Source organism: Pseudomonas sp. PGPPP4 (assembly GCF_002256045.1).
Lineage (GTDB): Bacteria > Pseudomonadota > Gammaproteobacteria > Pseudomonadales > Pseudomonadaceae > Chryseomonas > Chryseomonas oryzihabitans.
Genome location: NZ_NKID01000004.1, coordinates 282255 through 396249, shown reverse-complemented (window position 1 = coordinate 396249; position 113995 = coordinate 282255). Strand labels below are relative to the sequence as shown.

At 68.0% G+C, this 113995-nt stretch carries 92 protein-coding genes and 3 pseudogenes (2 of these 95 only partly in view); 43 read left to right on the top strand and 52 right to left on the bottom strand.

Annotated elements, in window-relative coordinates; all coding sequences use genetic code 11:
• The 4 genes from CFE50_RS09990 to CFE50_RS09975 form a co-directional block, all read right to left on the bottom strand.
• Positions 1-658, bottom strand: the 5' end (the start) of a protein-coding gene (locus CFE50_RS09990; protein ID WP_286733147.1) for an MATE family efflux transporter. The gene continues 695 nt to the left of window position 1, outside the view; the window shows 658 of its 1353 coding nt (coding positions 1-658); it begins with the start codon at positions 656-658; its stop codon lies off the left edge, out of view.
• Positions 659-736: 78 nt separating this feature from the next.
• Positions 737-1375, bottom strand: a complete 639-nt coding sequence (gene pcp / locus CFE50_RS09985; RefSeq protein ID WP_286733144.1) for a pyroglutamyl-peptidase I — start codon at positions 1373-1375, stop codon at positions 737-739.
• Positions 1376-1383: 8 nt separating this feature from the next.
• Positions 1384-2334, bottom strand: coding sequence for a DUF979 domain-containing protein (locus tag CFE50_RS09980; RefSeq protein WP_027597219.1), 951 nt, complete (start codon positions 2332-2334; stop codon positions 1384-1386).
• Positions 2331-3038 (bottom strand): DUF969 domain-containing protein, encoded by a 708-nt coding sequence (locus CFE50_RS09975; protein WP_241809975.1) that lies wholly within the window; start codon positions 3036-3038, stop codon positions 2331-2333. Before CFE50_RS09975 ends, CFE50_RS09980 begins: the two co-directional genes overlap by 4 nt.
• Positions 3039-3311: 273 nt before the next feature.
• On the opposite strand from CFE50_RS09975, the gene CFE50_RS09970 reads away from it, so the two are divergent.
• The 6 genes from CFE50_RS09970 to bfr all read left to right on the top strand — a co-directional run bounded on the left by CFE50_RS09970 (position 3312) and on the right by bfr (position 8346).
• Complete coding sequence (locus CFE50_RS09970; RefSeq protein ID WP_027597217.1) at positions 3312-4232, top strand: LysR family transcriptional regulator; 921 nt, start codon at positions 3312-3314, stop codon at positions 4230-4232.
• Positions 4233-4337: 105 nt separating this feature from the next.
• A complete protein-coding gene (locus tag CFE50_RS09965; protein ID WP_286733141.1) occupies positions 4338-5084 on the top strand; it encodes a 5-oxoprolinase subunit PxpA in 747 nt (248 codons plus the stop codon).
• The gene (gene pxpB, locus CFE50_RS09960; protein WP_286733139.1) at positions 5081-5758 is read left to right on the top strand and encodes a 5-oxoprolinase subunit PxpB; all 678 of its coding nucleotides are present in this window, start codon (positions 5081-5083) and stop codon (positions 5756-5758) included. The genes CFE50_RS09965 and pxpB overlap by 4 nt, the downstream gene beginning before the upstream one ends.
• The gene (locus CFE50_RS09955) at positions 5755-6687 is read left to right on the top strand and encodes a 5-oxoprolinase subunit C family protein (protein WP_286733137.1); all 933 of its coding nucleotides are present in this window, start codon (positions 5755-5757) and stop codon (positions 6685-6687) included. Before pxpB ends, CFE50_RS09955 begins: the two co-directional genes overlap by 4 nt.
• A gap of 150 nt (positions 6688-6837) precedes the next feature.
• Positions 6838-7728 carry a PA4780 family RIO1-like protein kinase gene (locus CFE50_RS09950; RefSeq protein WP_027597213.1) on the top strand — a complete coding sequence of 297 codons (891 nt, stop codon included), beginning with the start codon at positions 6838-6840 and terminating at the stop codon, positions 7726-7728.
• 120 nt (positions 7729-7848) lie between these two features.
• The gene (gene bfr / locus CFE50_RS09945) at positions 7849-8346 is read left to right on the top strand and encodes a bacterioferritin (protein WP_007159675.1); all 498 of its coding nucleotides are present in this window, start codon (positions 7849-7851) and stop codon (positions 8344-8346) included.
• A 30-nt stretch (positions 8347-8376) separates the two neighbouring features.
• Here the strand turns inward: bfr and CFE50_RS09940 are convergent, their stop codons facing one another.
• The 11 genes from CFE50_RS09940 to CFE50_RS09890 all read right to left on the bottom strand — a co-directional run bounded on the left by CFE50_RS09940 (position 8377) and on the right by CFE50_RS09890 (position 28992).
• Complete coding sequence (locus tag CFE50_RS09940) at positions 8377-10944, bottom strand: ATP-binding protein (protein ID WP_286733133.1); 2568 nt, start codon at positions 10942-10944, stop codon at positions 8377-8379.
• Positions 10945-11041: 97 nt separating this feature from the next.
• Complete coding sequence (locus CFE50_RS09935; protein ID WP_286733131.1) at positions 11042-12370, bottom strand: bifunctional DedA family/phosphatase PAP2 family protein; 1329 nt, start codon at positions 12368-12370, stop codon at positions 11042-11044.
• Positions 12371-12432: 62 nt separating this feature from the next.
• Positions 12433-13578 (bottom strand): alginate O-acetyltransferase AlgX-related protein, encoded by a 1146-nt coding sequence (locus CFE50_RS09930; RefSeq protein WP_286733128.1) that lies wholly within the window; start codon positions 13576-13578, stop codon positions 12433-12435.
• Between the two features lie 10 nt (positions 13579-13588).
• Positions 13589-15004 carry an MBOAT family O-acyltransferase gene (locus CFE50_RS09925; protein ID WP_286733126.1) on the bottom strand — a complete coding sequence of 472 codons (1416 nt, stop codon included), beginning with the start codon at positions 15002-15004 and terminating at the stop codon, positions 13589-13591.
• A 13-nt stretch (positions 15005-15017) separates the two neighbouring features.
• Positions 15018-15668, bottom strand: a complete 651-nt coding sequence (locus CFE50_RS09920) for an alginate O-acetyltransferase AlgF (protein ID WP_241809960.1) — start codon at positions 15666-15668, stop codon at positions 15018-15020.
• The gene (locus tag CFE50_RS09915; protein WP_027597207.1) at positions 15665-16330 is read right to left on the bottom strand and encodes an SGNH/GDSL hydrolase family protein; all 666 of its coding nucleotides are present in this window, start codon (positions 16328-16330) and stop codon (positions 15665-15667) included. The genes CFE50_RS09920 and CFE50_RS09915 overlap by 4 nt, the downstream gene beginning before the upstream one ends.
• Before the next feature lie 14 nt (positions 16331-16344).
• On the bottom strand, positions 16345-20127 hold the full coding sequence (locus CFE50_RS09910; RefSeq protein WP_286733123.1) for a cellulose biosynthesis protein BcsC: 3783 nt from the start codon (positions 20125-20127) through the stop codon (positions 16345-16347).
• Positions 20128-20130: 3 nt separating this feature from the next.
• Positions 20131-22359, bottom strand: coding sequence for a cellulose biosynthesis cyclic di-GMP-binding regulatory protein BcsB (gene bcsB, locus CFE50_RS09905; RefSeq protein ID WP_241807733.1), 2229 nt, complete (start codon positions 22357-22359; stop codon positions 20131-20133).
• Entirely contained in the window at positions 22356-24554 is a 2199-nt protein-coding gene (gene bcsA / locus CFE50_RS09900; RefSeq protein ID WP_286733121.1) for a UDP-forming cellulose synthase catalytic subunit, read from the bottom strand. The genes bcsB and bcsA overlap by 4 nt, the downstream gene beginning before the upstream one ends.
• Positions 24555-24556: 2 nt before the next feature.
• Complete coding sequence (locus CFE50_RS09895; protein WP_286733117.1) at positions 24557-25612, bottom strand: cellulose synthase operon protein YhjQ/BcsQ; 1056 nt, start codon at positions 25610-25612, stop codon at positions 24557-24559.
• A 362-nt stretch (positions 25613-25974) separates the two neighbouring features.
• Entirely contained in the window at positions 25975-28992 is a 3018-nt protein-coding gene (locus CFE50_RS09890; RefSeq protein ID WP_286733115.1) for a cellulose biosynthesis protein BcsC, read from the bottom strand.
• A 252-nt stretch (positions 28993-29244) separates the two neighbouring features.
• Here CFE50_RS09890 and CFE50_RS09885 point away from each other — a divergent pair, with 252 nt between their 5' ends.
• From CFE50_RS09885 to lipA, 12 genes are all read left to right on the top strand, one after another.
• On the top strand, positions 29245-30504 hold the full coding sequence (locus CFE50_RS09885) for a glutamate-5-semialdehyde dehydrogenase (protein WP_241807729.1): 1260 nt from the start codon (positions 29245-29247) through the stop codon (positions 30502-30504).
• Positions 30504-31166 carry a nicotinate-nucleotide adenylyltransferase gene (gene nadD / locus CFE50_RS09880; protein ID WP_027597202.1) on the top strand — a complete coding sequence of 221 codons (663 nt, stop codon included), beginning with the start codon at positions 30504-30506 and terminating at the stop codon, positions 31164-31166. Before CFE50_RS09885 ends, nadD begins: the two co-directional genes overlap by 1 nt.
• Positions 31167-31176: 10 nt before the next feature.
• The gene (rsfS, locus tag CFE50_RS09875; protein WP_007159669.1) at positions 31177-31527 is read left to right on the top strand and encodes a ribosome silencing factor; all 351 of its coding nucleotides are present in this window, start codon (positions 31177-31179) and stop codon (positions 31525-31527) included.
• A 5-nt stretch (positions 31528-31532) separates the two neighbouring features.
• Complete coding sequence (gene rlmH, locus CFE50_RS09870) at positions 31533-32000, top strand: 23S rRNA (pseudouridine(1915)-N(3))-methyltransferase RlmH (protein WP_007159668.1); 468 nt, start codon at positions 31533-31535, stop codon at positions 31998-32000.
• A 12-nt stretch (positions 32001-32012) separates the two neighbouring features.
• Positions 32013-33923, top strand: coding sequence for a penicillin-binding protein 2 (gene mrdA, locus CFE50_RS09865; protein WP_241807728.1), 1911 nt, complete (start codon positions 32013-32015; stop codon positions 33921-33923).
• 44 nt (positions 33924-33967) lie between these two features.
• Positions 33968-35071 carry a rod shape-determining protein RodA gene (rodA, locus tag CFE50_RS09860; protein ID WP_085982634.1) on the top strand — a complete coding sequence of 368 codons (1104 nt, stop codon included), beginning with the start codon at positions 33968-33970 and terminating at the stop codon, positions 35069-35071.
• Between the two features lie 21 nt (positions 35072-35092).
• Positions 35093-36115, top strand: coding sequence for a lytic murein transglycosylase B (gene mltB, locus CFE50_RS09855; RefSeq protein ID WP_286733104.1), 1023 nt, complete (start codon positions 35093-35095; stop codon positions 36113-36115).
• A complete protein-coding gene (locus CFE50_RS09850) occupies positions 36115-37104 on the top strand; it encodes a septal ring lytic transglycosylase RlpA family protein (protein WP_286733360.1) in 990 nt (329 codons plus the stop codon). Before mltB ends, CFE50_RS09850 begins: the two co-directional genes overlap by 1 nt.
• Before the next feature lie 126 nt (positions 37105-37230).
• A complete protein-coding gene (locus tag CFE50_RS09845) occupies positions 37231-38391 on the top strand; it encodes a D-alanyl-D-alanine carboxypeptidase family protein (protein ID WP_007159663.1) in 1161 nt (386 codons plus the stop codon).
• 73 nt (positions 38392-38464) lie between these two features.
• Positions 38465-38740, top strand: a complete 276-nt coding sequence (locus CFE50_RS09840; RefSeq protein WP_007159662.1) for a DUF493 domain-containing protein — start codon at positions 38465-38467, stop codon at positions 38738-38740.
• On the top strand, positions 38740-39396 hold the full coding sequence (gene lipB, locus CFE50_RS09835; protein ID WP_007159661.1) for a lipoyl(octanoyl) transferase LipB: 657 nt from the start codon (positions 38740-38742) through the stop codon (positions 39394-39396). Before CFE50_RS09840 ends, lipB begins: the two co-directional genes overlap by 1 nt.
• 1 nt (position 39397) lies before the next feature.
• Positions 39398-40396 carry a lipoyl synthase gene (gene lipA / locus CFE50_RS09830; protein ID WP_241807727.1) on the top strand — a complete coding sequence of 333 codons (999 nt, stop codon included), beginning with the start codon at positions 39398-39400 and terminating at the stop codon, positions 40394-40396.
• Positions 40397-40519: 123 nt separating this feature from the next.
• Here lipA and pgm read toward each other — a convergent pair whose 3' ends face one another.
• Together pgm and CFE50_RS09820 are read right to left on the bottom strand one after the other, a co-directional pair.
• A complete protein-coding gene (gene pgm, locus CFE50_RS09825; protein WP_241807726.1) occupies positions 40520-42184 on the bottom strand; it encodes a phosphoglucomutase (alpha-D-glucose-1,6-bisphosphate-dependent) in 1665 nt (554 codons plus the stop codon).
• Positions 42185-42343: 159 nt separating this feature from the next.
• Entirely contained in the window at positions 42344-43093 is a 750-nt protein-coding gene (locus CFE50_RS09820) for a sulfite exporter TauE/SafE family protein (protein ID WP_286733097.1), read from the bottom strand.
• Between the two features lie 103 nt (positions 43094-43196).
• Here CFE50_RS09820 and CFE50_RS09815 point away from each other — a divergent pair, with 103 nt between their 5' ends.
• On the top strand, positions 43197-44099 hold the full coding sequence (locus CFE50_RS09815; protein WP_286733095.1) for a LysR family transcriptional regulator: 903 nt from the start codon (positions 43197-43199) through the stop codon (positions 44097-44099).
• Between the two features lie 46 nt (positions 44100-44145).
• On the opposite strand, the gene CFE50_RS09810 is transcribed toward CFE50_RS09815, so the two are convergent.
• The 5 genes from CFE50_RS09810 to leuS all read right to left on the bottom strand — a co-directional run bounded on the left by CFE50_RS09810 (position 44146) and on the right by leuS (position 50181).
• Entirely contained in the window at positions 44146-45468 is a 1323-nt protein-coding gene (locus CFE50_RS09810; RefSeq protein ID WP_286733094.1) for a lytic murein transglycosylase, read from the bottom strand.
• Between the two features lie 73 nt (positions 45469-45541).
• A complete protein-coding gene (gene arfA, locus CFE50_RS09805) occupies positions 45542-45703 on the bottom strand; it encodes an alternative ribosome rescue factor ArfA (protein ID WP_286733092.1) in 162 nt (53 codons plus the stop codon).
• Positions 45704-45791: 88 nt separating this feature from the next.
• Positions 45792-46829 carry a DNA polymerase III subunit delta gene (gene holA / locus CFE50_RS09800; protein ID WP_115945853.1) on the bottom strand — a complete coding sequence of 346 codons (1038 nt, stop codon included), beginning with the start codon at positions 46827-46829 and terminating at the stop codon, positions 45792-45794.
• Positions 46830-46877: 48 nt separating this feature from the next.
• Positions 46878-47492, bottom strand: coding sequence for an LPS-assembly lipoprotein LptE (locus CFE50_RS09795; protein ID WP_007159655.1), 615 nt, complete (start codon positions 47490-47492; stop codon positions 46878-46880).
• Between the two features lie 25 nt (positions 47493-47517).
• Entirely contained in the window at positions 47518-50181 is a 2664-nt protein-coding gene (leuS, locus tag CFE50_RS09790) for a leucine--tRNA ligase (RefSeq protein ID WP_286733088.1), read from the bottom strand.
• A 177-nt stretch (positions 50182-50358) separates the two neighbouring features.
• Here leuS and CFE50_RS09785 point away from each other — a divergent pair, with 177 nt between their 5' ends.
• Both CFE50_RS09785 and CFE50_RS09780 read left to right on the top strand, forming a co-directional pair.
• Positions 50359-50682, top strand: coding sequence for a hypothetical protein (locus tag CFE50_RS09785; RefSeq protein ID WP_237709531.1), 324 nt, complete (start codon positions 50359-50361; stop codon positions 50680-50682).
• 41 nt (positions 50683-50723) lie between these two features.
• Positions 50724-51485, top strand: coding sequence for a YdcF family protein (locus tag CFE50_RS09780; protein WP_007159652.1), 762 nt, complete (start codon positions 50724-50726; stop codon positions 51483-51485).
• A gap of 131 nt (positions 51486-51616) precedes the next feature.
• Here the strand turns inward: CFE50_RS09780 and lnt are convergent, their stop codons facing one another.
• The 6 genes from lnt to CFE50_RS09750 all read right to left on the bottom strand — a co-directional run bounded on the left by lnt (position 51617) and on the right by CFE50_RS09750 (position 57684).
• The gene (gene lnt, locus CFE50_RS09775; RefSeq protein WP_286733081.1) at positions 51617-53164 is read right to left on the bottom strand and encodes an apolipoprotein N-acyltransferase; all 1548 of its coding nucleotides are present in this window, start codon (positions 53162-53164) and stop codon (positions 51617-51619) included.
• Between the two features lie 248 nt (positions 53165-53412).
• Positions 53413-54249 (bottom strand): CorC family transporter, encoded by an 837-nt coding sequence (locus CFE50_RS09770; RefSeq protein ID WP_286733079.1) that lies wholly within the window; start codon positions 54247-54249, stop codon positions 53413-53415.
• 7 nt (positions 54250-54256) lie between these two features.
• A complete protein-coding gene (gene ybeY, locus CFE50_RS09765) occupies positions 54257-54712 on the bottom strand; it encodes an rRNA maturation RNase YbeY (RefSeq protein WP_286733077.1) in 456 nt (151 codons plus the stop codon).
• A complete protein-coding gene (locus CFE50_RS09760) occupies positions 54702-55715 on the bottom strand; it encodes a PhoH family protein (RefSeq protein WP_286733074.1) in 1014 nt (337 codons plus the stop codon). The genes ybeY and CFE50_RS09760 overlap by 11 nt, the downstream gene beginning before the upstream one ends.
• Before the next feature lie 104 nt (positions 55716-55819).
• Entirely contained in the window at positions 55820-57193 is a 1374-nt protein-coding gene (miaB, locus tag CFE50_RS09755; protein WP_286733358.1) for a tRNA (N6-isopentenyl adenosine(37)-C2)-methylthiotransferase MiaB, read from the bottom strand.
• Positions 57194-57279: 86 nt separating this feature from the next.
• Positions 57280-57684: a RidA family protein gene (locus CFE50_RS09750; RefSeq protein WP_077171804.1), complete on the bottom strand. Its 405-nt coding sequence runs from the start codon at positions 57682-57684 to the stop codon at positions 57280-57282.
• A 119-nt stretch (positions 57685-57803) separates the two neighbouring features.
• Between CFE50_RS09750 and CFE50_RS09745 the strand changes: the two genes are divergently transcribed.
• Entirely contained in the window at positions 57804-58727 is a 924-nt protein-coding gene (locus tag CFE50_RS09745; RefSeq protein WP_286733070.1) for a LysR family transcriptional regulator, read from the top strand.
• 65 nt (positions 58728-58792) lie between these two features.
• Complete coding sequence (locus tag CFE50_RS09740) at positions 58793-59128, top strand: DUF1820 family protein (RefSeq protein WP_007159644.1); 336 nt, start codon at positions 58793-58795, stop codon at positions 59126-59128.
• A 12-nt stretch (positions 59129-59140) separates the two neighbouring features.
• On the opposite strand, the gene CFE50_RS09735 is transcribed toward CFE50_RS09740, so the two are convergent.
• From CFE50_RS09735 to CFE50_RS09720, 4 genes are all read right to left on the bottom strand, one after another.
• Positions 59141-59686, bottom strand: coding sequence for a tetratricopeptide repeat protein (locus tag CFE50_RS09735; RefSeq protein WP_027597185.1), 546 nt, complete (start codon positions 59684-59686; stop codon positions 59141-59143).
• Between the two features lie 197 nt (positions 59687-59883).
• Positions 59884-61170 carry a glutamate-1-semialdehyde 2,1-aminomutase gene (hemL, locus tag CFE50_RS09730; RefSeq protein WP_007159642.1) on the bottom strand — a complete coding sequence of 429 codons (1287 nt, stop codon included), beginning with the start codon at positions 61168-61170 and terminating at the stop codon, positions 59884-59886.
• Positions 61171-61190: 20 nt separating this feature from the next.
• Positions 61191-61820 carry a thiamine phosphate synthase gene (gene thiE, locus CFE50_RS09725; RefSeq protein WP_286733064.1) on the bottom strand — a complete coding sequence of 210 codons (630 nt, stop codon included), beginning with the start codon at positions 61818-61820 and terminating at the stop codon, positions 61191-61193.
• On the bottom strand, positions 61817-62614 hold the full coding sequence (locus tag CFE50_RS09720) for a hydroxymethylpyrimidine/phosphomethylpyrimidine kinase (protein ID WP_007159640.1): 798 nt from the start codon (positions 62612-62614) through the stop codon (positions 61817-61819). The genes thiE and CFE50_RS09720 overlap by 4 nt, the downstream gene beginning before the upstream one ends.
• 179 nt (positions 62615-62793) lie before the next feature.
• Here CFE50_RS09720 and CFE50_RS09715 point away from each other — a divergent pair, with 179 nt between their 5' ends.
• The 7 genes from CFE50_RS09715 (at position 62794) to CFE50_RS09685 (ending at position 75457) form a co-directional block, all read left to right on the top strand.
• Entirely contained in the window at positions 62794-64527 is a 1734-nt protein-coding gene (locus CFE50_RS09715; protein WP_286733060.1) for an ABC transporter ATP-binding protein, read from the top strand.
• The gene (locus CFE50_RS09710; RefSeq protein WP_286733058.1) at positions 64524-66269 is read left to right on the top strand and encodes an ABC transporter ATP-binding protein; all 1746 of its coding nucleotides are present in this window, start codon (positions 64524-64526) and stop codon (positions 66267-66269) included. The genes CFE50_RS09715 and CFE50_RS09710 overlap by 4 nt, the downstream gene beginning before the upstream one ends.
• 72 nt (positions 66270-66341) lie before the next feature.
• Entirely contained in the window at positions 66342-67814 is a 1473-nt protein-coding gene (gene amn / locus CFE50_RS09705; RefSeq protein ID WP_286733055.1) for an AMP nucleosidase, read from the top strand.
• An 845-nt stretch (positions 67815-68659) separates the two neighbouring features.
• Positions 68660-69823, top strand: coding sequence for a type III PLP-dependent enzyme (locus CFE50_RS09700; RefSeq protein WP_286733052.1), 1164 nt, complete (start codon positions 68660-68662; stop codon positions 69821-69823).
• Between the two features lie 182 nt (positions 69824-70005).
• Positions 70006-72222 (top strand): TonB-dependent receptor, encoded by a 2217-nt coding sequence (locus CFE50_RS09695; protein WP_286733049.1) that lies wholly within the window; start codon positions 70006-70008, stop codon positions 72220-72222.
• Between the two features lie 62 nt (positions 72223-72284).
• Positions 72285-72968, top strand: coding sequence for a Fe2+-dependent dioxygenase (locus CFE50_RS09690; RefSeq protein ID WP_044343107.1), 684 nt, complete (start codon positions 72285-72287; stop codon positions 72966-72968).
• A complete protein-coding gene (locus CFE50_RS09685) occupies positions 72953-75457 on the top strand; it encodes a PepSY domain-containing protein (protein WP_502694691.1) in 2505 nt (834 codons plus the stop codon). The genes CFE50_RS09690 and CFE50_RS09685 overlap by 16 nt, the downstream gene beginning before the upstream one ends.
• Positions 75458-75459: 2 nt before the next feature.
• Here the strand turns inward: CFE50_RS09685 and CFE50_RS09680 are convergent, their stop codons facing one another.
• The gene (locus CFE50_RS09680) at positions 75460-75909 is read right to left on the bottom strand and encodes a DMT family transporter (protein WP_286733354.1); all 450 of its coding nucleotides are present in this window, start codon (positions 75907-75909) and stop codon (positions 75460-75462) included.
• Between the two features lie 109 nt (positions 75910-76018).
• Between CFE50_RS09680 and CFE50_RS09675 the strand changes: the two genes are divergently transcribed.
• Together CFE50_RS09675 and CFE50_RS09670 are read left to right on the top strand one after the other, a co-directional pair.
• On the top strand, positions 76019-76510 hold the full coding sequence (locus CFE50_RS09675; protein WP_286733043.1) for a hypothetical protein: 492 nt from the start codon (positions 76019-76021) through the stop codon (positions 76508-76510).
• A gap of 9 nt (positions 76511-76519) precedes the next feature.
• The gene (locus CFE50_RS09670) at positions 76520-76972 is read left to right on the top strand and encodes a DUF421 domain-containing protein (protein WP_286733040.1); all 453 of its coding nucleotides are present in this window, start codon (positions 76520-76522) and stop codon (positions 76970-76972) included.
• A gap of 66 nt (positions 76973-77038) precedes the next feature.
• Here the strand turns inward: CFE50_RS09670 and CFE50_RS09665 are convergent, their stop codons facing one another.
• The 4 genes and pseudogenes from CFE50_RS09665 to zapE form a co-directional block, all read right to left on the bottom strand.
• Positions 77039-77344: a con-10 family general stress protein gene (locus tag CFE50_RS09665; protein WP_007159629.1), complete on the bottom strand. Its 306-nt coding sequence runs from the start codon at positions 77342-77344 to the stop codon at positions 77039-77041.
• Positions 77345-77419: 75 nt separating this feature from the next.
• Positions 77420-77551 (bottom strand): annotated as a pseudogene (locus tag CFE50_RS09660) (con-10 family general stress protein); the annotation flags it as partial.
• A 302-nt stretch (positions 77552-77853) separates the two neighbouring features.
• Positions 77854-78717, bottom strand: coding sequence for an MBL fold metallo-hydrolase (locus CFE50_RS09655; protein ID WP_286733034.1), 864 nt, complete (start codon positions 78715-78717; stop codon positions 77854-77856).
• A gap of 91 nt (positions 78718-78808) precedes the next feature.
• On the bottom strand, positions 78809-79909 hold the full coding sequence (gene zapE / locus CFE50_RS09650) for a cell division protein ZapE (protein ID WP_286733032.1): 1101 nt from the start codon (positions 79907-79909) through the stop codon (positions 78809-78811).
• A gap of 159 nt (positions 79910-80068) precedes the next feature.
• Here zapE and CFE50_RS09645 point away from each other — a divergent pair, with 159 nt between their 5' ends.
• Positions 80069-81289: a pyridoxal phosphate-dependent aminotransferase gene (locus CFE50_RS09645; RefSeq protein WP_286733030.1), complete on the top strand. Its 1221-nt coding sequence runs from the start codon at positions 80069-80071 to the stop codon at positions 81287-81289.
• On the opposite strand, the gene CFE50_RS09640 is transcribed toward CFE50_RS09645, so the two are convergent.
• The 3 genes from CFE50_RS09640 to CFE50_RS09630 form a co-directional block, all read right to left on the bottom strand.
• A complete protein-coding gene (locus CFE50_RS09640; RefSeq protein ID WP_286733028.1) occupies positions 81290-82072 on the bottom strand; it encodes a hypothetical protein in 783 nt (260 codons plus the stop codon).
• A 310-nt stretch (positions 82073-82382) separates the two neighbouring features.
• Positions 82383-83720 carry a sigma-54-dependent transcriptional regulator gene (locus CFE50_RS09635; protein ID WP_286733025.1) on the bottom strand — a complete coding sequence of 446 codons (1338 nt, stop codon included), beginning with the start codon at positions 83718-83720 and terminating at the stop codon, positions 82383-82385.
• The gene (locus CFE50_RS09630) at positions 83705-85150 is read right to left on the bottom strand and encodes a sensor histidine kinase (RefSeq protein WP_286733022.1); all 1446 of its coding nucleotides are present in this window, start codon (positions 85148-85150) and stop codon (positions 83705-83707) included. The genes CFE50_RS09635 and CFE50_RS09630 overlap by 16 nt, the downstream gene beginning before the upstream one ends.
• A gap of 157 nt (positions 85151-85307) precedes the next feature.
• Here CFE50_RS09630 and CFE50_RS09625 point away from each other — a divergent pair, with 157 nt between their 5' ends.
• The 3 genes from CFE50_RS09625 to CFE50_RS09615 all read left to right on the top strand — a co-directional run bounded on the left by CFE50_RS09625 (position 85308) and on the right by CFE50_RS09615 (position 88876).
• Positions 85308-85907: a LysE family translocator gene (locus CFE50_RS09625; RefSeq protein ID WP_286733020.1), complete on the top strand. Its 600-nt coding sequence runs from the start codon at positions 85308-85310 to the stop codon at positions 85905-85907.
• A 17-nt stretch (positions 85908-85924) separates the two neighbouring features.
• Positions 85925-86782: an AraC family transcriptional regulator gene (locus CFE50_RS09620; protein ID WP_286733017.1), complete on the top strand. Its 858-nt coding sequence runs from the start codon at positions 85925-85927 to the stop codon at positions 86780-86782.
• Positions 86783-86902: 120 nt separating this feature from the next.
• Positions 86903-88876: a BCCT family transporter gene (locus tag CFE50_RS09615; RefSeq protein ID WP_286733014.1), complete on the top strand. Its 1974-nt coding sequence runs from the start codon at positions 86903-86905 to the stop codon at positions 88874-88876.
• A gap of 49 nt (positions 88877-88925) precedes the next feature.
• Here the strand turns inward: CFE50_RS09615 and CFE50_RS22800 are convergent.
• The 3 genes and pseudogenes from CFE50_RS22800 to CFE50_RS09605 form a co-directional block, all read right to left on the bottom strand.
• Positions 88926-89483, bottom strand: a pseudogene (locus CFE50_RS22800) (methyl-accepting chemotaxis protein); the annotation flags it as partial.
• 303 nt (positions 89484-89786) lie between these two features.
• Positions 89787-90926: pseudogene (locus CFE50_RS22795) on the bottom strand (cache domain-containing protein); the annotation flags it as partial.
• A 197-nt stretch (positions 90927-91123) separates the two neighbouring features.
• Positions 91124-91873 (bottom strand): carbon-nitrogen hydrolase family protein, encoded by a 750-nt coding sequence (locus CFE50_RS09605; protein WP_286733009.1) that lies wholly within the window; start codon positions 91871-91873, stop codon positions 91124-91126.
• A gap of 215 nt (positions 91874-92088) precedes the next feature.
• On the opposite strand from CFE50_RS09605, the gene gbd reads away from it, so the two are divergent.
• The 3 genes from gbd to dld all read left to right on the top strand — a co-directional run bounded on the left by gbd (position 92089) and on the right by dld (position 96578).
• Positions 92089-93225 carry a 4-hydroxybutyrate dehydrogenase gene (gbd, locus tag CFE50_RS09600; protein ID WP_286733006.1) on the top strand — a complete coding sequence of 379 codons (1137 nt, stop codon included), beginning with the start codon at positions 92089-92091 and terminating at the stop codon, positions 93223-93225.
• Between the two features lie 160 nt (positions 93226-93385).
• Positions 93386-94729, top strand: a complete 1344-nt coding sequence (locus tag CFE50_RS09595; protein WP_286733004.1) for an MFS transporter — start codon at positions 93386-93388, stop codon at positions 94727-94729.
• Between the two features lie 79 nt (positions 94730-94808).
• A complete protein-coding gene (gene dld, locus CFE50_RS09590; RefSeq protein WP_286733002.1) occupies positions 94809-96578 on the top strand; it encodes a D-lactate dehydrogenase in 1770 nt (589 codons plus the stop codon).
• A gap of 18 nt (positions 96579-96596) precedes the next feature.
• Here the strand turns inward: dld and CFE50_RS09585 are convergent, their stop codons facing one another.
• The gene (locus CFE50_RS09585; protein ID WP_286733000.1) at positions 96597-97535 is read right to left on the bottom strand and encodes a LysR family transcriptional regulator; all 939 of its coding nucleotides are present in this window, start codon (positions 97533-97535) and stop codon (positions 96597-96599) included.
• 254 nt (positions 97536-97789) lie between these two features.
• Here CFE50_RS09585 and CFE50_RS09580 point away from each other — a divergent pair, with 254 nt between their 5' ends.
• The gene (locus CFE50_RS09580; protein WP_286732998.1) at positions 97790-99127 is read left to right on the top strand and encodes an MFS transporter; all 1338 of its coding nucleotides are present in this window, start codon (positions 97790-97792) and stop codon (positions 99125-99127) included.
• A 205-nt stretch (positions 99128-99332) separates the two neighbouring features.
• Here the strand turns inward: CFE50_RS09580 and bglX are convergent, their stop codons facing one another.
• Both bglX and CFE50_RS09570 read right to left on the bottom strand, forming a co-directional pair.
• Positions 99333-101618: a beta-glucosidase BglX gene (gene bglX, locus CFE50_RS09575; RefSeq protein ID WP_286732995.1), complete on the bottom strand. Its 2286-nt coding sequence runs from the start codon at positions 101616-101618 to the stop codon at positions 99333-99335.
• 147 nt (positions 101619-101765) lie between these two features.
• Positions 101766-103043, bottom strand: a complete 1278-nt coding sequence (locus CFE50_RS09570) for a glucarate dehydratase family protein (protein ID WP_286733352.1) — start codon at positions 103041-103043, stop codon at positions 101766-101768.
• A 182-nt stretch (positions 103044-103225) separates the two neighbouring features.
• Between CFE50_RS09570 and CFE50_RS09565 the strand changes: the two genes are divergently transcribed.
• Both CFE50_RS09565 and CFE50_RS09560 read left to right on the top strand, forming a co-directional pair.
• Entirely contained in the window at positions 103226-104887 is a 1662-nt protein-coding gene (locus CFE50_RS09565) for a VRR-NUC domain-containing protein (RefSeq protein ID WP_286732992.1), read from the top strand.
• On the top strand, positions 104884-107157 hold the full coding sequence (locus CFE50_RS09560) for an ATP-dependent DNA helicase (RefSeq protein WP_286732991.1): 2274 nt from the start codon (positions 104884-104886) through the stop codon (positions 107155-107157). Before CFE50_RS09565 ends, CFE50_RS09560 begins: the two co-directional genes overlap by 4 nt.
• A gap of 302 nt (positions 107158-107459) precedes the next feature.
• On the opposite strand, the gene CFE50_RS09555 is transcribed toward CFE50_RS09560, so the two are convergent.
• Positions 107460-107843 (bottom strand): glyoxalase superfamily protein, encoded by a 384-nt coding sequence (locus tag CFE50_RS09555; RefSeq protein ID WP_286732989.1) that lies wholly within the window; start codon positions 107841-107843, stop codon positions 107460-107462.
• 231 nt (positions 107844-108074) lie between these two features.
• On the opposite strand from CFE50_RS09555, the gene CFE50_RS09550 reads away from it, so the two are divergent.
• Entirely contained in the window at positions 108075-109709 is a 1635-nt protein-coding gene (locus CFE50_RS09550) for a glucan biosynthesis protein D (protein ID WP_286732987.1), read from the top strand.
• Positions 109710-109800: 91 nt separating this feature from the next.
• On the opposite strand, the gene CFE50_RS09545 is transcribed toward CFE50_RS09550, so the two are convergent.
• From CFE50_RS09545 to CFE50_RS09525, 5 genes are all read right to left on the bottom strand, one after another.
• Entirely contained in the window at positions 109801-110535 is a 735-nt protein-coding gene (locus CFE50_RS09545) for a GGDEF domain-containing protein (RefSeq protein WP_241807692.1), read from the bottom strand.
• Entirely contained in the window at positions 110532-110921 is a 390-nt protein-coding gene (locus tag CFE50_RS09540) for a DUF1987 domain-containing protein (protein ID WP_241807691.1), read from the bottom strand. The genes CFE50_RS09545 and CFE50_RS09540 overlap by 4 nt, the downstream gene beginning before the upstream one ends.
• Before the next feature lie 17 nt (positions 110922-110938).
• Positions 110939-111502 carry a SiaB family protein kinase gene (locus CFE50_RS09535; protein ID WP_286732980.1) on the bottom strand — a complete coding sequence of 188 codons (564 nt, stop codon included), beginning with the start codon at positions 111500-111502 and terminating at the stop codon, positions 110939-110941.
• 5 nt (positions 111503-111507) lie between these two features.
• Entirely contained in the window at positions 111508-112734 is a 1227-nt protein-coding gene (locus CFE50_RS09530; protein ID WP_286732979.1) for a SpoIIE family protein phosphatase, read from the bottom strand.
• Positions 112735-112846: 112 nt separating this feature from the next.
• Positions 112847-113995 carry the 3' portion of a polysaccharide biosynthesis tyrosine autokinase gene (locus CFE50_RS09525; protein WP_286732978.1) on the bottom strand. 996 nt of this gene lie beyond the right edge of the window, so 1149 of the gene's 2145 nt are visible here — the last part of the coding sequence; the start codon falls outside the window, past its right edge; the stop codon is at positions 112847-112849.

Sequence of the window (113995 nt, the reverse complement as noted above, 5' to 3'; positions counted from 1 at the left end):
GCAGGCGGTGCAGCACCAGCCAGAGGCCGAGCAGCATGCCGCTCCATTCCGCCAGCACCGAGGCCAGGGCGATGCCCTGTACCCCGGCGCCGAGGCCGAGCACGAAGCCGGTCACCAGCAGCAGGTTCAGGGCATTGGTGGTGAGCAGCAGCACCAGCGGCGTGCGCGCATCCTGGGTGCCGAGCAGCCAGCCGATCACCGCGTAGCTGAGCAGCGCCGCGGGCAGGCCGAGCAGGCGAAGGTGCAGAAAGCGCGCGGCCAGGTCGGCGAAGGCGGGCTCCAGGCCGAGCCAGGCGAGCAGCGGCTCCAGCGCCAGGCTGGCGGCCAGCAGCAGGAGCAGCGACAGACCCAGCCCGAGCAGGCCGGCCTGCAGGAGGATCTGACGCAGGGCGGCGCCGTCGCCGCGGCCGCTGGCCTGGGCGGCGAAGCCGGTGGTGCCCATGCGCAGGAAGCCGAGGATGCCCAGCAGGGCGGTGTAGAAGGCGCCGCCCATGGCCACCGCGGCGAGTTGGCGGGCTTCGGGCAGATGGCCGGCGATGGCGCTGTCGACCAGGGTCACCAGCGGCACGCTGAGATTGGACAGGATCATCGGCGCGGCCAGGGCCCAGACGCGGCGGTGCAGCAGGGGGTGACGCCAGTCGGCAGGCAGGGTGGACATGAGCTAATCGCAGCGGCGGCGGAGGGGCATTGTAGGCCAGCCGGCCCGACTGGTCCTCCGCCGCAGCGCCTGCGAGGGTCAGTCCAGTTGGCCGCCGCCTTCGCGCAGGTCCGCCCGGGTGGTCGCCGCGCAGGTGAGCGCCAGGCGCAGGCCGGCGATCAGGGTCTCCAGGGCCATGGACGGCGCGCCGGGCTGGTGTGCGGCCTGGGCCGGCAGATAGGGGATATGGATGAAGCCGCTGCGTACCCCGCTGCCCTGCAGGCGATGCTGCAGGCCGTAGAAGACGTGGTTGCAGACGAAGGTGCCGGCGGTCTGGGACACCGCCGCGGGAATGCCGGCGTCGCGCAGGACCCGGGTCATGGCCTTGATCGGCAGGGTGCTGAAATAGGCCGCCGGGCCGCCGGCCACCACCGGCTCGTCGATGGGCTGGCGTCCGGCATTGTCGGGGATGCGGGCATCGTCGACGTTGATGGCGACGCGCTCCAGCGACAGCTCGGCCCGCCCGCCGGCCTGGCCGACCGCCACCACCAGGGTCGGGCGATGGCGTTCGAGCAGCTCATCCAGCACCCTGAGCGCGGCACCGAATTCGGTCGGCAGCTGCGCCGCGACCATGGTTAGGTCGCCGAGGCGCTCGCCATCCAGCCGGCGCACGGCTTCCCAGGAGGGGTTGAGGGTCTCGCCGCCAAAGGGCGCGAAACCGGTAAGCAGCAGGGTCATGGGATACCTCACATCAGCAGATAGAGCAGCACCACGTTGCAGGCCAGCACCGCCAGGGCGGTGGGGACCTGGGCCTTGATCACGGCATTCTTGTCGTCCAGTTCCAGCAGGGCCGCCGGGACGATGTTGAAGTTGGCTGCCATGGGCGTCATCAGGGTGCCGCAGTAGCCGGAGAACATGCCGATGGCGGCCATCACCGCCGGATCGGCGTGGTAGACGCCCACCAGCACCGGCACGCCGATGCCGCCGGTCATCACCGGGAAGGCGGCGAAGCCGTTGCCCATGATGACGGTGAAGGCGGCCATGCCCACCACATAGACCACCACCGCCACCAGGCGCAGGTCGAGGGCCACGTAGGCGGTGGCCAGGTGCGCCACTGCCTTGCCGACGCCGGCGTCGGTAAAGACCAGGCCGAGCATGGCCAGGGCCTGGGGCAGCACTAGCGACCAGCCCAGGGCATCGGTCAGGCGGCGCGATTCGCGCATCGCCTGGATCGGGGTGTCGCGGGTCAGCCAGCAGGCCAGCGCCAGGGCCACCAGGGCGCCCAGGCCGAGGGAGACGAAGGTGACGTTCTTTGGGTCGAGCAGTGGCAGACCGGCGATCTGCACGTCCTTGAGGAGCACGCTGCCGATCACCGTCACCACCGGAATGGCCAATGCCGGAATGAACAGGCGATTGCCCAGGCGGCCGGCGCTGGCGCGGGTCTCGCGCTCGGGGCGACTGGCGTGATGCCCGCTGCCCACCGCACCGCAGCCGGCCAGCACCGCCATCAGCAGCACCCCGGCGCCCACCCAGGCGGGTGGCAGGCGATCGCCGATCAGGAACACCAGGCTGAACAGGCCCCAGAACAGGCCGCTGGTCCAGCGCTTGGGGTGCTGACGATCGGCCAGGGTCATGACCGCGGTCAGCGCCAGGATGGCGCCGGCCAGCCAGAACAGGTACTGGATCGACAGGATCATGGCCGCACCTCCCGGTTCGCGGTCAGCTCGCGATAGAGCTGGCGATCGAAGCGGTGCAGGCGCAGGGCGTGGATGAAGAAGGCGCAGAGCGCCGTGGGAATGCCCCAGAGGGCGATGTGCAGGGGTTCGACATCGAGTCCGGCGCCGAGCAGGAAGGTGTGCATCAGGGCGATGGCGCCAAAGGCGACGAAGATGTCCTCGCCAAAGAACAGGCCGACATTGTCGGTGGCGGCGCAAAAGGCCAGCAGCCGCTGGCGCAGGGCCTCGGGCAGGCGGCCATGGACTTTTTCGGCGGTGCCTTCGGCCATCGGCGCCAGTAGCGGGCGGACCATCTGCGGATGGCCGCCGAGGCTGGTCAGCCCCAGGGCGGCGGTGGTCTCGCGGACGAAGAGGTAGAAGATCAGCAGGCGGCCGACGGTGGCGTTGCGAAAGCGCGCGATCCAGTTTTGCGCATGCAGGCGCAGGCCGTGGCGTTCGAGCAGGCCGATCACCGCCAGCGGCAGCAGGATGATCAGCGGCAGGGCGCGCGCCTTGATGAAGCCGGTACCGATGGCGGCGAGCAGCGCCTCGGGGCTGAACTGGGCGGCGATCCCGGTGGCCACGGCGGCCAGGGCGACGACCAGTAGCGGATTGAACCTCAGCACGAAGCCGACCACGATGACCAGCACGCCCAGCAGCGGCCAGAGGTTGACGGTGGTTTGCATAGGTGGATGTCTCCAGCGGGTCCACCGCGCTCCGGGCAGACGGTGCGGCGGACGGTAGGAAGCCGCGGGCGGCTTCGGCTGATCCAGGCAGTGCCTCGCGGCACGGCTCGTTATTGTTGTCGGACGTCACTTGGCGTGGCGCCGGCTGGCATCTTTCGCCGCCGGTGGAGCTGACGTCCAGCAAATAAAACTGTTCGCCGCCGATAGGGAAAAGCGGGGCAGACAAGGCCGCCGGTGGGGGTAAAGTGGCGGGGTAGCCTTGTCGAGGTCCCCATGAATCTGCGCTTTCTCGATACCTTCGTCTGGGTCGCCCGCCTGGGCAGTTTCCGACTGACGGCGGAAAAGCTGTCCACTACCCAGGCGGCCATTTCCAGTCGCATCGCCGTGCTGGAGAGCGAACTGGGCGTGCAACTGTTCCTGCGCGATTCCCGCGGCGTGAGCCTGACCGCCGAGGGCCATCGGGTACTGGGCTACGCCGAGCGGATGCTGGCCACCCAGCGCGAGCTGCATGAGGCCCTGGGCCATGGCCAGACCCTGGAGGGCCGCCTGCGCATCGGGGTGATGGATACGGTGATCCACAGCTGGCTGGATCAGCTGATCGCCGCGGTCACCCAGACCTACCCGGCCATCGAGCTGGAATTGACCGCGGACACGGCGCTGAATCTGGCCGAGCAACTGGCGCGGGGGCAACTCGACCTGATCTTCCAGACCGATCTGCTACGCGCCGAGGGCATCCGCAATCTGCACCTGGCCAGCTATCCGGTGCGCTGGCTGGTGGCCAGCGACAGCCACCTGGCGCGACCCTACGCCAATCTCGCCGAACTGGCGGGCGAGCGCCTGATCACCTTTTCCCGCCATTCGCGCCCGCACCAGGACATCCTCGGCCTCTTGCAGCGCGAGGGCATCGCTGAGCCACGGGTCTGCTGCATCAATTCGGTGGCGGCCATCATCAAGCTGATGGGCGAGGGCTTCGGCATCGGCGCCCTGCCGCCGGCCCTGGTGATCGAGGAATTGGCCCGTGGCAGTCTCATGCCCTTGCCGCTGGCCGGCCCGCCGCCCTTCGATGTCCAGGCCAGCTGGCATGGCGGCGCCGGTCTGGCGCTGAGCGAGGCGGTGGTGGCCCTGAGCCAGACGGTGGTGGCCGACTGGTGCACGCGGCTGGGCCCGGAGCGCGCCTTGCCGGTGCTGGTCTAGCCCCAATGTTGCAACAGCTTCTTATCGCCAGCGCCCGGAATCTTTTGTTGGACAGCGGCGCTCCGGCTTTCCGACACTCGAGCTACCTTCTCAGAGGATCCTGTCATGTCCGCTCGCCTGCTGCTCAATTGCGATTCCGGTGAAAGCTACGGTGCCTGGTCCATGGGCGACGACGCCCATGCCATTCCCCTGGTCGACCAGGCCAACCTGGCCTGCGGCTTCCACGCCGCCGATCCCCTGACCATGCAGCGCGCCGTGACCCTGGCGGTGGCCAATGGCGTGCAGATCGGCGCCCATCCGGCCTATCCCGATCTGGTGGGCTTCGGTCGGCGGCCCATGGCCTGCACCCCGGCCGAGGTGGAAGCCATGGTCCTCTACCAGATCGGCGCCCTGGACGCCTTCTGCCGCGCCGCGGGCGTGCGCGTCGCGTACGTGAAGCCCCATGGCGCCCTCTACAACGCCCTGGTCAAGGACGACGCCCTGTTGAGCGCCGCGCTCTCCGCCTGCGCCCGCTATCGCCAGGGACTGCCGCTGATGGTGCTGGCCAAGGCCGACAACGATCGCGAGCGCCGGCTGGCCGAAACCGCCGGGGTGCCGCTGCTGCTGGAAGCCTTTGCCGATCGCGCCTATCTGGCCGACGGCTCCCTGGCTCCGCGTGGCCAGGTCGGCGCCGTCCATGACGACCCCGAGCGCATCCTCGCCCAGGCCGTCGCCATCGCCCGCGGCGAAGACTTTCCCGGTTTCGATGGCCAGCCCATGCGGCTGCAGGCCGACAGCCTCTGCGTGCATGGCGACAATGCCGAATCCCTGGCGGTGCTGCGGCGGCTGCGCGCCGCGCTGGATGCCCTATGATCGTCTGCAAGCCCTTCGGTGTCGCGGCGCTGCTGCTCGAACTGGCCGAGCATCCCGATGCCGAGCTGCCGCCGCGCATCGCCCGCCTGGGCGAGCGGATTCGCCAGCGTTTCGGCCCGGCGGTGACCGACCTGGTGGCGGGCTGGACCAGCCTGCTGGTGCACTACGATCCCCTGCAACTGACCCTGGCCGAGCTGCAGGCCGGACTCGAGCCCCTGCTGGCCGACTGGCCGGGCGCCGCGCCAGCGGGCGAGGGCGGACGCCTGCACCAGGTGCCGACGCTCTATGCCGGCCCCGATCTGGCCGAGGTGGCCGCGCGCTGCGGTCTGAGCGAGGGCGAGGTCATCACTCTGCACAGCGGTCGCGACTATCAGGTGGGCGCCATCGGCTTCATGCCGGGCTTCGCCTTTCTCGGCGAACTGGACGAGCGCCTGGCGCTGCCCCGGCGCAGCACGCCGCGCACCCACGTACCCGCCGGCAGCCTGGCCATCGCCGAACGCCAGACCGCCGTCTATCCCCAGGCGTCGCCGGGCGGCTGGAATCTCATCGGTCGCTGCCTGTGGACGGTCTTCGATGCCCGCGCCGAGCCGCCGTGCCTGCTGGCGCCCGGTGATCGGGTGCGCTTCGTACCCGTCGACGAAGCGGCCTTTCGCGCCCAGGGAGGTCAGCCATGAGCGGACTGCAGGTCATCAAACCCGGTCCCCTGACCCTGCTGCAGGATCTGGGGCGCCAGGGCTGGCAACACCTGGGGGTGGCGCCCTCGGGGCCCATGGACGGCCATGCCGCGCGCTGGGCCAATCGCCTGGTGGGCAATCCGGTCGCGGCGCCGCTGCTGGAGATCACCCTGGGCGGCGCCGAATTCGAGATCGAGACCAACACCTGGCTGGCGCTGACCGGTGCGCCGCTGGACGCCCGCCTGGATGGCGAGCCCCTGCCGGCCTGGTCGTGCTTTCCGGTAAGGGCTGGCGCGCGCTTGCGCCTGGGCTTCGCCCAGTCCGGGCAGCGCGCCTACCTGGCCGCCGCCGGTGGCGGCTTCCAGGCGCCGGCGACTCTGGGGAGCGTGGCCAGCAACCGACGCGAAGGCCTGGGCGGACTGGAAGGCCAGGGCGCGCCGCTCACCGCCGGGCAGCGACTGGGCTGCGCGGCGGTGAGTGCGCTGCATGCCCACGGCTGCGGCCCGGCCGCGCGCTTCGTGCCGGACTATCGCGAGGTGCCGACCCTGCGGGTGATCCTCGGTGGCGACGCCGAGGCCTTCGGCCCGGCGCAGCAGCAGGCGCTCTGCACCCAGTCCTGGCGCATCAGTCCGCAGTCCGATCGCATGGGCATCCGCCTGGCCGGCGCGGTGCCCCTGGCGCCCCCGCGTCGCCAGTGGTCGCTGGGCGTGGTGACCGGAGCCATCCAGGTGCCGCCGGATGGCCAGCCCATCGTGCTCATGGCCGATCGCCAGACCATGGGCGGCTATCCACTGCTGGGCTTCATCCATCCGCTGGACCTGGCGCGCCTGGCCCAGTGCCCGGCCCATCACCAGGTGCGCTTCGCCCCGGTGGAGCTGGCCGAGGCCCAGGCCGAGTGGCGGCGGTTCCTGGCCTTCTTCGGCGGCTGAGGGTGCAATCGGTTACGGCTGAGGAATCTTGTCCGCTTCGATGAGTCGCACGCTCAGGGGCGACGCCGACTTCCCTTTCTCGGCGTCTGGCTTGAAACTTGCCTCACACGTCCCCCTGAGACGACCGACAAGAAGGAGCTGGAACCGGCGATGAAAACTCCCAAACGCATCGAGCCGCTGATCGAGGACGGCTTGGTCGATGAGGTGATACGGCCCCTGATGAGTGGCAAGGAGGCGGCGGTCTACGTGGTGCGCTGCGGCAGCCAGGTACGTTGCGCCAAGGTCTACAAGGAGGCCGACAAGCGCAGCTTCCGCCAGGCCGCCGAGTATCAGGAGGGGCGCAAGGTGCGTGGCAGTCGGGAAAACCGCGCCATGGCCAAGGGCTCCAAGTTCGGTCGCCGCGAGCGCGAGGACAACTGGCAGAACGCCGAGGTGACGGCGCTCTATCGCCTGGCCGATGCCGGGGTGCGGGTGCCCAAGCCCCACGACTTCCTCGACGGCGTGCTGCTGATGGACCTGGTCACCGACGGCAATGGCGAGGCCGCGCCGCGGCTCAACGACGTGACCCTCACCGCCGAGGAAGCGCTGCGCTACCACGAGCTGATGATCGGCCAGATCGTGCGCATGCTCTGCGCCGGTCTGGTCCACGGCGACCTTTCCGAATTCAACGTGCTGCTGGCCGAGGATGGCCCGGTGATCATCGACCTGCCCCAGGCGGTGGACGCCGCCGGTAACAACCACGCCTTCCGCCTGCTGGCGCGGGACGTGGAGAACATGGCGCTGTATTTCGGTCGCTTCGCCCCGGAATTGCGCAAGACCCGCTATGCACCGGAGATGTGGGCGCTGTTCGAGAAGGGCGAGTTGTTCGCCAATACCCGCCTGACCGGCGAATTCGTCGAGCGGGAAGGCCAGGCCGACGTCCATGCGGTGATGCGCGAGATCGAAGCCGCCCGGCGCGACGAGGAGCGCCGCCAGGCCGCGCGGCGCGAGCAGGACGAGCCCAGCGTGCGCGAGGAACCGCCGCCTCCCTGGCTAAGCTGATCGTGAAGCAGAACGATTAGCGCTGCGATGAGACGAACGGCCCCAGTGGTCGGGCGATGAACGGCGTCCTCTGGGCGCCGGCACGCTAAACTGGGCACTGAACAGCACAGGACTCTTTTCATGCAAGGCCATCCGGACGTCATCAACTACCTCAACCAGCTGCTACGTGGCGAGCTGGCGGCGCGCGACCAGTACTTCATCCACTCGCGGATGTACGAGGACTGGGGCCTGATGCGCCTGTACGAGCGGATCGGCCACGAGATGGAAGAGGAAACCCAGCACGCCGATGCCCTGCTGCGCCGCATCCTCTTTCTCGAGGGCACGCCGGACATGCGTCCCAACGCCATCACCGTCGGCCAGACCGTACCGGAGATGCTGCGCGCGGACCTGGCGCTGGAGTACGAGGTACGCGAAGCCCTGGCCCAGGGCGTGGCCCTGTGCAACCAGCACAAGGATTTCGTGACCCGCGAGATCCTGGTGGTGCAGCTGGAAGACACCGAGGAAGACCACGCCTACTGGCTGGAGCAGCAGCTGGGCCTGATCGACAAGATCGGCCTGCAGAACTACCTGCAATCGCAGATGAAGGGCGGCACCACGCCCCATGGCGCCGGCCTTTGAGATCGACTGAGCGGCGCCGCCAGGCGTCGCTCAGGACATGCGGGCGTCGCCCTCCGGCGCCCGTGGCAGATAGAGCGAGATGCAGGTGCCTACGCCTGGCGTGGTGTCGACCTGGATCTGGCCACCCGACTGGTGCACGAAACCATGCACCATCGACAGGCCCAGCCCGGTGCCCTGACCCGGCGGCTTGGTGGTGAAGAAGGGATCGAAGATCCGCTCCAGGATCTCCGGCGCGATGCCGGTCCCGGTGTCGCTTACCTTGACCCTCACGTAATCGCCTGCGGGCAGGTCCTCCGGTCGTTCCGGCGCATCCTCCGGCAGATTGGCCGTGGACAGGCGCAGCTGGCCGCCCTGGGGCATGGCGTCCCGGGCGTTGATCGCCAGGTTGAGCAGGGCGCTTTCCAGTTGCACGGCATCGATCACCGTTGGCCACAGCGGCTCCGCCGGCTCGGCCTGCACCTCGATCGCCGGGCCGACGCTGCGGCGGATCAGCTCTTCCATGGCCAGCATCAGCTCGTTCACATCAGTGGGTTTGGGTTCCAGGGTCTGCCGCCGGGAAAAGGCCAGCAGCCGCTGGGTCAGGGAGGCCGCGCGGGCGGCGTAGGCCTGGGCGCCACCGAGCAGCCGGTCGAGTTGGTCGGTCCGGTGCTGCTGCAGGCGGCGCTCGATCAGCTCCAGGCTGCCGATGATGCCGGCCAGCAGGTTGTTGAAGTCATGGGCGATGCCGCCGGTCAACTGGCCGATGGCTTCCATCTTCTGCGCCTGGTGCAGGGCCTGCTGCGCCTGGGTCAGCTCGGCGGTGCGTTCGATCACCCGCTGTTCGAGGGTCTCGTTGGCGGTCCGCACCGCCTGGAACAGCTGGGCCTGTTCGATGGCGATGGCTGCGCGGGCGGCCAGGGCCGCCATCAGGCGTTCGTGACGGACGTTGAAGCGCCCTGGTTCGGGATGGCCGAAGAAGAGGCCACCCAGCACTCGCCCGTCGCGAGCCACCACGGAGACGGCCAGATAGCTGCGCACCGGTAGGTGCCCGGGTGGCAGGCCTTGATGCGGTGCGGACTGGCCATAGCGCGGATCGGTAGCCACGTCGTCGGCACGCACCACGCCCACGTTTTGCAGGGTCGGGGCGAACATGGCCGTGGCGCCGGGCTCACCGAGGTGCTCGAAATCGGCGCGCTCGGCGCCGGAGAGGGTGAAGAGCCGCAGACAGCCGCCCCCGTCGTCGACCTGGTGATTGAAATAGGCGCCGAAGCGGGCGCCGGTCAGCTCCACCCCGGCATCCGTCACGGTTTGCACCAGATGCGCCAGATCCAGCTGGCTGGCCAGCTCCGTGTCGATGCGCTTGAGGGCTTCGAGGGTGCGGGTTTCCTCGCGCAACTCGGCCTCGGCCTGCTTGCGGTCGCTGATGTCGACCAGGAATTCGAAGGCGCTGCCATCGGGCAGGCGCTTGGCGGCCACCAGGGCCCAGCCGGTTGAGCCGTCGCGGCGCCGATAGCCGCGCTCCTCGGGCGGCACTTGAGCGTCGGCTTGGGGCAGCAGCGGGGCGGGCCAGGCGATGCGCCCGGCGACCAGGTCCTCGCGGTCATGGCCGCTCATGCGCAGGAAGGCGTCATTGGCATCGATCAGTCGTCCCTCGGCGTCGAAACAGAGGGCGCCCACCGTCTCGATTTCCAGGGCGGTGCGAAAGCGTCGTTCGCTGGCCTCCAGCGCGGCGCGCGCCAGATGGGCTTCGGTGACGTCCTGCCCCTGGCAGAAGATGCCGATCACCTGGCCGCTTTCGTCGGTCAGGGGTTCGTAGATGAAATCCAGGTACAGGGTGCGGACTGGTTCGCCCGCGGTTTCCAGGCGCAGGGGCTGGTGCTCGGCGACGAAGCGGCGACCGCTGCGATAGACCTGTTCGAGCCACTCGAAATAGCCCTGACTCTGCAACTCGGGAAAGACCTCGCGCACCGTGAGGCCTTCGCGGGGTCGGCCATCGAACAGGCGGCTGTAGGCGACGTTGACGAAGTCGAAGACGTGGTCCGGGCCGCGCACGATGGCGACGAAGCCGGGCGCCTGCTCGAACATCCGCCGCTGGCGCGCGGCCTCGGCGGCGCGCCGGCGTTCGTCGAGGATGCGCTGGGTGGTCTCGTGGCCCTGGTTGAACACCCCGGCGATCTCGCCGCCTTCGCCGCGGATCGGGGTGAAGCTGTAGTTCCAGTAGGTCTCGCTGACCACGCCCTGGCGCACCATCGGCAGCAACTGGTCGAACACCGAGAAGCCCTGGCCCGTGGTCAGGACCTGGGTGAACTGCGGCCCCACCACCGGCCAGATGTCCTGCCAGACCTCCTGCGCCGGGCGACCCAGGGCCCAGGGGTGCCGCTCGGCGGGGATCGGCGCCCAGGCATCGTTGTAGAGCAGCAGCAGGTCGGGGCCCCAGTAGATGGCGGTGGGAAAGCTGGAATTCAGGCAGATGCTCAGTGCGGACCTGAGAGATTGCGGCCACTGAGAGGGCGGGCCCAGCGGGGATTCCGACCAGTCGTGACTGCGCAACCGGGCGCCCATCTCGCCGCCGCCGGCGAGAAAGTCCAGTTCGTTCCAGTCGGCAAGCTGCGCTGCCATCTATCGTGTCTCCCCACCCATCGCCGCAGTTCCAGCCGTTCAGACCACAATCGAACCGGAACTGCAGAACCAGGCGCGGATTTTTTCGGCCGCGACCTCACAGCCGGGGCGCATAGCGCTCGATGGCTTCGGGCAGGGCCCAGCCGGCGGCGAAGGCCAGCACCAGTACGACCAGGGGCAGCAGTACCCACCAGGTCCGCGTCGGAATCGGCTCCAGGCGATTGCCGCCGGTCTTCTGCAACAGCGCCAGGCTCAGGCCGCAGAAACCGCCGGCGAGCAGGGCGCCGGCGAGGATGTCGGTGGGCCAGTGCACGCCCAGGTAGACGCGGCTGAGGGCGATGAGCACCGCCGGCAGGGCGGCGATCACCAGCCAGGCGAGGCGCCCGCGCGGACCGTAGCGGCGGCCGACGAGGATGCCCAGGGTCAGGAAGAAGGCGAAGGAGGCCGAACTGTGGCCGCTGGGCAGGCTGTAGGTGGTCAGCGGCTCGGCGAGCACGTCCGGGCGCGCGCGGGCCAGCAGATTCTTCAACTGGCCGTTGGCCAGGGCGGTCCCCAGGGTGGTGCCCAGGGCGAACAGCAGCGGGCGCCACTGGCGGAAGGCGGCCAGCACCAGGATCAGCACGGCGGCCAGGATCAGCTGGGTACGGAAATCGCCCATGCGGGTGATGACCACGGCGACCAGGTTGAGCCAGCCCTCGCGATGCTCCTGGACCAGCGCCATCAGGCCTTCGTCGAAGGCGCGCAGGTGGTGCCAGCCGAACAGCAGGGCCAGCAGCCCGGCCAGGCAGAGGGCGCCGCTGATCAGGGTGGTGCCGGCGCGCTCGCGCCAGGTGCCGTGGGCCACCACCGTCAACAGCACCGCCGCGCCCCCGAAGACGATGCCGGCCTGTTGCCAGAAGCCCTCCGGCAGCGGCAGGCGGAAGGCGGCGCCGGTCACCCAGCCCGGGCCGAGGTAGGCGATGGACCAGCCGGCGGCGGCCACCAGGCTGACGCTGACGAATTTGACCAGGGGCATGTCGAGCATGCCGGCGATCAGCGGCAGCAGCGGGCGCAGCGGACCGATGAAGCGGCCGACCAGCAGACTGGCCACGCCGTATCTGTGGATGAAGCCCTCGGCCGAGCCGATCCATTCCGGATGGGTGCGCAAGCCGGGCAGGCGGCGGATGCCTTCATGGAAGCGCCGACCGATGAAATAGGACACCGCATCGCCGAGGATGCCGCCCAGAAAGCCCAGCAGCAGGGTATCGAAGAGGTTGAGCGCGCCATTGCCGGCGGCGACGGCCACGGCGAACAGGATCACCGTGCCGGGTACCACCAGCCCGGCCAGGGCCAGGCACTCGAGAAAGGAGATGATGAAGATGGCCACGCCCAGCCACTGGTGGTGCTGGTTGATCCACTGGGTCAGGCCGTCTAGCAGTTCCGTCATCGAAAGGCTTCCTGGGGGCTGGGGGTTGCGTCCTCAGACCCATGGGGAAAGCCTTGGTTGCCTCAAGGACGCGGATCGAGACGCAACGCCTCGGGGCCGGGGGATTGTAAATCGCGCTCGGGAATTTCCCAGACCAATAACTGTGGCGGGGTTTGTCGGAAGGCGGGACTGGCGAAGTAGTCCCGCGCCGCACCGGCGAAATGCCCGCCGTCCTTGGCGAAACGCCCGACGCTGGCGCCCAGGGCCTGCTCCAGGAACGGCAGGAAATTGGAATTGCGCGAGAAGGAGGTGCCGATGAGCGCGACGTTGGGCAGGTCGCCATCGCCGAACAGGTCATCGCTGGCGCCGGCCGCGGCGCGGCTGTCGACCTGGGTCAGGCGCAGCACCTCGGGGGTCGGCTGCAGGCGCGGCGGCAGCCAGTCCAGGCCGGCCAGGCGCACCAGGTCGCCGGGTCGCGGTGCCGGCGCCAGCAGTGTGCGCGTGAAGGCCCGTGCCGGGCTGGCCTGGAAGGGCAGCGCCTGGATGCGCAGCGCCAGGGCGCGGGCCGCGGCCTCGGCACCGGCTTCGTTCCAGTGGGTGTCGGTGCGCAGGAAGGCGGCGCTGCCCAGGGGCGTGAGCGCCGGGGTCAGGTCGAGCACCGGTACCCGCGCGGCACTCAGCATCCGCGTCCAGTCGGCGACCCGATTGGCGAAGGCGGCCGGGCGTCGCAGTCCGCACAGCTGGTCGGCGGCGATGCGACTCTTGTCCGGCACCACGGCGACCAGCAACTGGATGTGCCGGGCGGCCAGTTGCTGGCGCAGTTCGATCACCGTCTGGGCGCGGGCCCGGGCATTGGCGGCGGCCTGCCGCGAGACCTCGAATTCTTCGGCGAGAAACAGCCAGCCGGGACAGCCCTGGCGCACCCGCGGTCCGCTGTCGCCCAGCAGCAGCCAGCTGACGCCGCGCTCCAGGCGGGCGGCCGCTTCCGGCAGCGGCGCCTTTGCCAGTTCCTTGGCGATGTGGTGGGTGATCTCGCCTTCGAGCAGGGCATGGCGATCCACCCTTTCCGGCCAGAGCGAAAGGCGATCGGTGAGCAGCGCCCAGGCGCAGGACAGCAGGCCGATCGCCAGGAACAGGGCGAAGACCACTCCGGCGAGCGGGGCCAGCCGCACGCTGCTGGCGCTGGGCGGTTGTGGTGCGGGCGAGGGCGGCAGGGCGGGAGCGCTCATGACGGCGGCCTCAGAACTGGAAGTAGAGGAAGGGCACGGCTTCGCGACTGGCGATCAGCGCGAAGCAGAGCAGGAAGCCGGCCACCGGCCAGGCGGCGCCGAGGGCGCGCAGCAGGGCGCTGCCGGGCAGGCGCGCCTTGATCCGCGCCTGCCACAACGGAGCCAGGATGCAGGCCACGCCCAGGGCGGCGGCCAGTCCGTGTACCGGTCTCAGGGTCACGGCCAGGGCATCGCCCAGGGCGAAACCGTGCAGACCGAACTGGCCGGCGTACAGCGACAGCGCCGTGGCGAAGTCCGGCGCGCGGAACAGCGTCCAGGCCAGGGCCACGAACAGCAGCGTCAGGCCATGGGCCAGGGGCCGCGGCAGCGGCCAGCCGCCGAGTTCGTCCCAGAGCCGGTCCAGGCACAGCGCCAGGCCGTGCAGCATGCCCCAGAGCAGGTAGTTCCAGCTGTCGCCACCGTGCCAGAGACCGGCGATGGCCATGGTCAGGAAGAGATTGCGATAGGTGCGCCAGCGACCGCCGCGATTGCCGCCCAGGGAGATGTAGAGGTAGTCGCGCAGCCAGCTGGACAGCGACAGGTGCCAGCGTCGCCAGAAGTCCTGGATGCTGCGGGCGAGATAGGGCCGGTTGAAGTTTTCCGGGAAGTGGAAGCCCAGCATCAGGCCCAGGCCGATGGCCATGGCGCTGTAGCCGGCGAAGTCGAAGAACAGTTGCAGCGAATAGGCCAGGCAACCGATCCAGGCGTCGACGAAGGACGGCTGGTCGAGGTGGAAGGCCACGTCCACCAGCGGCGACAGGGTGTCGGCCACCAGCACCTTCATGCACAGGCCGATCATGAAGCGGCGCGCGCCGAGGGCGAAGTTCTCGCGATTGAACCAGCGCTGGTTGAGTTCGCGGCGCACCCAGTCGTAGCGGATGATCGGGCCGGCGATGGAATGGCCGAACATGGAGATGTAGGTGGCGTAGTTGACGAAGCTGCGCTCCACCGGCACCACGTGGCGATGGACGTCCACCAGGTAGGAGATGGCCTGTAGCACGATAAAGGACAGCCCGGCCGGCAGGGCCACCTTCTGCCAGTCCAGCGGCAGGGCGCCGGCGGTCACCAGCACCTGGCTCCAGGTGGCGGCGACGATGTTGGCGTACTTGTACCAGCAGAGCACCGCCAGGTTGATCACGATCAGCCCGGCGAGCAGCCGTAGCCGGGTCTTCGAGCCTTCCCGCGCCCGGTCCACCAGCAAGCCGCCGACCCAGGCCAGCAGCGCCAGGGCCATGTGCAGCAGCAGGAACAGCGGACTCAGCCAGCCATAGAACAGCCAGCTGCCCACCAGCAGCACCGCGTTGCGCCCGCCGGGCCGCGCCAGGGCGTAGACCAGCAGGAACAGCGGCAGGAAGAGGGTGAGGAATTCCAGGGAGGCGAAGACCATCGAGAAGCTGTCCTTAGCGGGCGATGCTGTCTTGGGCGGCGAGCAGTCGTGGGCCCTTGGCACCGGGCAGCAGCAGCACGCTGTAGCGCTCGCCGGCCTTGAGTTCGCCCAGGTCCAGCGCCTCACCGGTGGCCTGGCCGGCGCAGGTCAGCTGCACCTTGAGCGCCACGGCGTTGAGGCTGCGGCGCTGCAGGGTGCCGTCGGCCACGTCCTTGAAGATGTCGGCATTACGACCGGCGGCCTGCAGCCCGGGCGTCGCGCACTGCGGGTCCAGGCTGTAGAAGGCCAGCGAGGCCTTGAGCGCATTGAAGTCGTCGGGCTGCTCACGCACCACGCGCTGCACCAGCGGCGTGCCGGGCAGCGCCACCAGGGTGGCGAATTCGCCGGCGGCGACGGTCAGCTCCAGCGGGACCTTGGCCGCGCCCTGGACCAGTTCGCCCTTGATCGCCTTGGTGGCCGGGACGGTCAGGTAGTCCGACACTGGCTTGGCGGCCTCCACCTGCAGCCGCGCGGCGGAGCCGGAGGCCAGCAGGGTCAGGGGCTCGCTGCCGGCGTTGACGAATCTGAGGAAGGCGGAGTCTTCGCTGGGGCCGGTGGGATAGAGAGAGACTTCGGCCTGGGCGACCGCGCCCACCAGCAGACCGAGCAGCAGCAGGGCCTTCACTGGGCGGCTCCCTTGAGCTTGTCGGCGGGCAGTTTGTTCAGGGCGTCGACGATGGCCGAACTCCAGGACTTGTAGCCCGGGCCGGTGAGGTGCTGGCCGTCGATGGTGGCCCACTGGCCGGGCTTGGCGAAGCTCAGGGAGTCGATGTAGCTGCAGGGCGCGACGTTGCTGGCGAGGAAGCCGGACATCAGCTTGACCCGCTCGAAGGTCTTGCCGTACTTGCCGCCCTCGGTGCCCCAGGTCGGACCGACCCAGGCGCAGTGGGTCTTGGTGGCGGCGATGGCCTTGGTCAGGCTGGTGGTCTGCTGCCAGACCCAGGTCTTGGGAAAGCTGGGGTTGGTGTAGCTGGCCATGGTGTCGCCCATGACGATCAGCACCAGATCGGGCTTGTCGGCGGCGATGAGTTCATTGATCGGCTGGGTCGCCGCCTTGCCGCCGAGCACCACGGCCTTGTCGCCGTTGCGTCGCTCGGCGCCACCGCAGGTGCCGGGGGTGACCTTGAGCCAGTCGCCGGCGTTGGTGCCGCAGATACCCAGAGTGTGCACCTTGGCGCCCTGCTGCACCAGGCTGTCCTGCAGGGTGCCGATCAGGTAGTCGGGGGTGGCCAGATGGCTGTCGCCGATCATGAGAATGGTGAGGCCGGTGAGGAGGCTGGCTGCCATGGGAGCTCCGTGAATCAGTTGTCGTAGGGAGAACGATAGGGACTGACCGGCAGGGCGAGTGCACGGTCCTGGGGTTCCAGCGCATAGCGCAGATAGACGCCGCCATTGAGCTGTTGGAAATCGCGACCGTTGTCGACGCCGAGGTTGCCGCCTACGAACAGCTGGCGACCGAGCTGGTACTCGGTGGCGCCATAGAGGCTGTAGCCGAGACTGGTCTTGCTCTGGCCGCCATAGACCGCCGGAGCGCCGAGCGCCTGGCTCGCCGCGGCCTGCAGGCGGGCGTCGGTCGGATAGAAGTCGGCGCCGTCCTGCTCGATGCGTTGCAGGCCCACCGCGCCGCGCAGCTGCCAGGTCCAGCGATCGGTGCGCTGCGACCAGGTCAGGGGCACGCCCAGGGCATAGAAGCGCTGCGGACTGAAGTAGCCGCCATGGCCGTAGGTGAAGAAGGCCTGGTTGTTGTCGTAGGCGATGCCGGTGAGGGACAGGCCCAGGGTCAGGCGACTGTCTTCGCTGTTGATCAGGTAGCGGTACAGCCCGGTGCCCAGCTCGGTGCGGCTGTTGTCGGCGACATGGTTGCCCAGCAGCCGATACCAGGAGGCATAGGCATAGGCACCGAACTGGCTGTCGTCGTAGCCGAGCTGGCCGCGCACGCCATTGGCGGTCACGCCCCCCCACTGCTGGCCGGTGCGGGCGTCTTCGCTGCCGGCAAAGGAGGTCAGGCTGTCGAGCACCGCCCGGCGCGAGGCCGAGAGGCTGTAGCGGCTGTGGTCGGTCAGCGGTCGCTCCAGGCTCACCCCGCCCACCGGGGTGGCATAGAGAAAGCCCAGGGGCGTGGTGCCGGCGTCGGCCTTGAGGCCGAGCTGGGGATCGCTGTAGGCCACCGCCAGGCCCACGCCGCTGTCGCTCTGGCTGCCCGGCGAGGCGTCCGGCGCGGCCTGGGTAGCGGCCGGACCGCCACCGAAGCGACTGCGGGCGTCGCTGCCGACACTGCCGGCAGTCAGGCTGACCGGGGTGACCCGCACGGCCAGGCGCACATCGCCCAGCGGGAAGTCGATCTCCAGCGGCGCTTCCACGTCGGTGAGCTTGCCGAGGCCGCGTTCGTTGTCGTTGCTGCGCACGGTCAGGCCCTGGGTGATCCGCGCGCTGCGGGTCTGCAGCAGGTCGTCGAGGGCGCGCTCGGCGGCGCTGTCCTGCGGAGCGACGGGCGCGTCCACCAGGGGCGCGGCCTTGGCCGCCGCCAGCAACTGGTCGGCGGTCGGCGGAATGGCCTGACTGGCCAGTGTGGCGCTGCCGCGGCGCGGGCCGAAGGGGTTGGCCGGGGCGCTGGCCAGGGGCCGCGCGGTTTCGGCGTCGCGGCGCTCCACCGCGACCACCTGGCGCAGCAGCTCGGTGGCCCGGCCGTCGCGACCCAGGGCGCGATAGAGGCGCGCGGCCTCGGTCAGCACCCCGACGTCGTCGGCGCCCAGGGTAACGGCGCGATCGAGGGCGCGCTCGGCATAGGCGTTGTCCCGGGCACGCACGGCGGCATCGGCCGCACCCAGTTGCAAGCGGGGATTGTCGGGGGCGCGGCGCAGCAGGGGTTCATAGAGGCGCAGCGCCTTGTCGGCCTCGCCGTTGGCCAGGTACAGCCGCGCTAGGGCGGCGTTGGCCAGGTCGTCGTCCGGGCGCTGGGCCAGGGCCGGCGCCAGGGTGTCGTAGGCGGTGACCAGATCGCCGCGCTCGCGCAGCTGGTCGGCCTGGCGCACCCGGTAGCGATAGAGCAGGTCGTCATAGCCCTGGCGCTGCGCGGTGGTCAGGCGCTGTCCCTGCAGATCGTGCAGCAGGGCGTTGACCTCCTCGTCGGCGCCACTGCGCAGCAGCACCTCGCCGTATTGCAGGCGCAGGGCGGGATCGGGCGTGCGTTCGCGGGCCAGGACATCGCGCAGCAGGCGCAGCCCGCGTTGCGGGTCACCGGCCTCGGCATAGGCCGCCGCCAGGCCGCCCAGGGCGGCGGGGCGCTCGCCGGCTTGCGGCTCCAGGGCCGCCAGCTGGCGGCGCGCGGCCTGCTGCTGGCCGCGGCGGGCCAGGTCACGGGCGGCGCTTACCCGGGCATCGAAGTCGAGATCGGTGGCCAGCCCCGTCATGGCCGGCGTGCGTTGGGCCGGCGGGATGCGCCCGAGCAGCGCGCGCGCCGCGGTGGGATCCCGCTGCTCCAGGGCGAACAGGGCGCGGACATAGAGCGCTTCCGGGCGCTGGGGATCCTTGGCCAGACCGCTGTCCAGGGTCTGGCGGGCGGCCGCCTCCTGACCCTGGCGCAGCTGCAGGCGGGCCAGGGCCAGCAGTGTCCAGACATCCTCCGGATCGGCGCGTCGGGCGTCTTCCAGGGCGCGACGGGCCCCCTGGAGATCGCCACGGCCCTCGGCCAGCTTGGCTTCCTGCAGGGCCTGGGTGGCCTTGAGCCGATCCAAGTTGCCGAGCCTGGCGCGTTCGGCCGGGGTCAGGGTGTCGAGCAGGCGCAGGGCCTCGGCCGGACGTTCGCTCTCGGCGAGCAGGTCGATCAGGCCCCGACGGGCTTCGAGATTGCGCGGATCCTGTTGCAGGATCCGTCGATAAGCGGCCTCGGCGGCGTCCAGCTGACCGGTCTGGGCCTGCAGTCCGGCCAGGGCCAGCGGTGCTTCCGGGCGCTTGGCGTCCAGCCGCAGCGCCTGCTCCACGCGGGCTCGGGCGGTGCTGAAGTCGTTGGCCTGCTGCGCCTTGCGGGCCTGGGCGAGCAGTGCCCAGTAACGCACCTCGGCCAGCGGCGCCTGCCAGCGCGCCCCGCCCGGCTGGCGGATGGCGCGGTTCAGCAGCGCTTCGGCTTCGTCGAAGCGTTCCTGGCGCTGACGGACGATGCCCAGTCCGCCCAGGGCATTGGCATCCTCCGGCGCCACCTTGAGGCGCGCCTGGAAGGCGCTTTCGGCGGCGCCCAGCTCATTGCGGCGCAAGGCTTCGATACCGCGGGCCAGTTGCGGATCCAGACCGCCGCTGCGACTCAGGGCACGGCCCTTTTCCAGCTGCGCACGCAACTCGGCGTCATCCGGGTGCTGGCGCAGATAGGCCTCGAACAGTGGCGCCTCGGCCGGACCGGGCGGACCGCTCCAGACCAGGGCCTGGCGCCAGTACTCGGCGGCTTCGCCACCGATGTCCTTGCGTGTGCTCAGCTCCGCCAGGGCCTGGATGCCACGGCTGCGACTGGCCGGAAAGCGCGCCAGGTGCTTGGCCTGGATCAGCATCAGCGCCGGATCGCCAGGTTGCAGCTTGCGCAGACGCTCGATGCCCGGACCGGCTTCCTGCCAGCCATTGGGGGTGTAGGCGAGGATGTCGTAGTACTCCCGCGCCAGATCACCCTGGGGCAGGCGGCCGCCAAACAGCTGGCGATAGAGCGCCAGCGCCTGCACCGGCTTTTCTTCGCTGACCAGCTGGCGGGCATCCACCAGGCGCTGCGGGTTGTCGCCACTGGCCAGGGCGATGTCCTGCTCCAGTTGCAGGGCCTGCTGGGGCACGGGCTTGAGCGCTTGCAGGCGGCGCAGATAGGCCTGGGCGGCCGGCAGCCGGTTGGCCTGCACCTCGATCAGTCCCAGGCCGTACAGCGCCTCGGGCTGCTGCGCATCCAGTTCGAGCAGCTTGTTCCAGGTCTCCTGGGCGCGGGGCGCATTCTTGCGCGCCTGCCAGAAGTGACCCTGCTCGATGAGCAGCGCTTCGGGGGTGCCGGCCGCCTGGGTCAGTGGCGGCAGCAGCAGACCGGTCAGCAGGGTAGCCAGCAGCGGTGCACGGGTCATGGTCTAGCGCTCCAGTCGCTGACGGGCGCGGGCGCGCAGCGCCGCATGGAGCAGGCCGGCCAGCAGGGCCACGCCCAGGGCGCTCAGGCCCAGCATCAACAGCGGATGGCGAGCCAGTTGCCAGCGGACGTAGAGCAGCGGCCCGAGGCTGCCGACGTGATAGGTCTCGTCGGCCACCAGGCTTTCCACCTGCTGGCCACGCACCGTGGCCAGACTACCCTGCAAGGCCTGGGCATAGTCTTCCCGGGTGGTGAGGGCGCGGCTGATGTCGGCCAGGCCCTCCGGGCGGGCGGCGATCAGGGCCACCACGCTGCGACCGCTCTTGAGCGGCGATTCGAAGCCGGTGACGAAGGCCGTACCGGCGCCGCCACTGGCACTCAAGGCTGCGCGACTGCGTTCCAGGCTGGCTGCGTTGTCGCTGCTGAACCACTGGCGCAGCTTGAACGCCAGGTCGGAAACCTCGAAGCGCTGGCCGTTGCCGGTGAAGCCGGCGGGCAGCTGGGCGGCCCAGCGTTGCAGCAGCGGCTGGTCGGCGCCGCCGGCGATCAGCAGCAGGTCCTTGTCGGCCAGGCCGTCGACCTCGCCGGCACGGGCCACGGTGACCGCGGTGGCGGGGTAGCCGGTGGAGCTGCCGAAGCGGCCGAGCACGTTGAGGTAGGTGTCGATCTCCGCGGCGCTGGGTGCATCGGGCAGGATCACCGCGGTTTCGCTCAGGTCCGCCAGGCGGGTGAAGGGAAAGCCGCTGTCCTTGAACACGCCCAGGTTGGGCAGGGCGATGAAATGCCGATAGCCGGAGAGATCCAGGGTCGAATCCGGTTCCAGGGTGCCGCGCATGTTGTCGATGATGACGTCGCGGCATTCGCCCTGCTTGAGATAGTCGTACATGAAGCGGAATTGCAGGCGGGCCTGCAGCGCCTCGCCCTCCAGCGGCAGCCGCACCTCGGCTTCGCGGGGCAGTTCCTCGTCCTTGATCAGACTCAGCAGGCCCTGGTCCAGGTGTTCCTGGGACGGCAGGGCGATGGACTGCACGAAGCGGTCGTTGAAACTCACCAGCAGCGAGGAATTGGTCGCCACCGGTTGTGGGGTGTAGCGGTATCTGAGGTGCAGCGGCAGCCCCTCGTTGCGCCAGAGGAACAGATCCGGCGGCAGTCGCAGCGGCACGCTCACGGTACCCGAGTCATAGCCGGAGACGGCCAGCTGCTTGGGCGTGGCCAGTTCGCCCAGGCGTACCGGTCGGTCGCTGGGCAGCCAGTTGGGCGCATCGTAGGGCTTGCGCGGTTGCAGCGCCTGCAGGGTGTCGAAGGTCATGCTCTGGCCGGAGAGGGTCTGGTGACCCAGGGCCACGGCGCTCGCGGCGCGCTTGAGTTCGTTGGCATCACGACCGGAGATCACCAGCAGCTGACCCTGGGGATCGAAGGGATTGGCCAGGATGTCGACCCGCGCCGTCGCCGGTGCCGGCAGACTCAGGCCGAGGGTCTTGGCGCGCTCCTCGCTGGTGACCAGCACCACCGCATTGCCCTTGGCCGGCAACGCGTTCTGGCTGCTGGGAAAGTGGGCGCCGCGATAGCTGGCCAGGGCGCTGAACCAAGAGGACAGGGTGCCGGCGGCCTCCAGGGTGCCGTTGTCGGCCGCGCCGGCGATGACGAAGGGCAGTTCCAGCTGCCGGGCATCGCGGCGATCAAAGAAGGGCTGCGGCAGGCGCGCCAGGTCCGGTGCCAGGTCCAGGCGACTGACCTGGATATCCAGGCGGCTGCCATTGCTCACCTTGGCCCAGAGGCTGGAGTGCAGCGGGTCTTCGCACTGCATGGTGTAGTGGCCGATCAGCTGGATGCTCAGCCGGTTGAATTCGGTGATCAGCCGCGGCGGGATGTCCACCACCCGGGTCTGGGGCGTGCCGGCGCCTTCCTTGGGCAGCGGAATGCTGGCGGCGACCTCGTCGTTGACCAGCACATTGAGCTGGGACAACTCCGGCAGCAGCGCCGGGGAATAGGTGTAGTTCAGCGTCACCCTGGCGGCGCTGACGATCTCGTCGGCACGGATGTCGAAGCCGACCCCGTCCCGGCTGTCGATGCCGCGCAGATTGAAGGGATAGACCGCGCCAAGCTGCTTGAAGCTGTTGTCGTAGCCGCTGCCGGCCACGGCCACCGGCGGCGCACTCTGGGCCAGAGCGAAGGCGGGCGCGGCACCCAGGGTGGCGAGCAGCAGGGGGGCAAGACGAAGCGACACGGTCATGGGCGGTCCAGGGGGGCGGAAGAGGAGGGCGCCGTGCGCCGGGAAGGTCGGCTCAGGCGCCAGACGTTGCGATTGAGATCGGCGATGCCGCGCAGACCGATCAGACTGACCTCGCGCAGCGAGCCCAGCAGGGAATCCGGGCGGTGATTGCCCCAGGCCTCGGCCCAGAGATCGGCGCGGGAAAAGGTCATGCGCACCAGCTCGCGCTGTTCGGTCACGCTGAGTTCGGCGAAGCGGGTGCCCACGGCGCCGGCGCGGCTGAAGGCCACGGTGGCCGGGAAGCGACGGCTGCGCCCGTTGCGACTGAGTTCCACCTCTACCGCACTGCCTTCGGGCAGGTGCAGACCCGCGGGCAACTTCAGGCCGATGCCGCTCTGGGAAAAGTCCAGGGTGCTGCACTCCAGGCGGCTGCCATCGGCGAGCACGAGTCCGGCCGGCAGCGTGGCGGCCACCCGGGGTTCGGCGCGCACCTGGCGCGTCTCGCTCGCCACGGCCACCGCGGCACTGGCGATCACCAGGTTGTAGAGGGTCCAGACCAGGTTGATGGCGACCGTGGTCACCGCCTCGGGATCGCCGAACAGCAGCCGGCCGATCCCCACGCCGAGGCCGAGCAGATTGAGCGCCAGCAGCACGATGTAGGGGCGTGCCAGCTCCCAGTCGAAGTAGTCGCTGGCGATGATGCCGCCCTTGTCGGTGACGTTGAACTTGCCCAGCCGCGGGTTGATCAGCGCCAGCAGCGTGGGCCTGAGGATGTACCAGGCCAGCACCGTCTCGTAGACCTCGTTCCAGAAGGAGTGGCGGAATTCGCCCTGGATGCGCGAGTTGGTCAGGTTCGAGTGCAGCACATGGGGCAGCACATAGCAGGTGATCAGCAGCGCCGAGGCATGGAAGATCTGCGCGCTGAACAGCAGATAGGCCAGCGGTGCGGTAAGGAACACCAGCCGCGGCAGGCCATAGAAGAAGTGCAGCATGGCGTTGAGGTAGCAGAGCCGCTGGCCGAGGGCGAGGCCCTTGCCCAGCAGCGGATTGTCCATGCGAAAGATCTGCGCCATGCCGCGGGCCCAGCGGATGCGCTGGGCGATATGGCGCGACAGGCTCTCGGTGGCCAGACCGGCGGCCTGGGGAATGCCCAGGTAGGCGGTGTTATAGCCGAGCCGGTTGAGCTTGAGCGCGGTGTGGGCGTCTTCGGTCACCGTCTCGGTGGCCACGCCGCCGACCTCTTCCAGCATGGTGCGCCGGATCACCGCGCAGGAGCCGCAGAAGAAGGTGGCGTTCCACAGGTCGTTGCCATCCTGCACCAGGCCGTAGAACAGCTCGCCCTCGTTGGGCACGGTGCGAAAGGTCTTGAGATTCTTCTCGAAGGGATCCGGGGAAAAGAAGAAGTGCGGGGTCTGCAGCATGGCCAGCTGCGGATCCTTGAGGAACCAGCCCAGGCAGACCTGCAGGAAGGAGCGGGTCGGCACGTGGTCGGCATCGAAGATGGCGATGTACTCGCCGTCGGTCACCTTGAGCGCCGCATTGAGGTTGCCGGCCTTGGCGTGCTCGTTGTTCTCGCGCACCAGGTAGGAGACGCCGGCGGTCGCGCAGAAGTGGCGGAAGTCCTCGCGACGGCCGTCGTCGAGCACGTGCACCCGCAGCTTGTCGCGTGGCCAGTCGATGGCCTGGGCCGCCAGGATCGACAGCTTCACGATGCTCAGGGCTTCGTTGTAGGTGGGGATGAAGACGTCCACGGTGGGCCAGGCGGCCGGGTCGGCGGGCAATGGGACCGGCGTGCGGCGCAGCGGCCAGATGGTCTGCAGATAGCCGAACACCAGCACCGCCAGGGCATAGAGTTCGGCGGCCACCAGCCCGTAGCCAAGCACCATCTCCAGCGGCGTCTCGAAACCCAGGGTGCTGGTCAGACGCCAGTAGAGATAGCGCAGCGACGCCAGCAGCGACAGCAGGATCAGCGCGATCACCGGCAGCCGTCCGGGCAGCCGGCGCAGCAGCAGGGCCGCGCCGAAGCAGCCGACGGCGAACGCCGCCTGTTCTTCCAGTGCCAGGGGCACGCTCACCAGCAGGGCGCCGAGCAGCGCGGCCGTCGTCCAGGCGAGCAGCTGCAGCCACAGCGGCGCCGCGGGCGACACCGGCAGGGCGTCGGTAGCGTGCGCCGCGCGGCGCTGGCGAACCTGTTCCAGGCGGTCGAGAAAGCTCATGGCTAGGCGTGCGCGGCGTGCGGCACGGGCGAGCGGAGATCGCCGAGCAAGGCCTCGCCCAGCTCGGCCAGGCCACGCGCCCAGGCGTCCTGGACGCTGGCCAGACCCTGGCCCAGCGCCAGGGCCTGCTCCAGATCGGGGCTTTCCGGCAGTACGCCCAGCAGGCGTTCGCCCCAGGATTGCGCCACGATGGCGGCGATGTCCTGGCTCAGGGGGCGGGCGGGATCGACCCGGTTGAGCAGGTGCAGCGGAGTGACCTGGCCGCTGCAGCGCTGCCACTGGCGTTCGAGGCGCGGCAGACTGGCGTAACCGGTCGCATCCGCGGTCGTCACCCCCAGGATCCGGGTGGCCAGGGCCAGGGCCTGACGACTCAGGGGCGTCGAGCCCGTGGGGCAATCGAGGATGACCAGGGTGTCGGCCGGGACGTCCAGCGCCTGCAGGCGGCGGGTCAGCCACTGGGTGTCGGTGGCCAGGGCCTGCTCCAGGGCCTGCAGATCCAGCTCGTCGGGGGCGCCGAAGGGCACCAGGCGCAGGCGCTCGTCCACCGCCAGGCAGACGGAAAGCGGCGCCCTGACCGAACCGGTGGTGGACGACGCTTCCTGCAGCAACAGCGAAGACAGCACGTTCTGACTGTCCAGCTCCACCAGCAGCACTGGCTGGCCACTGCGACTCAGCGCCTGGGCCAGGCCCGCGGCGATCATAGTCTTGCCGGTGCCGCCCCGGGCCGACATCAGTGCCAGCACTGGACCGGCCAGCCGCGGCAGCGTGCGACTCAGCGCCTGGTCCAGGGCGACGACCGCCTGGTTGGCCTGGCGGCTGCTGTGCAGCTGCGCCAGCTTCCGCGACAGCGGGGGCAGGGCGCCCGGTTCCGCTTGAGCGGCCGCCTCGGCCACCGTGATGACCGCTTCGGCCTGGGCGCTCGGCGCAGGCTGCAGCTGCGGTGCGGTTGGCAAGGTTGCCTCATAGGGCAGCGGCTCGGGAGCTTCGAATTCGTGGTAACGCTGGGGATCGCCACCGAAGGAGCGGAACAGATTGGCAATATCCAGCGAACGGACCATGGCGGCTTCCGAAAAGGTAAGGGGCTAGGCAGGGGCTTGACGTCAAATTTATGGCCAAAAGCCATTAGGTGTCATTTTTGCGAATACTGTCACGCGAGGTTCGTGACGCACCAATTGAAAATGCGTATGCGGGCATCGAAGCGGAGCGAACGGATCGTCTCGCTTTTCAGCGCCGGCTCGCTGCAATGTTTAGATCACCTCGAGCACCCGTCAACGGCACGCCTGGCGTCGTGCGGACGAAAGGCGTGGCGCGGGGACGGGGCGGTCGCGCTGGCGACGAACGCGGGGATGAGCGGTCGTTTCGGCGGCGCTGGGCAGGGTGCCGGCGGCAAGAAAAAGGCCCGCGGGTGCGGGCCTTTTGCTTATTCCTCGTTGCGCGAGCGGTAGGGCTGCGGCCGCGAGAGTTGCGGTCGGCCTTCCTGCTCTTCGAAGAAGTAGCGCAGATAGAGGTTGCCGTTGACGTCGCGCTCGTCCTGGGCGTTGTCCAGACCCAGGCGACCGCCCAGGGCGAATTGCCCGCTGAGGCGGTATTCGCCATTGGCGGAGAGGCTGTAGGCCACGCCGGTCTTGCTCTTGCTGCCGTACTGGCCTTGGCCGGCGGCTTCCGCGGCCGCCTGCAGGGCGGCGTCGTCCGGATAACGATCCGCGGCGTCCTGGCGAATGGTCTGCACGCCCAGCATGCCCTGCACCTGGTAGGCCCAGAGATCGCCCCGCTGCGCCCACACAAGGGGCACGCCGATGGCGAAGTAGCGTTGCGGACTGAAGTAGCCACCATGACCGTAGGTCAGGTGGTTCTGGTTGTTGTCGTAGCCGATCGCGGTGGCCGAGAGGCCCACGGTGAACAGGCTGTCCGGGCCATTGCGCAGGTAGTAGTAGACCCCGGTGCCGATCTCGAAGCGGTCGTTGTCCTTGACGTCATGGCCGGTCAGGCGATGGGCCGCGCCATAGATGTAGGAGCCGTAGCGACCGTCGTCGTATCTCAGCCGCGCCAGGCCGCCGTTGGCGGTGACGCCGCCCCACTCCTGGCCGGTGCGCGGATCGCGGATGCCGCCGTAGGACGCCAGGGAATCGGTCACCGAACGGCGCGATACGCTCAGGGCATAGAGCAGGTTCTCGCTGAGGCTGCTCAGCGGGCGCTCCAGGGTCGCGCCACCAACCACGGTGCTGTATCTCAGGCCCACCGGCGAGACGCCGATGTCGCCCTTGAGGCCGCGGCCGGCGTCTTCCACGGCGATGGACGCCGCCACGCCGTTTTCCTTCTGGCTGCCGTCGCTGCTGCTGTCGTTGATGCGCGTCGGGGTGATGCGCACGGCCAGGCGCTGGTCGCCGGCGGGGAAGGAGATCTCCAGCGGCGCGCTGACGGTGGTCTGGCGCGAACTGCCACTGGGGTCGTAGCTGCGTACGCTGAGGCCCTGGGTGATGCGGATGCTCCGCTCGCGCTGCAGCTGGCCGAGGATCTGCTCGGTGGCCAGGCTGCTCGACAGGCTGCTGGTGGGCACCACGGACAGGTCGCTGAAGGGGTTGTTGGCGGCCTTCTGCGCCTGCAGCGGATCGCTCCAGGCGTAGTCGGCGCTGCCGGCGTTGCCACCCGCGGCGGCCGGAACGGCGGCCAGGGCGTCAGCGCTGCGGGTCTGGCCGGGCAGGGCGGCGAAGGGGTTGTCGCTGGCACCGGCGGCGCGGGCCGCGGATTCGCGATCCTTGCGCTCCACCTGCACCACCTGCTCCAGCAGGCCGGTGGCGGTACCGGCCATGCCGATGTCGCGGTAGAGCAGGGCGGCGCGGCGCAGCACCAGGGGATCGCTCTGGCCCAGCTTGACCGCCTGGTCCAGGTACTGGCGGGCGGTGACGCTGTCCTGGGACTTGGCGGCGATCTCGGCGGCGCCCAGATAGAGCTCGGCGTCCTTCGGCTGGTCGCTGAGCACGTCGCGATAGAGCTGGCGGGCCTTCTGGGTGTCGCCGCTGGCCAGGTACATGCGCGCCAGGGCGGCCTGGGCGGCCTTGTCGTCGGGACGGGCCTTGAGCGCCGGGGCCAGGGTGTCGTAGGCGGCGGCCAGCTTGCCCTGATCGGTGAGACGGTCGGCCTGACGGATGCGATAGCGGGCGAGCAGGTCGTCGTACTGCTGCTTCTCGCCACTGTCGAGCACCACGCCCTGCAGGTCGCGCAGGACGTTGCCCACGGTCTGGTCCTGGTTCAGCTGCAGCTGGATGCTGGCGTAGTGCAGCTGCATGGCGGGCGCCGGGCGGGTATCGCCGCTGATCATCGGCTTGAGCAGGGCCAGGCCGTGCTCTGGATCGCCGGCGGTGGCGAAGGCCTCGGCCAGGTCGCCGATCAGATCCGGATTGCGACCGGCGCGGGCTTCCAGGCGCTGCATCAGGCTGCGCGCTTCCTCGCGGCGACCCTGCTTGGCCAGGGCCACGGTCTCGGCCAGTTGTTCGTTGAAGGTGATGCGCGCGGCCAGGGCGTTCATGTCCGGCGAACGCTGCGCTTGGGGAATGCGCATCAGGGTCTGCATGGCGCGCGGGTATTCACCCAGCTCGTTGGACAGCAGGGCACTCGCATAGAGCACCTCGGGGCGCTGGGCGCCATCCTTGACCAGGCTGTCCACCAGATCGCGGGCGGCGCGCGGCCGGCCCTGGCGGACTTCCAGACGGGCTTGGGCCAGGCGCAGCCAGGGATCCTCCGGGGACTCCTTGCGTGCCTGTTCCAGCAGGCGCGAGGCACTCTGCAGATCGCCCCGCGCCTCGGCGGCTTCGGCTTCCTGCATGGCCTGGCCGGCGCGCAGGCGATCCAGGCCCTTGACCTGGGTCTGGGCGCTCGGTTGCAGGTTCTTGGTGAGTTGCATGGCCTCTTCGGTGCGACCCAGCTCGTTGAGTGCGGCGATGCGTCCGTAGTAGGCATCGACGTTGGCCGGCTCGCGCATCAGCACCTGGCGGTAGGTGGCCTCGGCCAGCTCCCACTGACGCTTCTGGCTCTGGATGCCGGCCAGGAACAGTTGCGCCTCGACCGCTTCGGGCTTCAGGCGGATGGCTTCCACGCTGAGATCCCGCGCCTGGTCCAGCTCGCGCTTGTTCTCGGCGGCATGGGCGCGTTCCAGCAGGTGGTGATAGCGCGCCTCGTCCAGCGCCGGCTGCCAGGTCTTGCCGCCTTTCTGCACGGCCTGGGTCAGCAACTGCTCGGCATCGGTCCAGCGCTGCTGCGCCAGCCGGGCACTGCCCAGCTTGCCCAGGGCATCCGGGTCCTGGGGCGTCTTCTTCAGCTGGGCTTCCAGGGCCTGGACGGCGGCTGCGCTCGGTGCGGCATCGGCAGCGGCGGCCCAGGTCGCGTCGGCATGGATCAGCAGGGCGAGCAGACCAAGGGACAAGGTGAGGTGCTTGGGCATGGTTCTTTCCGTGAAGACTGGTAGGCGTCGCTGCAGCACCTGGCGCAGAGCTGGGGACGATTTCGGCTATAAGGGAATAGCTGAACGCAAGCTGAACGGCAAATACAGCCGCGGATGATTCCCGACAGGCCGTGGCGAGTCAACCAAATCGAGCAGGCGAATGCCATCGCCAGGCCCCTCGGCGCTGGCCGCGCAGGGCCCGGCGACGCTATACTCTGCGGCTTTCCCACCGTCTTTCGCAGGCCGCCGACCATGACCGAGTCCGTCTCCGCCTACATGACCCGTCTTGGCCAGGCTGCCCGTGCCGCGTCGCGGGTCCTCGCGCGTACGTCCACTGGCCAGAAGAACCTGGCGCTGAACGCCATTGCCGACGCCCTGGGCGCTGATCGTGAAGGGTTGATCGCGGCCAACGCCGAGGATGTCGCGGCCGCCACGGCTGCGGGGCTCGAAGCGGCGCTGCTGGATCGACTGACGCTGACGCCGGCGCGTATCGACGCAATGATCAACGGCCTCAAGCAGGTTGCCGCCTTGCCGGATCCGGTAGGCGCCGTTCGTGACCTGAGCGCCCGGCCTTCTGGGATCCAGATCGGCAAGATGCGCGTGCCGCTCGGGGTCATCGGCATCATCTATGAATCCCGCCCCAACGTGACGATCGACGCGGCCAGTCTCTGCCTGAAGTCGGGCAACGCCACCATTCTGCGTGGTGGTTCAGAAGCCATTCGCTCCAATCGCGCCATCGCCGCCTGCATTCAGCAAGGCCTAGCCAAGGTCGGCTTGCCCGCTGCGGCGGTTCAGGTGGTGGAAACCACCGACCGGGCTGCCGTCGGCGCCCTGATCACCATGCCCGAGTTCGTCGACGTCATCGTGCCGCGCGGTGGCAAGAATCTGATCGAACGCATCAGCAGCGACGCTCGCGTCCCGGTGATCAAGCACCTCGACGGTATCTGCCACGTCTATGTCGACGCGGCTGCGGATCTCGCCAAGGCCGAGTCCATCGCCTTCAACGCCAAGTGCTACCGCTATGGCATCTGCGGTGCCATGGAAACGCTGCTGGTCGATGCCCAGGTGGCCGAGGCCTTCCTGCCGGCCATGGCACGCCGCTTCGAAGAACAGGGCGTGGAGCTGCGGGGCTGCGAGCGGGTGCGTGATCTGATCCAGGCTGTGCCCGCCACCGAGGCCGACTGGTCCACCGAATATCTGGCGCCCATCCTGTCGATTCGCATCGTCGATGGCCTGGACCAGGCGATCGAGCACATCAACCACTACGGTTCCCATCACACCGATGCGATCGTGACGGAGAGCCTCGGCCGCTCGCGCCGCTTCCTGGCCGAAGTCGATTCCAGTTCGGTCATGGTCAACGCCCCGACCTGCTTCGCCGACGGCTTCGAATACGGCCTGGGCGCCGAGATCGGCATCTCCACCGACAAGCTGCACGCCCGTGGGCCGGTGGGGCTGGAAGGACTGACCAGCGAGAAATACGTGGTCTTCGGCGACGGTCACGTCCGCAGCTGATGAGCAGCCTGCCCACCCGCATCGGCTTGTTCGGCGGTACCTTCGATCCCGTGCACATCGGTCACCTGCGCGCGGCGCTGGAGGTGGCCGAGGCCCTGGCGCTGGACGAATTGCGGCTGATCCCCAGCGCCCGGCCGCCCCATCGCGAGGCGCCCAGCGTCTCCGCCGAGGATCGGCTGGCGATGGTGCGCCTGGCGGTGGCCGACGTCGCGACCCTGGTGGTCGATGACCGGGAACTGCGCCGGACGCGCCACTCCTATACCATAGAGACCCTGGAAAGCCTGCGCGCCGAACTCGGCGATGAGGTGCAGCTGTTGCTCATGCTGGGCTGGGACGCCTTCTGCGGCCTGCCGAGTTGGCACCGCTGGCGCGAGTTGCTGGAGCTGTGCCACATCCTGGTCCTGCAACGACCCGACGCCGACAGCGAGCCCTGCCAGGAATTGCGCGATTTCCTGGCGGCGCGCAGTCAGCCCGATCCCCAGGCCCTCAAGGGGCCGGGCGGGCAGATCACCTTTATCTGGCAGAACCCGCTCGCGGTGTCCGCCACCCAGATCCGCGGCCTCTTGGCCACCGGGAAGTCGATCCGCTTCCTGGTGCCCGATGCCGTGCTTGACTACATCCGGACGCACGGCCTCTATCCGGCGTCCTCCGAACCGAGGTAAGAGCTACACCATGCAAAGCGAACAACTCGTCCAGGTGGCCATCGCCGCCCTGGAAGACATGAAGGCCCAGGACATCATCTCCCTGGACGTGCGGGAAAAGACCAGCGTGACCGACATCATGGTCATCGCCAGCGGCACCTCCAGCCGCCACGTCAAGTCGCTGGCCGACAACGTGCTGGAAAAGGTCAAGCAGCAGGGCGTGCGCCCGCTGGGCAGCGAAGGCCTGGAAGGCGGCGAATGGGCGCTGCTGGACCTGGGCGACGTGGTCGTCCACGTGATGCTGCCGACCACCCGCGAGTTCTATGACCTTGAGCGCCTCTGGCGCGGTGCCGAGCAGAGCCGCGCCGCTCACGGCGAATAAGCCCGGTGCGCCTGCGTCTCATCGCCGTCGGCTCGCGCATGCCGCGCTGGGTCGAAGAGGGCTGGCACGAGTACGTCAAGCGTCTGCCGCCGGAACTGCCGCTGGAACTCGTCGAGATCCCGCTGCAGACCCGTGGCAAGAACGCCGACGTCGCCCGGCTGATCCGCCAGGAGGGTGAGGCCATGCTGGCCAAGGTGCAGCCGGGCGAGCGCGTGGTGACCCTGGAGGTCACCGGCAAGCCCTGGAGCACCGAGCAACTGGCTGAAACACTCCAGCAGTGGCGCCTGGAAGCCCGGACCGTCAACCTCATGGTCGGCGGTCCCGAGGGTCTCGCTCCCGAGGTGCAGGCGCGCAGCGAACAGCGCTGGTCGCTCTCGCCGCTGACCCTGCCGCATCCGCTGGTGCGCATCCTCGTCGGTGAGCAGCTCTATCGCGCCTGGACCGTACTGGCCGGCCATCCGTATCACAAGTAGTCCGTACCTGCGATGTCGCAACCCATACGCCTCAAGGACCACGAGAAAGACGCCCAGCTCGTCCGCGCCCGCGTGACCGTCGGGGCGGTGCTCTTTCTCGTGCTCGCCTGCGTACTGGTGGCGCGCATGTACTACCTGCAGGTCATCCAGCACGACTACCACTCGACCCTGTCGGAAAACAACCGGGTCCATGTCCAGCCGATTCCGCCCACCCGCGGCCTGATCTACGACCGCAACGGCATCATTGTCGCTGACAACCGCCCCAGCTTCAGCCTGACCATCACCCGGGAGCGGGCCGACAACTGGCGGCAGACCCTCGATACCCTGGTGCAGGTCCTGGGCCTGACCGAGGAAGACCGCGAACTCTTCGAGAAGCGCATGAAGCAGGGTCGGCGGCCGTTCGAGCCGGTGCCGGTGCTGTTCGAGCTGACCGAGGAGCAGATCGCCAAGATCGCCGTCAACCAGTTCCGCCTGCCCGGGGTCGAGGTGACGGCGCAGCTGGTGCGCCACTATCCCATGGGCGAGCACTTCGCCCATTCGGTGGGCTATGTCGGGCGGATCAACGAACAGGAGCTCAAGCGCCTGGATCCGGTCAACTACAGCGGCACCCACCACATCGGCAAGACCGGCGTGGAGCGCTTCTACGAGCCCGAGCTGCACGGCGAGGTGGGCTACGAAGAAGTCGAGACCAACGCCCGTGGCCGGGTCCTGCGGGTGCTCAATCGCACCGACCCCAAGCCCGGCAAGGACATCGTCCTGACCATCGACTCGCGCCTGCAGGCCGCCGCCGAAGCCGCCCTGGGCGGGCGTCGCGGGGCCATCGTCGCCATCCAGCCCAAGACCGGCGAGGTGCTGGCCATGGTCAGCCAGCCGAGCTACGACCCCAACCCCTTCGTGACCGGGATCAGCTTCAAGGAATATTCCGAGCTGCGCGACTCCATCGATCGCCCGCTCTACAACCGGGTGCTGCGTGGCCTCTATCCGCCCGGTTCGACCATCAAGCCGGCGGTGGCCATCGCCGGTCTCGATACCGGCGCCACCACGCCCCAGGCGCGGGTCTTCGATCCGGGCTACTACGAGTTGCCCAACTACGATCACAAGTATCGCAACTGGAACCACGGCGGCGATGGCTACGTGGATCTCGACATGGCGCTGATGAGATCCAACGACACCTACTTCTACGACCTCGCCCACAAGATCGGCATCGATCGGCTCTCCGAGTACATGGGCAAGTTCGGTCTCGGCCAGAAGGTCTCCCTGGACATGTTCGAGGAGGCACCGGGGCTGATGCCGTCGCGGCAGTGGAAGCGTGCCACCCGCCGCCAGGCCTGGTTTCCCGGCGAGACGCTGATCCTCGGTATCGGTCAGGGCTACATGCAGACCACGCCATTGCAGCTGGCCCAGGTCACCACCCTGATCGCCAACCATGGCAAGTGGATCCGTCCGCACCTGGCCAAGACCCTCGACGGCCAGCCGCCGGTGGACAGCAATCCCATGCCCGACATCGATCTCAGGGACCCGACCTACTGGGACAGGGCCGTCCACGGCATGGAAATGGTGGTGCAGAATCCACGCGGCACTGCGCACAAGATCAATGTCGGCGCCCAGTACCGCATCGCCGGCAAGAGCGGTACCGCCCAGGTGGTCGCCATTCGCCAGAACGAGAAGTACAACTCGGCCGCGCTCAAGGAGCGCCATCGCGACCACGCCCTGTTCGTCGCCTTCGCCCCGGCCGACAATCCGCAGATCGCCGTGGCGGTGATGGTCGAGAACGGCGAATCGGGCAGCGGCGTAGCCGCCCCGGTCGTTCGCCAGGTGCTGGATGCCTGGCTGCTCGATGAGCAGGGCCATCTCAAGGCCGAGTACGCCAAGCCCAATCCCGCCGCGGCCACTGCCGCCGCCGCGACCAAGGTGCAGCCATGAGTCTTGCTCCCAACTTCGATCGCACCATCCCCGAAGGGGACGTGATGAAGCGGCGCGCTACCCTGCTGCAGCGCCTGCACATCGACGGCCCCTTGCTGATCCTGCTGCTGATGCTGGGGGCGACCGGCCTGTTCGTGCTCTATTCCGCGGGTGGCCGCAATCTCGACCTGCTGTTCAAGCAGGCCAGCTCCTTTGGCCTCGGCCTGGTGGCCATGGCCGTCGTCGCCCAGCTCGAACCCCGCTTCATGGCGCGCTGGGTGCCCCTGGGCTACGTGATCGGCGTGGCCCTGCTGGTGGTGGTGGACGTCATGGGCCACAACGCCATGGGCGCCACCCGCTGGATCAACATTCCCGGGGTCATCCGCTTCCAGCCGTCGGAATTCATGAAGCTCCTGATGCCCATGATGATGGCCTGGTACCTGTCCAAGCGCAGTCTGCCGCCCAACTTCAAGCACAGCGTCATCAGCCTGTCGCTGGTGGTGGTGCCCTTCGTGCTGATCCTCGACCAGCCCGACCTCGGCACCGCCATGCTGGTGCTGGCCTCGGGCGGCTTCGTGCTGTTCGTCGGCGGCCTGCAGTGGCGCTGGCTGATCGGCGCGGTGAGCGCCGCGGTGCCCCTGGCGGTGGCCATGTGGTTCTTTGTCCTGCACGACTACCAGAAGCGCCGGATCCTGACCTTCCTCGATCCGGAGATGGACCCCCTGGGTGCCGGCTGGAACATCATCCAGTCCAAGGCCGCCATCGGCTCGGGCGGGGTGTTCGGCAAGGGCTGGCTGCTGGGTACCCAGTCTCATCTGGATTTTTTGCCGGAAAGTCACACGGACTTTATCATTGCCGTCCTCGGCGAAGAGTTCGGCATGGTCGGCGTCTGCCTGCTGCTGGTGCTCTATCTGCTGCTCATCGGTCGCGGCCTGACCATCACGGTGCAGGCCCAGACGTTGTTCGGCAAATTGCTCGCCGGCGGCGTGACCATGACCTTCTTCGTCTATGTCTTCGTCAACATCGGCATGGTCAGCGGCCTGCTCCCCGTGGTGGGCGTACCGCTGCCATTCATCAGCTATGGCGGCACCTCGGTGGTCACATTGTTCACCGGGTTCGGAGTTTTGATGTCGATCCACACGCACCGCAAGTGGATCGCCCAGGTTTAACACGCAACAAAGAAGGGTTAGATGCCGACAATGGGATGGATGCGTCGCTGCCTGCTGAGCCTCGGGCTCGCGGGTGCGATGGGCGTGACGACCGGCGTCGTCGCGGGTGACTACGATGCGGCACCGCTGACGCGCGACTTCATCGCCGAGATGAGTCAGAGCTATGGCTTCGCCCCGGAACAGCTGCAGGCGCTGTTCGGCGAGGTCGAGCGCAAGCAGGCCATCCTCGACGCCATCTCGCGACCGGCCGAGCGGGTCAAGCCCTGGAGCGAATACCGCCCCATCTTCATCACCGATCGGCGTATCGCCCAGGGCGTCGAGTTCTGGAAGGCCCACGAAGAGGCCCTGGCCCGCGCCGAGCGCGAATACGACGTGCCGGCCCAGTTCATCGTCGCCATCATTGGCGTGGAAACCTTCTACGGCCGCAACACCGGCAACTACCGGGTGCTGGACGCGCTCTCGACCCTGGCCTTCGACTATCCGCCGCGCGCGCCCTTCTTCCGCAGCCAGCTGCGCGAATTCCTGCTGCTGGCCCGCGAGCAGCAGGTCGATCCGCTCAGCCTGACCGGTTCCTATGCCGGCGCCATGGGCCTGCCGCAATTCATGCCGGGCAGCTTCCGCGCCTATGCGGTGGACTTCGACGGCGACGGCCACATCAACATCTGGTCCGATCCCACCGACGCCATCGGCAGCGTGGCCAACTACTTCAAGCGCCACGGCTGGTCCGGGCGCGGTCCTACCGCCATTCGCGCCCAGGTCAGCGGCGAGCGGGTGGAGGAGGGCGTGGTGGCCGGCATCGAGCCGGTCAAGAGCGTCGCCGAGTTGCGCGCCCTGGGCTGGAACGCCCAAGACCCTGCCCTGCGTGACGATTTGCGTGTAACCTCGTTCCGCCTCGACGGAGACAAGGGACCGGAGTACTGGATGGGCCTGCCCAATTTCTACGCCATTACCCGATACAACCGCAGCGTCATGTACGCCATGGCGGTGACCGATCTGGCCAATGCCATCGCCGAGCGCCATGCCGCCGAGGGTGCCAAGCCGTGATGCGCCTGACTGCCCTGGCGCGCCTGGCCGGTTGCCTGGGCCTCGGCCTGCTGCTGGTGAGCTGTTCCAGCCAGGCGCCCAAGCCGACCAGCAAGGGCGTGGCCGGACCGGGTGGCTACCTGCGTCCGCACCGTGACGGCGCGCCCTGGTGGGACGTGGACGTCAGCCGCATTCCCGACGCCGTGCCCATGCCCTACAACGGGCCGCTGAAGAACAATCCCTACACCGTACTGGGCAAGACCTATTTCCCGCTGACCGATTCGCGCAACTACCGCGTGACCGGCACCGCGTCCTGGTACGGCACCAAGTTCCATGGCCAGGCCACCGCCAACGGCGAGACCTACGACCTCTATGGCATGACCGCGGCGCACAAGACCCTGCCGTTGCCCAGCTACGTGCGGGTCACCAACCTGGACAACGGCCGCAGCGTGATCCTGCGCGTCAACGACCGCGGTCCCTTCTATTCCGACCGGGTCATCGACCTGTCCTTCGCCGCCGCCAAGAAGCTCGGCTACGCCGAGATCGGCACTGCCCGGGTCAGCGTCGAAGGCATAGATCCGCAGCAGTACTGGGCCCAGCGCGGCCAGGCGGTGCCCATGGTGCTGGCCCAGCCGCGCCAGGCGCCGGTGGCCCAGAAGACCACCGAGACCCAGACCTTCGGCGCCATCGAGACCTATACGCCACCGGTCAACCAGCACGCCGAGCCGGTGACGCCCGCGGCCTTCGACGCAAAAAAAAACGTTTCTGTCCCAGCCGCTGGGCTCTATCTGCAGGTGGCGGCCTTCGCCAATCCGGACGCTGCGGAATTGCTCAAGGACAAGCTCAGCGACCTGACCGGTGCCCCGGTGTTCATCAGTTCGACGGTGCGCAACCAGCAGACCTTGCATCGGGTCCGCCTCGGACCGGTCCAGCCGGCTGAGGTCTCCCAGCTTCAGAACAGCGTACGCGTGGCCCGCCTGGGTCAGGCGTCTCTCGTGCAACCGGATTGAAGCAGGGATGCTTCATGACGCCCAGTCGCCGGCCCCAGCCGTCGTGATCCGCCTCGCGCGGATCGCCGTGGACCGTGCGGTCTGGGTCCGCTGCTCCTGCCATACCCCAACCTTTCAGAGATTCGGATGACAATCGCAAAACTCGCTCGACGCCTGCTCCTCCTAGTAACGATCGCCTGTGTCCCGGCCGTCTGGGCGGCCGAGACAATGGTTCCGGCGGCGCCCCAGCTGGCCGCCAAGGCCTGGATTCTCATGGATGCCAACAGCGGCGCCGTGCTCACCGAATCCAACTCCGACCAGCGCCTGCCGCCGGCCAGCCTGACCAAGCTGATGACCGCCTACATCGCCACCCTGGAAATCAACCGGGGTCGCATCAAGGAATCGGACATGGTCACCGTCAGCGAGCACGCCTGGCGTACCGGCGGTTCGCGGATGTTCATCAAGGTCGGCACCCAGGTGTCGGTCGGTGACCTGCTGCACGGCATCATCATCCAGTCCGGCAACGACGCCAGCGTCGCCCTGGCCGAGCACATCGCCGGCAGCGAAGACGCCTTCGCCGACATGATGAACACCACCGCGCAGAAGCTGGGCATGCAGAACACCCACTTCATGGACGCCACCGGCCTGCCGGATCCGAATCACTATTCCTCGGCCCACGACATGGCGATCCTGGCACGCGCCATCATCAACGCCGATGCCCAGCACTACGCCATCTACTCCCAGAAGGAATTCTTCTGGAACAACATCAAGCAGCCCAACCGCAACCTCTTGCTGTGGCGCGACAAGACCGTCGACGGCCTGAAGACCGGCCACACCGACGAAGCCGGCTACTGCCTGGTGGCCTCGGCCGTGCGCGACGGCATGCGTCTGGTCGCCGTGGTGTTCGGCACCAATAGCGAACAGGCCCGCGCCGCCGAGACCCAGAAGCTGCTGACCTACGGTTTCCGCTTCTTCGAGACCCAGTCCTTCTACAAGAAGGGCACCGAGCTGGCCAAGGCGCCGGTATGGAAGGGTGACAGCCGCGAAGTCCAGGCCGGTCTGGCCAACGACCTGACCATGACCCTGCCGCGCGGTCAGGCCAAGAAGCTGCATGCCGAGATGGTGCTCAATCCGCAGCTGATCGCACCCATCGCCCAGGGCCAGGTGATCGGCAAGGTCGAGGTGAAGCTGGATGACAAGGTGGTGCACACCGCCGACCTGGTCGCGCTGCAGCCGGTCGAGGAGGGTGGCCTCTTCCGTCGCCTGTGGGATAGCATTCGCCTGTTCTTCTACGGATTGTTCAACTGATCCGTCACCCTGGAAAGGCCCGCATCTGCGGGCCTTTCACCCCCTGCCGACAGAGCTCGGCCTGGAAGTCCGCATGACCGAAGACGTTAAACCCCCCAAGATCGAATTTCCCTGCCCGCGCTATCCGATCAAGGTGATCGGCGACGCCGGTGCCGATTTCGCCGAGCTGGTGCTCGACACCGTCCAGCGCCACGCCCCGGATCTGGATCGCGGCACCCTGGTGACCCGCGACAGTCGCAACGGCCGCTTCCTCTCCGTGCAGGTGCTCATCACCGCCACCGGCGTGGACCAGCTGCAGGCCATCCACCAGGACCTGCGCGCCACTGGCCGCGTGCACATGGTGATCTGATGACCACTCCCGCCCCGGCCAGCCTGGGCGTGCGCCGCTGGGGCCTGAGGCCCTACGAGGCGACCCTGGAGGCCATGCGCCGCTTCACCGATGAGCGCGGCCCGGCCACTCCCGACGAACTCTGGCTGCTGCAGCACCCCGCGGTCTTTACCCAGGGCCAGGCCGGCAAGCCCGAGCACCTGCTCGCCGTGGGCGACATTCCGGTGGTGCAGGTCGATCGCGGCGGCCAGGTCACGTACCATGGCCCCGGTCAGCTCATCGCCTATGTGCTGCTGGATGTTCGCCGCAAGGGCCTGGGCGTGCGAGAATTGGTCAGCGCCATGGAAGACAGCCTGATCGCGCTGCTCGCCGACTGGGGCGTGCAGGCCGCGGCCCGGGCCGATGCGCCGGGTGTCTATGTGGACGGCGCCAAGATCGCCTCCCTCGGGCTGCGCATCCGCAATGGCCGGTCCTTCCACGGCCTGGCGCTCAACGTTGACATGGATCTGGCACCCTTCCGCCGGATCAACCCCTGCGGTTATGCCGGCCTGGCCATGACCCAGCTCCGCGATCTGGTGACCGGGCCACTAGCTTTCGACGAGGTCCGCGAGTCTCTGGTGCGTCACCTGAGTCTGCGCCTGGGCTACCCCGAACCGATCACCCTGGAATCGGATTGACATGACCACTACAGTACAAGACAGTATCCAGACCCTTACCCCGCCCGCCCGCCCCAGCAAGGTGGAAGCCGGCGTCAAGCTGCGCGGCGCCGAAAAGGTCGCGCGCATCCCGGTAAAGATCATTCCCACCGAAGAGCTGCCGCGCAAGCCGGACTGGATCCGCGTGCGCATCCCGGTCACCCCCGAGGTCGAGCGCATCAAGCAGCTGCTGCGCAAGCACAAGCTGCACAGTGTCTGCGAAGAGGCGTCCTGCCCCAACCTGGGCGAGTGCTTCTCCGGTGGCACCGCCACCTTCATGATCATGGGTGACATCTGCACCCGTCGCTGCCCCTTCTGCGACGTCGGCCACGGCCGGCCGAAGCCGCTGGACGTGGACGAGCCGAAGAACCTGGCGGTGGCCATCGCCGACCTGGGTCTGAAGTACGTGGTGATCACCTCGGTGGACCGCGACGACCTGCGCGACGGCGGTGCCCAGCACTTCGTCGACTGCCTGCGCGAGATTCGCAAGCTGACCCCCGGCATCCAGCTGGAGACCCTGGTGCCGGACTATCGCGGTCGCATGGACGTCGCCCTGGCCATCACCGAGCAGGAGCCGCCGGATGTCTTCAACCACAACCTGGAGACCGTCCCGCGCCTGTACAAGGCCGCGCGCCCGGGTTCGGACTTCGAGTGGTCGCTGGACCTGCTGCAGAACTTCAAGAAGCGCGTGCCCCACGTGCCGACCAAGTCCGGCCTGATGCTGGGCCTGGGCGAGACCGACGAGGAAGTCATCGAGGTCATGCAGCGCATGCGCGAGCACGAGATCGACATGCTGACCCTTGGCCAGTACCTGCAGCCCTCGCGCAACCACCTGCCGGTGCAGCGCTTCGTCCACCCGGATACCTTCGCCTGGTACGCCGAGGAAGGCGCCAAGATGGGCTTCAAGAACGTCGCCTCCGGTCCCCTGGTGCGTTCGTCCTACCACGCCGACCAGCAGGCGCACGGCACCAAGATCAACTGATCCTGGCGTCGTCATGAAAAAGGGCAGCCCAGTGGCTGCCCTTTTCTATTGCGGATTTGAACGCCTCACCGCTTCCAGCTCCCTCTCCCTTCGGAAGAGGGTTGGGGTAAGGGGGGAGCGCCGTTACCCGCGCAGCACGCCATCCACCAGCGCCTTGGCTTCTTCCTGGATACGCCCCAGGTGGGCTTCGCCCTCGAAGCTTTCGGCGTAGATCTTGTAGACGTCCTCGGTACCGGAGGGACGGGCGGCGAACCAGCCGTTCTCGGTGACCACCTTGAGGCCACCGATGGCGGCGCCGTTGCCGGGGGCCTCGGTGAGGATGGCGGTGATCGGCTGGCCGGCCAGCTCCTTGGCGGTGACCTGGGCGGCGGAGAGCTTGCTCAGCCGAGCCTTCTGCTCGCGGTCGGCGGCGGCGTCGATGCGCTGGTAGACCGGGGCGCCGAAGCGCTCGGTCAGGGCCTGGTAGCGCTCGCCCGGGTCCTTGCCGGTCACGGCGGTGATTTCCGCGGCCAAGAGGCCGAGGATGATGCCGTCCTTGTCGGTGGACCAGGCGCCACCGGCCTTGCGCAGGAAGGAAGCCCCGGCGGATTCCTCGCCACCGAAGCCCAGGCTGCCGTCCAGCAGGCCGTCGACGAACCACTTGAAGCCTACCGGCACTTCCACCACCTGGCGGCCGATGCCCTGGGCCACGCGGTCGATCATCGAGGAGGACACCAGGGTCTTGCCGATGCCGGCCTGCTGGCTCCACTGCGGACGGTGGGTAAAGAGGTATTCGATGGCCACCGCCAGGTAGTGGTTGGGATTGAGCAGGCCCACCGAGCGGGCGACGATGCCGTGGCGGTCATGGTCGGTGTCGCAGGCGAAGGACACGTCGAATCTGTCCTTGTTCTCGATCAGACCGGCCATGGCGTGGGGCGAGCTGCAGTCCATGCGGATCTTGCCGTCCCAGTCCAGGCGCATGAAGCGGAAGGTCTGGTCGACGCGGGTCGACAGCACCTCCAGCGGCAGGCCATAGCGCTCGGCGATGCGCGGCCAGTAGTGCACCCCGGCGCCGCCGAGGGGGTCGACGCCAAAGGTCAGGCCGGAGCCGCGGATGGCGTCCAGGTCGATGACCTGGCCCAGGCCGCTCACGTAGCTGTCGAGGAAATCGAATTTGTGGGTGGTGGCGGCCTTGAGCGCCTGGCGGTAGTCCATCCGCTTGATGCCGTCGAGACCGGCCACCAGCAGGGCATTGGCGCGGTCCTGAATCCATTTGGTGACGTTGGTATCGGCCGGGCCGCCATTGGTGGGGTTGTACTTGAAGCCACCGTCGGCCGGCGGATTGTGCGACGGGGTGATGACGATGCCGTCGGCCAGGCCCGAGCTGCGGCCGGCGTTGTATTCGAGGATGGCGTTGGACAGCGCCGGGGTGGGGGTATAGCCCGGTTCGCCATGGGTTTCGGCGCAGCCGGCGTCGATACGAACTTCCACGCCGTTGGCGGCGAGCACTTCCAGGGCGGAGATGAAGGCCGGTTCGGACAGCGCGTGGGTGTCCATGCCCATGAACAGCGGGCCGTCGACGCCCTGGGCCTTGCGGTATTCGCAGATGGCCTGGGTGATGGCGAGGATGTGCCACTCGTTGAAACTGCCCTTGAGCGAGGAACCGCGGTGCCCGGAGGTGCCGAAGGCGACCTGCTGACCCGGATCGCTGGGGTCGGGGCGATCGCTGTAGTAGCGCGCCACCAGGCGCGGCAGGTGGGTCAGGGTGTTCTCGTCGGGAAGGCGTCCTGCATTGGGAGCGAGCGTCATGAAAGCGTCCTGTATACGTCGGAAAGAGACAGCGGTCAGGCACAAGGCCGGGTCTGAATGGGCAGCGCGGCGCGACGACCATTAGATTACGCCCATAGACCGTGCTGCCTGTCGAAGGTGCAGCCTACACCGGCTGGACCTGACAGCGCTGTGACGGGTTCAGCCAAGATAGCCCAGGCGCAGCAGATAATGCAGGACGGCGTAGGCGCCCAACAGCAGCAATCCCCCAAAGAACAGACGGCGGAACAGGCGTTCAGCGAGACGCTGGCGCAGGCGCTGGCCCAGCGCCATGCCCAGGAGGGCTGGTAGCAGCAGCAGACTGGAAGCCCCCAGGCGCTCGACCGCCAGGGCGTCCTGCCACCAGAGGCCCATCAGCAGGGCCAGGGTGGCGACGGTGAAGGTCAGGCCCAGTGCCTCGATCAGCTGTTCCTTGTCCAGCGCCAGACTCTGCAGATAGGGCACTGCCGGCAGCACGAAGACCCCGGTCATGCCGGTGATCAGACCCGTGACGAAACCTACCAGCGGAGCGACCTTGCCCTCATGACGACCAGGCGCGGGCAGGCGCCAGCCTGTCCAGCCGACCAGGCCATAGGCGACCAGCACCGCGCCCAGCGCGGCGGCGAGTCCGGCGCCATCGCCCCCGGTCAGCAGCGGGATGCTGAGCAGGGTGCCGGGCACCAGGGCCAGTTGCAGCGGCAACAGACGCTTGAACGTCGGCCAGGGCGAGGGACCGGCGCAGAATTGCCAGACGTTGGTGAGCAGCGAGGGAATAAGCAGCAGGGCGGCGGCTTCGGCCGGCGTCATCAGCAGTGCCAGCAGACTCATGGCCACGGTGGGTAGGCCCAGGCCCAGCACGCCCTTGGTCAGCCCCGCGAGCACGAAGATCAGGATACAGAGCAGCAGGGTCATGGTCGTCTCCGCGGGTGGAGGGGTTACCATGGCGTCCAGGACCGCAGGTGAGAAGCCGGGATTGGCGAAGGCTGCCTACGGTCGGCACAGAGGCTCTGCGGCGATGCGCTACGACCTGCTCGACCTGCGTCTGTTTCTCCATGTCGTGGCGGCGCGCAGCATCACCCTGGGCGCCGAACGGAGTCACCTGGCGCTGCCTTCCGCCAGTGCCCGCATCAAGGCCCTGGAGGACAGCCTGGGTACGCCGCTGCTGATCCGCCACGCGCGTGGGGTACGCCCCACCCCGGCCGGCCTGACCCTGGAGCGCCATGCCCGGGCGATCCTGCAGCGACTGGAAGACATGGACCAAGACCTCGTGGGCGCAGGGGCGGACAGCCGCACGCGGGTACGGCTGCTGGCCAACGGCGCCGCGCTGATGGAGCACCTCGATGCGCCCCTGGCCGATTTCCTCCAGGCGCAGCCCCGGGTGGACGTGGACGTCGAAGAATTGCCCAGCCCGCGTATCGTGCTGGCGCTGCGTGAGGGGCGTGCCGACCTGGGGATCTTCGTTGCGGCGCCGGGACTGGAAGGGCTGCAGGTCCGGCCATTCCGGATGGATCCCCTGGTGCTGGTCACGGCGCCGGGTCGCCTGACGCTCGGGGACGGCGAGGCGGTCGACTTCGCCGATCTGCTCGAGCAGCCCTTTGTCGGCCTGTCCCGCGGCAATGCCTTGCAGCTACATGTGGAAGCCCAGGCGGCGCAATGGGGCCGGGAGCTGGCGATCCGTATCCGGGTGCCGAGTACGATCCAGGCCTGTGCCCTGGTCGCCCGTGGCCTGGGCGTGGCCATCCTGCCGGCCACGAGTCTGCTTCGCGCAGGGCCGGGCCTGGCGCTGGCTCGTCATCCGCTGAAGGACGCCTGGGCGCGTCGTGACCTGGTGGTGGGTTGCCGGGATTTCGCAGAGCTGGCGCCGGCGGCGACAGCGCTGCTGGAAGCGCTGGTGGGGGAGGTGGCGCACCCGGGCTGACGGCGGACGCCCCCTGCCGCGTATGGATAAGGGGCGTCGTCGGGTCCTAGCCGCGTAGTTTGTCCAGCAACTGATGGTTCGGATAGCCGTCGGCGGGCCAGCCCTGGGACTGCTGGTAGGCGCGGATGGCCTTGCGGGTGTTCGCGCCGATGATGCCGTCGGCACTACCCGGGTCGAGCCCCAGGGCGGCCAGGCGCTGTTGCAACTCCACACGCTCGCTGCGACTGAGCGGCAGGTCGTCGGTGGGCCAGCTGCCGGCGATCTGACCGGCGTCGCGATAGCGCTCCGAGAGCAGCGCCACGCCCAGGGCATAGGAGCTGGAGTTGTTGTACTTGAGGATGGTGCGGAAGTTGTTGAACACCAGGAAGGCCGGACCGCGATGACCGGCGGGCAGCAGCAGCGAGGCGCTGTCGCTCGGCTGGGCGGCCGGTTGCGGCAGGCCGAGGCCTTGGATGCCTAGGGCGTTCCACTCGGCCAGGCTCTTGCGCACGCCCATGTCGGCCAGGCTGTAGTCGAAATTGGCCGGTACCCGGACCTCGTAGCCCCAGGGCTTGCCGTCCTGCCAGCCGGAGGCCTTGAGGTAGTTGGCGGTGGAGGCCAGGGCATCGGCGGTGGAGCCCCAGATGTCACGGCGACCGTCGCCGTCGAAGTCCACCGCGTACTGGTCGTAGGTGGTGGGGATGAACTGGGTCTGGCCCATGGCGCCGGCCCAGGAGCCGATCATGCGGTCGGCGGTGACGTCGCCGTGCTGCAGGATGCCGAGGGCGGCGATGAGCTGGTCCTGGGCGAAGTCCGGGCGGCGACCTTCGTAGGCGAGGGTGGCCAGGGAGCGGATGACGCCCTTGTTGCCCATGTTGTTGCCGTAGTTGCTCTCCATGCCCCAGAAGGCCACCAGGCGCGCGGGCTCGATGCCATAGCGGGCCTCCAGGGAGGCCAGCAGCCCGGCCTGCTGGATCAGCAGGCTCTTGCCGTTGCGCACCCGCAGCGGCGATACGGCGGATTCCAGGTATTCCCAGACCGGCTTGGTGAATTCCGGCTGGCTGCGATCGGCGGCGATCACCGTTGGATCGGGTTGCACGCCGGCAAAGGCCTGGTCGAAGGTGGCGGCCGAGATGCCGCGGCCCAGGGCCAGGGTGCGAAAGCGACTGCGCCATTGCTCGAAGCTTTCATCCGGCTGCGGCATGGCCTCGGCCGCCGAGGCGGGGGCATTGGCCGCGGGCGCGGGTTTGGACGAGGAGGGTGAAGAGGGCGCCGCAGTGGGCGTCGTCTGAGTCTGGGCGCAGGCGGCCAGGGCGGCGGTCAGCAGGGTGACCAGGGTTCCGGCGAGGAGGCCGCCGGTCTTGAATCCGCGGGTTTTCCCGAATTGCATCTGTCTCCACCGGACGTCTAGGCAGGAAGACTCACCTTAGCACGGCCCGGGTGCTGGCGTCTGGACGCGGCTTTCAGGCGGCCAGAAAGACCGAAGCCTTCTCGTCTTGCAACGAGAAGGCTTCGCGGCGGTAGCTGCCTTTGCCCTTGGCGGGCTTTTCCTGTCGAGCGCGATAACGGGGATCGCTGACGAGGATCTTGGCCTTGTTGGGGCCGCGGCTGTATTTCTTGGCCATGATGCGTGCTCCGGGGGTTGGGGACTCCCCCTTGATGGGGGCGCGCCAGTCTATTGCAAGGGCCGGGCATTACAAGTGCCGGCGAGCGTCAGGACCTGGGCAGGGCCAGCCGCTTGCCGGCGAGCGTCAGCGCCAGGCTGGCGAGGGTCAGCCAGACCTCGCCGGGTGCCTGGCCCTTGATCTGTTCGTCGGCGACCTGGGCTTCGCGCAGCAGGGCTTCCAGGCGGCGCGCGCCCTGGCGCTGCAGGGCGCGACTGACCAGCGGGCGCCGCTTGTCCCACACCGGCGGCTTGACCTGGGTGAAGGCGCGTTCCAGCGGCGTACCGCTTTCCTGCAGATGGGCGAGGTTGGCCAGCAGCCGCAGTTCCCGGGCCAGGGCCCAGAGCACCACGGCGGCTTCCACGCCTTCGCCGCGCAGGCCTTCGAGGATGCGCAGGGCATGTTCCGCATCGCCGGCCAGGGCGGCGTCCAGCAGGCCGAAGACGTCGTAGCGGGCACTGTCGGCCACCGAGGCGCGCACGGTCTCGGCATCCACCTGAGAGCCTTCGATGAGCAGGCGGAGCTTTTCGATCTCCTGGGCCGCGGCCAGCAGATTGCCTTCCACCCGTTCGGCGATCAGGTCGACCGCCTCGGGGGTGGCGGCCAGTCCCAGGCGCGACAGGCGCTGGTTGATCCACTGCGGCAGCTGCGCCAGCTCCACCGGCCAGATCTGCACGAATTGCGCCTGCGGGTGCTCCAGCAGGGCCTTGGCCCACTTGGTCTTCTGGGCGGCGGCATCCAGGCGCGGCAGGCTGATCAGCAGCAGGGTGTCTTCGGCGGGGCGAGCCAGGTAGTCGAGCAGGGCGGCCGAGCCCTTGTCGCCCGGCTTGCCGGTGGGCAGGCGCAATTCGAGGATGCGCTTCTGGGCGAACAGCGAGAGGCTGGCGCCGGCCTCATAGAGGCGACCCCAGTCGAAACCGGCATCCACGTCGAAGACCTCGCGCTCGTCGAAGCCCTGGGCGCGGGCCGCGCCGCGAATGGCATCGCTGGCTTCCTGGCAGAGCAGCGGCTCGTCGCCGCTGACGGCATAGACGGCGGCCAGCGAGCCCTGGAGCTGCTTGCCGAGCTGGTTGGCGTTGAGTTTCATGCTGAACCGGAATGGCAAACCGGAGCCTTGCGGCTCCGGATGCGGCGCTTAGCGCGCGGGGGTGGGGATGTCGATCGGCGACTGCTGCGGCGGGGCGGACTCGCGGGCGCGGCGATCGGCTTCGGCCTTGGCGGCAGCGCGCGCATCGGCGTCGCGCTGCAGCTTCTCCAGGCGCTCCGGGGTCACGGCCTGCAGGCGGGCCGCCAGCTGTTGCACCAGCTCGCGACGCATCTCGCGGCGCAGTTGGTCCTTCTGCTGTTCGGAACCGACGATGTTGTTCTGGTCGGTCACGTAGTAGCGCTGGGTTTCCAGGTAGTCGCTGACCAGCACCGCCTGGTTCTTGCCGATGATGGTATAGGGCTGACGGGTGGTCAGCTCGACCTCGGCACTGCGGGCGCCGCTGGTGTAGCTGGCGGTGCGCTCGCTCTGGGCTTCGCCGCCCAGGTCCAGGGTGTAGGGCGCGCCCGAGGTGACCCGCACATGGGCATCGTCCAGCATGTCGCGGACGTCCTTGACGGTCTGACCATAGGCGTCGCGCGCCGTCAGGTTCAGCTCGGTGAGGCTCAGGCGGGTTTCGCCGGTGCCACGCAGCTGGAAGCCGCAGGCGGTCAGCAGGGTCGCCAGGCCGACTACCGCAAGGCCGGGGAGAATCCGTTTCTTCATCTGTTGTCTGCTCCGTTCGCGTGTCTTAGTTGGCGACGATGTTGACCAGTTTACCCGGGACCACGACGACCTTGCGGATGGTCAGACCCTCGGTGAAGCGTGCCACGTTCTCGTTGGCGCGGGCGGCGGCCTCGATGGCCTCGCGGCTGGCGTCGGCCGGTACTTCGATCTGGCCGCGCAGCTTGCCGTTCACCTGGATGACGATCTGCAGGCTGTCCTGCACCAGGGCGCTCTCGTCCACCTGCGGCCAGCGGGCGTCGATGACCGCGTCGCTGTGGCCCAGTTGCTGCCAGAGACCGTGGGCGATGTGCGGGGTGATGGGCGCCAGCAGCAGGGTGACGGCCTCCAGGCCCTCCTGCAGCAGACGGCGATCGGTGTCGCTGTCCTGGGCGGCCTTTTCCAGCACGTTCATCAGGGTCATGACCGCGGCGATGGCGGTGTTGAACTTGTGATGCTGACCGATATCCTGGCTGGCCTGGCGGATGGCCAGGTGGATGGCACGGCGGACGTCCTTCTGGGCGGGCGACAGCTCGCCGAGGGCGCCGGCACTCGGCAGGCCCTGGCTCACATGGGCCTGGGCCAGACGCCAGACGCGGCGCAGGAAGCGGCTCGCGCCCTCGACGCCGGAGTCGGACCATTCCAGGCTCATGTCCGGCGGCGAGGCGAACATCATGAACAGGCGGCAGGTGTCGGCGCCGTACTGGTCGATCATCGCCTGGGGATCGACGCCGTTGTTCTTCGACTTGGACATCTTCTCGACGCCGCCGATTTCCACCGGCTGGCCGTCGCTCTTCAGGCGCGCCCCGATCACCTTGGCCTTGGCGTCGCGTTCCACCTCGACATCGGCCGGGTTGAACCAGTCCTTGCTGCCGTTGGGATTGGTGCGGTAGTAGGTCTCGGCCACCACCATGCCCTGGGTCAGCAGATTCTCGAAGGGCTCGTCGGAATCGATCAGGCCCTGGTCGCGCATCAGCTTGTGGAAGAAGCGCGAGTAGAGCAGGTGCAGGATGGCGTGCTCGATGCCGCCGATGTACTGGTCGACCGGCAACCAGTAGTTGGCTTCTTCCTTGTCCAGCATGCCGCCGGTGAAGTTCGGCGAGGCATAGCGGGCGAAGTACCAGGAGCTTTCGACGAAGGTGTCCATGGTGTCGGTTTCGCGACGGGCCGGCTGGCCGTTGCGCGGATCGACGGTCTCGTAGAATTCCGGCATGCGCGCCAGCGGCGAGCCGGCGCCGTCCGGCACCACGTCCTCAGGCAGCACCACCGGCAGCAGGTCGGCCGGCACCGGGATGTCGACGCCGTCGTCACCGTGGATGATGGGGATCGGGCAGCCCCAGTAGCGCTGGCGGCTGATGCCCCAGTCGCGCAGGCGGAACTGGGTGCGCGGCTGGCCCAGGCCCTTGGCCTGCAGATCGGCGCCGATGGCGTCGAAGGCGGCGTCGTAGGCGAGGTTGTCGTAGGCACCGGAATTGATCAGGAAGCCTTCCTTGCTGCCGTACCAGTCCTTCCACTGCACCGGGTCGAACTGGTAGCGCTCGTATTCCTCGGGGCTGTAGTCGTCCGGATTGGCCAGCACCTGGGTGGCCTCGGCGGTATCCACCACCTGGACGATGGGCAGCTGGTACTTGTTGGCGAATTCGAAGTCACGCTCGTCGTGACCGGGCACGGCCATGACCGCGCCGTCGCCGTAGTGCATCAGCACATAGTTGGCGACCCATACCGGCAGGCGGGCGTCGGTCAGCGGATGGCGGACGAACAGGCCGGTGTCCAGGCCCTTCTTCTCCTGGGTGGCGATGTCGGCTTCGGCGACGCCGCCGCGCTTGCACTCGTCGATGAAGGCCTGCAGCTCGGCATTGCCCTGGGCGGCCTGGGTAGCCAGCGGGTGTTCGGCGGCCACGGCGACATAGGTGGCGCCGAGCAGGGTGTCGGGACGGGTGGTGAAGACCTTCAGGGTGCCTTCGGCGCCGATGCTGTCCTGGTCATAGGGGAATTGCACCTCCATGCCGCGGGACTTGCCGATCCAGTTGCGCTGCATGGTCTTGACCTGCTCGGGCCAGCCGGGCAGGCCGTCGAGGGAGGTCAGCAATTCTTCCGCATAGTCGGTGATGCGGAAGTAATACATGGGGATCTCGCGCTTCTCGATCAGCGCACCGCTGCGCCAGCCGCGGCCGTCGATGACCTGCTCGTTGGCCAGGACGGTCTGGTCCACCGGGTCCCAGTTCACCGTGCCGTTCTTGCGGTAGATGATGCCCTTCTCGAACAGCTGGGTGAACAGCCACTGCTCCCAGCGATAGTAGTCGGGCTTGCAGGTGGTGACCTCGCGGGACCAGTCGATCGCCAGACCCAGGCTCTGCAGCTGGGACTTCATGTAGGCGATGTTCTCGTAGGTCCACTTGGCGGGGGCCACGCCGTTCTTCATGGCGGCGTTTTCCGCGGGCATGCCGAAGGCGTCCCAGCCCATGGGCTGCAGGACGTTCTTGCCCAGCATCCGCTGGTAGCGGGCGATGACGTCGCCGATGGTGTAGTTGCGCACGTGCCCCATGTGCAGCTTGCCGCTGGGGTAGGGGAACATCGACAGGCAGTAGAACTTCTCCTGGCCCGGGCGCATAACGGCCTTGAAGGACAGATTCTGGTCCCAGAAGGACTGGGCGGCGGCTTCTATTTCGCGGGGCTGATAGTGTTCGTGCATGGGCGTGTCGAGGGCTGCAGAGGCGTTTGATCGAGCCGCCAAGCATACATGACCCCCCGAGCGCGGGGAAATGTCCCGGTCCGCCGCTTGTTTCGCACTCCGGGGGAGGCAGGGTTGGAAGGGCCGTACTAGGCTGTTCAAACGTCCGTTCAATTACTCGGGAGGATGATCGCCATCATGGGAAAGTTTCGACGCGAGTCCGAAAAGCTGCCCGTCGACGTGCGCCTGCAACGGCGCCTGGCGCTGGCGCTGGATGAGGCGGCTACCCAGGAGCGCCTCTATGACAAGGCCGATGGGGAAGTCGAGGTGCAGGGCCTGAGTCCGGCCGAATACGCCCTGGTCAAGCGCTGGCTGGCGCGCCATCAGGCGACCGACGCCGCCATGGCCTGCTGCCTGGGCTGTGGCCGGGTCCAGCCGGCGGGTGCCTTCTGCCCGCGGTGTCAGGGCCGACGACTGCTGGTCGAGAGTCCTTCTGCCCCGGTCGGCGCTCCCCTACACTAGGCGCCGCCGCGACCCGGAGGTCGCCCCCGACCGGAGGGACCATGGGTCTGCGCTATTTCTTCAAGCAACTGCTGCTGCCACCGGGCGGCCTGCTGCTGCTCCTGTTGCTGGGCTGGTGGCTGCGTCGTCGCTATCCGCGCCTGGGGCTGGTCTGCTTCCTGGGCGGTCTGCTGGGGCTCTGGGCCAGCACCCTGCCGGTCGTGGTGGAGACCGGCGGGCGCCTGCTGGAACGCGATGCCGCGCTGCCCGAGGCGCGCTGGGCGACGCTGGCGCAGCAGGCCGATGCGATCGTGGTGCTGGGCGCCGGTCGCGAGGTGGACGATCCGGGCTGGGCGGGCGATGCCGCCAGTCACCTGGCGGTGGAACGGCTGCGCTATGCGGCGCGACTGGCCAAGGCCAGCGGCCTGCCGGTGCTGATCACCGGCGGCTCGCCCCATGACCGCCCGCTGAGCGAGGCGGCGCTGATGACCGAGGTGATGGAACGCGACCTGGGGGTGCCGGTGCGCTGGCAGGAGGGGGCCAGCCGCACCACCTGGGAAAACGCCACCCTGAGTGCGCCGCTGCTGCGCGAGGCCGGGGTGAAGCGGGTGGTGCTGGTGACCCAGGCCTATCACATGGCCCGTTCGCGCTGGTGTTTCGAGCGGCAGGGCTTCGCGGTGGTGGCCGCGCCCATGGGCTTCATCGGCGTCGCCAATGCCCGGCCCTTCGGTGGCTGGCTACCGGAAGCCAAGGCGGTCGAGCAGACCGCCCAGTTGCTCAACGAAGCCGCCGGGCTATTGCTCTATCCGCTCGCCTATCGCTGAGAGCTGTTCAAAGTCTGCTGCGCGTCGGCCAAACGGCGTTGAAAATGGCTTCGAAATGCTCATTTACGTTTGTAAATTCCGCTTCCTCAGCCATTTTCGCCTTGTTTGACTCTAGCTCGCTAGACTTTGAACTAGCTCTGGGTGACTACCAGCGGCGCCTCTTCCGGACGATCCTGCCGACGCAGCGCCAGGCCCCACAGCAGCACCAGGGCGGAAAAGATCGCCAGCGGCCAGAGGCGGTAGTGCAGATAGGGCGTCAGGCCGTCCATGGGCACCACGGTGCCCTGCAGCACGCCGACCTCGAAGGCCGGGATCTGCCGGCTGATGCGACCGAAGGGATCGACCAGGGCGGTGATGCCGTCGTTGGTGACCCGCACCAGCCAGCGCCCGCTTTCCAGGGCGCGCATCTGCGCCATCTGCAGGTGCTGCTGCGGACCGATGGACTTGCCGAACCAGGTGTCGTTGCTGATGGTGAGCAGCAGCTGACTCTGGGCCGCCATGCTGGCGACGAATTCCGGATAGACCACCTCGTAGCAGATGTAGGGCGCCACCCGATAGCCCTTCACCAGCAGCGGCTCCTGCTGCTCGGGACCGCGGACGAAGTCGGACATGGGCAGGTCGAAGAAGCCGATCAGGCCGCGCAGATAGTCCTGCAGCGGCACGTATTCGCCAAAGGGCACCAGCTTCTGCTTGTAGTAGGTGCCCGAGCCGTTGCCGACCGCGGTGATGCTGTTGAAGTAGCGCGAATCGCCGTCGGCGTCGCGTTCCCGCGCGGGCAGGCCGGTCACCAGGGCGCCGCCATGGGCCGCCACCTGGGCGCCTTCGGCGGCGAGGAAGTCACTGACGTATTCGCGCAGCACGGGAATGGCGTTTTCCGGCCAGACCACCAGGTCGGCATCGGTCTGCTCGGCGGTGCGGTCGCGATACAGCGCCAGGGTGGCGCGGGCGTGGTCGGGATTCCACTTGAGTTCCTGGGCGATGTTGCCCTGGACCCCGGCGACCTTGAGCGGCGCGCCGGCGGGTTGCGTCCAGACCTGGCCCTTGAAGACATCGCCGGCCACCCAGGGCAGGGCCATCAGCACCAGGCCAGCAACCAGGGCGAGCGGCCGCATGATCAGGCGCGGGGCGTTGACCAGCAGCGCCGCGGTAAAGGCCAGCGCGGCGGAGATCAGCCAGACGCCACCCAGCGGCGCCAGGCCCTGCAGGGGGCCGTTGAGCTGGCTGTAGCCGAGCAGCAGCCAGGGAAAGCCGGTCAGTGCCCAGCTGCGGAACAGTTCCAGGGCGAACCAGAGGCCGGCGAAGGTGAGGGCGTCGCCCAGCGGGGCCTGGTTGCGTCTCAGGCACAGCGCCCAGAGCGCGGCGGGTAGGGCGAAGAACAGGGCGATGCCGGCGCAGAAGCCCACGGTGAGAAACAGCGCCAGGGGTACCGGCGCGGCGCCGTAGGTGTGGATGCTGACGTAGATCCAGCTGGTGCCGGCGAGAAAGGCGCCGAAGCCATAGCACCAGCCGCGCAAGAGGGCGCGCCAGGCACCGAGGCCCTTGAGGCCCAGGTAGAACAGGCCCGCGGACAGCAGCGCCAGCGGCCAGATGTTGAAGGGGGCCAGCGCCAGGGGCGTGAGGGCACCGGCGAAGAGCGCCAGAAGGTTGCCCTTCCAGCCGGGTTGAGAGATCCAGCGCATCGAAAATCCTTGGTCCGATCGAGGCTGCGCAAGCTTACTCGTCAGCGCGGAGGAGTGCCAAAGGCGTGTGCGGGAGAGTGAGCTGGGTCATAGCTGGCTAGGGGAGGGCGAGGGTAGAGCTGATCGCGGCCATGGGCCGCTCCTACAGAAGCCGGATACCCCGTAGGAGCGGCCCATGGCCGCGATTGATAGACAGAGCGCTTGGCCCTCACCCCAGCCCTCTCCCGGAGGGAGAGGGGGTAAAGGCCCTAGCGGTTGACCGGGGTGACTCGCAGCAGGTGGATGCGGCGGCCGTCGGCGTTGAGCACGCGGAAGCGGAAGTCGTCGATCACCGTTTCTTCGTTGCGCTTGGGCAGGTGGCCCAGGCGATTCATCACCAGGCCGCCCGCGGTATCGGCCTCGGGGTCGGCGAAACGGGTGTCGAGGGTTTCGTTGAGGGTCTCGATGGGGGTGAGTGCCTTGACCACGAAGTCGCCATTGGGCAACGACTTGATAAAGCTCTCTTCCTCCACGTCGTGTTCGTCCTCAATCTCACCGACGATCTGCTCCAGCACGTCCTCGATGGTCACCAGGCCGGCCACGCCGCCGTATTCGTCCACCACGATGGCCATGTGGCTGTGGGTCGAACGGAATTCCCGCAGCAGCACATTGAGGCGCTTGGATTCGGGGACGAAGGTGGCCGGACGCAGCACCGCCCTGAGGTCGAAGGTCCGCTCCTGGTCCAGTAGCAGCGGCAACAGGTCCTTGGCCAGCAGCAGGCCGAGGACGTCGTCGGGGCCGTCGCCGATCACCGGATAGCGGGAGTGGGCGGCCTCGATCACTGCCGGCAGGAATTCCGCCGGGGTCTGGTGGGCTCGGATGCTGATGATCTGCGAGCGCGGCACCATGATGTCGCGCACCTGCAGGTCGGCCACCGAGATGGCGCCCTCGACGATGGACAGCGCCTCGCTGTCGAGCACCTTGTTCTCGTGGGCTTCGCGCAGCAGTTCCAGCAGTTCCTGGCGGCTCTTGGGTTCATGGGCAAAGGCCTGGACGATGCGTTCCAGCCAGGAACGATGCCCAGTGCCTGATCGATCTTCGTTCATGTGTGTGTCATTCACCGTAGGGATCGGGGTAGCCCAGTTCTGCGAGCAATTGGCGTTCCAGTTCTTCCATCTCCTCGGCTTCGTCATCTTCCAGATGATCGTAGCCGAGCAGGTGCAGACAGCCGTGGATGACCAGGTGCGCCCAGTGCGCGGCGGCAGGCTTGCCTTGCTCGGCGGCCTCGCGGGCCACCACGGGGGCGCAGATCACCAGATCGCCGAGCAGGGGGATATCGAGAAATTCGTCCGGCACGTCGGCCGGGAAGGACAGCACGTTGGTGGCGTAGTCCTTGTGCCGCCAGGTGCGGTTCAGCTCGCGGCCTTCGTCTTCGTCCACCAGGCGGATGGTGAGTTCCGAATCACCCTGGCGGGCGCGCAGGGCCAGTTCGCACCAGCGGCGTAAGTCCGGCTCCTCGGGGAGGTCGGCCGCCTCGCTGGCGACCTGGACGTCCAATTCAATCGCCATGGCGATCTTCTCCGTTGCCACGCGGCTGGGCCTGCAGCGCCTCGAAGCGATCGTAGGCCTCGACGATGCGCTGCACCAGCGGGTGGCGCACCACGTCCTTGGACTCGAAGTGGGTGAAGCCGATGCCGGGTACGTCGCGCAGCACTTCGATGACGTGCTTGAGGCCCGACTTGGTGCCGCGCGGCAGGTCGACCTGGGTGACGTCACCGGTGATCACGGCGGTGGAGCCGAAACCGATACGGGTGAGGAACATCTTCATCTGCTCGAGGGTGGTGTTCTGACTTTCGTCGAGAATGATGAAGCTATTGTTGAGGGTGCGGCCACGCATATAGGCCAGCGGCGCGACCTCGATGACCTGGCGCTCGATGAGCTTGGCCACCTGCTCGAAGCCGAGCATCTCGTAGAGGGCGTCGTACAGCGGGCGCAGGTAGGGATCGATCTTCTGCGCCAGGTCGCCGGGCAGGAAACCGAGCTTCTCGCCGGCTTCCACCGCCGGACGCACCAGTAGGATACGGCGGATCTGCTCGCGCTCCAGGGCGTCCACGGCGCAGGCCACGGCGAGGTAGGTCTTGCCGGTACCGGCCGGGCCTATGCCGAAGTTGATGTCGTGGTCGAGGATCGATTTGACGTAGCGCTGCTGGTTGGCACCACGCGGCCGGATCATGCCCTTCTTGGTGCGCAGGGCCACGCTGGTATCGCCGCCACGGTGCTCTTGCTGCAGGGCTTCCAGGCCGGATTCCTGCAGATAGAGGTGCACCAGTTCCGGGGCCACGCCCGTACCGCTGGCGGTCTCGCGATAGAGGCGCTGCAGGAGGTTCTGGGCGGCGCGAGTGCGCTCGGGGTCGCCGACCAGTTCGAACTGGTTGCCGCGGTTGCGGATCTCGATGCCGAGACGGCCTTCGATCTGACGCAGATTTTCATCGAGCTGGCCGCACAGGTTGGCGAAACGGTCGGCATCGAAGGGTTCGAGGGTGAAGTGCTGGAGCGTCTGGGGGGTATTCAAGGTGAGCTAGGGGACCCTTTGGATGGCTTTACGAAAACTTGACGTTGCTTGACTGGAGAGTAACTCGCGTCGCGCCCTTGGCAAAGGGCGCGTGCGACCATCCATCAGGCCAGCGCGACGGCGACCGGCGGGCGGGCACCGTTGGCGACGGGGCTCAGCAGGGTGCCGCGGAGGGAATGCGGCAGGGCTTCGTCGATGTGTACCTGGACGAACTGGCCGATCAGGCTGGCGTCGCTGCAACGGAAGTTGACGATGCGGTTGTTCTCGGTGCGGCCCTGCAGCATGCCTGGGTCGCGCTTGGAGAAGTCGCTGACCAGGATGGTCTGGACGCTGCCGGCCATGCGCCGGCTGATCTCGAAGCCCTGCTGGTGGATGCGCGTCTGCAGGATCTGCAGGCGCTGCTTCTTGATCTCGTCGGGGGTGTCGTCGACCAGGTCCGCCGCCGGGGTGCCGGGACGGGCGCTGTAGATGAAGGAGAAGGAGAAGTCGAAACCGACGTCCTCGATCAGCTTCATGGTCTGCTCGAAGTCCTTCTCGGTCTCGCCGGGGAAGCCGACGATGAAGTCCGAGCTGATGCAGATGTCGGGCACCGCGGCCTTGAGCTTGCGGATGCGCGACTTGTATTCCAGCGCCGTGTGGTTGCGCTTCATGGCGGCCAGGATGCGATCCGAGCCGGCCTGCACCGGCAGGTGGACGAATTTCACCAGCTCCGGGATCTCGGCGTGGGCCTGGATCAGGGCGTCGGAGAATTCCAGCGGGTGCGAGGTGGTGTAGCGGATGCGGTCGATGCCATCCACCGCTGCCACCACATAGAGCAGCTCGGCGAAGTCGGCGATGCGGCCGTCGCCGGTGGCGCCGCGATAGCCGTTGACGTTCTGGCCCAGCAGGGTCACCTCACGCACGCCGTGCTCGGCGAGGTGGATGATCTCGGCGAGGACGTCATCCAGTGGCCGGCTGACTTCCTCGCCACGGGTGTAGGGCACCACGCAGAAGGTGCAGTACTTGCTGCAGCCTTCCATGATGGAGACGAAGGCACTGGGACCGTCGATGCGCGGCTCGGGCAGACGGTCGAACTTCTCGATCTCGGGGAAGGAAATGTCCACCTGGGGCGCCCGGGTAGTGCGCGCGGCGTCGATCATCTCCGGCAGGCGATGCAGGGTCTGGGGACCGAAGACCACGTCGACATAGGGTGCGCGGTCACGGATGGCGGCGCCTTCCTGGCTGGCCACGCAGCCGCCGACGCCGATCACCAGGTCGGGCTTCTCCAGCTTGAGTTCGCGCCAGCGCCCGAGCTGGGAGAACACCTTTTCCTGCGCCTTCTCGCGGATCGAGCAGGTGTTGAGCAGGATGACATCGGCCTCGGCCGGATTCTGGGTGACTTCCAGGGGCTCGCGCTCGCCGAGCAGGTCGACCATGCGCGACGAATCGTATTCGTTCATCTGGCAGCCATGGGTTTCGATATAGAGCTTCTTGGACATGCGCGGCAGGGAGTCGGTGGCGAGTGGACCGCGCATTATAATGATGGCCTTCCGGACGGGGAAGAGCCGCCCGGAAGGCGGTCGGTCTAGGCCTGGGCAGCGCCCTCCGGCAACCGGGCGATGACCTTGATCTCGAAGCGAAAGCCGGCCAGCCAGGTGGCGCCGACCGCAGTCACCGTGGGGTAGGGCGCCGTGCCCCAGTGCTCCAACAGCACCGGCCAGATGCGTTCGAAGCTGGCTTCGGCATCGACCATGAACAGGGTGACGTCCACCACGTCGGCGAAGGAAGCGCCGGCCGCGTTGAGGACGGCGTCGAGATTGGCGAAGGCCAGGCGGACCTGATCTTCCAGCTCCGGCTCGGGCGAGCCATCGGCGCGGCTGCCGACCTGCCCGGACACGAAGAGAAAGCCGTTGGAACGGATGGCCGGCGAATAGCGGTGCTGTTCGTAGAGGGCGTGGCGCTGGGCGGGAAAGACGACGTCGCGGGTCATGGTGGGGCTCCGGTAGGGATGGATGGGGCCACCTTAGGCGTCGCCCGCCAGGGGATAAACCCGGCCTGGCGGTCAGCATTGTTTGTACAATCCAAACAATCTCCTGGTGAGGAATCGGCATGGATCTGTTCGCCGCGATGCAGACCTTCGTGCGGGTGGTGGAAGCGGGCAGCTTCACCCGCGCGGCCGAGACCCTCGGCAGCAGCCGCACCCGCGTCACCCAGCAGGTGCAGCAGCTGGAAGCGCACCTGCAGGTGCGCCTGCTCAATCGCACCACCCGGCAGGTGCAGGTCACCGCCGACGGCGCCGCCTACTACGACCGCTGCCTGGGCGTGCTGGCGGCGGTGGACGATGCCGAGACGGGGCTGTCGGTGGCCACCCGCACGCCCCGTGGCCGCCTGCGGGCAGACGTGCCCAGTCCGTTGGCGCGGCTGATCCTGATCCCGGCCCTGCCGGACTTCTTCCAGCGCTATCCGGACATCCAGCTCGAACTGGGCGTCAGCGATCGCCAGGTGGATCTGATCGGCGACAACGTCGATTGCGTGATCCGCGGCGGGCGCATCCGCGAGCAGTATCTGGTGGCCCGACCGCTCGGGGCGCTGCAACTGGGGTGCTATGCCGCGCCGGCCTATCTCGCCGCCCAGGGTGTGCCGCTTCATCCCGCCGAACTGGCCGAGGCGCCGCACCGGGTGGTGCGGTTCCTCTGGGGGGCGGGCAAGGGCTTTCCCTATGCCCTGCGGCGCGGGGACGAGCGCCTGGAGTTGCAGAGCCGGCACCGTCTGGAGGTGGACGACGGCAATGCCTGCCTGGCGGCGGGGCAGGCCGGGCTCGGCGTGGTCTGCCTGCCGCACTATCTGGCGGCGGAGCCGGTCGCCCGTGGCGAACTGGTCAGGCTGTTCGCGGACTGGCGGGTGACCCCCATGCCGCTGTATCTGGCCTTCGCGCCCAACCGTCACGTCAGCGCCAAGTTGCGGGTCTTCATCGACTGGGTGACGGCCCTGGTGGCCGAGCGGGCCTGGCTGGAAACCCCGGGCGAGCCCTGACGGCAGCCGGGGACGACATGCTATGCTCGCCGCCCCCTTTTTTCTCGGCGAACCCCGCGTCCACCATGAGCTCATCCCCCAGCAAGCCGGCCATCTACAAGGTCATCTTCGTCAACCAGGGTCAGGTCTTCGAGATCTACGCCAAGCAGATATTCCAGAGCGATCTCTGGGGCTTCCTGGAGATCGAGGAGCTGGTGTTCGGCGAACGCACCCAGGTGGTGGTGGATCCGAGCGAGGAAAAGCTCAAGGCGCAATTCGAAGGCGTGGTGCGCAGCTTCGTGCCCATGCACTCGATCATCCGCATCGACGAGGTGGAGCGCCTGGGCCAGCCCAAGATCAGCGAAGCCAAGGGCGGCACCAATGTCATGCCGTTTCCCATGCCCATGCCCGACAAGCCCTGACCGGGCTCGCAGTCAGTTCTGCGGCGGCTGGAAGGGATTGAGGTTGCCCGCGGTCTGCATGTCCTGCAGATAGTCGCGGAAGATCTGCCCCAGCACCTGGGTGGCCATCTCCAGCTCGTCCCGGCGCATCTGGGCGCTGACCAGGTCGGCGGTGTCCATGGCTTCGTCGTTGCCATTGATGGCGGCCATCTTCAGCACGATGTAGGCCTGGATATTGTTGGGCGGTACGCCCTCGCCACGAAAGAACATGTTGCCGAGGCGATTCTGCGCATCGGCATTGCCCTTGAGCGAGGCCTGCTCGAACCACTGACGCGCCTGGTTCAGGTCCTTGGGCGTCTGCTTGCCTTCGTAGTAGAAGTCACCGAGTTCGTACTGCGCCTGGGAGTCACCGTCGTGGGCGATCTGCTGGCAGCGGGCGATCGCCTGCGCCAGGGCTTCGTTGGCCAGATTCAGGTTGCAACGGCTGGTGCTGGGGACGAGCAGCGAATTGCCTCCGGCCAGGGCGACCAGGGGCATCAGGATTAGGGCTGCGCACAGGGTACGACCAGCGCGGTGCATGAAGCGCCTCCACAAGCGAGGCAGGTTCGGAGAACCCGGTCGGCGAAACGCGCCGACATCTCATTATGGGTCAAGCCGACGCACGCTTTCAAAACCTTTACGCGCAACGGCGGAACTTTTTTACCTGTGACGCCGGCCACTCAACTAGGTGTGAGGCCGGCGTGGCAGAGAGGTTCCGCAAGCGAGACGAATGACACCTAGTCCTTGAAGGTGGCGAAGGCGCGCTCGGCAGCATCCAGGGTGATGCGCAATTCCTCGTCGCCATGGGCGATGGAGGTGAAGCCGGCCTCGAAGGCGCTGGGTGCCAGGTAGACGCCACCGTCCAGCATCAGGTGGAAGAAGCGCTTGAATCTCTCGCTGTCGCTGGCCATGACATCGCTGAAGGTGACGATGTCTTCGGCGCCGCTGAAGTAGAGCCCGAACATGCCGCCCGCCTGGGTGGTGACGAAGGGCACGCCGGCGGCATCGGCGCGGTCCTGCAGGCCCTGCAGCATCCGCGTGGTGTAGTCGGTGAGCTCGGCATGGAAGCCGGGACGGCGGATCAGTTGCAGGGTGGTGAGGCCGGCGGCCATGGCCAGCGGATTGCCCGACAGGGTGCCCGCCTGGTAGACCGGGCCGAGCGGGGCGATCTTTTCCATGATCTCGCGCTTGCCACCAAAGCAGCCCACCGGCATGCCGCCGCCGACGATCTTGCCGAAGGTGGTAAGGTCGGGGCGGATGCCGTAGTGCGCCTGGGCGCCACCCAGGGCGACGCGGAAGCCGGTCATGACCTCATCGAAGATCAGCACCACGCCGTACTGGTCGCAGAGGCGGCGCAGTCCTTCCAGAAAGCCCGGTGCGGGCGGTACGCAATTCATGTTGCCGGCCACCGGCTCGACGATGATGCAGGCGATCTGGTCGCCGACCTTGGCCAGGGTTTCTGCCACTTCGCCCAGGTCGTTATAGGCCAGGGTCAGGGTGTGCTGGGCGAAGGCCGCCGGCACGCCAGGCGAGCTGGGCACGCCCAGGGTCAGGGCGCCGGAGCCGGCCTTGACCAGCAGGCTGTCGGAGTGGCCGTGGTAGCAGCCCTCGAACTTGATGATGGTGTCGCGCCCGGTGTAGCCGCGCGCCAGGCGGATGGCGCTCATGGTGGCTTCGGTGCCGGAGCTGACCATGCGCACCATTTCCATGGACGGCACGAGCTCGCAGATGAGGTCGGCCATGGTGGTTTCCAGGGCGGTCGGCGCGCCATAGGAGAGGCCGTGTTCCAGCTGGCGGCGCACGGCGTCGAGCACGTCCGGATGGCTGTGGCCGAGGATCATCGGACCCCAGGAGCCGACGTAGTCGACATAGCGCTTGTCATCCTCGTCGACGATGTAGGCGCCCTGGGCGTGCTTGAAGAACAGCGGCGTGCCGCCGACGCTCTTGAAGGCGCGGACCGGCGAGTTGACGCCGCCGGGGATGTGGCGCTGGGCCTGGTCGAAGAGTTGCGCGGAGCGGGACATAGGGGTCTCCTTGAATGGGATCAGGCCGCGAACAGCTGGGCGAAGGCGCGCGCACGGCGCTCCACCTCGCCCGCGCTGGCGGCGGAAAACAGGCTGTGGACGACGGCGAGCAGATCGACGCCGTGGTCGAGCAGAAGCGGGGCGTTGTCCAGGGTGACACCGCCGATGGCGCACAGTGGCAGGGCGAAACGGCTGCGTGCCTGGCCGAGCAGGTCGAGGGGCGCCGGTGGGGCATCGGGTTTGGTACTGGAGGCGAAGAAGCGACCGAAGGCCAGGTAACTGGCGCCGGCCTGGGCGGCGGCTTCGGCCAACTCCAGGCTGGCGTGGCAGGTACCGCCGAGGACAGCATCCGCGCCCAGCTCGGCACGGGCGCTGGCCAGGGAACCGTCTTCCTGGCCCAGGTGCAGGCCGACGCCCAGGGCGCGGGCCAGGGCCAGGTCGTCATTGATGATCAGAGTAGCGCCGTGCTGCCGGCAGAGGTCGGCCAGGGCGGCGGCTTCGTCGTGGCGACGATTGGCGTCCCCTGACTTGTCGCGGTACTGCACCAGGCGGGCACCGCCCTGTAGGGCGGCTTCGACGTAGGGCAGCAGGCGACCGTCGGCGAGCAAGGCGCTGTCGGTGATGGCGTAGAGCCCATGCAGATCGCTCATGAGCAGAAGTCCAGCGGCAGGCGGCGCGGCACGTACTGACCACGGCCGGGGCGTTCGGCGTCCCTCAGGGTACGCCAGGTGTAGTCCAGGGCGCTGCGCACCGCGCTGGGCAGGGCTTCGCCTAGAGCCAGGCGCCCGGCCAGGGTACTGGCCAGGGTGCAGCCGGAGCCATGGTAGCTGCCAGGCAGGCGCTGGCAGACGTGGGTCTCGCAGCCACCGGCACGGTCATAGAGGCGGTTGTGCACCTCGTGTTCCTCGCCATGGCCGCCGGTGATCAGCAGGTGGGCGCAGAAGGGCAGCAGGCGCTCGGCGCACTGCTCCGGGGTGCCTTCGGGCAACTCGGCGAGGATGCGTGCCTCGGGCAGGTTGGGGGTGGCGATGGTGGCGCGCGGCAGCAGCCGTTCGCGGATGGCATAGCCGACCTCGTCCTTGCCCAGGGCGCCGCCGCCACCGGCGCGCAGCACCGGATCGCAGACCAGGGGTACGCCGGGCAGGGATTCCATGATCTCCAGCACCGTCTCGACCATCTCCACCGAACCGAGCATGCCCAGCTTGACCGCCGCCACCGGCAGGTCGGCGATGATCGCCCGGGCCTGGGCCAGCACCCACTCGCGATCCAGCACCCGGAAGTCGCGCACGTCGACGGTGTCCTGCACGGTCAGGGCAGTGACCGCCGGGGCGGCATGGCAACCCTGGGCGAGCAGGGCTTCGATGTCGGCCTGCAGGCCGGCACCGCCACTCGGATCGTGGCCGGACAGGCAGAGGACGACGGGACGTTGGGGTTCGAGGGTCATGGACGTCAGCCTAGCAAAGGAAAAAGGGGCGCAGCGGCCGGGCGCCGCAGGGAGTGGCACCCTACAACGACCTTGCGCCCCGCGCCACCCGTTGACATGGGACCCGGATCGGGACGAAGGAACTCCGCTGCCGGTTGGGTAGCCGATATACTGCACCTTTGCTCGGGTAAGGCGGTTCTATGGCGTTGTGGCGGTTGTTGCGTGATTTCTTCCTGCGCCAACGGCGTGCCTACGGGACTGCCATCCTCTGCCTGCTGGGCGTCGGTCTGCTCAACCTGACCCTGCCCTGGTGGATCGGCAAGGCCATCGACGCCCTGCGCGCCGGCGAGCTGGATCAGACCGGGCTGCTCTGGCGCGTCGCCCTGATCGTGGCGGTCGGCTGTGGCCTCTATGTGCTCCGCTATCAGTGGCGGGTGCGGCTGTTCGGCACCTCCTACCAGGTGGGGGTGGAATTGCGCGACGCCTTCTTCGCCAAGCTGGCGCGGCTGGACCCCGGGTTCTTCCAGTCCAGTCGCACCGGTGACCTGCTGGCCCGCGCGACCCAGGACATCGACGCCGTGGAGACCGCCGCCGGCGAAGGGGTGCTGGCCAGTTTCGACGGCATGCTGACCCTGCTGCTGGTGCTGCTGGCCATGTTCATCGGCATCGACGCGCCCCTGGCCGCCCTGGCGCTGTTGCCCTTTCCCTTCATGGCCTGGGGCTTCTATCGCGTGGCGCGGCGGGTGCAGCAGCGCTTCGGCCTAGCGCTGGCCGGCTTTTCCGCCCTCAACGATCGCACCCAGGAAGCCCTGAGCGGCCTGCGCATGCTGCGCCAGCACGCCCTGATCGAAGCCGAGCTGGACGACTTCGATGCCCGCGCCCGCAGCGTGGCCAAGGCCGACTACCAGGTGCAGCGCACCGAAGCCCGCTACGAGCCGATCATCTTCGTCGCCCTGAGTCTCGCCACCCTGCTGACCCTGGTCATGGGCAGCTGGCGCTATCTCGACGGCCATATCACCCTCGGCCAGCTGACCAGCTTCAGCCTCTATCTGGTGCAGCTGATCTGGCCGATGTTCGCCATCGGCTGGTGCTTCAACCTCTTGCAGCGCGGCGAAGCCGGAGCGCGCCGGCTGGAAGAGGTGTTCGCCGTCACCGAGCGCATCCGTGACGAGGGCACCCAGACGCCGCCGGACCAGGCCGATCTGTCGGTCTACATCCCGGCCTTCACCTATCCCCAGGCGCGTCAGCCGGCCTTGCAGGACGTGGTCATCGACCTGCCCACCGGCGACACCCTGGGCATCGTCGGCGCCACCGGCAGTGGCAAGAGCACCCTGCTGCGCCTGCTCTTGCGCCAGTTTCCGCTGGAGCAGGGCTGCATCCGCCTGGGCGGGGTGCCGTTGGAGGAATATCGATTGGGCGATCTGCGCGCCCAATTCGCCTATGTGCCCCAGGATCCCTTCCTGTTCGCCCGCACCCTGGGCGAGAACGTCGCCCTCAGTCGCCCCGACGCCACCGCCGGAGAGATCCGCGAGGCCCTGGACGCCGCCGCCTTCGGCAGCGACCTGGCGGCCTTGCCGCAAGGGCTGGATACCCCGGTGGGCGAGCGCGGCCTGACCCTTTCCGGTGGCCAGCGCCAGCGGGTGGCCCTGGCCCGGGCGCTGCTCTCGCCGGCGCCCATCCTGCTGCTGGACGACACCCTCTCGGCGGTGGATACCGCCACCGAAGCCCGCCTGCTGAAGACCCTGGCCGGGCTGCAGGGGCGTACCACCCTGATCGTCAGCCACCGGCTCTCCGCCGTGCAGCAGGCCGATGAGATCATCGTGCTCGACCAGGGCAGCCTGGTGGAGCGGGGCCGGCACGCCGAGCTGCTCGCCGCCGGTGGCCTCTATGCCCGGCTCTGGACGCTGCAGCAGGCGGAGGAGGCCAGCCAATGACCAGGACGCGCGTGCTCTCGCTGCTGCTCAAGCCGGTACTGGCCAATCCGCGCAAGCTGGCCGGCACCCTGGCGATCCTGGTCATGGCTACCCTGTTCGATGTCCTGGGACCCTGGCTGACCAAGCACTACCTGGACAACTACCTGGTGCCCCACGACCTGCGGCTCTGGCCACTGGTGGGCCTGGTGGCGGCCTATGTGGTCTCCCAGGGCCTGGCCGCCTACGGTCGCTACCTGCAATCGCTCAGATTCGCCGAGATCGCCATGGACGTAGTGCTCCTGCAGCGGCGCCGGCTGTTCCGCCACGTGCTGAGCCTGCCGCAGAGCTTCCACGACCGCACCGCCACCGGCGAACTGGTGGCGCGGGTCACCAACGACACCGACGCCCTGCGTGAACTCTATGTGGCCTTTCTCGGCAACATGGTCGGCAACATCGTGCTGCTGATCGGCATCCTGGTGGCCATGGCCCTGCTCGACGTGCGCCTGATGGCCATCGCCGTGCTGCTGATCCCGGCGGCCATGCTGATCGTCTGGGCCTATCAGCGATACAGCGGGGCGGCGGCCATGAAGGTGCGGATGCTGCGCGCCGAGCAGAGCGCCCGCCTGGGCGAGGCCATCGGCGGCATGGGCCTGTTGCAGGCCTTCAACCAGACCGAGCGCTTCCGCCAGGATTTCCAGCGCCTCAACCAGGCCCAGTACGGCGCCCGCATGCGCACCATCCGCGTCTCCGGGCTCTTGCTGCGTTCGGCGCTGGACCTGGTCAGCGTGGCGGTGCTGGCAGTGCTGCTGCTGGTCTACGGGATGGGCCATCTGCAGGGCGGCGCCGAGATCGGCGTGCTCTATGCCTTCGTCACCTATCTGGGCCGGGTGACCGAGCCGCTGATGGACATCACCCAGAGATTCAACCTGTTCCAGCAGGCCACCGTGGCCGGCACCCGGTTGCTGCACCTCTTGGAAGAAAAACCGGCGCTGAGCGGCGAAGACGACCGCCCCATCGCGACCGCGCACTTCTACCTCGACGCCGTGCGCTTCCGCCATGCCGGCGCCGGGCACGACACCCTGCACGGCATCGACCTGGACATCCCGCCGGGCACCTTTCTCGGCATCGTCGGGCCCACCGGCAGCGGCAAGTCGACCCTGCTCGACCTGCTCGCCGGGCTGCAGCCGGTAACCGGCGGCCACCTCTGCCTGGACGGCCGTGAACTGGGCAGCCTGACCCCGGAGGTGCTGGGCGCGGCCCTGGCCAGCGTGCCCCAGGAGCCCTTCATCCGCTCCAGCAGCCTGAGGGACAACCTCCTGCTGGGCAGCCAGGTGCCGGATGCGCGGCTGCGCGAGGCCCTGGCCGCCGCCCACCTGGACGACCTGGTGGCGCGTCTGCCGGAGGGCCTGGATACCCTGCTGGGCGAGCGCGGCTTCACCCTGTCCACGGGCGAGCGGCAGCTCTTGGCGCTGGCGCGGGCGCTGCTGCGCGAACCCAAGGTGCTGCTGCTCGACGAGGCCACCGCCAGCATCGACAGCGCCACCGAGGCGCGGCTGCAGGGGGCGCTGGACGAGTTGCGCGGCCAGGTCACCCTGATCGTGGTGGCGCATCGACTGTCCACCATCCGCCACGCCGATCGCATCCTGGTGCTGCGTGATGGCCGCAAGGTGGAGGAGGGCAGTCACGAGGCCTTGCTGCAGCGGCCCGATGGCCACTATCGACGCCTGTGGGAGCAGCACGCCCAGGGGGAAAAGACGCTTTAGCGGGGGGAGGCCGTTGTCATGCAGGGGTGTTAGGGTGTCAGCTATAGCCTGCGTCCCAACAAGGAAACCTGCATGACCTCCGTACCCGAGGATTTCACCGCCGTTGCCACGGCCAGCGAGGCGGTCGACCGTCTCGCGGCGCTGCACGACGAGGCCACCCAGGCCCTGGATGCCGCCCTCAAACGCTATCTCAAGGATCGCGTCGAGCCCAGCGCGGCCGAGCGCGAGCTGTTCCGCTATCCCGAGATCCGCATCCGCTATCGCGCCCCCGGCGTGCCGCCGGCCACCACCCGCGCCTACGCCAAGATCCAGCTGCCCGGCACCTATGTGGCCACCGTGACCCATCCGGCGGCCTTTCGCGGCTATCTGCTGGAACAGCTCGAACCCCTGATGCGCGACTATGACGTCCAGGTCGAGATCGGTCGCAGTCGCCAGGACATCCCCTATCCCTATGTGGTGGAGCAGGGCGACGAACTGGCCGGCAGTGGCGTGACCGCCGCCGAGCTGGCGCGGGTCTTTCCCAGCACCGATCTCTCCGCCGCCCACGACGACATCGCCGACGGCCACTACGACTGGGAGCGCATCGATCCGCTGCCGCTGGCGCTGTTCGATGCCGCCCGCACCGACTTCTCGCTGCGTCGCATCGTCCACTACACCGGCAGCGACTGGCGCCACGTGCAGCCCTGGATCCTGCTGACCAACTACCATCGCTATGTCGACCAGTTCATCCAGCATGGCCTGGAACAGCTGCGCAACGATCCGCGCTTCGAGCGCCTGGTGCTGCCGGGCAACGTCGTCATCGAACGCGACATGGACCCCACCGAGGCCCAGGCGGTCATCGCCGCCATCGCCTGGCACCGCTTCCAGATGCCGGCCTACCACCTGATCGCCGGTGACGGCCATGGTGTCACCCTGGTCAACATCGGCGTCGGCCCGTCCAACGCCAAGAACATCACCGACCACCTGGCGGTGCTGCGTCCGCACTGCTGGCTGATGATCGGCCACTGTGGCGGCCTGCGGCAGTCGCAGACCATCGGCGACTACGTGCTGGCCCACGCCTACATGAGACGCGACGGCATCCTCGACCGCGTGGTGCCGCCGCACATCCCCATCCCGGCGCTGGCCGAGGTGCAGGTGGCGTTGCAGGAAGCCGCCGCCAGCGTCACCGGCGAACGCGGCGAGGCGCTCAAGCGCCGCCTGCGCACCGGCACCGTGCTGACCTACGACGACCGCAACTGGGAGCTGCGCTGGGCCCAGGAACGCCCGCTGATCAACCTGGCGCGCGCCGTGGCGGTGGACATGGAAAGCGGCACCATCGCCGCCCAGGGCTATCGCCTGCGGGTGCCCTACGGCACCCTGCTGTGCGTCTCCGACAAGCCGCTGCACAGCGAGATCAAGCTGCCGGGCTCGGCCAACGCCTTCTATGCCCGCGCGGTGAGCCAGCACCTGGCGATCGGCATCGCCGCCCTGGACCAGCTGCGCACTCAGCTCGACTCCCTGCACTCGCGTAAGCTGCGCAGCTTCGACGAGCCGCCGTTCCGGTAAGGGTTGGGGTTGGGCCTGTTGGGCTTCGCTGCGCTCAACCCAACCTACGAAAGGCGATGAGCCCCAGTTCGATTGGTCCAGAGTCGCTCAGATGCTCCCCTCTCCCCTGGGAGAGGGCTGGGGTAAGGGTGTCACTGCAGCCAAGGCCTCAGTGGAAAAGGCTGCGCCGTTTTCCACGCTACGGTGCTGACGAGGCCAGAGGGTCGTTCGGACGGCCCCTCTCCCCTTGGGAGAGAGCTGGAGTGAGGGCACGTCTCGGCACCGAAAGTCTCAGTGGAAAAGGCTGCGCCGTTTTCCACGCTACGGTGCTGACGGGGCCAGATAGTCGTTCGGACGGCCCCCTCTCCCCTTGGGAGAGGGCTGGGGTGAGGGCGCGCTTAGGCACCGAAAGCTCAGTGGAAAAGGCTGCGCCTCTTTCCACGCTACGGTGCCATGGCTGCGATCGCCCAGCGCCACCGTCAAAGCCCAATGGCTGCGCTGTTCGGCCTCTTGATTCCCCGCGCGGAAACCTCCTGTCATCGCCCCCCAGGAACATCTCGGCGCTCGCTCCGGTCGGTTGCAGGAGAGGGGTGAGTCCGCAGGCGTCACCGTTCGGTAAAGATCATGGATTTAACATTGATCTCTGAGGCGTCTGGCCCTAAAGTTCGCGCCCGAACGTCCATGCTGGAAACGATCCATCCGGCTCAAGTACCGACGACGAGACAGCGAGGTCAACGCTAGTACGCGTTGACCTTTTTGCTTTCGGCGATGTGCCTTGGGAAGTAGGCGAACCAAAGTGGGGAAACGGATTAGGCGTTCAGAACACCCCCTCCTTCAATTTGTTCTGCCCATCGGGAGTCCGACGCATGTCCATCAAGGTCGAAGATTACTATTCTCGCGAAACCTTTCAGAAGATGAAGGCCTTCGCCGACCAGCAGGAAACCCCCTTCGTCGTCATCGACACCGCCACCATCGGCCGGGCCTATGACGATCTCGTTGGCAATTTCCCGTTCGCCAAGATCTATTACGCGGTTAAGGCCAACCCGGCCATCGAGATCACCGAGTTGCTGCGCGACAAGGGCTCGAACTTCGACATCGCCTCCATCTACGAGCTGGACAAGGTGCTGTCCACCGGGGTCGAGCCGGAGCGCATCAGCTACGGCAACACCATCAAGAAGTCCAAGGACATCCGCTACTTCTACGAGAAGGGCGTGCGCATGTTCGCCACCGACTCCGAGGCCGACCTGCGCAATATCGCCAAGGCTGCCCCGGGCTCGCGCATCTATGTGCGGATCCTCACCGAAGGCTCCAACTCCGCCGACTGGCCGCTGTCGCGCAAGTTCGGCTGCCAGCCCGACATGGCCCTGGACCTGCTGATCCTGGCCCGCCAGCTGGGCCTGGAGCCCTATGGCATCTCCTTCCACGTCGGCAGCCAGCAGCGCGACATCGACGTCTGGGACGCCGCCATCGCCAAGGTCAAGGTGATCTTCCAGCGCCTCAAGGAAGAAGACGGCATCACCCTGAAGATGATCAACATGGGCGGTGGCTTCCCGGCCAACTACATCCAGCGCACCAACAGCCTGGAGACCTATGCCGAGGAGATCATCCGCTTCCTCAAGGAAGACTTCGGCGACGAACTGCCGGAAATCATCCTGGAGCCGGGCCGTTCGCTGATCTCCAACGCCGGCATCCTGGTCAGCGAAGTGGTGCTGGTGGCGCGCAAGTCGCGTACCGCCGTCGAGCGCTGGGTCTACACCGACGTGGGCAAGTTCTCCGGCCTGATCGAAACCATGGATGAATCCATCAAGTTCCCGATCTGGACCGAGAAGAAGGGCGAGATGGAAGAAGTCGTCATCGCCGGGCCGACCTGCGACAGCGCCGACATCATGTACGAGCACTACAAGTACGGCCTGCCGCTGAACCTGGCCAGTGGTGACCGCCTGTACTGGCTGTCCACCGGTGCCTACACCACCAGCTACAGCGCGGTGGAATTCAATGGCTTCCCGCCGCTGAAGGCCTTCTACCTCTAAGGTCTTCCCGCGGTAGTCGAGCCCGCGTCCCGTCAGGGACGCGGGCTTTTTCATGCCTGGCGAAAAGCGGTTTGTCAGGCTATTTACCAGGATTGTTAAGAATAGTTTACATTCGCTATGGATTTGATAATCGTTTGCAAATAGAATCGCGCCGCATTCACATAAGGAGGCGGCCCGCCATCATGTCCAAGGAAATGTCCTCGCTGTCCCAGCGCCGTTTGCTGGTTTCTACCTTCAGTGTCGCCGTCGCTTCGCTGTCCCTCGGGGCGCAGGCCCAAGACGCCAAGGAGCCGGTGACCCGATTGGAAAGTCTGACCATCGAAGGTCAGGCGCAGCAGGAAGGCTTCAAGGCTGAGCAGTCCGCCTCGCGCAAGTACACCGCGCCTCTGCTGGACACCCCGCAGACCGTGACCGTGGTGCCCGCACAGGTCATCCAGGACCAGCAGGCCTTGAGCTTGAGATCGGTGCTGTCCAACGTATCCGGCATCACCTTCAACGCCGGCGAGGGCGGTGGTGGCTCCGGCGACAGCATCAACATCCGCGGCTTCAGTGCCAATTCGAACATCCAGATCGATGGCCTGCGCGACAGCACCCAGACCAACCGCACCGACACCTTCAACCTGGAATCGGTCGAGGTCATCAAGGGCCCCAACTCGGTGTTCGGCGGCGCCGGCACCACCGGTGGCTCCATCAACCTGATCAGCAAGAAGCCCCAGGAGCGCCAGTTCACCCGCATCGGCGCGGGCCTGGGCACCGACAGCTATCGCCGCCTGACCCTGGACACCAACCAGCCGCTGCAGGGCGTGGGCAACGACAGCGCCTTCCGCCTGAATCTGATGGCCCACGAGAACGACGTGCCCGGCCGCGACCAGATCGATCGCGAGCGCTGGGGCATCGCGCCGTCGCTGGCCCTGGGTCTGTCGGACGACACCCGCCTGACCCTGAGCTACTTCCACCAGACCGACAACAACCAGCCCGACTACGGGGTGCCGGCGCTCAACGGCAAGCGCCTGGGCGGGGTGGATCGCGATGCCTATTTCGGCTTCAAGAACATCGACAAGGAAGACATAGACAACAATGTCTTCACCGTGGAGCTGGAGCATCGCTTCAACGACAACCTGAGTCTGCAGAACCTGACCCGCTACAGCCGCATCGAGCGCGACGTGGTGATCTCGGCGTCCCACGTCAACCTGGGTGGCGTGGCCGCGGGTCGCTATCGCCCGGCCGGTCCCCAGGGCTATGGCCGCGACGTGACCTCGGAGATGTGGATCAACCAGACCAACCTCACCGGCAATGTCGAAACCTTTGGCCTGGGCCATTCCTTCGTGCTGGGCGCCGAGTTCTCCCGCGAGGATTACGACCGCGACACCTACAGCTATGGCCTGACCTTCCCGGCCGCCGGCTATTCCCTGGCCGCGCCGCCGGAGCGCTATGACGGCGCGACCAACAAGCAGACCTCGGCCATCGCCAACAACGTGCTGACCGACAAGGCGCTCTATGCCTTCGACACCATTGCCCTCAACGACTACTGGGATCTGAACCTGGGCCTGCGCTACGACTGGTTCGACGGCGACAGCGACACCACCCCGGTCGCCAACGGCGTGCGCGGCGCCAAGACCAAGCTGAGTTCGGATGACGCCAAGTTGAGCGGGCGCGCCGGCCTGGTGTTCAAGCCGGCTCCGAACGGTCGGGTCTACGTGGCCTATGGCACCTCCTTCAATCCCTCGGCGGAAAGCCTGACCTCCACCGGCGCCGGGCTGAGCGCGGCCAACCAGGATCTGGGTCCGGAAAAGAACAAGACCTGGGAGCTGGGCACCAAGTGGGAATTCCTCGACAAGCGCCTGGAGCTGGACGGCGCACTGTTCCGCGTCGAGAAGAGCAATGCGCGGGAGACCCTGGCCGACGGCAGCACCGCCCTGGCCGGCAAGCAGCGCGTGCAGGGCATCGAGCTGGGCGCCACCGGGCGGATCACCCCGCAGTGGAACGTCTACGCCAACTTCACCTTCCTCGACAGCGAGACGCTCAAGGCCGCCGATACCCTGGACGGTCGCAATCGCGAAGGCCAGGCGCTGGCCAACACCCCGCCGCGTTCGCTCAATCTCTGGACCACCTACGAGCTGCCGGCCGGCTGGCGGGTGGGCTATGGTGCCCGCTATGTCAGCGAGCGCAACGTCACCTCCAGCAACGACGGCGCCAAGCTCGACGACTACTGGCTGCACAACGCCATGGTCGGCTATCGCGTCAATCGCAACGTCGACCTGCAGCTCAACGTCAACAACGTCTTCGACAAGGACTATGTGGAGCGGGTGCGTTCGCAACTGGGCGTAAGCACCCGGTCGTCGGCCATCGAATACGGCGATGCCCGTTCCGCCATCCTGACCGCGACCTACAGCTTCTGAGGTCGCCTGCAGCAACCGAAGCCCTGCCTGCGCAGGGCTTTCGGCGTTAGAGGGGAATCACCATGATGATCAGCGTTCCGGGCGTGCTGACGCCCGAGCAGGTAAGGGAATGCCGGGAGCGGCTGGAGGCGGCCGCCTGGGCCGATGGCCGGCACACGGCCGGTTTTCAGTCGGCCATGGCCAAGGACAATCTGCAGCTGCCGGCGGACGAGCCGGCGGCGCGCGCGGTGGGCGAGCTGATCCAGCAGGCGCTGGCACGGCATCCGCTGTTCGTCGCCGCGGCGCTGCCGGCACGGGTGTTTCCGCCGCTGTTCAATCGCTACCAGGGCGGCCAGTCCTTTGGCCTGCACGTGGACAATGCCCTGCGGCCGCTACCGGATGGCAGCGGCTACCTGCGCACCGATCTGTCGGCCACGCTGTTCTTCTCCGAGCCGGACGAATACGACGGTGGCGAGCTGGTGGTGGAAGACACCTATGGCGCCCACAGCGTCAAGCTGGCGGCGGGCGATCTGATCCTCTATCCGGCCAGTAGCCTGCACCGGGTGCTGCCGGTCACCCGCGGTACCCGGCTGTGTTCCTTTTTCTGGATCCAGAGCCTGGTGCGCGATGCCGGCCAGCGCGGCCAGCTGTTCGAACTCGACCAGGGTATCCAGCGGGCGGCGGCCGAGCTGGGGCAGGGCCACGAGGCCTGCCTGCAGCTGACCGGTGTCTATCACAACCTCCTGCGGCTGTGGGCCCAGCCCTGATCCGCGCGAGTCTGTTCCAGCTGCACAGCCTGCTCGGGCTGGCGGCGGGGCTGGTGCTGGTGGTGCTGGGGGTGACGGGGGCGCTCTATAGCTTTCAGCTGGAGTTGCTGGAACTGCTCAATCCGCCGCCGACCGCCGCGACGCCGGACCAGCGTCCGCTGACACTGCCGGAAGTGCGGCAGCGCCTCGTGCCGCCGGACCGGGAGCTGAGCTTCGTCTCTAGCATGGCGGGGGAGGGCTACGGCCTGCTCGGCCTGGCGCCGGCGAGCGGCCAGGGCCGTGGCGAGGTGCTGCTGTTCGATCGCTACACCGGCGAGGTGCTGAAGGCGCCGCGCGGCCAGGCGTTCTTTCGCCTGGTCCTGGACCTGCACCGCTCCCTGGCCCTGGGACCGGTAGGCAAGGCCCTGACCGGGGCCGCCACCCTGATCCTGCTGGTGCTCTGCCTGTCCGGCCTCTATCTGCGCTGGCCGCGCCAGGCAGGGCGCTGGCGCACCTGGCTGACCCTCGACTGGGCGCGTCGGGGGCGCAGTTTCCACTGGGACCTGCACGCCGTGGTCGGCACCTGGTGCCTGCTGCTCTATCTGCTGGCGGCGCTGACCGGTCTGTATTGGTCCTATGACTGGTATCGCCAGGCCAGCGAGCGATTGCTGGGGGCGGCGCCGGAGTCGCGGATCAGCGGCGTGGTGGCGCGCCAGGATGTGGACCTGGATGCGCTCTGGCAGAGCTTTCGGCAGGAGACCGGCGGACAGGTCGAGGGCTATGGCCTGCTGCTGCCCAATCCGGCGCGCAAGGTCAGTCAGCCGACCCTCTGGTACCTGCCCGACGAGGCCGAGCATGTCCGTGCCCTCAATCGCATCGTCTTCGATGGCGCGGGACGGGTGCTCGATCACCGCCGCTACAGCGAACAGCCGCTCGGCGCTCGGCTGCTGCTCAGTGTCTATGCGCTGCATTCGGGCGAGTATTTCGGTCTGACCGGACGGGTGGCCCTGGCGCTCGCCAGCCTGGCCATGCCGCTGTTCATGGTGACCGGCCTCTGGCTCTATCTGGACCGCCGCCGCAAGCGTCGCCAGGCGCACCAGGCCCGGCGCGGCCTGCTGCCGGCCACGCCGGGCGCCGCCGACTGGCTGATCGGCTATGCCAGCCAGAGCGGCCAGGGCGAGGCGCTGGCCTGGCAGGCCGCTGGCCAGTTGCAGGCGGCGGGGCTGAGCGCCGAGGTGACAGCGCTGGGGCGGCTCTCGGTCGAGCGGCTGCAACGGGCCACCCGGGCACTGTTCGTCGTCGCCACCCACGGCGACGGCGAGGCACCGGATGCCGCGCGCGGCTTCGAGCGGCGCATGCTGACCCAGGCGGCGACGCTGCCAAGTCTGAGCTATGGGGTGCTGGCCCTGGGCGATCGGCGCTATCCGGCCTATTGCGCCTTTGCCCGGCGGCTGGATGCCTGGCTCGCCGGGCAGGGCGCCCGGTCGCTGTTCGCCCCGGTGGAGGTGGACAATGGCGACGCTCGGGCGCTCGCGGTCTGGCAGGGTCGGCTCCAGACCCTGGGCGCCGTGGCCGCCGCGCCAGCGGTCGAGCGGCCGCTGCAGGCCTGGCCGCTGGTAGCGGTGCAGCCGCTCAATGTCGGCAGCCCCGGTGGCGCGGTCTTCGAGTTGCAGCTGTTGCCGCCGCCCGGGAGCAGCTGGGCACCTGGCGATATCCTCGAGATCGCGCCGCACCAGGGCGCCGAACGCGTAGCGGCCTGGTTGTCGCCCCTGGGGCTGGCCACGGACAGCGTGGTGGTAGGCGACGGCATCAGCCAGACCCTCGCCGCAGCCCTGGACACCCGTCTGTTGCCGAAAGACCAGACCGCGCTGACGGGCCTGGACGCCCAGGCGCTGCTCGACGCTCTGATGCCACTCGCCGTGCGCCAGTACTCCATCGCCTCGCTACCCGATGAAGGCGCACTGCGATTGCTGGTGCGCCAGCAGCGCAAGGCGGACGGTAGTCTGGGCATCGCCTCCGGCTGGCTGACCACAGGGCTGCGGCCGGGCGATGCGGTGCCGGCGCGACTCCGCGCCCATCCGGGCTTCAGACCGCCGCTGGACCAGCGCCCGCTAGTGCTGATCGCTGCCGGTACTGGTCTGGCCGGGGTGCGCCCGCTGCTGGCTACCCGTATCGCCGCCGGGTACCGGCGCAACTGGCTGCTGTTTGGCGAACGCACGGCGGCCCACGACGATTTCTATGGGGCGGAGCTGGATGCCTGGCAGGCGCGGGGCGAGCTGGAACGGCTGGACCGGGTGTTCTCGCGGGACGGCGACGGCTATGTGCAGGACCGCCTGCGGGTGCAGCGCGAACTGCTGCTGGACTGGCTGGCGGCCGATGCCGTGATCATGGTCTGCGGCAGCCTGCCGGGCCTGGGGCGTAGCGTCCAGGCCACCCTGCAGGCGCTGCTCGGCGAGGCCGAGGTCCAGCGGCTGATCGACGAACAGCGCTACCGTCGCGATCTCTACTAGACCTAGGCCCGGGCGATGCACCAGACGCCGGCACCGATCAGCGCCACGCCGGCCAGCTTGCCGAGGGTGACCGGATCCTGGCGAAAGCCGGCCCAGCCGAAGTGATCCAGGCTCAGCGACATGGCCAGCTGCCCGGCGATCACCAGCGCCATGAACAGGGTGGCGCCGATGCGCGGACCGGCGAAGGCGGCCATGGCGATAAAGAACATGCCCAGCAGGCCGCCGCACCAGTGCCACCAGTGCAATTCGCGCAGGGCACCCAGGGTGGGGACGCCACGCTGCCAGAAGGTCAGGCCCAGCAGGGCGATGAGACCGACCATGAAGGAAATGGACGCCGCGGCGAAGACGCTGCCGAGGTGCCGGGCGAGTTGGCCGTTGATGCCGGCCTGCAGCGGCAGGCAGGCACCGGCGATGAAGGGCAGGACGAGCAGCCACCAGACGGGCATCGACAGGACTCCAGGAAAAAAGGGGCGCGCAGTATGCCCCAGTGGGTGGGCGAAGCGGTCGAACCGGCGACCTCCGGTCGGGCTCCAAGCTCTATCGAATTGCGGAGCGACCGCCATGACGCCACGGGTGGAAAAGCCTCTGCCGATCCGCGAGGAGCCGGGCCTGCAACGCTGGATCTGGCGCTGCGAGCGGCTGGGCTGGGTGTTGCTGGGCCTGTTCGTCGCCCTGGCCCTGGCCGGCCTGTTCGCCAGCGGCGGGCCCTGGGCCACGGCGACCCGGGTCAGCGCGGATGGCCAGCTCAGTGTCGAATACGAGCGCTTCCAGCGCCGCGGTGCGCCGGCGACCCTGACCCTGGAACTGGCACCCGGCCTCGACCGCGTCGGCCTGGATGAACGCCTGGTGGCCGACTGGACGGTGGAAGCCCTCTATCCGCAGCCGCTGCGCATGACCAGCAGCGACGGGGTGCTCTGGCTCGATCTGGCGACCGGTACGGGGCCGAGTCGCCTGCACCTCGCCTTGCGCCCGGACCGCCTGGGCACCGTCGACTGGCGGATCCTGCGACCCGGCCAGCCACCGCTGGCACTTTCCGCCTTCATCTATCCCTAGGGAACTGCCATGGAATCCGTCTTGCGCGCCGCCGCCCTCTACGCCTTCCTGCTGGTGCTGTTTCGCATCACTGGGCGACGGGCCCTGTCGGAGATCACCACCTTCGATTTCGTCCTGTTGCTGGTGATCGGCGAGGCCACCCAGCAGGCGCTGCTGGGCGACGACTTTTCGGTGATCAATGCCTTCGTGGTGATCGCCACCCTGGTGCTGATCGACATCCTGCTTTCGCTGTTCAAGGAGCGTTCGCCCCGGGTCGGGCGCTTTCTCGACGGGGTGCCGCTGATCGTGGTGGAGTACGGCAAGCCGTTGACGGAGCGGCTGCGCAAGGCGCGCCTCACCGAGGAAGACATCCTCGAGGCGGCGCGGCAGAGTCAGGGGCTGGAACGGCTGGAGCAGATCCGCTTCGCGGTGCTGGAGAAGAATGGCCAGATCTCGGTGATACCCAAGCCCACAGAGAAGTGACGGTGACGTAGGAGGCGGGAAGGGCAGGATGAGCCTGCCCTTCGCCATGGCCTGGATCAGGCCGGATTACTGCTGGCCGCCACCGCCGCTGTTCTGACCGCCCTTGCGGCCGGCCTCGGACGCCTTCTCGCGGTCATTGGCGAAGTTGCCGCCACTGTTCTCGCCGCCCTTGCGGCCGGCTTCGGCGGCGCGCTCTGGGTCATTGGCGAAGTTGCCACCACTGTTCTGGCCGCCCTTGCTGCCCGCCTCGGCGGCGCGCTCGGGATCGTTGGCGAAGTTGCCCCCGCTGTTCTGCCCACCTTTGCTGCCGGCTTCGGCGGCCTTTTCGCGATCGTTGGCGAAGTTGCCGGGATTGGAGTTGTTGGTGCTCATCGTGAATTCCTCTTGATCGTGGGACGAAGGAGCCGGGTCCACCCGGACGTGGCTCCGCTACAAGGAGGGAAGCGCCTAGCGGCTACCACCCTTGCGTCCGGCTTCGGAGGCTTTCTCGCGATCATTGGCAAAGTTGCCCCCGCTGTTCTGGCCGCCCTTGCGCCCGGCCTCGGCAGCCTTCTCGCGATCATTGGCGAAGTTGCCGGGATTGGAGTTCGAATTCTTGGTGGTCATGGTCGCTCTACCTCTGGTGGGAATGTAGTGCAGAACACATTGCCTGCCCTGGTATTGAGGAGCGGACGCGGCGAGGTTTCCCGGCCAGGGGATGGGTGGTCGCAGGCCATGGGCCACTACCAGGTCTGTATCTAAATTCGGCCGACGAGCTGTCCAACCTTGCCGCTGGGTTGGACGGAGCAGAGAAGCTGTGCGAACTGGAAAAGCCTGGACGCAGCGGCGCCGCTGCGTCCAATACCTGTGGCTCTTACCTTGTACGACGGATGGCGGCGATCCTAGAAACCGTCGATGGGAATCTTCAGGTAACGGCGGCCATTGGCCTCGGCCGGCGGCAGGGTGCCGGCGCGGATATTCACCTGGATCGCCGGCAGGATCAGCGTCGGCATGGACAGGGTGGCGTCACGGCGGGTGCGCAGGGCGACGAAGGCATCCTCGTCCACGCCATCGCGGACGTGCACGTTGAGCGCACGCTCTTCACCCACGGTGGTCTCGTGGCGCGCTTCGCGGCCGGCGGGCGGATAGTCGTGGCACAGATAGAGGCGCGTGGCCTCCGGCAGGGCCAGCAGCCGGCGGATCGAACGATAGAGATCGCGGGCGCTGCCACCGGGGAAGTCGCAGCGCGCCGAGCCGACATCGGGCATGAACAGGGTGTCGCCGACGAAGACATGCTCCTCTTCCACCTGGTAGGCCATGTCGGCCGGGGTGTGGCCGGGCACGTGCAGGGCGCGGGCGGTCAGGGCACCGATGTGGAAGACCTCGTCGGGCTGGAACAGGTGATCGAACTGAGAGCCGTCGAGGCGGAATTCCGCTTCCAGGTTGAAGATGTCCTTGAAGGCGCCCTGGACCCGGCGGATGCCTTCGCCGATGGCGATGCGGCCGCCCAGTTGCCGCCGCAGATAGGGCGCGGCGGAGAGGTGGTCGGCGTGGGCATGGGTCTCCAGCAGCCACTCCACGGTCAGCCCCTGATCGTGCACGAAGCGGGCGACGCGATCCGCCGACAGGGTGGCGGTGCGGCCCGAATGCGGATCGTAGTCCAGCACCGAATCGACGATGGCGCAGCGACTGCCGGGCGCTTCGTAGATCACATAGGTGAAGGTGGACGTGGTGGCGTCGAAGAAGGGTTCGATGCGCGGAGTCATGACCGGGCCTCGTCAAGCTGTGGGATGTCCCACCTTACCACGGGGCTCCGCCGCTCCGCGGCGTGCCTCGTCGCCGCAGGTCTAGACCGGCCTAGTACCGCGCCTGCTGCATCTCCTTCAAGCGACTCAGGGTGCGGCGGAAGGGGAATTCCAGAAAGCCGCGGGTGTACAGCTGATCCAGGGGCACGGCGGCGTCCAGGTAGAGAGGGCGGCGGCGGTCGTAGGCTTCGTCGACCAGGGCGATGAAGCGGCGCACGGCGTCGTCCTGGGGCGCCAGGCTGGGCAGTTCGCGGTCGCCGGCCAGGACCCGTGTCGCGCCGTCTTCGGTGCCGCGGGCGATGCGGCCCGCGCGGGGATCGCCGGACAGGCAGGGGACGTTGCCCAGCAACAGGGCGGGAAAGCGGGTGCAGAGATCCATGTAGTCGGTGGTGGCCCAGGCGCCCTGGCAGAGCACGGCGAAATCCAGCCAGATCGCGCCGGAGGCCCGCTGCACCACGGGCAGCGGGCGCTCGCCGAGGATCAGGGGGGCGGTCGTCACGGCTTCCCCTGCGGTGAGGCGGGCAAAGGTCGTGGCGAGGGCGGTGGGGTCGTCCACCCAGAAGCGCGGTTCGGCCTGGCCTTGGTGCAGCCGGTGATCCTGGCCGCCGTCCACCTCCAGCACGTCCAGCTGTGCCTGCAGGGCGGCGATGGCGGGCAGCAGGCGCTCGCGATTGAAGCCGCCGGCATAGAGCTGCTCCGGTGGCTGGTTGGAGGTGACCACCAGCACCAGGCCCTGGTCCAGCAGGGCGCACAGCAGGCCGCCCACCAGGATGGCGTCGCCGATGTCGCTGACGAAGAGTTCGTCGAAGCACAGCACCCGCACCTCGGCGGCCAGCTCCCGGGCCAGCACCTGCAGGGGATCGCGGGTGCCGGCGAGCTGGAACTGGCGCTGGTGCACCCAGCGCATGAAGTGATGGAAATGCTGGCGGCGGGCAGGCACCGGCAGGCTGGCGTGGAACAGGTCCAGCAGCCAGGTCTTGCCACGGCCGACCGGTCCCCAGAGATAGAGACCGCGCGCCGGTTGGCCCGCCAGCAGCGCCGCGTGGCAGGCCTCCAGGCGCAGGACAGCGGCCTCCTGGGCGGCATCGGGCAGGCGGTCGCCCTGGGCCAGGATCCGGCGGTAGGCAGCGAGGGGAGAGGGGGCGGTGGTCATGGTCGCCACTCTAGCGCTCGACCTGGCGGCAGACCATGCCCCGGTGGAATGACGTGAGTCCTTTATAGCGTTTGAAGGCCGGCGGCCGCGGTTCGATAGTGCGAGACGATCCCTGCCGGACGCTTCCGGCACCTCTTTTCGCCTGTCTGGAGCCCTGTCATGGCCGCCGATTCGACCCTGCACCTCGCCCACTGCCTCGCCTCCGTGGGCGTCTCCGAGATCCTCAAGATCACCGAACGCGCCAATGCCCTGCGCCGCCAGGGCGTCGATCTGCTGGTGCTGGGGGCGGGCGAGCCGGACTTCGATACCCCGGAGCACATCAAGGAGGCGGCGATCCAGGCCATCCGCGCCGGCCAGACGAAGTACACGGTGCTCGACGGCAGCCCGGCGCTCAAGGAGGCCATTCGCCGCAAGTTCGCCCGGGAGAACGACCTGGTGTTCGCCCAGGACGAGGTGACCGCTTCGGCCGGGGCCAAGCAGGTGATCTTCAACGCCATGATGGCGACCCTGGACGCGGGCGACGAGGTGATCATCCCCGCGCCCTTCTGGGTGACCTATGCCGACATCGTCACCATCCTCGGCGGCACGCCGGTGGTGCTGCCGTGCCGTGAGGAGGATGGCTTCCGCCTGACCGCCGAGGCCCTGGAGGCGGCCATCACCCCGCGCACCCGCTGGGTGATGCTCAACTCGCCGTCCAACCCCTCCGGGGCGGCCTATGGCGAGGAACACTACCGCCCGCTGCTGGAGGTGCTGCTGCGCCATCCGCAGGTCTGGCTGATGGTCGACGACATGTACGAGCACATCCTCTACGACGGCTTTCGCTTCGTCACTCCGGCGGCCCTGGAGCCACGGCTGCGCGAGCGGACCCTGACCATCAACGGCGTCTCCAAGGCCTATGCCATGACCGGCTGGCGCCTGGGCTATGCCGGCGGACCCAAGGCGCTGATCCAGGCCATGGCCAGTGTGCAGAGCCAGGTGACCTCCTGCCCCTGCTCGGTCAGCCAGGCCGCGGCCATCGCCGCCCTGGATGGGCCGCAGGACATCGTGCGCGAGCGTTGCGAGCTGTTTCGCCAGCGGCGGGATCTGGTGGTGGACGCGCTGAACGCGGTGCCGGGCCTGTCGGCGCGGCGGCCCGAGGGGGCCTTCTATGTCTACGCCAGTTGCGCGGGGGTCTTGGGTCGGCGGACGCCGGGCGGGGAGCTGATCGACAGCGATACGGCCTTTGCCCGCTACCTCATGGACGAGGGCGGGGTGGCGGTGGTGCCAGGCTCGGCCTTTGGCCTGGCGCCTTACTTCCGGGTTTCCTACGCCACCTCGCACGAGGTGCTGGAGGAAGCCTGCCGCCGGATCGCCGAAGCGACCCGGCGACTGCTGGCCTGATCAGCCGGCCGGCGGTGCCGGGGGTGCCGGCGGTTGGGCGCCCGGGACGACCGGCTGGACGCCGGGGGGCGGGGGCGGCGGCAGACGACCGGGACCGCGGGGTGCCGGCGGGGTGTCCAGGGTCTGCAGCGAGTTGGCGTCGGCGCCGAGGGCGCTGACCCGGAAGGCACGGCCCTGGGCATTGGCCACCAGCTCGCCGCGGACGGCTACGGTCTGACCGGGCTTGAGCAGCGCTTGCAGGCGCAGGGCTTCATGGGGCGGCAGGCGCAGGGCGGTACCGTCCTGCAGCAGGGCGCCGTTCACGTCGCCACGGGGACCGTGCAGCAGCTGGACGATCTGGCCCTGGAGGCTATCGCCATCGCGCTCGGTGCCCGGCGCCGGGGGTGCCGGCGGACGGCGACCGCCCACGCGATCGGGGCCTTCGTCGGTGACCGTCTTGCCGGTCTGGACGTTGGTCAGGGACACCGCCTGGACCAGCGGCAGGCTGGCGGCGCGCAGGCCGGCGACGTTGATGCTGTCACCCGGCTTGAAGGTGGCGGCCAGTTGCTCGGACAGGTGCGGCGGGGTGTTGACCTCGGTGCCGTCGGCCAGGATCAGGCCGTCGATATCGCCGCGGGGATTGAGCAGGAACTGCTTGAGCTGGCCCTGTTGGGTAGGAATCTGGGCGCTGGCTGCGGTGGTGGAGGCGGTGCTGCCGGCGGGTGCGGTTTGTGCCAGGACGAGGCCGCTGACGGACAGCAGGGCGAAGGTCCCGATCACGAGGGTTTGGGTCTTGGTAGGCATGGATGACTCCTGCGGTGGTTGACGATCAGGATATTGCAGGGCCTGTGCCAACTTTTATTTCCCATGTAAATCAATGGCTTGGGTTTTTAAGCAGCGATTGGAGCCAGGCTTTGCGTCCGGTTGGCGGACAGGCCTGTCGGCAAAGCGGACAGCCTAAGAGCCTGTCCAAAGTCTGCTGCGCGTCGGCCAAACGGCGTTGAAAATGGCTTCGGAATGCTCATTTACCACTCGTAAACTCCGCTTCCTCAGCCATTTTCGTGGGGCCGCCTAGGCCTTGTTTGTCTCTAGCTCGCGAGACTTTGAATAGGCTCTAAGCGGGACTGTCGTCTGCACCGACACCCAGGCCCAGTCGGCTCAGCTTGGTGTAGAGCAGCTGGCGATGGATGCCGAGGCGGCGCGCCGCTTCGGCGCGATTGCCGCCGCTGCGCTGCAGGGCGCGCTCGATCAGCAGGCGTTCCAGGCGCGCGGTGGCTTCGGCCAGGGTCTCCTCCGGCCAGCTGGCGTCGATGGCCACCTCATCCGGGGTCTCGCCCTGCAGAAAGGCCAGGTCGGCGGCGACGATGCGTTCGCCCTGGGCCAGGGTCGCGGCACGCTGGATGGCGTTGCGCAATTCGCGCACGTTGCCCGGCCAGGGGTGGCGCAAGAGCAGGGCGGCGGCATCGTCCGCCAGGACGCGGCCGCTGGGGGCGAGGAAGTGTTCGGCCAGCGGCAGGATGTCGGCCCGCCGCTCGCGCAGCGCCGGCAGGTGGATGGGTACCACGTGCAGGCGATAGAAGAGGTCTTCGCGGAAGTCGCCGCTGGCGACCCGCTGGGCCAGGTCGCGGTGGGTGGCCGCTACCAGACGCACGTCCAGGCGCACCGGCGCGCCGCCCACCGGCGTCACCTCGCGTTCCTGCAGGGCGCGCAGGATCTTGGCCTGCATGGGCAGCGGCATGTCGCCGATCTCGTCGAGAAAGAGGGTGCCGCCCTGGGCTTCGCGAAAGGCACCGAGGCGATTGGCGGTGGCCCCGCTGAAGGCGCCGCGCACATGGCCGAAGAGTTCGCTTTCCAGCAGATCCGGCGGGATGGCCGCGCAATTGACCGCGACGAAGGGCGCCCCGCGTCTCTTGCCATGCTCGTGGATGGCGCGGGCCACCAGTTCCTTGCCGGTGCCGGTCTCGCCGGTGACCAGCACCGTGGCCTCGCTGTCCACCAGGCGGCCGATGGTCTTCTGCACCTGGCGCAGGGCGTCGCTGCCGCCCACCAGGGTATGGCCCTCGACCGCCGCCGGTGGCGCACTGGCCGGACGGCGCTGGGCGGTCATGCCGGCCAGTACCCGGATCAGCTCGTCACGGCCGATGGGCTTGGTGAGGTGGTCGAAGGCGCCCAGGCGCATGGCCTCGATGGTGTTGCCGGCGCTGGCGAAGGCGGTCAGCACCGTGACCGCCGGTGGTTCGGGGAGGGCGCGGATGCGCGCCAGCACCTCCAGGCCATCCAGCCCGGGCATGCGCAGGTCGAGCAGCACGGCGTCCACCGCCTCCTGCGTCAGGAGCCGCAAGCCCGCTTCGCCCCCGTCGGCCTGCAGCACCCGGTAGCCCTGGTCCGCGGCGGTTTCCGCCAGGGCGTCGCGCAGACCGGTGTCGTCATCGATGATCAGCAGGGTTGGCATGGCAGGAGGATCTCGAAGCGCGTGGGAAGGGAGGGATCAATCAGTCGCGCCTCGCCGCCGTGGGCGCGGGCGGTCTCGCGGACCAGGGCCAGGCCCAGGCCGGTGCCCTCCGGGCGACCGGTAACGAAGGGCTCGAAGAGCTGGGCGCGCAACTCGGCGGGTGGCCCCTGGCCTTCGTCTTCCACCGCCAGCACCAGCCAGTCGCCGCGCCGGCTGGCGTCGAGACGGATTTCGCTGTCTGCCGGGGCGGCCTGGAGGGCGTTGAGCAGCAGGTTGTCCAGGGCGCGGGCCAGGGCGTCGCGATCGAACCAGCCCTCTTCGACGGCCACCCGGGCGGTCAGGCGGATGCCGCGCTGGACGGCCTGGTCTTCGTGTCCGGCCAGCACCTCGCGGCAAAAGGCCGGCAGCGCGATGACAGTGGGTTGCAGGTGCAGCGGCTGGGTGAGGTCGAGCAGGCGGCGCAGCAGGCGGTCCAGCCGGGTGACCTGGGTGAGGATGGCGTCCAGCGCCTTCTGTTGGCGGCCGCTGTCGCCGGCCAGGGCGTTCTCGGCCTTGAGGCGCATGGCGGCCAGGGGGTTGCGGATCTCGTGGGCGACCCCGGCGGCCACCCGACCGAGGGCGGCCAGCCGTTCACTGGCGTGGACCTGGGTGGTCAGTCGCTGGGCCTCGTCCCGGGCCTGGGTCAGGCGCTGCCCGGCCTGGTTGAGCGCCGCCAGCACCCGGTCCAGCTCGCGTTCGCCAGTCAGGGCGAGGGTGGGCAGGTCATGGCTGGCATTGGCGCCCAGATCGCGCTCGACCCGCGCGACATGGCGCGACCACTGCCAGGTGAGTCGGCCGAGCAGCAGGGTGGCGGCGAGCATGGCCAGCAGCAGCAGGCCCAGGCCCAGTTTCAGCTGGCGCTGCCCGCTGCCCTCGGCGAAGGTCAGGCGAGTCAGGGTCCAGGCGGCGAGATCGGCAATGGGCCCGGACAGCGGGCAGGCGGCCACCAGCACCGTGGCGCCGTCCGCGCTGAAGCTGTCGCTCAGGCTGCGTGCCTCGGCCAGGGTCGCGGCGGAGAGATCGGCCAGGTGCTGGCGTTCGGCAGCGGTCAGGGGGAAGGGACTGGCATCGGCCAGCAGTCCCGCCTGTTCCTGCCAGAGGCCGCCGGCCATGCCGCGATAACGCAGCAGGGCGACACTGGCCACGCCGCCGAGACTGCGCTGCAGCGCCGGGTCGGCGAGGCCCGCGGTAGGGCCGGACCAGCCATTGCTGTAGAAGCGATAGCTGCTGGCGATGGCCTGGCAGGCCTGCTCGGCTTCCACCGTGGCCTGGCCGAGCTGGGCGCTTTCCGACTGGCGCAAGAGCAGGATCATCAGCCAGCCGACCCCGACGGCCATGCCGCCGAGCATCAGCAGCAGGGCAATCAGACGACTGCGCAGCGATCCGAACATGGATTTTCTCTTCCAGGCCTTGGCCTGGATAGAGTGCCACACCCCGGCGGAGTTCGAGTGCCAGAGCGGGTGGCTCATCTCAGCCACAGACGTACAAGCCAGACCCCGGGCGCACTGGCTAGCCTGGGTCTCCCTCTCGAAGCCTGGCAGGTGCCCCGTGGAAATCGTCCTCTATGTCTTGAGCGTCATGTACAGCCCCGGTCCGGTCAATGCCCTGGGACTCAACGCCGGTCTGCGCGGCCAGGCCAGCCGGGCGCTGGGGTTCTATGCCGGGGTGGGCTGCGCCATGCTGATCCTGTTCCTCGCCCTGGGCTATGCCGGCGCGGTCGTGGTCTCGGGGGCGCTGCTGCCGTGGCTGGCGCTCCTCGGCGGTGGCTATTGCCTGTACCTCGGCTATCGCATCGCCCGGGACGCGCCGCCGACGGCAGCGGGGGAGGGCGCCGCCACGCGGCTGACCTTTGCCAGCGGCCTGCTGATCCAGGGCCTCAATCCCAAGGCGTGGCTGGCGGTGCTGCCCATCGCCACGGTGATGTTTCCGGCGGCCCAGGTGACCGGGGGCAAGATCGCCCTCTGGTCGCTGCCCCTGGCGCTGTCGGCCTGCGGCGCCCCGGCGAGCTACGCCTTGCTCGGGGCGCTGCTCGGGCGCTACCTGGTGCGGGGATGCGGCTTTCGCGCGGTGAATCGGCTGCTGGGCCTGAGTCTGGTTGGCTGCGCCCTGCTGTTGTTCCACGACGCCTGGCGCGGTCTGCTAGGCTGAGCGCGCGAGGAGTCGCCATGCGCAGCCAGATCGAATTGCCCGGTGCCACGGATTGGGTGAGGCACGCCCCGGCCCATGCCGAGCTGGAGTCCATCGAGGCCTTCTTCAGTGGCCATGCGTTCGACCCCCATCGCCATGCCACCTATGCCATCGGCCGTACCCTGGCCGGTGTGCAGAGCTTTTCCTATCGCGGCGCCCGGACCAACAGCCTGCCCGGCGAGACCATGATCCTGCATCCGGACGAGGTCCATGACGGGCGTGCCGGCGCTGCCGATGGCTTTCGCTATCGCATGCTCTACCTGCCGCCGACCCTGGTGCAGGACATCCTGGGTGGACGGCCCTTGCCCTTCCACCGCGAGAGCGTCTCCCGGGACCCGCGCCTGGCCCGAGCCACCGAGGCGGTGTTCGCCGCCCTCGACGCGCAATCCGATGTCCTGGCTCGCGACGATGCCCTCTATGGCCTGGTCGCGACCCTGGCCGAGGTCTGCCAGGCCTGGCCCAGTCGCGGGCGGGTGGACTTCGCCGCCGCGCTGCGTGCGCGGGAATACCTGGAGGATCATCTGGACCAAGCGGTCACCCTCGACGACCTGGCCCGCTGCGCCGGTCGGGATCGCTGGAGTCTGACCCGGGATTTCCGTGCCTACTTCGGCACCAGTCCCCACCGCTACCTGACCTTGCGCCGTCTCGACCAGGTACGGCTGCAGGTGCGCCTCGGTCGGGGGCTGGCCGAGGCGGCCGTTGCCGCCGGCTTCTATGACCAGAGTCATATGACGAAACATTTCCGCCAGGCCTTCGGCGTGGCGCCGGCGCGCTGGTTTCGGGGGCTGGCGGGAGCACCCGGCGCCACTGTGCTGGCTGGCGTATCCGACCCTTAGCGCCCCAGCGATTGGTGCGGTAGCACACAGCGGCATGCGCCCTTCCCGCAGCGTCGCCAGCGAAACGATCACGGCCGAGGGCAGTCAACCTGTGCGCACTTCATGAACAGGAGCCCTTTTATGACCGGCCAGGGAGAATCCGCCGCTCGTCCCACCTTCAGTCCTCCGGTCTTCTGGACCTCGACCCTGCTGCTACTCGTGCTGGTGCTCTATGCCAGCCTGTTCCAGGCCAACGCCCAGTGGCTGTTCGCCGCCATCCAGGGCTGGATCATCACCAACCTCAGCTGGTTCTACATCCTCGCCGTGGCCATCATCCTGGGTACCGTGGTGTTTCTCGGCATGAGTCGCTATGGCGACATCAAGCTCGGCCCGGACCACAGCGAGCCGGACTACGCCAACACCACCTGGTTCGCCATGCTGTTTTCCGCCGGCATGGGCATCGGCCTGATGTTCTTTGGCGTCGCCGAGCCGGTGATGCACTTTCTCAACCCGCCCTATGCCGATGGCCAGACGGTGGACGCCGCGCGCCAGGCCATGCGCATCACCTTCTTCCACTGGGGCCTGCACGCCTGGTCGATCTATGCCATCGTCGCCCTGATCCTGGCCTACTTCAGCTATCGCCACGGCCTGCCGCTGACCCTGAGATCGGCGCTCTATCCGCTGATCGGCGAGCGCATCCATGGCCCCATCGGCCATGCCGTGGACATCTTCGCCATCATCGGCACGGTGCTGGGCGTCGCCACCTCCCTGGGCTTCGGCGTCTCGCAGATCAACACCGGACTCAACGTACTGTTCGGCGTGCCGGTGTCCACCCCGGTGCAGATCGGCCTGATCGTCGTCACCACGGCGCTGGCCACCCTCTCGGTGGTCTCGGGGCTGGACAAGGGCGTCCGGCGGCTGTCGGAACTCAATCTGGGCCTGGCGGTGCTGCTGATGCTGACCGTGGTCATCCTCGGCCCCACGGTGCTGATCCTGCAGACCTTCGTCGAGAACACCGGCGGCTATCTCAGCGAGATCGTCAGCCGCACCCTCAACCTCAACGCCTATCGACCCACCGACTGGATCGGCGGCTGGACGCTGTTCTACTGGGGCTGGTGGCTGGCCTGGTCGCCCTTCGTCGGGCTGTTCATCGCGCGCATCTCGCGCGGGCGGACCATCCGCGAATTCGTCTCCGGCGTACTGCTGGTGCCGGCCGGTTTCACCCTGCTGTGGATGACGGTGTTCGGCAACACGGCGATCCACATGATCCTCACCGAGGGCATCACCGATCTGGCCGCCGCCGTGTCCCAGGACAGCTCTCTGGCGCTGTTCGCCTTCCTTGAGCACTTCCCCTTCGCCAGCGCGATCTCGCTGGTGGCCATCGTCATGGTGGTGGTGTTCTTCGTCACCTCGGCCGACTCGGGCGCCATGGTGGTGGACATGCTGGCCTCCGGCGGCCAGGACCAGACACCGGTCTGGCAGCGGGTGTTCTGGGGCGCCAGCATGGGCCTGGTGGCCATCGCGCTGCTTCTCGCGGACGGTCTCAAGGCCCTGCAGACCGCCACCATCGCCAGTGCCCTGCCGTTCACCATCGCCCTGCTGTTCAGCATGCATGGCCTGCTCAAGGCCCTCAAGCTGGACGCCACCAAGCGCGGCCTGCGCCATCAGTCGCTGAGTCTGACGCCGCCCACCACCCGTACGCCGGGCGGCTGGCAGCGCCGCCTGCGCGGCCTGGCGATGTTTCCGCGGCGCAGCCACGTGGTGCGCTTCATCGGCGAGGTGGCCAAGCCGGCTTGCCTGGCGGTGGCCGAGGAATGGCGCAAGCAGGGCTATGTCTGCGGCGTGGAAGACCGCGAGGATGGCGGGGTGCGGTTGTATGTCGGTCCGGCCGAGCAGCCCGAGTTCGTCTACCAGGTCAGACCCCATGCCTACGCGATGCCCAGTTTCGTCATGGGCAGCGAGCCGGGGGAGGAGCGCAAGTACTTCCGCGCCCAGGTCTATCTGCGCGAGGGTGGCCAGGACCATGACGTCATGGGCTGGTCACGCGAGGACGTGATTGGCGACATCCTCGACCAGTACGAGCGCCATATGCATTTTCTGCATCTGGTGGGCTAGACGAAAAAGCCGGGCGCAAGACCCGGCTTTTTCCTGTCGCGACGTTGGGTCACTTCACCCGGAAGCGCCGCACCACCGCCATCAGCTGCTCGTTGGACGATTGCACCGCCGCAGTGCTCTCGGCGGTGCGCTGACCGCTGGTGACCAGGTCGTCGACGATATGGCGGACGGCAACCATGTTCTGGTTGATCTCGCCGGCCACCACGCTCTGCTCTTCGGCCGCCGCGGCGATCTGGGTCGAGAGATCGCTGATACGCACCACCGAACCGCTCATCTCGTCCAGGCCGTCGGTGACCTCGCGGGTCTTCTCGGCGGTGCTCTGGCAACTGGTCTTGGTCACTTCCATGGCCGCGACCGCGGAACTCACGCCCTGCTGCAAGCGGCTCAGCATCTCGTTGATCTCGGCGGTGCTCTGCTGGGTACGGCCAGCCAGGGCGCGGACCTCGTCGGCGACCACCGCGAAGCCGCGACCCTGCTCGCCGGCTCGGGCCGCTTCGATGGCCGCGTTGAGCGCCAGCAGGTTGGTCTGGCCGGCGATCTCGCCGATCACCCCGAGCACATCGTTGATGCGCTGGGCGTCGCTCTGCATGGCCTGCACCTTGAGGGTGGCGTCTTCCACCTGATCGACCAGGGCCAGCACGCTGGCCGACGCCTGCTGGACCACCGCGCGGGAACGCTCGGCCTGGCCGTTGGCGGCCTGGGTGAGGGCGGCGGTATCGCTGGCACTGCGGGCCACGGAGTCGGAGGTGGCGCTCATCTCGGTGATGGCGGTCACCGCCTGGTCGGTTTCGCTGGCATGGCGGGCCAGGATGGCACCGTTCTGCTGGGCCTGGCCGTGCAGTTGCTTGAGACCGGTGTCGATGCGGTCGGTGGCATCGCCCACCTCGCCGATCAGCCGCTGCAGATAGCCGATGAAGCCGTTGACCGCGCCGGCCACCGCATCCACCTCGTCCTTGCCGTGCACCGGGATGCGCCGGGTCAGGTCGGCATCGCCGGCGGACAGGGATTCGATGTTGCGCTGCAGCAGGCCCAGGCGACCCATCAGCTTGCCGAGCGCCAGCACCATGATCGCCACCAGCAGCAGCACCAGCGGCAACTGGATGGCCGCCAGGGTCTTGAGGATGCCGGTGTTGGTCGCCGCGATGAGCGCGCTGGGCAGCGCCGTGGCCAGCAGCCAGGGCGTGCCGGCCAGCGGCCGCAGGAAGAAGGTGTGGGGCGTGCCGTGCTCGTCGACGTAGGTGTCGCGCACCAGGGCCTCGCCCTTGAGCTTGCCGAGGTTCTGCTGGATGGCGGCGACGAAGGGCGAGCGGGTGGCATAGGCCGAGACATTGTTCAGGATCTGCGGCTCGCCGAGTTCGCTGAGGTTGCTGAGGATCTTGCCGTCGGCCTCGACGATCATCATGTCGGTGTCGTCGAGTTCTTTGCGCAGGCCATCCACCAGGGGATTGAAGAAGCCCAGGGTGAGGTCGATGGTCGAGACGCCAAAGGCCTTGCCATCGCGCTGGATGGCCATGGCGCAGTTGGTGCGCGGCTCGGCGCTGGCGGCGTCCTTGTAGGCGGCCGCCCAGACGCACTGGCCGGCGGGAGCCTTGAGGCCAGCCTGGAACCAGGGCTGCTCCCAGTAGTTGAGCGACTCGGGGGAGTTCCAGTGGGTGTTGACGATCAGCTTGCCGCCGGCATCGCGGTGATAGAAGGTGCTGAACTTGTCGCGGCCCTGTTCACGCTGGTTGGGCAGCGGCCAGATGCCGCCGCCGAACACCTTGGCATCGCCATACTGGTCCACCAGGCCGGGCAGTACCCGGTCGATGGCGGCGCTGTCCAGCAGCGGCACGGTCTGGGTGATGGAGCGCTGCTGCGCCTGGATCTGGTTGAGTTCGCGATAGATGCGGGTGCCCACCTCGTTGACGCGGGTCAGCACGGCGGATTCACCGGCGGCGACCAGGTCCGGGGTCACCCACAGGCGGATGCCGATGACGGTGGCCGCGAGGGTCGCGCCGATGAAGCCGAGGAAGATCAGGGTGTAGCGGGTTCGGATGGTGTTCAAGGCCATGGTGTCGCTCCTGCGGTTACAGCGTCGTTCACGCTGCGAAAGGCATCCTTGGCGGTGTTCTGGACGAGGATGTCAGAGCCTTATCGGCGTCTGACGTGTGACCTTTAGTCGCAGGCTGCACGGGATATCGGGGCGCGAATCCGGTCGTGGCGTGACCCGTCAGCCGCTTTTTAGTCAGAGGATTGCGTCGTGCGGGATCAGGGCTGCAAGGTGCGAATTTCGCCCTGCCAGACACCCCCGTGCAGGCGGACGATCACCAGGCAGGGACCGTCGCCTGGCGCCGCTACCAGGCACCCGCCATCTGCCTGCCAGAAGGCGCTGTGGCCCACGCAGGCATAGCCGCCGGTGGGCGCGCCGTGATTGGCCAGGAGCACCAGCATGCCCAGGCGTCGGGCATGGCCGGCCAGGCGCGCGCTGTCGGCGGGATAGCCGGTCGGACCTATCACCGCCGAGGCCAGGTAGAGATCGGCGCCGCGGGCGCGGGCGGCATCGGCATGGGCCTCGTGATTGCTGTCGGCGCAGATGGCCAGGGCGGCCTGCAGCCCGCGCACCTCCAGCAAATCCCCGCCATGACCGGGCACGAAGGGCGGCGCCTCGCCCGGATGCAGGTATTGCTTGGTATGGACGCGACAGCGGCCATCGGCGCCCAGGATCAGCGCGCCAATCTGCAGCCCCGTCGGGCCCTGGATCGGCGCCCCGACCACGGCCGTCAGCCCGGCCGCGCGGCAGGCTTCGCGCAGCGGCCGCAGGCGGGCATCGCTGCTCTCCAGCGTCAGCCCTGCCGCCAGGGTCGGCTCATAGCCGGTCAGGGACAGTTCCGGAAACAGCAGGAGCTCCACCCCGGCGTCGGCAGCCGCGGCGATGAAGTCGAGATGGGTGCGCAGATTGGCGGCGAGGTCGCCGGCGAGCGAAACGGATTGGGCGGCGGCCAGGGTAGGGATGGGCATCGAGACTCCAGGGAAAGCGGCGGCGCCCGGGAGCGCGGGCCCGGCCATCGCTGTTGGGGAGGGCGTCCGGCAGGGAGGCAAGGCTATGCCGGCTTCAGCTGAACAGGCTGGGTTGCCTCCTGGTTATACCGCTATCGCTACCTCTCAGTATTTGGCCCGGAGGCGCCTCGCTATAGTCAGGCCGTCTATCAATTTCAAGAATAACAGGACGGGTCATGGCGATAATCAACTATGTAACGGAGATCCGCTTCGGCGCCGGCTGTGCGGCCGAACTGGCCGACGTCACCGCCCGGCTGGGCTTCAAGCGGCCACTGATCGTCACCGATAGGGGCGTGGTGGCCGCCGGTCTCATCGAGCAACTGGTAGAGCTCAATCCCCTGGCCGCCTACCAGGTGTTCGACGCCACCCCGGCCAATCCCACCGAGGCCGCCACCCGCGAGGGCGTCGCCTGTTTCCGGGATGCGGACTGCGACGGCATCATCGCCGTCGGTGGCGGGTCGCCCATCGACCTGGCCAAGGCCATCGCCGTGTCCGCGCGGCATCCCGGCCCGCTGAAACAATTCGCCCTCATCGAAGGCGGCCTGACGCGGATCACCGCGGCGACGGTGCCCATCGTGGCCATTCCGACCACGGCCGGCACCGGCAGCGAGGTGGGACGCGGCGCCATCATCATCCTCGATGACGGCCGCAAGGTCGGCATCCTCTCGCCCCATGTCATCCCGCGGGTGGCCATCTGCGATCCGCTGCTGACGCTCAGCTTGCCGCCGCACTTGACCGCCGCGACGGGCATGGACGCGGTGGCCCACTGCATCGAGACCTTTCTCGCGCCCAGCTTTAATCCGCCGGCCGAGGGCATCGCGCTGGACGGCCTGCGCCGGGCCTGGCGCCATCTGGAGCTGGCGTTCAACGAGCCCAGCAACCTGGAAGCCCGGACCCAGATGCTCAGCGCCTCGCTGCAGGGGGCACTGGCCTTCCAGAAGGGGCTGGGTTGCGTGCACAGCCTGAGTCACTCGCTGGGCGGCATCGATCCGCGGCTGCACCATGGCACCCTCAACGCGGTCCTGCTGCCGGCCGTGGTGGCCTTTAACCGCAGCGCCGAATCGGTGGTCCGCGACGAGAAACTCGAACGCCTCGCCCAGGCCATGGAGCTGCCGCCGCAGCTGTCGGTGGAGCAGGCGCTGGCGCACAAGGCCGAAGCCCTGCGGCTGCCGACGGGGCTGGCGCAGATGGGGGTCGACCGGGGACTCATCCCGCGCATCGTCACCGGCGCCCTGGCCGATCACAGCCACCAGACCAATCCCCGGGAAGCCTCGGCGGAGGACTATGCCGACCTGATCCAGGCCTCGTTCTAAGGCCCCGACTTCCCTAGCGGCAAGCCCTTCCGCTGCAGTGCCATCCGCCGTCCTGCCGCGCGCCTCGACTCGATCCGGGCGGGCAGCGGGCCGCGGATGACCGACGACCGTTCTGCAAGCCCCTCGCGACAATCACAACAATTAAAGGACGCGAAACATCATGGCCCATCCCAGTACCGCCGCATCCCCGGTGCAGTTCGATCCGCTCTATCGCAAGGTCGCCTGGCGCGTGTTGCCGCTGCTGCTGCTCGGTTACATCATCGCCTATCTCGATCGGGTCAACGTCGGCTTCGCCAAGCTCGCCATGCTCAACGACCTCGGCATGTCCGAGGCGGCCTACGGCCTGGGCGCCGGCATCTTCTTCATCGGTTACTTCATCTTCGAAGTCCCCAGCAACCTGATGCTGCATCGCGTCGGCGCCAAGCTGTGGATTGCCCGCATCATGATCACCTGGGGCCTGGTCTCTTCGCTAATGGCCTTCACCGGGCCCATCGCCCAGTGGCTGGGCATCAGCCACGAGATGACTTTCTATGGACTCAGATTCCTGCTCGGCGTGTGCGAGGCGGGCTTCTTTCCCGGGGTCATCCTCTATCTGACCTACTGGTTTCCCGCGGCGCTGCACAGCCGCATGATGGCCATCGTCATCCTCGGCAACCCGGTGTCCTTCATCTTTGGCGGTCCGCTCAGCGGCGCCATCATGTACTACATGGGCGCCAACGGCCTGCTGGCGGGCTGGCAGTGGATGTTCGTCATCGAGGCGGTGCCTGCCGTGGTGGTCGGGGTGGTGGTGCTCTGGCTGCTGGACAACGGCATCCAGGATGCCAAGTGGCTGAACGATCAGGAAAAGGCCGAACTTACCCGGCGTCTGGCCCTGGAAGCCGCGGAAAAGCCGCACGTCGCCCTCAAGCGGCTGTATGCCCTGCCCATCATCTGGCTGCTCACGGTCATCTACGTCCTGCTGATGCTCGGCAACTACGGCATCAATTTCTGGGTGCCGACCATCATCAAGAACGCCGGGGTGGCCTCGGTCCTGGACATCGGCCTCATCACCGCCATCCCCTATGTGTTCGGCGCGGCGACCATGGTCTGGGTCACCCGCCAGGCCCAGCGCACGGGTAACCAGCGCGCCTATGGCGCCCTGATGTCGGTGCTGGCCGGGATCGGCCTGATCCTCTGCGCGGCCTTTCCCCAGCATCTCGTGCTGATGATCCTGGGTGTCGCCTTCGCCGTGGGTGGCAGCCTGAGCGCCATCGCGCTGTTCTGGGGGCTGCCCGGGGCCTTTCTGCAGGGCGCCGCGGCGGCGGCCGGCATCGCCATCATCAACTCCTTCGGCAATCTCGGCGGCTTCGCCGGGCCCTATCTGCTGGGGTTGCTGACCACGCTGTTCGGCTCGGCGCAGGTCGGGCTGATGCTGCTCGGGGGTTGCCTGCTGGGGTGCGCGGCGCTGATGCTGTGGGTGACCCGCCGGCCCGCGCCGTCGACTACCGGGCTGCTGGCCGATTAGCCACGCCGCGCCAGCCGCGCCTTTCGAGCGGAAGCGACTATCCTTCGCTGCCGCTTTCCTTGTCAGTGAAGAGGACGTCATGGATCTGGTCAGCGAGTTGCACACCATCGTCGGGCGGCGCCATGTCCTGCAGGGCGACGCGGCGACCCGACGCTTCCGCCTGGGCATCCGCTATGGTGGCGGGGCGGTGCTCGCCGTGGTGCGGCCCGGCAGCCTGCTGGAGATGTGGCGCGTGCTGCAGCGCTGCCACAGCGCCGGCACCATCATCATCTGCCAGGCGGCCAACACCGGCCTGACCGGCGGCTCCACCCCGGTGGCCGAGGGCTACGACCGGCCGGTGGTGCTGATCAACACCCTGCGCCTGACCCGCCTGGCCCTGCTGCGCCAGGGCGAACAGGTGCTGTCCCAGCCGGGTGTGACCCTGAGCCAGCTGGAGACGACACTGAAACCCCTGGGGCGCGAGCCGCACTCGGTGATCGGCTCGACCTGCATCGGCGCCTCCGTCACCGGTGGCGTCTGCAACAACTCCGGCGGCTCGCTGATCCGCCGCGGACCGGCCTTCACCCAGCTGTCGCTGTTCGCCCGCATCGACGAGGCGGGGCAGCTGCAACTGGTCAACCACCTGGGCCTGGCCTTGGGCGACACCCCCGAGGAGATCCTCAGCCGGCTCGACGAGGGCCGCTTCGACGACAGCGTCGTGCAGGATCCGGCCGGGGCCATGGCCTCCGATCGCGAATACGCCCGCCATGTCCGCGACGTGGCCTCGGCCACCCCGGCGCGCTACAACGCCGATCCGCGGCGGCTGTACGAAGCCTCGGGTTCGGCGGGCAAGATCGCCGTGTTCGCCCTGCGTCTGGATACCTTCGCCGCCGATCGCAATACCCGGGTGTTCTACATCGGCTCCAACCGGGCCGCCGATCTGGAAGCCATCCGCCGGCACATCCTGGTCAACTTCGCCCAGTTGCCCATCGCCGGCGAATACATGCACCGCACGGCCTACGAACTCAGCCGTACCTACGGCAAGGACCTGTTCCTGTTCATCCAGCGCTGTGGCGCGCAACGGGTGCCCCAGGCCTTTGCCTGGAAGACCCGCTTCGATGCCCTGAGCGAACGCCTGGGGCTCGGAGCCCAGCTCGGCGATCGCCTGCTGCAACGCCTGACGGCGCCCTTGCCGGAGCACCTGCCGGCGCGCCTCAACGCCTTTGCCTCGCGCTTCGAGCATCATCTGCTGCTGAAAATGGGCGAAGACGGCATCGACGAGGCCCGCGCCTATCTGCAGTCCTGGCTGCCCAGCGCCGACGCGGATTTCATCGAGTGCGACGCGGCGGAGGGCAACGCCGCCTTCCTCAATCGCTTCGCGGTCGGCAATGCCATGAATCGCTACCGGGCGGTGCACCGGGACACCGTGGAAGACATCCTCGCCCTGGACATCGCCCTGCCACGCAACACCCAGGACTGGTTCGAGACCCTGCCGCCGGAGCTGGCGGAGCAGATCGAGGTGACCATGTATTGCGGGCACTTCTTTTGTCACGTGCTGCACCAGGAATACCTGGTGAAGAAGGGTCGGGACTGCGCGGCGCTCAAGCGTCGCCTGCTGGCCCTGCTGGAGGCCCGCGGCGCCCGTTATCCCGCCGAGCACAATGTCGGTCACCTCTACGCCGCGGCGCCGGAACTGGAGCGGCACTATCGCCAGCTCGATCCGACCAACGCCTTCAATCCGGGCATCGGGCAGCTGACGCGGCGCCATCGCTGGCAGGAGGACTGCTGCGCCGCGCATGCCGGCGATGCCATCGCCGCGGTGGCGAAGGCGGCCCGGGCGGAGACCGCGGAGACGAGTCGCACGTCCTGAGCGGTCGTGCGGGGCGGCTCAGTCTTTCTGCTGGATGGCGTAGAGCGATTCCACCAGCAGCGCGAACGCCGGATTCTGCTGGGCGCTGCGCCGCGAGACCAGCTCATAGGGCTCGCTGTGCGACCTGAGCTCCAGCGGCAGGCGACTGACCAGGCCATGCTGGCAGACATAGTCCGCCACCTCGACCGACACCAGGGCCACCAGCCGGGGATTGCGGCTTAACAGCGAAAGGGTGGTCAGCGCCGAGGTGGTCTCGATCAGGTGCAGCGGAAAGGGCAGCTGCGCCTCGAAGAATTCGTGTTCCAGGGTGCGTCTCATGGGCATGTTGGCCCGATAGACCACCCAGCGACTGTCCGAGAGATCCCGCAACTCGACCCGCTCGCGCTGGGCGGCCGGATGGGCGGCGTGGGCGATGACCGCGAGGGACTCGTCCTTGATGACCCGGGCGTCGTAGCTTTCCGGCCGCTCGCTCACCGACAGGCGACAGATGGCCGCGTCCAGCCGCCCCTGGTCGATCAGGCCGAGCAGGGTCGTGCTGGTGTCCTCCACCACCTCGATGGACAGTCGCGGCTGCAATTCCAGCAGCCGCGAGATGGCATGGGTGAGCAGGGGCACGGCGCCCATGATGGTGCCGATGGCCAGCTTGCCGCCCGAACCGCTGGCGATGGCGTGGAGTTCGAGGCGCAGATTGTCCAGGTCGGCCTGGATCAGTCGGGCGAAGCGAATGGCGCAGGTACCCGCCGGGGTCGGCAGCAGGCCGCGATTGGTGCGCAGGAACAATTCCACTCCGAGGGCGGACTCCAGCTCCTTGAGCGCCTTGCTGGCGCCCGGCTGCGTGAGCCCCAGGCCTTCCGCGGCATTGAGCAGCGAACCCTTTTCCGCCAGGGCGATGAGCAGGCGCAGCTGCTTGGCGTGCAGGCGCGACATGATGGTGTTGAGGCTGGCGAGATTCTTCATTGCCTGAAAGTTATACCGCTGTTGCTTATTGTCAATTCCGAGGCCTTTATCACCGCGCTAGACTCGGCCTGCCTATAATAAAACATCATAAATGGAGGGCACATGATCCTTCTGCTCGTCTTGGCCCAGGGCCTTTCGATCACCGCTCCTGCGCTCAGGCCGCGCATCACCACGCTGCCGCCTTGACCGGGGCCAACCACCGCTGCAGGCGGTGACTGCATCCAGTTTTCAAACAATAATAATCAGGTGATGCCATGACTCACGCCACGCTCGATCCCGCGGCCGCTGCGGCTGCCCCTTCCCAAGAATGCCTGGTGCCTGCCAGCGAGCGCCGCCGCGCCCTGCTGGGCAGCGCCGTCGGCAGTACCATCGAGTGGTACGACTACTTTCTCTACGGCACCATGGCGTCGATCATCTTCGCCAAGCAGTTCTTTCCCAGTGATGATCCTCTGGTGAGTCAGCTGCTGGCCCTGGCCGCCTTTGCCCTGGCCTTTCTGGTTCGCCCCCTGGGCGGTATCCTGTTTTCGCATGTCGGTGACCGTATCGGCCGCAAGAAGACCCTGGCCATCACCCTGTCGCTGATGGGCGCCTCGACGGTGCTCATGGGGCTGTTGCCTAACTATGCGCAGATCGGCATCTGGGCACCTATCCTGCTCACCCTGTTGCGCCTGCTGCAGGGGCTGGCCCTGGGTGGCGAGTGGGGCGGCGGTGTGCTACTGGCGGTGGAGTATTCGCCGCGCCAGCGTCGCGGCTTCTTTGGCGCGGTGCCCCAGACCGGCGCGGTGCTCGGCCTGGCCCTGGGCAACATCGTCACCGCGCTGCTCAGCGCCAACCTGTCCGAGTCGAGCTTCGAGTCCTGGGGCTGGCGCGTGCCCTTCGTAGGCTCCATCGTGCTGGTGCTGCTGGGCATGTGGATTCGCAACGCCGTGGATGAAACGCCTTCCTTCAAGAAAATGGTGGCCAATCGCACCCATACGCGTATTCCGCTGCAGGAAACCGTGCAGGACCATTGGCGGGTGGTGCTGATCGCCATTGGCGCCAAGGTCATCGAGACCTCGACCTTCTTCCTCTACGCCACCTTTTCGCTGTCCTACCTGATCAACCAGGGCTTCGCGCGGGCGGAAATCCTCAATGTCATCCTGGTCTGCGCCCTGCTGGCCTTTCCCTGCATGCTGTACTTCGGGCACCTGTCCGATCGCATCGGGCGGCGCAAGGTGTTCCTGTTGGGGTGCCTGGCCTTTCTGCTGTGGATCTTTCCCTACTTTTGGCTGATCAGCCAGGGCAGCTTCTGGCTGGCGGCGCTGGGCATTGCCGTAGGTTTCGGGGTGATCTGGGGAAGCTACGGCGCCATGATCGGGACGCTCCTGGCGGAAGCCTTCCCGGCCAACATCCGCTACACCGGGATGTCTCTTGGCTACCAGATCGGCGCAGCCCTAGTGGGCGGCCCCATGCCGCTGATCGCCACCGCGCTGATCGCCTATTTCGGTGGCAGCTATGTGCCGGTGGTGCTCTTCATGATGGCCTGCGCCCTGGTGTCCATCTATGCGGTCTCCCGGGCACGCGACCGCAGCGGCGAGGTGCTCGATGATTGATTCATGCGGAGCTTGGGCTTGGTAGATTGGGTTGAGCCTGACAAAGCCCAACAGACCTGATTCAAGGTGCGCAGCCTTTCCCTCACCCCAACCCTCTCCCCTGGGGAGAGGGGGCAAAAGCCTACACCTCGATGCCGCGGCCTCCCTTCGCGCCGCTGACGCCCCCTCTCCCTCTGGGAGAGGGTTGGGGTGAGGGCCGAATCTCCTACAACAGCGTGAAACTCCCCTCGCGCACCCGCTCCGAATCCAGGCCGACCATCACCTTGAACTCGCCCGGTTCCGAGACCAGCTTGAGGTCGTTGTTGTAGAAGCGCAGGTCCGCCTCGGTGATGGGGAAGTCCAGCTCGCGACTCTCGCCCGGTTGCAGCATCACCTTCTGGAAGCCCTTGAGCTCCTTGACCGGTCGCGCCAGGGAGGCGGTCACGTCGTGCAGATAGAGCTGCACCACGGTGGCGCCGGCGCGGCTGCCGGTGTTCTTGACCGTGACCCTGGCGGTCAGGGTATCGCCCTTCTTCAGGGTGGCGCTGGACAGCTGCGGCGCCGAGACGTCGAAGGTGGTGTAGCTCAGGCCATAGCCGAAGGGATAGAGCGGACCGTTGACGATGTCGAAGTAGCGCGAGGTGTACTTGTTCGGCTTGGCCGCGTCGAAGGGGCGGCCGCTGCTCAGGTGGTTGTAGTACAGCGGCACCTGACCCACTTCGCGGGGAAAGGTCATGGTCAGCTTGCCGGAGGGGTTGTAGTCACCGAACAGCACATCGGCCACGGCATTACCGCCTTCGGTGCCGGGGAACCAGGCTTCCAGCAGAGCATTGGCCTGCTCCTGCTCCTGCTCCCATTCCAGCGCCAGCGGGCGGCCGTTCATCAGCACCAGCACCAGCGGCTTGCCGGTGGCCTTGAGTGCCTTGATCAGCTCGCGCTGGGTGTCGGGCACGCTGATGCGGGCGCGGCTGGAGGCCTCGTGGGCCATGCCCTGGGATTCGCCAACCACGGCCACCACGACGTCGGCCTGGCGCGCGGTGGCCACGGCTTCGGCGATCATCTCGCCGGCACTGCGCGGATCCACCGCGACCGCCGGTTCATAGGAGTTGAGGTAGGCCAGCACATCGCGGTCGTCCAGCAGGTTGGCGCCCTTGGCATAGAGCACCTTGCCCTGACCGGCCACGGCGTTTTCCAGGCCGCGGCGGATGGAGACGGCCTGGGCGGCCACGCCGGCGGCGGACCAGTTGCCCATGACGTCGCGCGGACTGTCGGCCAACGGGCCGACCACCGCCAGGGTGGCGCCCTTGCGCAGCGGCAGCACGGCCTTTTCGTTCTTCAGCAGCACCAGACTCTCGCGGGCCACCTGACGCGCCTCGGCGCGGTGCAACCGCGATTCGGCGTTGGTGTCGACCGGATCCTGGCCCTGCAACCGGCGATAGGGATCGTCGAACAGGCCCAGGCGGTACTTGGTCAAGAGCATGTCGCGCACGGCCTGGTCGATCTCGGCCTGCGTCACCTTGCCGGCCGCCAGCAGGGCGGGCAACTGCTTGCCGTAGACGTCATCGTGCATGTTCAGCTCGACGCCGGCCTTGAGCGCCTGCTCGGCGGCGTCGCGGGTGTCCTTGGCCACCCCGTGCAGCACCAGTTCGTTGATGGCGCCGTGGTCGCTGATCAGCAGGCCTTTATAGTTCCAGTCCTTGCGCAGCAGGTCCTGCAGCAGCCAGCGATTGGCCGTGGCCGGGACGCCGTTGATGCTGTTGAGCGCCACCATCACCGCCCCGGCACCGGCCTCGGCGGCGGCGCGGTAGGGCGGCAGGTAGTCCTGCATGAGACGCTGCGGACTCATGTCGACGTTGCTGTAGTCGCGCCCGGCTTCCACGGCGCCGTAGCCGCCGAAGTGCTTGATGCTGGCCATGAGGCTGTCGGGGGCGCGCAGGTCCTTGCCCTGGTAGGCGTGCACCAGGGTGGCGCCGATGCGCGAGGTCAGCCAGGTGTCTTCGCCAAAGGTTTCCGAGGCACGGCCCCAGCGCGGTTCGCGGGTGACGTCGACGGTGGGGGAAAAGGTCAGGTCGAGTCCATCGGCCGCCGCTTCCAGGGCGGAGATGCGCCCGCTGGTGGCGATGGCGTCGAGATTCCAGGTGCTGGCCAGGCCCAGGTTGATGGGGAAGATGGTGCGCATGCCGTGGATGACGTCATAGGCATAGAACAGCGGGATCTTCAGCCGGCTGTGAGCGACCTGATCCTGCATCTGGCGGATGTCGGGGCGGGTCACGGTGTTGAACATGGCGCCCACCTTGCCGGCGCGGATGTCCGCCATGATGGCTTCCTTGGGATAGTCCGGCCCGACGCTCACCAGATTGAGCTGGCCGATCTTTTCCTCCAGGGTCATCTTCGCCAGCAGGGCGTCGACGTAGGCGCGAGCCGGATCCCTGTCCTGCGCCGGGGCGAGGGTGGCGCTGACCGCCAGTCCCAGGCCGAGCATGAGTGCGGTGAGGCGTGGTGCGTTCAACATCGTCCCCCAATTCCCTGTGCGTACTTTCTCGTTGTTCTTGGGCACCCTTGTGCCGAGGGGATTGTACAACCGCGACGCCGGGAAGCGGAGCCGTTGACGGCCGGCGGGCGAGCCGGTCGTCAGGGGCCTGGGGGAGGGGGCGAAGACCTAGAAACGCGGCTTGCGGGTTTCCCAGTCCGGCTGGTACTTGCGCATCTGGCGCACGTCGTCGCGGCTGCGGATGTCGATGGCGAGGAATTGCGCGTGCAGCTTGGCGAGCTGGTCCCGGTCCAGCTCCACGCCCAGGCCGGGCGCATCGGTGATCGCCACGCAGCCATTGCGGATCGGCAGCTTGCCGCCCTGGATGACCTCTTCGTCCTCTTCCTGCCAGGGATAGTGGGTGTCGCAGGCATAGGCCAGGTTGGGCACCGCGGCGGCCACGTGGGTCATGGCCATGAGGCTGATGCCCAGGTGCGAGTTGGAGTGCATGGAGACGCCCAGGCCAAAAGTGTCGCACAGCCGCGCGAGGATCTGGGTGTCCCGGAGGCCGCCCCAGTAGTGGTGGTCGGCGAGCACGATCTGCACGCTGTTCCGGGCCACGCTGCGGCGGAATTCGTCGAAGTCGGTGACCACCATGTTGGTGGCCAGGGGTATGCCGGTGCGCCGGTGCAGTTCGGCCATGCCGTCCAGGCCCGGGGTCGGGTCCTCGTAGTACTGCAGATCGTCCTTCAGCACCTCGGCGATGCGCAGCGACGTTTCCAGCGACCAGTTGCCATTGGGGTCGATGCGCAGCGGCGCTTCCGGGAAGGCCTGGCGCAGGGCCTTGATGCAGGCCGCCTCGTGATCCGGACCGAGCAGGGTGCCGGCCTTGAGCTTGATGCTCTGGAAGCCGTTCTCCTCGATCATCCGCGCCGCCTGGGCCACCACCTGCTCCGGGCTGATGGCCTCGCCCCAGCGATCGGGCGGGTAGGGCGCATCGATGTGCTCGGCGTACTTCAAGAACAGGTAGGCGCTGAAGGGCACCTCGCGGCGCACCGCACCGCCCAGCAATTCGACCAGGGGAATGCCCAGGGAGCGCGCCTGCAGGTCGAGAAAGGCCACCTCGAAGGCGGAATAGGCGTTGGCCACCTGCTTGCTCGGATGGGAGCCGGGCGCCAGTTCGGCACCGGCCACCACGCCGCCGGCGAGGCCGGCGACGGTCTCCACCACCCGGGCGCGCAGGCCGTTGAGGTCCCAGGCGGAGAGGCCGACCAGGCTGCTTTCCATAGCCTTCAACACCGCCAGCACCGGGGCGTCGCCATAGCTCTCGCCCAGGCCGATGTGGCCGTTGTCGCCTTCCACCTCGATGATGGATCTCAGTGCATAGGGTTCGTGGATGCCGCTGGCGTTGAGCAGCGGGGCATCGCGAAAGGCGATGGGGGTGACAGTGATCCGTTTGATCTTCACGCTCAGACTCCTGGACTTGTAGTTGTGGTGGTCTTTGTCAGTCATCGTATGACTACCGGTCGGGATCTTCAACCGAAAGAAGTGCCATGACCCCGGCGGCATGACCGCATATCGCATCGGGGTTGCCCGCTCCGGTCGGGGCTGGATAAATAGCCAGCCGCCACCCTATTCGCCCCTTTCGCATGAACGCTCCGCTCGAAGATCCCCTCTACTATCTGCATAACTTCCAGCGGGTACTGGACTGGGTCGCCCTGCGCTATCCCGATCTGCTCGACGACCGCGAGCAGGCCTTCATCGCCGCCTTCGCCGAGCTGCCGCAATCCTCGCGGGCGCTGCTGGTGCGCCTGGTGATGCGCAAGGGCGAGGTGTTCCGTGCCAGCAAGCTGGTCTATGGCGAGATCGGCTGTCCCCGCGCCGCGGCGAGTCCGCTGGTGGAGCTGGGCTGGCTGCTGGCCGATCCGGAGTTGCACCTGATCGAACTCTTCGCCCTGTTGCGCAAGGAAGAACTGCTTGGCTGCTTTGGTAATCGCCTGCCCAAGGCCGGGCGCAAGGAGGACTGGCTGGCGCGGCTGGAGGCCGAGCAGGTAACGCCCCTGGCCTTCAGCGGCTGGACCGGCAGCGTGCCCGAGCTGGTGGCGGAGGGGGTCTGGCGGCTGACGCTGATGGACCTTTGCGATCGCCTGCGTCTGCTGTTCTTTGGCAACCTGCACCAGGACTGGACCGACTTCGTGCTGGCCGACCTGGGCATCTTCCAGTACGAGACGGTGGCCTTCAGCGCCGAGTCCCGTGCCTTTGGCCAGCGCCATGAGGTGGACGCCTACCTCCACATCCAGCGCTGCCGCCAGGCGCTGCGCGATGGGCTGCCAGCCGCCGAGCTGCTGCCGCTGCTGCCCGCCGAACGCTTCGCCAACACCTGGCTGGAATTGCGCCGCGGCAAGTTGCTGCATGAACTGGCGCAGCAACACGAACGCCTCGGCGAACTGGCCCAGGCCCAGGCGCTCTATGCCGCCTCGGCGCACCCCGAGTCGCGCATCCGCGCCCTGCGCATGCTCGAACGGCTGGAGGACTGGCCCGCCGCCCAGGCGCTGGCGGAAGCCATCGTCGCCGCCCCGGCCCATGACGCCGAACGCCAGCAGGTGGCGCGCATCCTGCCGCGCCTGGTGCGCAAGCAGGGCGGCCCGCCCAACAAGCGCCGTCCGGCCAGCCCGGTGGAGCGCCTCGATTTCGAGCTGGTCAACGACGGCCTGCGCCGGGTCGAGTGGCTGGTACGCGAGCACCTGGGCCGCGACGAAGCGCCGGTGCACTATGTGGAAAACACCCTGCTCACCAGCCTGTTCGGGCTGCTGTGCTGGGACGCCATCTTCCTCGCCATTCCCGGCGCCTTCTTCCACCCCTATCAGCGCGAGCCGGCCGACCTGCGCCTGCCGGGCTTTCGCGAACGGCGGGCCGAGGCCTTCGCCGCCTGCCTGGCGCGCCTGGACGACGGCTCCTATCCGACGGTGATCCGCGAGCGCTTCGCCCGCAAGCGCGGCCTGGCCTCGCCCTTCGTCGCCTGGGGCATCCTCGGCAGCGAATTGCTCGACCAGGCCCTGGCCTGCCTGCCGGCGCGGCACCTGCGGCTGTGCTTCGAACGGCTGCTGGAGGATCCGGAAAACAACCGCACCGGGCTACCCGACCTGATCCAGTTCTGGCCGGCGGAAGGCCGCTACCGGATGATCGAGGTCAAGGGCCCGGGTGACCGCCTGCAGGACAACCAGCGCCGCTGGCTGGACTTCTTCGCCGCCCATGACATCCCGGTCAGCGTCTGCCACGTGCAGTGGCAGGTGGCCGCGACCTCCGCATGAGCTATCGCATCGCCGTTCGCGCCCTCTGCGAATTCACCGCCAAGGCCGGCGATCTGGATCTCAGATTCACCCCGTCGCCCACCGCCCTGGAAGGCATCGAGGGTCACCAGCGGGTGGCCGCGCGGCGCGGCCCCGACTACGAGCGCGAGGTCAGCCTGCAGGGTGACTTCGAAGACCTGCAGGTGCGCGGTCGCGCCGATGGCTTCGACGCCGTGGCCCAGCGCCTGGAAGAGATCAAGACCCACAGGGGCAGCCTGGAACGCCAGCCGGGCAATCACCGCCACCTGCACTGGGCTCAGGCCAAGGTCTATGGCCATCTGCTCTGCCAGACCCGCGAGCTGCCTGAGCTGACCCTGGCGCTGGTCTATTTCGACATCGGCACGGGCGCCGAGACCGTCTTCACCGAGCAGTGGACGGCGGCGGACCTGGCCGCGCATTTCGAACTCCAGTGTTCGCGCTTTCTCGCCTGGGCGCGCCAGGAACTGGCCCATCGCGCCGCGCGGGATGCGGCGCTTTCGACCCTGGCCTTTCCCCATCCCGACTTCCGCCACGGCCAGCGGCCCCTGGCGGAAGCCGTCTACAAGGCCGCCAGCGTCGGCTGCTGCCTCTTGGCCCAGGCGCCCACCGGCATCGGCAAGACGGTGGGCACCCTGTTCCCACTGCTCAAGGCCATGCCGCGGCAGAACCTCGACCGACTGTTCTTCCTGGCCGCCAAGACCCCTGGCCGCGCCCTGGCCCTGCATGGCCTGGAGTCCCTGGCCGCGCCGGTGCGAGTGCTGGAGCTGGTGGCGCGGGACAAGGCCTGCGAGCACCCGGCGCTGGCCTGTCATGGCGAGTCCTGCCCGCTGGCCCGCGGCTTCTATGACCGCCTGCCCGCGGCCCGCGCCGCGGCCCTGGCCGAGCCCACGCAGCTGACGCGGGCGCGGGTACGGGAGACGGCCCTGGCCCATGAGGTCTGCCCTTATTACCTGGCCCAGGAACTGGCGCGCTGGAGCGACGTGGTGGTGGGCGACTACAACTACTACTTCGACGGCAGCGCCATGCTCCATGCCCTGGCCCAGACCCAGGAGTGGCGCGTCGGGGTGCTGGTGGACGAGGCCCACAACCTGCTCGACCGCGCCCGCGGCATGTACAGCGCCAGCCTCGACCAGCGCCGCCTGGCCGCCGGCAAGGTCGTAGCGCCCCCGGCCATCGCCAAGGGCCTGCAGGCGCTCAATCGCGAATGGAATCGCCTGCACAAGGAGCAACAGGTCGACTACCAGGTGCAGCCGGAGTTGCCCGCCGCCTTCCTGACCGCCCTGCAACGGGTGGTGGGTCTGCTCACCGAGCACTTCGGCGAATCCGGGCAGCCGCCGGCGCCGGAGTTGCAGACGCTGTTCTTCGACCTGCTGCAGTTCATGCGCCTGGGCGAGACCTTTGGCGATCACTCGCTGTTCGACGTCACCCTGCTCAAGGGCCGCGGCAAGGCGCAGTCGCAACTCAATCTGCGCAACCTGGTGCCGGCGCCCTTCGTCGGTCCGCGGCTGGCGGCGGCGCACAGCTGCACCCTGTTCTCGGCAACCCTGACGCCGGCGCATTTCCACCGCGATCTGCTCGGGGTGCCGGCTGGCAGCGCCTGGGTCGATGTCGCCTCGCCCTTCGCCGCCGAGCAACTGGAGGTGCGCCTGGTGCGGCTATCCACCCGCTATGCCGACCGCGTCGCCTCCCGGGCGCCCATCGCCGCTCTGATCGCCAGCCGCTATCGCCAGCGCCCGGGCAACTACCTGGCCTTCTTCAGCAGCTTCGACTACCTCGATCAGGTGGCCGAGGCGCTGGCCGAGCGGGCGCCCGACGTGCCCCAGTGGCGCCAGTCCCGCGGCATGGACGAAGCCGCTCGCCAGGCCTTTCTCGAGCGCTTCCAGGCCGACGGCCGTGGCATCGGCTTCGCCGTGCTCGGCGGCAGCTTCGGCGAGGGCATCGACCTGCCCGGCGACCGCCTGATCGGCGCCTTCGTCGCCACCCTGGGCCTGCCCCAGCTCAATCCGGTCAACGAACAGCTGCGCCAGCGCCTGCAGCGGCGCTTTGGCGACGGCTATCGCTACGCCTATCTCTATCCGGGCCTGCAAAAGGTCATCCAGGCCGCCGGTCGGGTGATCCGCACCGTGCAGGATCGTGGCTGCCTCTACTTGATCGACGATAGGTTCACCCAACCCGAGGTCAAGGCGCTGCTGCCGACCTGGTGGCAGGTGGAGGAGGGCGCGGTGCCCACGGGCGAACCTGCGCCGGCTTGAAGGCTATCGCGGTCATGGCCACCCGCCGATGCAACTGATCCTATGGCACTCCGGTGTTTTGTTGATCGCGGCCATGGGCCGCTCCTACGATTACATCGAGCCTGTAGGAGCAACTGTCTTAGCCGTTGTAGGGGTGCACCAGTTGTAGAGCCGTAGCGTGGAAAACGGCGCAGCCTTTTCCACTGGGGACTTCGTGGCGAGGGCGCCCTCACCCCAACCCTCTCCCGAGGGGAGAGGGAGCCATCCTCTATCATCGAGCCCGTAGGAGCGGCCCATGGCCGCGATCACCGTACAGCCGTTGCTTAGGCCTCCGGCGTCTCCTCGCAAAACCTCAGCCTGTTACCGAAGGGATCGGCGATCTCCATCACCAGGCCCCAGGGCAATTCCTCGATACCTGGGCGGGCGAAGCCGTAGTCCCTGGCCAGCAGCTCGGCCTGGAAGGCGCGGATGCCGGTCAGGCGGACGAAGACCGTCGAGCCGGGGCAGGCATCGCCGTGGTGGCCGGAGAGGTGCAGGCGCAGGCCGGCGCGCTCGACTTCGGCATACAGCGGCAGCCCCGGTTCGAAGCGGTGTTCCCAGACCAGGCGGAAACCCAGGAAGTGGCAGTAGAATTCACGCGCCTTTTCGTCATCGAAGATGCGCAGGATGGGGCTGGGTGGCCCGAAGGCGATGGCGGCAGTGGCCATGGGGGGCTCCAGGGAAGCGGCAAGGGAAGGTCGATGATGCGCTTTCCGGGAGGCCCGGCAACCGGAACTGTGATCCGGAAAGCTTTGGTAACCCCTCTGGCAGGCCAGAGCGTGCGCTAGGCTGCAGTTCACCGGTGCGATGGCGAACCTATCCGGGTATCGTGCATTCTTTTTCCTTTCTGGCGGTTCGGCTGGGCCGAATCTTTCATCCTTAGTGACCAAGGTTGATCCATGCAGCGTAGACACCTGCTCAAAGCGTCCCTGGCCCTGGCGGCCTACACCGGCATTCCCTCCACGGGGCTGTTCGCCCTCCAGGCCTTTGCCAATCCGGCCAATGGCGACGGCCAGGCCTTCGATTTCGACTGGCTCAAGCAGCACGCCAAGGAGCTGGCCGGCCAGGCCTACCAGCCCACCGCCCAGAAACTGCCCGATACCCTGGCGAACATGACGCCGCAGCAGTTCAACGCCATTGGCTACGATGCCCAGCATTCGCTCTGGCACGACCTCAAGGGCCAGCTGGACGTGCAGTTCTTCCACGTCGGCATGGGCTTCAAGACCCCGGTGCGGATGTTCTCGGTGGACCCCAAGACCAACGAGGCCAAGGAAGTCCACTTCCGCCCCGAGCTGTTCAACTACAACGACAGCGGCGTCGACAAGAGCCAGCTCAAGGGCGACCTGGGCTTCGCCGGCTTCAAGCTGTTCAAGGCGCCGCACCTGGCCCAGTACGACATCGTCTCCTTCCTTGGCGCCAGCTACTTCCGCGCGGTGGACAAGACCCGCCAGTACGGCCTTTCGGCCCGCGGTCTGGCCATCGACACCTATGCCGATCGGCCCGAGGAATTCCCCGACTTCACCAAGTTCTGGTTCGTCACCCCGAACAAGAACAGCACCCGCTTCGTGGTCTATGCGCTGCTGGATTCGCCCAGCGCCACCGGCGCCTATCGCTTCGACATCGACTGCCTGAACGACCGCGTGGTGATGGACGTGGACGCCAACGTCAACGCTCGCCGCGACATCAAGCAGCTGGGCATCGCGCCCATGACCAGCATGTTCGGCTGCGGCACCCACGAGCGGCAGACCTGCAACACCTACCACCCGCAGATCCACGACTCCGACCGCCTGGCCATGTGGAAGGGCAACGGCGAGTGGATCTGCCGCCCGCTGAACAATCCGCCCAAGTTGCAGTTCAACGCCTTCAAGGACGACAGTCCCAAGGGCTTCGGCCTGGTGCAGACCGACCACGAATTCGAAAGCTACCAGGACGTCATGGTCCGCTACGACCGCCGGCCGAGTCTCTGGGTGGAGCCCACCTCGGCCTGGGGCGAGGGTGCCATCCAGCTGCTGGAGATCCCCACCACCGGCGAGACCCTGGACAACATCGTGGCCTTCTGGGCACCGGCCGAGACCATCACCGCCGGCAAGTCGCTGCACTATGGCTACAAGCTGCACTGGAGTGCGCTGCCGCCGGTGAGCACGCCGCTGGCGCGGGTCTATGCCACCCGTTCCGGCATCGGCGGCTTCCCCGAGGGCTGGGCGCCCGGTGAGCATTGGCCCAAGGTCTGGGCGCGGCGCTTCGCCATCGATTTCAATGGCGGCGGTCTGTCGTTCCTGCCCGAGGGTACCGGCATCGAGCCGGTGGTCACCGTCACCGACGGCAAGGTGCAGGATTTCCACGTGCTCAAGATCGACGAGATCGGCGGCTACCGGGTGATCTTCGACTGGTACCCCACCAGCGACAAGGCCGATCCGGTGCAGATGCGTGCCTTCATCCGCACCCAGGACCGCGCGCTGAGCGAAACCTGGCTGTACCAGTACTTCCCGCCGGCCGCCGACCAGCGTCGTTATCCGGACTGGAAGCAGTCCTAAGCGGCGGTCAGTAAAAAGCCGCTGTTCCTTCCCGGCGCAGCGGCTTTTTTGTGCCCGGAAGAAAGGGCGTAAGGGTGACTGGTCGCGGTGGTCAGTCGGCCAGTACCACCTGATTACGGCCGCCGCGCTTGGCCCGGTAGAGCGCCGCGTCGGCCAGGCCGTAGGCAAGCTCGAAGTCCGTGCCCACCGGATTGATGCTGAGGCCGAAGCTGGCGGTTACCGGTGCCGGCCCCGTCGTGTCCTGGGCGATGCGTTGGCGCAGGCGTTCGGTCATGGCCAGGGCTTCGTCCCGTACCAGGGTCGGCAGTAACACCGTGAACTCCTCACCGCCCACCCGGCCAACGATGGCTGGCGCCTGGACCAGCTCCTGCAGGCAGCGGGCAATGGTCTGGATCACTCGATCACCGGCGGGATGGCCAAAGTCGTCGTTGATGCGTTTGAAGTGATCGATGTCCAGCACGATCATGGCCCCGCCCCGTTGCCGCAGCGCCTGGCCGGCCTGGTCAATCACCGCGCCGCGGTTGAGCATCCCGGTGAGGGCGTCGTGGGTGGCGCGGTACTCCAGCTGCTGGCTGAGGGTCTGCAATTGCTGGTTGAGGGCGTTCATCTCGCGTTCGGCGCGATCGCTGCGGGCGATCAGCCGGCGGGTCTCGCGCATCAGGCGTTCGAAATGCAGCGTCAGGTCGCCCAAGGCGGCTCGGTAGCGCTCGGCATCGGCGTCGTCGGCGCCATAGAGGGCACGCGCTGCCTGCAGTACCCCAGCTTCCTGCTCGAACAAATCAGGCCCTGGCTCGGCCGGGCTGTAGCGCCTGACGCTGGCGGTCATGCCGGCAGCTCGGGATGCTCGATGAACGTCAGCGCCTGGAAGTCCAGTCGCAGTTCTTCGCCGAATTCCTGGATGGTCTCGTCCTCGGCATCGTAGTACCAGTGCAGCTCCACCCGGTTGCCGGCCTGGGCCGCCTGGTCCAGGGCGTCGAACAGGGTGAACAGCATCTTGGTGCTGGAGCTGTTGAAGTAGGCGAGGGCCACGTGCACCCGGATGCGGGCGTCCTGGCGCTGGTCGAGGTAGGCCCGCAGCGACTCGATCACCGGCAGGTAGAAGGCCGCGGCGTTTTCCGGAAAGGATTCGCCCTTGAGCCAGAGTTCGTCCTCGGCGAAACGGAAATCCACCTCCGGAGAGGTGGCGGTGGGAGCGATGAACATGGTGTCCATACGAGGGGAGGTCCCTGTCAGATGATGGCTTTCAGGCAGAACAGGGTGGTGCCCGGCGTCTGCGTGGAGGGATGGAAGGCGAATTCCAGCGGGGCGCTGGCATCACGCGCCATGGTCAGAAAACCAAGACCGGCCCCCTTGCTGTCGACTGGGGTTTCGGCGCGCAGGGATTCGCGATAGGCCTGCTTGATCTGGTCCAGCGACATGCTGCACAGCGGCTCGAGCCGCTCGCGCAGGGCGTCGACCTTGTCGCTGGCGATGGGGTTGGCGCAGAGCATCTGGTAGTTGCCGTCCTGGCGGGTGATACAGACCGAGCCCTGGCCCAGCTTGGTGTCCGCCAGGGCGTCCGGCGGCAGGGCATCGGCGGAATAGTGCAGGACGTTCTGTGACAATTCGATGAAGGAGGAAAACAGCTTGCGCCGGGTGGCGCCGCTGATCCCTTCGAATTCCAGTTGCAGCCTCACCACCTCGGCCATGGCGGCAACGATGCCATGGGAGAAGTAGCCGCGGTGATAGAAGATCACGTGCTGCTGCTGGGCGATTTCGAGAAAGGCGCCGTTCGCGGGAAAGGAGGCGGTCATGTCGGTCAGGCCACGCGGATGCAGAGGAAGGTGAGATCGTCGCGGCGTAGTTCGTCGCCCTGCCAGTGGGCGAGGTCTGCGCTGAGTTGCTCGCAGAAGGCCGCCGTCGGCGCCGTGCGTGACTCGCTCAGCCGGGCCAGCGCGCGGCGCTTGCCAAAGGAGGTACGCCGCGGACCGCCGATCTGGTCGATCAGCCCATCGGTGGTGGCGAACAGCAGGCTGCCCGGCTGTAGCGGCAGGGTGGTGGCCGGCCAGCACTGGTCGAGCGGACTGTCGGCGTAGCCGATGCCCAGGCGTAGCGGCGCCAGGGTCAGGACCTCCGCGGTGTCGGGCGCCAGGAGGTGAAGGGGCATGCGAGCGCCGGCGTAGGTCAGGCTGTGGCTGCCTCTGTCCACCCAGAAGCAGGCCAGGTCCAGGCCGTCGTTGGATTCGGAGATGCCGCCGGACTGGCCCAGCATGGCCTTGACGCTGGCGTTGATCGCCGAGAGCAACGCCGAGGGGTCGCGCGGTCCGAGGTGTTGCAGGGCCTGGGTCAGGGACGCCGAGGCGATCAGGGTCATGAAGGCACCGGGCACGCCGTGGCCGGTGCAGTCGGCGATGGCGCCGAACCAGCCGTCTTCATGCTGGGCGAAGTGATAGAAGTCGCCACCGACCACGTCGCGCGGCTGCCAGACCAAGGTGGCGTCCTGCTCCATCACCGCCAGGGCCTCGCGCGAGCTGCGCAGCATGGCGCGCTGGATGACGCTGGCGTATTCGATGCTGTGCATGATCTGGCGATTCTTCTCGGCCTGCAGGTCCGAGACGATGCGCATCAGCTGCACGCCCAGGCCGAGCCCGGCGAAGCGCCCTTCGCGGGTGACGATGAAGCCATCGGCCAGGGCCTTTTCGCCCACCTCGACGGTGCGCCGGGTCAGTTCCTCGATGGACAGACCAGCATCCACCACCAGCGGCTCCTTGTCCATGAAGGCGATGCAGCTCTTGCGATCGTAGACTTCGCGGTGATACGGCTTGCTCATCTGCGAGAGAAAGATGTCGCGGTTGATCAGGCCGATCGGGCGATCGTGCTCGACTACCGCGAGACTGGTGATCTCGCGGCGTTCGTTGAACAGGTCCATGACCATGGCGTTGGTGTGCTCGGCCTCGACGGCGGGCCACTGGGTGCAGAGGTCGAGGGCGCAGCGTTGGCTGGGGCGGGAGGCGGCACGCGCGGAGGGCAGGGGAGCGGACGACATCGATACGAATCCGTTCTCGGGAGGTCGATGCAGCCTAGAGGCTCAATATGGAGCTTTGATGACAGGAGCTGGCCAGGCGCCAGCATCGCACCGGGCCTGGCCAAGGTGGGCGTCAGCCGGTCAGGACCCCCAGGGCGGCGCGGGTGAACGGCGGGGGCGGTACGGCGTTGAGCACCGCACCCTGGAGCACCAGACCGCTGTGGGCGAACTGGCGCTGGGTGGCCTCGATTTCCTTGGCGGTGTTGCAGCCATGGCGCGACACCAGCAGGCAGGTGCCGGCCTGGGCGGCCAGCAGCACGGCATCGGTCACCGCCAGTACCGGCGGGGTGTCGAGGATGACCAGTTCGTAGTCCTGCTGCAGGCCGCGCAGCAGCTCGGTACAGCGCGCACTCATCAGCAATTCGGCTGGATTCGGTGGGCGGACGCCGCCCACCAGGCAATCCAGGCCGGGGATCGCCGAGGGCTGGATCGCCTGCTCGGGCGTCGCCAGCCCAGCCAGCACCTCGGCCAGACCCGGGCGACGGGCCAGTTGCAGGCGCCGATGCAGGCGTCCGCGCCGCAGGTCGGCATCCACCAGCAGCACCCGCGTCCCGCCTTCGGCCAACACCCGCGCCAGTTGCACGGCCACCGAGGACTTGCCGGCGCCGGGGCTGGCGCTGGTGATCAGCAGCAGGTCGTTGCGCGCCTCGGTGCGGGCGAAGGCCAGGCTGGTGCGCAGGATCCGCAGGGCCTCCTGGTAGCCGCTGTCGAGAGCTGTCGGCAGCGGGCCACCGAGCTGGCGGCTCGGCGCCAGCGGCAATTGCGCCAGCACCGGCAGGCCCAGATTTTCCAGGCCCTCGGCGTCTTCGATGCCGCGCTCCAGGCTGGCGCGTAGATAGACCCAGGCCATGCCGGCCAGGCAGCCGAAGAGCAGGGCGCTGAGGATCAGCAGGGGCTTCTTGGGATAGACCGGGGCGATCTGGGTATAGGCGCTGTCGATGATGCGCACATCGCTCACCGTGCCGGCGCGCACCACCGACAATTCCTGGATGCGCTTGCTCATCAGCGCATAGAGCTTGTCCGCTGCCTCGACCTCGCGCTGCAGGCGCAGGACCTCCTGCTGGGTCTGGGGCAGCTTGGCCAGGCGCTGCTGCACGGCCTGGCGCTCGCCATTGAGCACCTGGCGGCGCGCCAGCAGGGTCTGGTACAGCGGATGGGTGGTGGTGAAGCGCAGGGCCAGTCCGAGGCGCTCCATCTCCAACGCCGACAGCTGGCCATCCAG

What these genes read in the sequence shown, in the direction of transcription:
- pcp (WP_286733144.1), bottom strand. Translation starts at nt 1,375, where the DNA reads ATGACCCTGCTGCTTACCGGTTTCGCGCCCTTTGGCGGCGAGACCCTC.
- CFE50_RS09980 (WP_027597219.1), bottom strand. Translation starts at nt 2,334, where the DNA reads ATGATCCTGTCGATCCAGTACCTGTTCTGGCTGGCCGGCGCCATCCTG.
- CFE50_RS09975 (WP_241809975.1), bottom strand. Translation starts at nt 3,038, where the DNA reads ATGCAAACCACCGTCAACCTCTGGCCGCTGCTGGGCGTGCTGGTCATC.
- CFE50_RS09970 (WP_027597217.1), top strand. Translation starts at nt 3,312, where the DNA reads ATGAATCTGCGCTTTCTCGATACCTTCGTCTGGGTCGCCCGCCTGGGC.
- CFE50_RS09965 (WP_286733141.1), top strand. Translation starts at nt 4,338, where the DNA reads ATGTCCGCTCGCCTGCTGCTCAATTGCGATTCCGGTGAAAGCTACGGT.
- pxpB (WP_286733139.1), top strand. Translation starts at nt 5,081, where the DNA reads ATGATCGTCTGCAAGCCCTTCGGTGTCGCGGCGCTGCTGCTCGAACTG.
- CFE50_RS09955 (WP_286733137.1), top strand. Translation starts at nt 5,755, where the DNA reads ATGAGCGGACTGCAGGTCATCAAACCCGGTCCCCTGACCCTGCTGCAG.
- CFE50_RS09950 (WP_027597213.1), top strand. Translation starts at nt 6,838, where the DNA reads ATGAAAACTCCCAAACGCATCGAGCCGCTGATCGAGGACGGCTTGGTC.
- bfr (WP_007159675.1), top strand. Translation starts at nt 7,849, where the DNA reads ATGCAAGGCCATCCGGACGTCATCAACTACCTCAACCAGCTGCTACGT.
- CFE50_RS09940 (WP_286733133.1), bottom strand. Translation starts at nt 10,944, where the DNA reads ATGGCAGCGCAGCTTGCCGACTGGAACGAACTGGACTTTCTCGCCGGC.
- CFE50_RS09935 (WP_286733131.1), bottom strand. Translation starts at nt 12,370, where the DNA reads ATGACGGAACTGCTAGACGGCCTGACCCAGTGGATCAACCAGCACCAC.
- CFE50_RS09930 (WP_286733128.1), bottom strand. Translation starts at nt 13,578, where the DNA reads ATGAGCGCTCCCGCCCTGCCGCCCTCGCCCGCACCACAACCGCCCAGC.
- CFE50_RS09925 (WP_286733126.1), bottom strand. Translation starts at nt 15,004, where the DNA reads ATGGTCTTCGCCTCCCTGGAATTCCTCACCCTCTTCCTGCCGCTGTTC.
- CFE50_RS09915 (WP_027597207.1), bottom strand. Translation starts at nt 16,330, where the DNA reads ATGGCAGCCAGCCTCCTCACCGGCCTCACCATTCTCATGATCGGCGAC.
- CFE50_RS09910 (WP_286733123.1), bottom strand. Translation starts at nt 20,127, where the DNA reads ATGACCCGTGCACCGCTGCTGGCTACCCTGCTGACCGGTCTGCTGCTG.
- bcsB (WP_241807733.1), bottom strand. Translation starts at nt 22,359, where the DNA reads ATGACCGTGTCGCTTCGTCTTGCCCCCCTGCTGCTCGCCACCCTGGGT.
- bcsA (WP_286733121.1), bottom strand. Translation starts at nt 24,554, where the DNA reads ATGAGCTTTCTCGACCGCCTGGAACAGGTTCGCCAGCGCCGCGCGGCG.
- CFE50_RS09895 (WP_286733117.1), bottom strand. Translation starts at nt 25,612, where the DNA reads ATGGTCCGTTCGCTGGATATTGCCAATCTGTTCCGCTCCTTCGGTGGC.
- CFE50_RS09890 (WP_286733115.1), bottom strand. Translation starts at nt 28,992, where the DNA reads ATGCCCAAGCACCTCACCTTGTCCCTTGGTCTGCTCGCCCTGCTGATC.
- CFE50_RS09885 (WP_241807729.1), top strand. Translation starts at nt 29,245, where the DNA reads ATGACCGAGTCCGTCTCCGCCTACATGACCCGTCTTGGCCAGGCTGCC.
- nadD (WP_027597202.1), top strand. Translation starts at nt 30,504, where the DNA reads ATGAGCAGCCTGCCCACCCGCATCGGCTTGTTCGGCGGTACCTTCGAT.
- rsfS (WP_007159669.1), top strand. Translation starts at nt 31,177, where the DNA reads ATGCAAAGCGAACAACTCGTCCAGGTGGCCATCGCCGCCCTGGAAGAC.
- mrdA (WP_241807728.1), top strand. Translation starts at nt 32,013, where the DNA reads ATGTCGCAACCCATACGCCTCAAGGACCACGAGAAAGACGCCCAGCTC.
- rodA (WP_085982634.1), top strand. Translation starts at nt 33,968, where the DNA reads ATGAAGCGGCGCGCTACCCTGCTGCAGCGCCTGCACATCGACGGCCCC.
- mltB (WP_286733104.1), top strand. Translation starts at nt 35,093, where the DNA reads ATGCCGACAATGGGATGGATGCGTCGCTGCCTGCTGAGCCTCGGGCTC.
- CFE50_RS09850 (WP_286733360.1), top strand. Translation starts at nt 36,115, where the DNA reads ATGCGCCTGACTGCCCTGGCGCGCCTGGCCGGTTGCCTGGGCCTCGGC.
- CFE50_RS09845 (WP_007159663.1), top strand. Translation starts at nt 37,231, where the DNA reads ATGACAATCGCAAAACTCGCTCGACGCCTGCTCCTCCTAGTAACGATC.
- CFE50_RS09840 (WP_007159662.1), top strand. Translation starts at nt 38,465, where the DNA reads ATGACCGAAGACGTTAAACCCCCCAAGATCGAATTTCCCTGCCCGCGC.
- lipB (WP_007159661.1), top strand. Translation starts at nt 38,740, where the DNA reads ATGACCACTCCCGCCCCGGCCAGCCTGGGCGTGCGCCGCTGGGGCCTG.
- lipA (WP_241807727.1), top strand. Translation starts at nt 39,398, where the DNA reads ATGACCACTACAGTACAAGACAGTATCCAGACCCTTACCCCGCCCGCC.
- pgm (WP_241807726.1), bottom strand. Translation starts at nt 42,184, where the DNA reads ATGACGCTCGCTCCCAATGCAGGACGCCTTCCCGACGAGAACACCCTG.
- CFE50_RS09820 (WP_286733097.1), bottom strand. Translation starts at nt 43,093, where the DNA reads ATGACCCTGCTGCTCTGTATCCTGATCTTCGTGCTCGCGGGGCTGACC.
- CFE50_RS09815 (WP_286733095.1), top strand. Translation starts at nt 43,197, where the DNA reads ATGCGCTACGACCTGCTCGACCTGCGTCTGTTTCTCCATGTCGTGGCG.
- CFE50_RS09810 (WP_286733094.1), bottom strand. Translation starts at nt 45,468, where the DNA reads ATGCAATTCGGGAAAACCCGCGGATTCAAGACCGGCGGCCTCCTCGCC.
- arfA (WP_286733092.1), bottom strand. Translation starts at nt 45,703, where the DNA reads ATGGCCAAGAAATACAGCCGCGGCCCCAACAAGGCCAAGATCCTCGTC.
- holA (WP_115945853.1), bottom strand. Translation starts at nt 46,829, where the DNA reads ATGAAACTCAACGCCAACCAGCTCGGCAAGCAGCTCCAGGGCTCGCTG.
- CFE50_RS09795 (WP_007159655.1), bottom strand. Translation starts at nt 47,492, where the DNA reads ATGAAGAAACGGATTCTCCCCGGCCTTGCGGTAGTCGGCCTGGCGACC.
- leuS (WP_286733088.1), bottom strand. Translation starts at nt 50,181, where the DNA reads ATGCACGAACACTATCAGCCCCGCGAAATAGAAGCCGCCGCCCAGTCC.
- CFE50_RS09785 (WP_237709531.1), top strand. Translation starts at nt 50,359, where the DNA reads ATGGGAAAGTTTCGACGCGAGTCCGAAAAGCTGCCCGTCGACGTGCGC.
- CFE50_RS09780 (WP_007159652.1), top strand. Translation starts at nt 50,724, where the DNA reads ATGGGTCTGCGCTATTTCTTCAAGCAACTGCTGCTGCCACCGGGCGGC.
- lnt (WP_286733081.1), bottom strand. Translation starts at nt 53,164, where the DNA reads ATGCGCTGGATCTCTCAACCCGGCTGGAAGGGCAACCTTCTGGCGCTC.
- CFE50_RS09770 (WP_286733079.1), bottom strand. Translation starts at nt 54,249, where the DNA reads ATGAACGAAGATCGATCAGGCACTGGGCATCGTTCCTGGCTGGAACGC.
- ybeY (WP_286733077.1), bottom strand. Translation starts at nt 54,712, where the DNA reads ATGGCGATTGAATTGGACGTCCAGGTCGCCAGCGAGGCGGCCGACCTC.
- miaB (WP_286733358.1), bottom strand. Translation starts at nt 57,193, where the DNA reads ATGTCCAAGAAGCTCTATATCGAAACCCATGGCTGCCAGATGAACGAA.
- CFE50_RS09750 (WP_077171804.1), bottom strand. Translation starts at nt 57,684, where the DNA reads ATGACCCGCGACGTCGTCTTTCCCGCCCAGCGCCACGCCCTCTACGAA.
- CFE50_RS09745 (WP_286733070.1), top strand. Translation starts at nt 57,804, where the DNA reads ATGGATCTGTTCGCCGCGATGCAGACCTTCGTGCGGGTGGTGGAAGCG.
- CFE50_RS09740 (WP_007159644.1), top strand. Translation starts at nt 58,793, where the DNA reads ATGAGCTCATCCCCCAGCAAGCCGGCCATCTACAAGGTCATCTTCGTC.
- CFE50_RS09735 (WP_027597185.1), bottom strand. Translation starts at nt 59,686, where the DNA reads ATGCACCGCGCTGGTCGTACCCTGTGCGCAGCCCTAATCCTGATGCCC.
- hemL (WP_007159642.1), bottom strand. Translation starts at nt 61,170, where the DNA reads ATGTCCCGCTCCGCGCAACTCTTCGACCAGGCCCAGCGCCACATCCCC.
- thiE (WP_286733064.1), bottom strand. Translation starts at nt 61,820, where the DNA reads ATGAGCGATCTGCATGGGCTCTACGCCATCACCGACAGCGCCTTGCTC.
- CFE50_RS09720 (WP_007159640.1), bottom strand. Translation starts at nt 62,614, where the DNA reads ATGACCCTCGAACCCCAACGTCCCGTCGTCCTCTGCCTGTCCGGCCAC.
- CFE50_RS09715 (WP_286733060.1), top strand. Translation starts at nt 62,794, where the DNA reads ATGGCGTTGTGGCGGTTGTTGCGTGATTTCTTCCTGCGCCAACGGCGT.
- CFE50_RS09710 (WP_286733058.1), top strand. Translation starts at nt 64,524, where the DNA reads ATGACCAGGACGCGCGTGCTCTCGCTGCTGCTCAAGCCGGTACTGGCC.
- amn (WP_286733055.1), top strand. Translation starts at nt 66,342, where the DNA reads ATGACCTCCGTACCCGAGGATTTCACCGCCGTTGCCACGGCCAGCGAG.
- CFE50_RS09700 (WP_286733052.1), top strand. Translation starts at nt 68,660, where the DNA reads ATGTCCATCAAGGTCGAAGATTACTATTCTCGCGAAACCTTTCAGAAG.
- CFE50_RS09695 (WP_286733049.1), top strand. Translation starts at nt 70,006, where the DNA reads ATGTCCAAGGAAATGTCCTCGCTGTCCCAGCGCCGTTTGCTGGTTTCT.
- CFE50_RS09690 (WP_044343107.1), top strand. Translation starts at nt 72,285, where the DNA reads ATGATGATCAGCGTTCCGGGCGTGCTGACGCCCGAGCAGGTAAGGGAA.
- CFE50_RS09675 (WP_286733043.1), top strand. Translation starts at nt 76,019, where the DNA reads ATGACGCCACGGGTGGAAAAGCCTCTGCCGATCCGCGAGGAGCCGGGC.
- CFE50_RS09670 (WP_286733040.1), top strand. Translation starts at nt 76,520, where the DNA reads ATGGAATCCGTCTTGCGCGCCGCCGCCCTCTACGCCTTCCTGCTGGTG.
- CFE50_RS09665 (WP_007159629.1), bottom strand. Translation starts at nt 77,344, where the DNA reads ATGAGCACCAACAACTCCAATCCCGGCAACTTCGCCAACGATCGCGAA.
- CFE50_RS09655 (WP_286733034.1), bottom strand. Translation starts at nt 78,717, where the DNA reads ATGACTCCGCGCATCGAACCCTTCTTCGACGCCACCACGTCCACCTTC.
- zapE (WP_286733032.1), bottom strand. Translation starts at nt 79,909, where the DNA reads ATGACCACCGCCCCCTCTCCCCTCGCTGCCTACCGCCGGATCCTGGCC.
- CFE50_RS09645 (WP_286733030.1), top strand. Translation starts at nt 80,069, where the DNA reads ATGGCCGCCGATTCGACCCTGCACCTCGCCCACTGCCTCGCCTCCGTG.
- CFE50_RS09640 (WP_286733028.1), bottom strand. Translation starts at nt 82,072, where the DNA reads ATGCCTACCAAGACCCAAACCCTCGTGATCGGGACCTTCGCCCTGCTG.
- CFE50_RS09635 (WP_286733025.1), bottom strand. Translation starts at nt 83,720, where the DNA reads ATGCCAACCCTGCTGATCATCGATGACGACACCGGTCTGCGCGACGCC.
- CFE50_RS09630 (WP_286733022.1), bottom strand. Translation starts at nt 85,150, where the DNA reads ATGTTCGGATCGCTGCGCAGTCGTCTGATTGCCCTGCTGCTGATGCTC.
- CFE50_RS09620 (WP_286733017.1), top strand. Translation starts at nt 85,925, where the DNA reads ATGCGCAGCCAGATCGAATTGCCCGGTGCCACGGATTGGGTGAGGCAC.
- CFE50_RS09615 (WP_286733014.1), top strand. Translation starts at nt 86,903, where the DNA reads ATGACCGGCCAGGGAGAATCCGCCGCTCGTCCCACCTTCAGTCCTCCG.
- CFE50_RS09605 (WP_286733009.1), bottom strand. Translation starts at nt 91,873, where the DNA reads ATGCCCATCCCTACCCTGGCCGCCGCCCAATCCGTTTCGCTCGCCGGC.
- gbd (WP_286733006.1), top strand. Translation starts at nt 92,089, where the DNA reads ATGGCGATAATCAACTATGTAACGGAGATCCGCTTCGGCGCCGGCTGT.
- CFE50_RS09595 (WP_286733004.1), top strand. Translation starts at nt 93,386, where the DNA reads ATGGCCCATCCCAGTACCGCCGCATCCCCGGTGCAGTTCGATCCGCTC.
- dld (WP_286733002.1), top strand. Translation starts at nt 94,809, where the DNA reads ATGGATCTGGTCAGCGAGTTGCACACCATCGTCGGGCGGCGCCATGTC.
- CFE50_RS09585 (WP_286733000.1), bottom strand. Translation starts at nt 97,535, where the DNA reads ATGAAGAATCTCGCCAGCCTCAACACCATCATGTCGCGCCTGCACGCC.
- CFE50_RS09580 (WP_286732998.1), top strand. Translation starts at nt 97,790, where the DNA reads ATGACTCACGCCACGCTCGATCCCGCGGCCGCTGCGGCTGCCCCTTCC.
- bglX (WP_286732995.1), bottom strand. Translation starts at nt 101,618, where the DNA reads ATGTTGAACGCACCACGCCTCACCGCACTCATGCTCGGCCTGGGACTG.
- CFE50_RS09565 (WP_286732992.1), top strand. Translation starts at nt 103,226, where the DNA reads ATGAACGCTCCGCTCGAAGATCCCCTCTACTATCTGCATAACTTCCAG.
- CFE50_RS09560 (WP_286732991.1), top strand. Translation starts at nt 104,884, where the DNA reads ATGAGCTATCGCATCGCCGTTCGCGCCCTCTGCGAATTCACCGCCAAG.
- CFE50_RS09555 (WP_286732989.1), bottom strand. Translation starts at nt 107,843, where the DNA reads ATGGCCACTGCCGCCATCGCCTTCGGGCCACCCAGCCCCATCCTGCGC.
- CFE50_RS09550 (WP_286732987.1), top strand. Translation starts at nt 108,075, where the DNA reads ATGCAGCGTAGACACCTGCTCAAAGCGTCCCTGGCCCTGGCGGCCTAC.
- CFE50_RS09545 (WP_241807692.1), bottom strand. Translation starts at nt 110,535, where the DNA reads ATGACCGCCAGCGTCAGGCGCTACAGCCCGGCCGAGCCAGGGCCTGAT.
- CFE50_RS09540 (WP_241807691.1), bottom strand. Translation starts at nt 110,921, where the DNA reads ATGGACACCATGTTCATCGCTCCCACCGCCACCTCTCCGGAGGTGGAT.
- CFE50_RS09535 (WP_286732980.1), bottom strand. Translation starts at nt 111,502, where the DNA reads ATGACCGCCTCCTTTCCCGCGAACGGCGCCTTTCTCGAAATCGCCCAG.
- CFE50_RS09530 (WP_286732979.1), bottom strand. Translation starts at nt 112,734, where the DNA reads ATGTCGTCCGCTCCCCTGCCCTCCGCGCGTGCCGCCTCCCGCCCCAGC.